This window comes from Stenotrophomonas sp. FR012, assembly GCF_047520565.2.
GTDB classification, from domain to species: Bacteria; Pseudomonadota; Gammaproteobacteria; order Xanthomonadales; family Xanthomonadaceae; genus Stenotrophomonas; species Stenotrophomonas sepilia.
In genome coordinates this window covers 600928-716270 of record NZ_JAXBQL020000001.1, presented here as the reverse complement: position 1 = coordinate 716270, position 115343 = coordinate 600928, and the positions used below count along the sequence as shown (strand labels likewise).

The window sequence follows — 115343 nt, the reverse complement described above, 5'->3', positions numbered from 1 at the left end:
CTCTCTCAGCCATGCCTTCATCGAATCCTTCGCCCTTGGCTTGATCTCCTTCGGCGGTCGGCGCGGCCCCAGTGCTGCCTTGATCCGCCCTACCTCCTTCGCTCCTGCCTCGACCAAGCGCCGGGCCTGTTGCCCCTGGTCACGAGTCGGCAGTAGGCCAGGCAGTCGCGGAGTCGGCTTACGCTGCACGACAGCAAATTCGCTGCCCGGACATGATCTAACTCGGCTGCGGTCATACGCTTGGAGTTCTTCGTCTTCTCGCAGCCCCCCCCAACGATACAATCAGTTCTCCAACAAAGGGGGAAGCCATGAAGCAAGGACGTACCGATCAAGATTGGGTTATCGTTTCCATAATGGCGTTTGGGGTTGGTGCCCTGTTGACCTGGGCACTTGTTTCGGAGGGCTTCGCTTGGCCCCGGCTCAGCGTTGAGCAGGGAGCGGCATGGGTTCAGGCGATTGGCAGCATTCTCGCGATTCTTCTCGCGATAGCGGTCCCCGCTATTCAGCACTCGATCTTGGAGCGTCGTCGCAGACTTGAATCGGATGATCGGGCGCGCAGCATGGGATTGCTTCTTCTCCCCCACATTCGTGAATTCGCAGAGAAGAGCCGAGAGCTCTGGAAACATGAAAACCCTGACGCGGATAGCTACGAAAACTATCAAGAGAATGGGGGGTTTGCTGGAAGCCGGACTCTCAACGCCCTCGAGATTCCTCCTGCCATTTCTGCATCCATCGCCGAAATCCATCACCTTGGCTCGGCTGCAAATGGCTTGCAACAGGCAATTTACGGTGTGATTGCCGCCAAGAAGCTCATCGAAAGGAAGAGCTTCACTGAGTTCAAGCCATACCTTAGAACTTCCACGGTAGATAACTTCATCCGAGATAAGAAGGCGTTCTACGATCTGATGTTTGGAGTCCTTGAGGGTCTCAATAGTTCGCAAACCAAGATCGAAGCCAAGTTTCCGGTGGTCGCACGGCCAATGGCTATCGTTAAGAAGTGAACGCACCGACACCTCTCCCGGTGCGCGTCACGTAGTACTCCAAATTTTTCCACTACATTTCGCGTGCCAGCTCCGAATCGCGCTTGCGGTATACATTCATTCGCTACGACCGAGGCTTCTGGCTTGGACAATCTCGGCTTGGACAATCTCGGCTTCGGTCGCCATCGAGGCTTAGCTCGGCCGCAGCTCTGTCCATCGCAGCGCCCGCCTTGACGTACTCGCCCGCAGGCGAGCTGCCGTTTCCGGGTCCAGCAGAGCCAGCCGCTACTCCTCGCTGTTGTCGGCGATATCTGCCTGCTTAACCTTGAGCGATAGCGGGTTCTGTCGAATGCTCCACCTTTGCAAGTGGATGGGTAAACGGGCGGGTAGCGAAGGCTATAGAAACAAAAGAGCCCCTGTTCCCAGGGGCTCTTTGAAACAACTGGCGGAGAGAGTGGGATTCGAACCCACGGAAGGTTTAACCCTTCGCCGGTTTTCAAGACCGGTGCCTTAAACCGCTCGGCCATCTCTCCAATCGGGTCCCGGTCGCCCGGGCAGCGACGTATTCTCGCACGTGAAGGGCATTTGCCCAAGACCACCTTGCCCCTGCCCTTCGCATCCGGCACGGTGGGAGCCTTCACCGCACTCGGAGCCGCCATGGCCCATCTCGATCTGGCCAACCTGCGCACCTGCCTGCTGGACGATACACAGCTGGCCGCTGTGGCCCTGCACCGCACCTTCGCGGGGCACCTGCCGGTCAGCAGCGGGCAGCTGGTGGTCTGCGATCCGCTGGTCCAGGCCGAGGCGCCTGCGCTGGCCGACTACACCGCCCCGCTGGGCCGGCACCCGGTCGAAATCATCGTGCACAGCGGCCGCCCGGCCCTGGCCGTGGTCTGGTTCAAGCCCCGCGAAGCTCTTACCGCGACCGCCCTGCACTGGCAGATGGCGCGCTGGACCACCCAGGACCTGACCGGCCTGGATGAGGACAGCTTCATCGGCTATCCGGTCGACGCTGGCATCGGTTGTTTCATGGACACCGACACCCAGCAGGCGCTGCTGGCCCTGATCGAACAGGCCGATGGCGACGAAGAGAGTGAATGGTCGGATGCACTGATCGACCACGATGGCCTGGACGAAGGCGTCGAGTACCGCCCCTGGGGGGAGAACTCGCCGCACGGCCTAGTGGCCTTCACCAGCGGCTGGGGCGACGGTGTCTATCCCAGCTACTGGGGGCTGGATACGTCCGGCATTCCGGTCGCCCTGGTCACCGATTTCCTGTGCATCCACGGCGGCGATGGGCGCGACGAGCGCGAGATTGCCGACCAGGCCTATCGCGACAACCTGCCCCCTGCGGAAGCCGAGGCGCTGGCGCGGCTGGTGGCTGCGGTAGAAGGAGACGACGCGGAGGAATTGCAGGACCTGCTGAAGGATGCGCCGCAGCGCGCCAACCAGATCGAACCGGGCTGCGGCGGCACCGCCCTGTACGAGGCGATCCGCCTGGACCGCCCGCAGGCATTGCGGGTGCTGTTGCAGGGCGGCGCATTGCCGGCAATGCCCGAACGCCTGCACATGAGCAAGGTGACCGGCTATCTGGACTATGCGCGCTTCCTGAAGAAGCCGCGCAGCGCGGAACTGATGGCGGTGCTGGAAGCGCCCGTCGTTGCAGCCGAACCGCCACCGGCCCCACCGCGACGCCGCAGCTTCTGGGACCGGCTGTTCGGCCGGAACTGATCGGCATCGGAAAACAGCAACGCCGGGCATGGCCCGGCGCTACCGTTCAGCGCTCTCAGCCGGCATCCACCGCCAGCGCACCCAGCGCACTGGCCTTGATCCGCTCCTTGGCCTTTTCACAGGCGCCACCGCAATCCAGGCGCGAGGCCTCCAGCTGCGGCGGCAGGTGCTCGGCCAGGAAGTCGATGAACACGCGCACCGCCGGCAGCAGGCCGCGGCGCGAAGCGAACACGGCGTGGCACACGCCCTGCGGCAGCGACCAGTCCGGCAGCACCACTTCCAACTCGCCGTTGCGCACGGCGTCGGCGCACACGGTCTCCGGCAGCATGGTGATGCCGAAACCGTCCTTCACCATGCTCTGCAGCAGCGGGAAGTCGAAACCGGCCACGCGCGGCTGCAAGTCGACCCGGCGCACTTCGCCTTCCGGGCCATGCAGTTCCCAGCGCTGGCGTGCTTCGTCTTCGCTGATGCTGAGGGTGACGTGCTGGGTGAGCTCTTCCGGGTCCTTGGGGCGTCCGGCGCGGTCCAGGTACTTCGGGCTGGCCACCAGCAGTTCCTGCACCTGGCCGAAGCTGCGCATCACCAGGCTACCGTCGTCGTCCAGGCGTGAACGCACGCGCAGGGCGACGTCGTAGCCTTCATTGATGATATCCACGCGGCGGTTGCTGATGTTCAGCTGCAGCCGCACCTTCGGGTACTGCTCAAGGAACTTGGGCAGCAGCTTGGGAAGCTGCATCTGCGCCAGTGACACCGGCACGCTGGCGCGCACCACGCCGCGCGGCTCCGCGCTGAGGCGGTCCACCACTTCGCGTGCGGCCTGGGCCTCGGCCAGCATCGTCTGCGCATGGCGGTGCACGCTGGTGCCGACATCGGTGACCGCGAAACGGCGCGTGGAGCGCTGCAGCAGGCGTACGCCCAGGTCGGTTTCCAGCTGGCTGATGCGGCGGCTCAGGCGCGACTTGGGAATACCCAGTGCGCGCTCGGCGGCGGCGAATCCGCCGTGGTCGACCACCATCGCGAAGTAGTACAGGTCATTCAGGTCATGCATACCCGAGTTCCATATCTAGAACAATACGTGGCATTCAACCACCTTTATTCCGCCTTTGCAACAACCTATCGTTCTCTCCGTCGGCGGGGCCACCCCGCCCCTTCCTCCCAGAACACAGGTGACTGCCATGAAGCTTCTGCATCTCGACGCCAGCGTGCTTGGCGACAACTCCGTCTCGCGCCAGCTGTCGGCCGCCGTGGTCGCCCGCTTCGCCAGCCAGATCGATGGCCTGCAGGTCGATTATCGCGATCTTGACGCCAATCCGGTACCGCATCTGCGCAGCAGCTCGCTGGCCAGGACCGACGCCGCCGAGGCGACCGACGCTGAACAGGTGATGCAGCAGTTCCTGGACGCCGACATCGTGGTGATCGGCGCGCCGATGTACAACTTCAGCATTCCGTCCACGCTGAAGGCCTGGATCGACCGCGTGGCCGTGGCCGGCCGCACCTTCAAGTACACCGAGAACGGCCCGGTGGGCCTGGCCGGTGGCAAGCGGGTGATCATCGCCAGCAGCCGTGGCGGCATCTACACCGACTCGCCGGCCGACTTCCAGGAGCCGTTCCTGCGCCAGGTGTTCGCCTTCATGGGCATCAACGAGGTCGAATTCGTGCGCGCCGAAGGCATCGCCTATTCGCCGCAGCACCGTGAAGACGCCATTGCCGGTGCGCTGGCGGCACTTCCGTCGCACGAAGCGGCCGAAGCCGTCGCTGCGTAACGCGTTCCAACGTTCGGCGCCCCTCTCTCCTCGTCTGGGCGCTGAACGCGGGCCGGGATCCCCTCCCCCCATCCCGGCCCCCCCCTGGCGGCCCCGCTGTGCGGGGCCGTCTTCTTTTGCGACGCGCTAGGCTGGGGGCATGAACTACATCGTGACCGCTGCGCACCGCAGCGAATTTCCGCACCCGATCACCCTGCGCCGTGGCCAGGCGCTGGTGGTGGGCGAACGTTATGAAGGCCCGGAGGGCTGGGACGACTGGTTCCTGTGCGAGGCCGAGGGGCAGCAGCCCGGCTTCGTGCCGGCGCCGGTGATCGGCCGCGATGCGCAGGGTGGCGCATTTGCCACGCAGGATTACTGCGCGCGGGAGCTGGATGTGGATCCCGGGCAGATCTTGCGCGGGCTGCGCATCCTCAATGGCTGGGCGTGGTGCGTGCCGGAGAACGGCGAACCGGGATGGGTGCCGCTGGAGAAGCTGCGCGCTGTGGAGTGATCACGTTGGTTCATCCACGCATGGCGTGGATCTACTGGGGCATCGGTGAATTCATGCCGGGCGCGTGCAACATCCTCCAGTAGATCCACGCCATGCGTGGATGCGGTGCCATGCAAGCATGGCACCCACCCGAGCCACAGCGGTGCCACGCGAGCATGGCACCCACCCAGCCAGAGAATCAGGCGATGGTTTCCAGGCCGCCCATGTACGGGCGCAGGGCCTCCGGCACGGTGATGCTGCCGTCGGCGTTCTGGTAGTTCTCCATCACCGCGATCATCGCGCGGCCAACCGCCACGCCCGAGCCGTTCAGGGTATGCACCAGCTCAGGCTTGCCGGTGGCCGGGTTGCGCCAGCGCGCCTGCATGCGGCGGGCCTGGAAGTCACCACAGTTCGAGCACGAGGAGATCTCGCGGTAGGTCTCCTGCGACGGAAGCCAGACTTCCAGGTCGTAGGTCTTGATGGCCGAGAAGCCCATGTCGCCGGTGCACAGCAGCACCTTGCGGTACGGCAGGCCCAGCTTTTCCAGCACTACTTCGGCACAGCGGGTCATGCGCTGGTGCTCGGCGTCGCTGTCTTCCGGGCGGCTGATCGAGACCAGCTCGACCTTCTCGAACTGGTGCTGGCGGATCATGCCGCGCACGTCGCGGCCACCGCTGCCGGCCTCGGCACGGAAGCACATCGAGTGGGCGGTCATGCGCAGCGGCAGGCGCTCGGCGTCGACGATCTCGTCGCGCACGATGTTGGTCAGCGGCACTTCCGAGGTCGGGATCAGGTACCGCGTGGAGTCGCCCACGGCGGTCTTGAACAGGTCGTCCTCGAACTTCGGCAGCTGGCTGGTGCCACGCAGCGAATCGGCGTTGACCAGCAGCGGCACGTTGGTTTCCTCATAGCCGTGCTCACCGGTGTGCAGGTCGACCATGAACTGGGCCAGCGCACGGTGCAGGCGCGCGATCGGGCCGCGCAGTACGGTGAAGCGCGAGCCGGACAGCTTGGCCGCGGTCTCGCCGTCCAGCCAGCCGTTGCGCGCACCCAGCTCAACGTGGTCGAGCACCTTGAAGTCGAACTGGCGCGGAGTACCCCAGCGCGCCTGCTCGACATTGTCGTTCTCGTCGGCACCGGCCGGCACGTCATCGGCCGGCAGGTTCGGAATCCCCATAGAGATCGCTTCGATCTTCTCGCGCAGCTCGTCCAGCGCCACTTCCGAGGCCTTCAGCTCGTCGGCGAATGCAGCGACCTCGGCCATGATGGCCGACACGTCCTCGCCCTTGGCCTTGGCCTGGCCGATAGCCTTGGAACGGCTGTTGCGCAGGCTCTGCAGCTCCTGGGTACGCACCTGGATGCGCTTGCGATCGGCCTCCAGGGACTCCAGGGCAGACACGTCGAGCTCGAAGCCGCGGCTGGTGCGCAGGCGTTCGGCGAGGTCGGCGGGCTGGTGGCGGAGCAGGGCTGGATCAAGCATGGCAGGTGTCGTGGTGGGTATCAGGGATGGGATTATCGCTTGTTATACGGATTTCTGCCGCCCGGTTCATTCCCGCCGTGGCAGAATCGGGGCATTCCGTACTGGTCCGGTCCATGTCTGCACCCCGCTCGTCGTCCGCCAAGTCGTTTACCGTGCATATCCCGCGCAACGCCCTGAAGATCGCGGGCATCGCCTTCGGCGTGGGCGTGCTGCTGTTCGTGCTGGTCTGGTACACCGGTCGCGACAAGGAATTCTTCCGCGCCGACCCGGCCGCACAGACCCCGCAGGAGACGGCGCAGGTGGAACCGCTGCCCGAACCGCTGGCTGCGGCCGCCGGTTCCAGCGACATGCCCGATGCCAAGCCGGCCCCGGTCGAGGAGGAAGCCCCGAAGCTGGTCGAAACCCCGCCGCCACCGCCGGCGCCCGTCGCTGAAGCGGCCCCGGTCGCACCGGCCCCGGCGCCGGCTGCCACAGGCAACAGCCAGCCGATGCCGATCGCCGGCCAGTCGCCTCCACCGGCCTACCCGGCCGCCGCGCTGCGCGCCGGCGAGACCGGCAGCGTGGTGGTGCGCGTGGACGTGGATGCCACCGGCTATCCGAACAATGCCACGGTGATCCAGCGCAGCGGCTCACGCGAGCTCGACCGTGCCGCGACCGATGCGGTGCGCCGCTGGCGCTTCACCCCGGCGCAGAGCAACGGCCAGGCCGTACCGGGCAGCATTGAAGTGCCGTTCGACTTCAAGACCCAGTAACTGAACGTTTCCCGGCAGGCAAACTGAACCCTGCCGGTCGCGTTGACGCAACGCTGACACTTCCCGCCACTGGCCCGCGCAACACTCTCCCCGTCGTCCATTGACGGAAGGAGTTTGCGATGACCGCCACCACCCACGAAGACCTTCATTCGCCGCAGCTGCAGCAGGACGCCAGCGAACAGCACAAGCCCACGTCGCCCTGGATGTGGATCGCGCTGATCGTGGCGATGTTTGCCGCCGCGCTGCTCTGGCTGCGTCACTCGAACCAGGAAGACGTGGCGCCGGCACCGGTCGGCGAGCGCATGCTGCCCGCGCCCGAGCAGGCGCCGGTCGCCGATGTACAACAGCCTGCGGCCCGCCAGGCCGCAGCGGCCGGCAACCAGCGCAAGGCCCCCCCTGCCGTACGCAATCGCGAGGCACGCCCGCTGGCAGGCAACAGCAAGCCGACCTACCCCGCTGCCGCGCTGCGCAATGGCGTGCAGGGCAGCGTGGTCGCCAGCCTGAATGTCGATGCCCGCGGCCAGGTCACCAATGCTGCGATTGTTTCGCGCAGCGGCGAGCGCAGCCGTGACCTGGATCGTGCGGTGCTGAGCGCCGTGCAGAACTGGAAGTTCCAGCCGGCGATGCATGAAGGCCGTGCAGTGGCCAGTGTGGTGCGGGTCCCGGTGGATTTCCGTACCGGACAGCGTTGATCGCGGACGAGGGGTTCGTGATGTTTAGACGGAGGCTTCGGCCTCCGTCCTTTTATGCGGAGAAGCGTGCCGACCAAGGTCGGCACCTACCGGGCGATGTGAGCGCGCCGACCGAGGTCGGCACCTACCGGACAGGGGGCGCGTGCCAACCATGGTTGGCACCTACCGGAAAACCTGATCGGCCGATCAGGCCAGGTTGAAGCCGGCGCTGCGTGCCAGGCCGTCGAAGTCCGGGAAGGAGGTGGCGACGTTGGCGATGTCGTTGATGCGCACTTCGCCGTCGCTGATCTGGCCGGCAATGGCAAACGCCATGGCAATACGGTGGTCACCGTGGCTTTCGATGGTGCCACTCCCCAGCCGAACGCCGCCGTGCAGGGTGGCGCCGTCTTCGGTCTCGTCCACCTGCATGCCCAGCGCACGCAGGCCGGTGGCCATCGCCGCAAGGCGGTCGGATTCCTTCACTCGCAGTTCGGCCGCACCGCTCACCACGGTCTGGCCCTCGGCGGCCGCGGCGGCCACGAACAGCGCCGGGAACTCGTCGATCATGTCCGGCACCAGTTCTTCCGGAATGCGTGCGCCCTTCAGCGGGGCGTAGCGCACCACCAGGTCGGCCACCGGTTCACCGCCCTGTTCTGCCGGGTTCTCTTCGCTGATGTCCGCACCCATCAGGCGCAGCGCATGCAGCAGGCCAGTGCGACGCGGATTCAGGCCGACCTGCTTCAGGCGCAGCTCGGAACCGGGAATGATGCTGGCGGCGACCAGGTAGAACGCGGCCGAAGAGAAATCGGCGGGTACCACGATATCCGTGGCGCGCAGGCGCTGGCCACCGCGCAGGCGGGCCTTGCCCGGCGAAAACGCGATGTCCACGCCGAATGCGGACAACATGCGCTCGGTGTAGTCGCGGGTCGGGTGCGGTTCGGTCACGCTGGTTTCGCCCTGCGCATACAGCCCGGCCAGCAGCACCGCCGACTTGACCTGCGCACTGGCCACCGGCGAGGCGAAATCGATGCCGTGCAGCGCTTGGCCACCATGCACGTGCAGCGGCGGCGTGCCGTCGTCCTGGGTGTCGATCCTTGCGCCCATCTGCGACAGCGGGCCGGTCACGCGGCGCATCGGTCGGCCGGACAGCGATTCATCGCCGATCAGCGTGCAGTCGAAGGCCTGGCCTGCCAGCAGGCCCGCCAGCAGGCGCATGCCGGTACCGGCATTGCCGCAGTCCAGCGGTGCCTGCGGTGCTTTCAGGCCGTCGATACCCACCCCATGCACGATGCGCTGCGACGGGCTGGGGGTTTCGATGCGCACCCCCAGCTGGCTGAAGATGCGCGCGGTGGCGCGGGTGTCTTCGCCTTCCAGGAAGCCTTCGATGTGCGAGGTGCCATCGGCCAGCGCGGCAAACATCACCGAGCGGTGCGAGACCGACTTGTCGCCGGGAATGGTCAGGCTGCCCTGCAGCGGCTGGCCCTTGCGGGCAATCCAGTGTTGCGCGTTGCTCATCGTTCGATCATTCCGTAAACACCGGCAGCGCCGGCGATGCATCAGGGAGCGGCGGCTGTTGCCGCCACAGCAGCACTCAGGGCACGGCCACCGGATAGGAGCCCAGCACCTTGATCTGCGCCGAGTGCGCTTCCAGTTCGGCCAGCGCGGCCTGCATCGGCGCGTCGTCGATATGGCCGGCCAGGTCGATGAAGAAGCCGTACTCCCACTTGCCGTGGTGTGACGGCCGCGACTCGATTCGGTTCATGCTGATGCCGTGGCGGGCGAACGGGCTGAGCACGTCGAACAGCGCACCGGGCTTGTCATGGATGAACACCAGCACCGAGGTGCGGTCGTGCCCGGAGGTCGGGAAAATGTTGCGACCCACCACCAGGAAGCGGGTGGTGTTGTCGGCATCGTTCTGGATCGGCTTGGTGACCACCTTCTTCAGGCCGTACACGTGGCCTGCACTCTCGCCGCCGATGGCCGCCGCGTCGTCGGCGTTGCGCGCACGACGCGCGCCTTCGGCGTTGCTCGACACCGGAATCTTCTCGGCCTTCGGCAGGTTGGCGCGCAGCCACGCCGAGGTCTGCATGAACGACTGCGGATGCGCGTAGATGCGCTCGATGTCCTCGATGCGGCCGCTGCGCGACATCAGGAACTGCTGCACGCGCAGTTCCACTTCGCCGCAGATCTTCAGGTTGGAGGTCAGGAACATGTCCAGGGTGATCTGGATGGTGCCCTGCCCCGAATTCTCCACCGGCACCACGCCGAAATCGGCGTTGCCCGCTTCCACTTCCTGGAACACCTCTTCGATGCTGGCCATCGGCAGGCCCAGCGCCGAGCGGCCGAAGTGCTTGAGCACGGCCTGCTGGCTGAAAGTACCTTCCGGGCCGAGGTAACCGATCTTCAGCGGCTCCTGCTGGGCCAGGCAGGCCGACATGATCTCGCGGTAGACGTGCACCAGCAGTTCATCGCTGAGCGGGCCTTCGTTGCGGTCCACCACCATGCGCAGCACCTGCGCTTCGCGCTCGGGGCGGTAGTAGTCGACGGCGGCGGCGAGCTTGCCCTTGGCCTTGCCGACCTGGTGGGCGAAGCGCGCGCGCTCGGCGATCAGGCTCTGGATGTCGCGGTCGATCTGGTCGATCTTCGAGCGCACATCGGCCAGCGCCAGCGGCGCCAGGGTGGGTGCCGGGTTCGAGGTGGCCTTGGCCTTGCCCTTCGCCTTGGTGGGCACGCTGTCCTTGGCCGGTTCGGCCTTCTTCGGCGCCTTCTTGCTGGATTTGCTGCTTGCCATCGGAATTCCTTGTTGCGGGGCACGCACCCGACGGTGCGCGCCGTTCATTGCTCAGCCGTGACGCTGCTGGAAATCGGCCATGAAGGCGACCAGCGCCTCGGCCCCGGCCAGCGGCATGGCGTTGTACAGCGAGGCACGGATGCCACCGACGACCTTGTGCCCCTTCAGCGCCAGCAGGCCAGCGGCCTTGGCCTCGGCCACGAAGCGGGCATCGAGATCGGCATCGGGCAGGAAGAACGGGATGTTCATCCGCGAACGGGCCGCGTGTGCAACCTCATTGCGGTAGAAGCCGCCGGAACCGTCGATGGCGCCGTACACCAGCGCGGCCTTGGCGGCATTGCGCCTGGCGAACTCGGCCACGCCGCCCTCGGCCAGCATCCACTTGAACACCAGGCCGGCCAGGTACCAGTTCCAGGTTGGCGGGGTATTGAGCATCGAATCGCGGGCGACATGCGAGCGGTAATCGAAGATGTCCGCGCGTGGCTGGCCACTGCGCTCGAGCAGGTCGCGGCGGATGATCATCACCGCGATGCCGACCGGGCCCAGGTTCTTCTGCGCGCCGGCATAGATCACGCCGTAGCGGCGCACGTCCAGCGGCTCGCTGGCGATGGACGAGCTGAAGTCGGCGATCAGCGGAACGTTGCCGGTGTCGGGCACATCACGGAACTCGACGCCGTGGATGGTCTCGTTGGCGGTGATGTGCACGTAGGCGGCATCGGGTGACAGCTGCCAGTCGGCGCGCGGCGGCAGCGTGCGATAGCCATCGGCCTCGCTGCTGGCGGCGATGTTGACGTCCACGTAGACACCGGCCTGCCTGACCGCGGTCTTGCCCCAGTGGCCACTGACCACGTAGTCGGCACGCTGGCCGGGGGCGGCGAAGTTCAGCGGGATCAACGCCTGCTGGGTGGTGGCACCACCGGACAGGAACAGCACCGCGTAGTCTTCGGGGATATCGAGCAGGCGACGCAGGTCGGCCTCGGCCTCGGCGGCCACGGACATGAATTCCGCGCCGCGATGGCTCATTTCCACGATCGAAGCGCCGGACCCGTGCCAGTCCAGCATTTCCGCCTGCGCCTGGCGCAGGACCGATTCCGGCAAGGTCGCAGGGCCGGCACTGAAGTTGAACGCGCGCGTCATGTCACACCTGTGGGGCAAGACCCCTAGTATGCCGCAGTGCACCAGCCTTGCGGCCTTGTGCGGCAAGGGAAATTTGGTTTCATCGGAATCCATCGGCAACGCGACCAGGTAGTGCCGGCCGCTGGCCGGCAACCTAACGGATTCGGGGCGGCGGTTGCCGGCCAGCGGCCGGCACTACCGTCAGCGCGCGCCGAACCAGAGCAGCAGGCTGAGCAGCGCGGCCAGCAGCAGCGCACTGACCAGCAGCCACGGCCAGCGCCGCACCCTGCGCGGCGCGGCCGGCAGCACCGGCGCCTGTTCCACGTCCTCGCCCGACTCGTCCTCGACCGGCAACGACCGTCGGCGCGGATCATGCGGCACTTCCAGCACGAAACGGTGCTGGCCATCGAACACCACCTGGTCGCCGGCCTGCAGCCAGCAATGGCGCACGGCCACGCCATTGACGCGGGTGCCGTCGGCACTGCCGAGATCGCGCAGCAGCACGCGTTCGCCGTGCACTTCCACGCGGGCATGCTGCTCGGCAAAAGCCGGGTCATCGATGGCGATGTCGGCCTCGTTGCCACGCCCGATCAGGCGGGCCCGCGACAGGGTGAAGCTGCGGCCATGATGGAGACCGCCGACACCGCGCAGCAGCCGCTGCTGCTCGTCGCTGCCATCTTCGGCTTTCGGCGCAGGCGCCTGCAGCAGGCTTTCGACCTCGCCCTGCAGGACCATCTCCACGCCATCCACATACACCGCATCGCCTGCACGCAGCAGGGCCATCCGGCGTACCGGGCGACCGTTGACGTGGACGCCGCGGATGCCGTTGCCGACCTGCAGCCAGAGGCCGCGATCATCCATGCAGAACTGGGCCAGCAGCAGTGCGCCGTGGCCAGGATCTCCGAGCCGCACGCTGCCGTTGGCCTGGCGCACGATGCGCTGCACCCCGGGCCGCAAGGGCTGGTCGGGCTGTTGTTGTTGACTGAAGTGAACAAGCAGGTTCTGCACGCGGCGCAGCCTAGCAGGTTGGTCGCCAACGAAGAAGAACCCACGATGAGTGCTTGGCGCGGCGGCCCTTGATGCGCACAATGCTTGCCCTCTTCGACCATCCCCGCCCTGCGCCAGGAGCCTGCATGTCCACCATCGATGTCCGCCACGCCCACGCCCTGCCCGATGCACAGGCGCGCGCCGCGATCGAACAGGTCGCTGCCAAGCTGTCCGAGCGCTTTGGCCTGAAGTCGTCCTGGACCGCCGACGTACTGAACTTCTCCGGCAGCGGCGTGGACGGTGCGATCGAACTGCAGCCGGGTGCCGTGCGCGTAACCGCCAAGCTGGGCTTCCTGCTGTCGGCGATGAAGGGCATGGTCGAAGGCGAGATCCAGCGCGTGCTGAAGGAAAAGCTGGGCTGAACTCTGGCGGCGGCCGTCACGGCCGTGCAACGCCGGTGCGCGCTACTCTCGGGGGCAGGCCCAACTCCCACGGGAAGTGCGATGAACCACTACGAGAACGACGACCGCCGCAACGACGATGCCTCTTTCAGTGACCAGGCCGAGCGCTTCTCGCGCAAGCTGAGCGATTCGGCCCAGCAGGTCTGGCTGGCCGGGTTGGGTGCGCTGGGTCGCGCCCAGGCCGAGGGCAGCCGCTTCTTCGACGGCCTGGTGAAGGAAGGCGAAGCCTGGGAAGCCCGCCGCCGTGAACGCAACGGCGACCAGGGCCCGGGCTGGCGTGACAATGTCGAGACCTCGCTGGACGAGGCCCGCGAGAAGGCCTCCGGCACCTGGAACAAGGTCGAGAAGGCCTTCGATGACCAGGTGCAGGGCGTACTCAAGCGCCTGCATGTACCCACCGCCGACGAAGTGACCGCGCTGGAGGCGCGCATTGATGCCCTGCACGCGCGCTTGGCCAAGCTGGAAAACCGCGCCGCGTCCGGTACCGATGCCCCTGCTCCGGGCAGCCATCAGTCACCGGACAGGGTGCCCTGACCACGATTGTTGCAATGCAATAAAAATTGATTGAAAATCGCGAGCAACCCGCCAATCGCTTCGGCTGCCGTTTGTTCCCTCCCCTCACGGCTTCAGGATTGGCGGGTTTTTCGTGCCCGCTGTACGCCGATCTGCGCGCTCCATCACGCTTTCTGTCAGGAACATCCTGACCCGGCCAGGCACCGCGACCTTTACACTGTCGTTCTCCGCTTTCGCCCCTTCCGCCCTACTCCTGCATGCTCCCCTGGATCCTGGCCCTGCTGTCGGCCCTGCTTAGCTGTTTCCTGGCCGTTATCTATCTGTGGTGGGTCAAGCGGCGGCAGAAGGAGATGCAACTCGGCCTGCAGGCCCTGGCGGGCATGCATTGGCGCGAATTCTCCGTTCTGGTCAAGCGCATGCTGCGCGAACAGCGCGGCCTGCGTGAACTGATCGATCCGGCGGAAGAAGCCCGCGAGCCAAGCAGCGATTTCATGCTCAGCGATGGCCCCAACCACTGGCTGGTGTCGTGCAAGCATGGCCTGGCCTACCGCATCGGCACCGCCGCAGTGAACGAGCTGGGTGCGGCCGCGCGCCTGGCCGGCGCCAAGGGCGGCGTGCTGCTGACCGAAGGCCGCATCGAGCGCGACGGCCGCAGCGCCGCCGAGAAGCAGGCGGTTGAAGTGCTGGACGGCCCGCGCCTGTGGCCATTGCTGCAGCCTTACCTGCCCGGCGACATCGAAGCGCGCGTGCGCGCCAGCGCCCGGCACGAAGCGCTGCGCCGCATCGCCATCGCCGCACTGGGTTCGGCAACGCTGGGGCTGCTGGTTGGCCTGGGCCTGCAGGGCCTGCGTGTGGAAGAGGCCGCGCCGGTTGCTGCAGCGTCGGTGGTGGCGACGCCTTCAACCGCGCCTGCGGCGGAACCTGCTGGCACCGCGGCAGTGCTCCCGGCCGCCTCTTCACCCGCGGCTGCCGTCGCCCCGGCGGCCGACCCGCGCAGCAACCCCAATCCGGATGCAGCCACGCTGGATCGCTACCAGGCCGATCTGGCCCGCGCCCTGGCCGGCAAGCCCGGCATCGCCAGCGGTGTCTGGCTGACCCGGCAGACGCTGGCGATCAACCGCACCGGTGAACTGGAAAAGGTCTGGCCGCAGGTCTGTGAGGAAGTGCTGCACTACCCTGCCCTGCGCAACGTGCGCATCCAGCTCAATGCCCGCCCTGGCGTGGATGAGCCGGTGCGCTGGCGGCAGTGCGCCACGTATTGATGGGGACCAACAGCCACGCATGGCGTGGACCTACTGAATCCCGACACACGAATCTCTGGTAGATCCACGCCATGCGTGGATGCCTTTGCAGAGTCGAGCCACGCTCGACTCATCACGCAACGCGCGAACAGCAGCCGACCATGGGCTGGGCTCTACAGGGCGCCCGCTCAGCCCAATGCTGCGAGATGGGCGATGTAACTGGAGCGGGATTCGCCGGCCGCCCTGGCCTGCGCATCCAGCCTGGCCAGGATGCGACGCGGCAGGCTGATGTTGACCCGTTCGATGGTGTCGTCCAGCAGAGATGGATCAATGCAGATGTAGGCAAGAATCCAGGCCGTACCACTGGGAGCCTCGGCGACGATCTTCTGTGGCGCAGAAGGACTGGGAATCGAGCGCCCCTCATCCAGGGCCGCATCGATCCAGGCAAGCGCAGACTCCTCGGCCGCGCTGAGTGCATCGTCAAGCGTGTCGGCTGCCGAGAAGCACCCCGGCAGATCGGGAACGATGACCCCCCACGCGGTGCGTTCATCGCCGGCCTCAATCAAGACTGGATAGCGCATGGGACCTCCTACGTCAGTCCTGCGAGCTTCCGCAACGCCTGAACCAACCCCTTGCCCAGATCCTTTCTGGGGTGAGGCACGGTGATGATGCGAGGCCACTGCGGGTGCACGAATACATGATGGGATCCGCGAATCCTGCAACAGGTCCAACCTGCCGCCTCCAGATCCCGGATGAGGTCCCTGCTCTTCATGCAGGGACGATACACATCGTACACACGCACCAACAGAGTTCAAGACGACAGCCGTACCGGACCAGTAGATCCACGCCATGCGTGGATGGAATCCCTAGCGAGCGCCCGGCGCGAAGCGCGCAACCAGGTCCCAGGCATCCCCCAGGAACACCTGCCGCACGCGGGTGATCGGCTGTTCACCGCGCCAGGTCAGGCGCTCGATCACCAGGCAGGCGGTGCCCGGTTTCACGTCCAGCAGCCTGGCCGTGGCGGTGTCCGCACCCCAGGCACTGATGCGATGCTGCGCGCGCGTCCAGGACACGTTCTGCAGCAACCAGCTGCCCGGCGCGGTGGTACTGAAATCGACTTCCAGCACCTCGGGCACCCCCACCGGGCTGATCAGCCGATGCTCCAGCGCCAGCGGACGGCCATCGGCCAGGTGCAGGCAGCGCATCGCCAGCAGCTTCTCGCTGCCGGCCAGCTCCACTTCACCGGCATTGCCGGCGTCGGCCAGGCGCAGCTCGCGCTGCAGCAGGCGGTACGCGTACTGATGGCCGCGCGAACCGACCTCCATCGCGATATCGGGAATCTCCAGCGCTACCTGCTCCAGGTGCGGCGGCTGACGCGCCACGAATGAACCCGCACGACGGCGGCGCTCGATCATGCCGCTCTCGGCCAGCGCGGTCAGCACCTTGTTCACCGTCATTCGCGAGCAGCCGTACTGCTCCATCAGCTCGTGCTCGTAGGGAATACGGAAGCCCGGCGCCCACTCCCCACTGAGGATGCGGCTTTCCAGATCGCTGCGGATACGCTGGTTGAGCGTGGCGGACTTGCTGGCCTTCACGTAATGGGATCCCGGTGGCGGAGACGATCAGCCCAGCACGCCCTTCAGGGCGGCGGCGAAGGCGGTGGTGATCGCCTCGCGCTGCAGGTGGCGGCCGTCGGCCACGCACTGGCGGCCATGCCGCCAGACCGATCGCAGCGCGCCATTACGTGCGGCGAACACCCAGCTGTCAAGCCATGCGTCTTCCTGTCGCGCCTGCAGCGCCGGGTGCGCGGCGTCCAGTTCGACCAGGTCGGCACTGGCACCGACCTGCAGGCCAGCGGCCACGCCCAGGGCCTGTGCGCCACCGAGCAGGGCGCCTTCAAACAGGAAGCGGCCGGTGCTGCGGGTGGCATCCGGCGCCAGCACGTTGCGACCGCGCAGGGTCAGGCGCTGGCCGTATTCGAGCAGGCGCAGCTCTTCGGCCGCGTTGATCAGCACATTGGAATCGGAGCCGATGCCGAAGCGCCCGCCCTCGCGCGCAAAGGCCTGCATCGGGAACAGGCCGTCGCCCAGGTTGGCTTCGGTGATCGGGCACAGGCCGGCCACAGCCTGGCTGGCGACGATGGCCGCGCGCTCGTCATCGGTGATGTGGGTAGCATGCACCAGGCACCAGCGCGCATCGACCGGTGCATGGTCGTACAGCCACTGCACCGGGCGCTGGCCGCTCCAGGCCAGGCAGGCCTCGACTTCACGCACCTGCTCGGCGATATGGATGTGCACCGGGCCGTCGGTCAACGGCAGCAACGCGCCCAGTTCCTCGCCGGTGACCGCACGCAGGCTGTGCGGTGCAATGCCGAGCACCGCATCGGGCAGCGCGGCCAACGCCGGCTTGGCGGCGTCCAGCAGCTGCGCGAAACCGTCCACGTCGTGGATCAGGCGGCGCTGCGCCGGATTCGGCGGCGCGCCACCGAAATCGGCATGCGCGTAGAACACCGGCAGCAGGGTCAGGCCGATGCCGGTCTGATCGGCCGCAGCGGCAATCCGCGCGCTCATCTCGGCGCGGTTGGCATAGGCATGGCCCTCGGCGTCGTGGTGCAGGTAATGGAATTCGCCGACGCGGGTGAAGCCGCTTTCCAGCATTTCCATGTAGGCCTGGGCGGCGATGGCCTGCACCGCATCCGGGCGCAGATGGGCCAGGAAGCGGTACATCAGCTCGCGCCAGCTCCAGAAGCTGTCGCCGTCACCGCCGCCGATCTCGGTCAGGCCGGCCATGCCGCGCTGGAAGGCGTGGCTGTGCAGGTTGGGCAGGCCCGGCACCAGGATGCCGACGCGGGTGTCACCGCCCTGCGCGGCCTGCCCCTTGCTGATTGCCGTGATGCGGCCGTCCCGCACCTGCAGGCGGACATCGCGGGCCCAGCCCTCGGCCAGCAGGGCGTGGGTAGCATGGAAACTGAGCAGGGAACGCGAATCGGACATGGCTGGACAACCCGAAATGGACGCCTATATTGTATAGACATATAAGCACAGCCGCGTTGTGGATGCCATGCACGTCGATACCCTCTGGTCCAACGTCCACCTGATCACCCTCGATGGCGAGGGCCTGGGTGTCATCCGCGATGGCGTACTGGCCTGCGCCGAGGGCCGCATCGTCCACGTCGGCGCTGCCGGCAGCGATGCGCACCTGCAGCCGACCACCCGCATCGACGGTGAAGGCCGCTGGATCTCGCCGGGCCTGATCGACTGCCACACCCACCTGGTCTACGCCGGCAACCGCGCCAACGAATTCGAGCAGCGCCTGCAGGGCGTCAGCTATGCCGAGATCGCCCGTGCCGGCGGCGGCATCGTCTCCACCGTGCGCGCCACCCGCGCTGCCACCCCGGAACAGCTGGCCGCCGAAAGCCGGCCGCGCCTGCTGGCGATGCGCGCCGAAGGCGTGACCACGATCGAAATCAAGTCCGGCTACGGCCTCACCCTGCCCGACGAGCGCAAGCAGCTGCAGGTGGCGAGTGCACTGGGCGAGGAATGCCGGGTCAACGTGGTGACCACCTTCCTCGGCGCACACGCGACTCCGCCGGGCCGCGAGGCACAGGAATACGTCGACGAGGTGTGCGAGGTAATGATTCCGGCCATTGCTGCCGAAGGCCTGGCCGAAGCGGTGGACGTGTTCTGCGAGAACATCGCGTTCTCGCCCGCGCAGGCGCGGCAGGTGTTCGAGGCCGCCCGCGCGAACGGACTGGCGGTGAAGATCCATGCCGAACAGCTGAGCAACCAGCACGGTGCCGAGCTGGCGGCCAGCTTCGGTGCACTGTCGGCCGACCATATCGAACATCTGGACGATGCCGGGATCGCCGCGATGGCCGCTGCCGGTACCGTCGCCGTGCTGCTGCCCGGTGCTTTCTATTTCACCCGCGATACCACCCTGCCGCCGATCGCCGCGCTGCGTGCGGCCGGCGTGCCGCTGGCGCTGGCCACCGACAGCAATCCGGGCACCTCGCCGCTGACCAGCCCGCTGCTGGCGATGAACATGGGCGCGACCCTGTTCCGCCTGACCGTGGACGAGTGCATCGCCGGCTTCACCCGTGAAGCAGCGCGCGCGCTCGGCCATGGTGAGCGCATCGGCCGCCTCGCCGTCGGCATGGACTGTGACCTGGCGATCTGGGACATCGACGCCCCTGCCGACCTGGTCTATCGCATTGGATTCAACCCGCTGCACGCGCGCGTGGTGCGCGGCCAGCCCGACCTGCCTGCCTCCTGGAGCAACACATGAGCAACACCCTGGTTCTTCGCCCCGGCCATGTCACTCTCGCCCAATGGCGGCAGGTCTATCGCGGTGCGCCGCTTGCACTGGACCCGGCCGCGCTGCCGGTGGTGCGCGCCAGTGCCGCAGCCGTCGCCGCCATCGTCGCCAAAGGCGCACCGGTGTATGGCATCAACACCGGCTTCGGCAAGCTGGCCAGCGTGCGCATCGAGCGCGAAGACCTGGCCACCCTGCAGCGGAACATCGTGCTCTCGCATGCCGCCGGGGTGGGCGAGCCGATGCCGGCCAGCGTGGTGCGGTTGATGATGGCGCTGAAGCTGGTCAGCCTGGCGCAGGGCGCATCGGGCATTCGCGAGGAAACCCTGCTGCTGCTCGAAGCGATGCTGGTCAAGGGCGTATTGCCCGTGGTGCCGGCACAAGGCTCGGTGGGTGCCTCGGGCGATCTGGCGCCGCTCTCGCACCTGGCCAGCGTGATGCTGGGCGTGGGCGAAGCCTTCATCGATGGCGAGCGCCTGCCGGCGGTCGATGCCCTGGCACGTGCCGGCCTGCAGCCGATCGAACTGGGAGCGAAGGAAGGCCTTGCGCTGCTCAATGGCACGCAGTTCTCCACCGCCTACGCGCTGGCCGGCCTGTTTGAGATCGAGACCGTGTTCCAGGCCGCACTGGTCACCGGCGCGCTGTCGGTGGAAGCGGCCAAGGGCTCGGACACGCCGTTCGACCCGCGCATCCACGCCATCCGCGGCCAGCGCGGGCAGATCGCCACCGCCGCGACGCTGCGCACGCTGATGCAGGGCTCGGAGATCCGCGAATCGCACCGTGACAACGACGTGCGCGTGCAGGACCCGTACTGCCTGCGCTGCCAGCCGCAGGTGATGGGCGCGGCGCTGGACATCCTGCGCCAGGCCGCGACCACGCTGGAAATCGAAGCCAACGGCGTCTCCGACAATCCGCTGGTGTTCACCGACACCGGCGAAGCACTGTCCGGCGGCAACTTCCACGCCGAGCCGGTCGCCTTCGCCGCCGACATGCTGGCGATGGCGGTGTGCGAGATCGGCTCGATCAGCGAGCGCCGCCTGGCGATGCTGGTGGACCCGGCGCTGTCCGGCCTGCCGGCGTTCCTGACCCCGCGCCCGGGCCTGAATTCCGGCTTCATGATTCCGCAGGTGACCGCGGCTGCACTGGTCTCGGAAAACAAGCAGCGCGCCTACCCGGCCAGCGTTGATTCAATCCCGACCTCGGCCAACCAGGAAGACCATGTGTCGATGGCCGCGCACGGCGCACGCCGCCTGATGCAGATGGCCGAGAACGCCGCCAACGTGATCGGTATCGAACTGCTGGCCGCAGCACAGGGCTGCGACTTCCACGCCCCGCTGCGCTCCAGTGCCGCGCTGGAAAGCGTGCGCGCCAGCCTGCGTGCGCAGGTGCCGACACTGGAAGAAGACCGCTACTTCCATCCGGACATGGTGACCGCCACGAATCTGGTGCGCAGCGGTGCGCTGGCGCAGGGCCTGGGCGATCTGTTGCCGACCGTGGAACCGCAGGCATGACGACCCTTCCCGAATGGCTGACGGTCCATGAGGGCGATGCCCCGTTGATCGTCAGCTTCCCGCATACCGGCAGCGAGCTGCCGCATGAACTGATGGGCGACTACCACTCGCCGTGGCTGGCCCGTCGTGACGCCGATTGGTGGGTGCACGATCTGTACGACTTCGTGCGTGGCATGGGCGCGACCACGGTGCGCTCGGCAATCTCGCGTTCGGTGATCGACCTCAACCGCGATCCCAGCGGCGTGTCGCTGTACCCGGGCCAGAACACCACCGGCCTGTGCCCGCTGACGACCTTCGACAACCAGCCGCTGTACCACGCCGGGCGCGAACCGGACGACGCAGAAATCGCCCGTCGCCGCGACACGTATTTCCTGCCTTACCACGATGCGCTGGCTTCGCAGATCACGCGCCTGCGTGCACGCCACGGCACCGTGGTGGTGTACGACGCGCACTCGATCCGCTCACACATCCCGCATCTGTTCGACGGGGAGCTGCCGCAGTTCAACCTGGGCACCGCTGGCCCGTCCGGCGCACCTGACACGTCCTGCGACAACGCCTTGAGCGACGTGGTGGAGAACCTGCTGAAGATCAGTGGCATGAGCCAGGTGCGCAACGGCCGTTTCAAGGGTGGCTGGATCACCCGCCACTACAGCAACATCGCCGGCGGTGTGCACAGCCTGCAGATGGAGCTGGCCTGCCGCGGCTACATGCACGAACCCCTGCCGGATCAGGTGGACGAACACAGCTGGCCCACGCCGCTCGACCCCGACCACGCCGCACCGCTGCGCCACACCCTGGCGCAGGTGCTCAATGCCTGCCTTGAATTCGCTACGAACCGGAGCGCCGCATGACCCGCAACGACCCGTCCCGCACCATCGCCGCGCCGACCGGCACCACGCTCAACGCCAAGAGCTGGCTGACCGAAGCGCCGCTGCGCATGCTGATGAACAACCTGCACCCCGATGTGGCCGAGCGCCCGCAGGAACTGGTGGTGTACGGCGGCATCGGCCGCGCCGCACGCGACTGGGAGAGCTTCGATGCCATCGTCGAAACGCTCAAGCGCCTGGACGACGACCAGACCCTGCTGGTGCAGTCGGGCAAGCCGGTGGGCGTGTTCCGCACCCACGCCGATGCGCCGCGCGTGCTGATCGCCAATTCCAACCTGGTACCGCGCTGGGCCAACTGGGACCACTTCAACGAGCTGGATAGGAAGGGCCTGGCCATGTACGGCCAGATGACCGCAGGCAGCTGGATCTACATCGGCGCGCAGGGCATCGTGCAGGGCACCTACGAGACCTTCGTGGAGATGGGGCGCCAGCATTTCGGTGGCGACCTGACCGGGAAGTGGCTGTTCACCGGTGGCCTCGGCGGCATGGGCGGCGCACAGCCGCTGGCCGCCGTGATGGCCGGCGCCTCCTGCCTGGCCGTCGAGTGCCGCAAGAGCAGCATCGACATGCGCCTGCGCACCGGCTACCTGGACACCTGGACCGACAACCTGGACGAAGCGCTGCGCCTGATCGATGAAGCCTGCAAGGCCGGCACGCCGAAGTCGGTGGGCCTGCTCGGCAACGTCGCCGACGTGCTGGCCGAACTGCTCAAGCGCGGCGTGAAGCCGGACCTGCTGACCGACCAGACCTCCGCGCACGACCCGGTGAACGGCTACCTGCCGCAGGGCTGGACCGTCGAGCAATGGGACGAAAAGCGCGTGTCCGCGCCGAAGGAAGTGGAGAAAGCAGCGCGCGCGTCGATGGCCAACCATATCCGCGCCATGCTCGGCTTCCACGCACTCGGCGTGCCGACCGTGGACTACGGCAACAACCTGCGGCAGATGGCGCTGGAAGAAGGCGTGGAGAACGCGTTCGACTTCCCCGGCTTCGTGCCGGCCTACATCCGCCCGCTGTTCTGCCGCGGCATCGGCCCGTTCCGCTGGGCGGCACTGAGTGGCGACCCGGAAGACATCGCCAAGACCGATGCCAAGGTGAAGGAACTGATTCCGGACAATCCCCACCTGCACCGCTGGCTGGACATGGCCGCCGAGAAGATCAAGTTCCAGGGCCTGCCGGCGCGCATCTGCTGGGTCGGCCTGGGTGATCGCGATCGACTCGGACTGGCGTTCAACGAGATGGTCGCCAACGGCGAACTGAAGGCGCCGGTGGTGATCGGACGTGACCACCTGGACAGCGGCAGCGTGGCCTCGCCAAACCGCGAAACCGAAGCGATGGCCGATGGCTCCGACGCGGTGTCCGACTGGCCGCTGCTGAACGCCCTGCTCAACACCGCCAGCGGCGCGACCTGGGTCTCGCTGCACCATGGCGGCGGCGTGGGCATGGGCTTCTCCCAGCATGCCGGCATGGTGATCGTCTGCGACGGTACCGAGGCAGCGGCGAAGCGGATTGGCCGCGTGCTGTGGAACGACCCGGCCACCGGCGTCATGCGCCACGCCGATGCGGGGTATGACATCGCGATCGACTGCGCGAAGGAAAAGGGACTGGATCTACCGGGGATCCTAGGCTGATCGCAGGGGGGCGGCCCGGCGGCCCCCACTACCCGGAAACACCTGTAGAGCCGAGCCATGCTCGGCTCATTTTTCCGGGTGCATGATGCCTGGCCCGAAGGCAGCCGAGCATGGGCTCGGCTCTACATGCCAAGATGCGCCATCACCGCTGATGGATCACCGCGATGTACCGCACCTTTGCTGCTGCATTGCTCTGCGTCCTGTTCGCTGCTCCGCCCGCATCAGCGAGTGACCTCTCCGCCGGCCTCTCTACCCAGCTTGACGCCCAACTGCAGGCCAACCTCGAACGCTACGGCATCGCCGGTCAGGCGGTACTGGTCGCCCACAACGGCCAGGTGCTGTACCAGGGCGCCAGCGGCGAACGTGATCGCGCTACGCACACACCTGCCACCGTCGATTCCATCTTCGCCGCGCAGTCGATGGCCAAGCTGCTGACCAGCACGCTGGTGATGCAACTGGTCGATCAGGGCAAGGTGGATCTGGATGCGCCGGCAAGCCGCTATGTGCCGGACCTGCCGACTGCATGGCAGGCAATCCACGTGCGCGACTTCCTCAACCACAGCTCGGGTATCGGCGAGTACTACAACCGGGTGGATAACCGCTGGGTGAGCAAGGGCTACCCCGGTGTAGCGCCTGACCTTGGCACTGCGCTGAAGGTGGCCGGCGCTGTACCGATGCAGTTCGCCACCGGCAGCCGCGTGCAGTACACCCAGGCCAACTACCTGGTGCTGACGGCGTTGCTGGAAGCGCACTACCGCAAGTCCTACCCGGCCATCGCGCGCGAACGCATCCTGCAGCCATTGAAGATGGCCAGCACCTCGTGGGGCGTTGCCAGCGTGCCGGCCCGGCGCGCGGCGGTGCCGTACATCGGCAAGGATGGCCAACTGCAGCCTGCCAATGAAGATCCCTGGCCGGACTACGGCTGGGGCCATGCCGATCTGCAGACCACCGTGGGCGACATGAACCGCTTCCTGCAGGCGCTGGCGACCGGCACGCTGGTGCGTACGGAGACCCTGGAAAAGCTCTGGCAGCCGCAGAAACTGAGCGGTGGCGGCAGCAATTTCTTCTCCACGGGATGGGACACCACCCGCAGCGACGGCTACACCCAGGTCGGCCATGATGGCGGCACCCGTGTACGTGCGCGGCTGGCGTACAAGGACACGCTGGCCAGCGGCTACTGGGTGTTCGTGTACCTGACCAACGGCAGCGCCCGCAATGTCTGGTCCAGCACGCTGGTGGAGAGCACGATGGCGGTCGCGGCGCCGCAGGCGTTTCCGCACGCGGTGCTATCCGAGGGGCTGGTCGCGTATGCGCTGGATGATGATGCAGGCGCTGCCCAGGCGATACGCAGTTGGTTGCGCGATAACAACCGGGTGGCGGGCAGCGAGCTGGAACGAGCGATCAACGCCAGCGGCTATGCCATCCGCGAGAGCCTTGGTGCACGCAGGGCGTTGAAGGTATTCGCCCTGAACACCGAGCTGTATCCGGATTCGGCCAATGTGTGGGACAGCCTGGCCGAGTGTCATGCGGCATTGGGCGAGAAGGAAGCAGCTGATCAGTTCTACGCAAAGTCGAAGACGCTGACGAAACCCTCGCCATAAACCCTGCTGTAGAGCCGAGCCCATGCTCGGCTGCTCTTCGTCGCGATGGCAGACAACCGCGCTGCGCGCGATTAGCCGAGCGTGGGCTCGGCTCTACAGGAACACGGCGGGCGGCCATACGCCGCCGATGGGTGACGTGGCGCCGCCGACCTGTTAACTTGCGCGCCACATTCGTGGTTTACAGCATTTCCGCATGTCGCTCTCGTCGTACCGCCCCATCCCCTCGCTGCTGTCTCTGACCGTTTCCCTCGGCCTTTCTTCCACCGCCGCCGCGGCCCCGCAGGCCACCACGCTGGATGCGGTGCAGGTCACTGCTGCTGATGCCAGCGCGCAGGCGCGCGAGGCGCTGAAGCGCGTACCCGGCGCCAGCAACGTCATCGACGTGGCCAAAGCCGACAGCCGACTGTCCAGCAGTGCCGATGTGCTGGCCTACCAGCCGGGCATCAGCGCGCAGTCGCCGGGCAACGAGGGCACCAAGATCTCGATCCGGGGCTCGGGCATCAACCGCGGGCCGGGCGCGCATGCCTCGGGCATTGCGGTGTCGATCGACGGCCTGCCGCTGACCGGCCCAGGTGGCACGCCTTACGAACTGCTGGAACCCCTGTGGCTGTCGCGCGTGGAAGTCCTGCGCGGCGCCAACGGCTTCGAGCGCGGCGCGCTCGCGCTGGGCGGTGCCATCGACTACGTCAGCCGCAGCGGCCGTGATTCGGCGGGCGTGCAGCTGCACTACGAAGCCGGCAGCCGTGGCTACCAGAAGCGCGGCCTCAGCTGGGGCGGCGTCAACGGCGATGTCGACTACTTCCTGGCCTACACCGATACCGAGTTCGACGGTTACCAGCGCCATGCGCACGGCGACGGCAAGGGCGCGATGGCCAACATCGGCTGGCAGATCACGCCCGATCTGCAGACGCGCTTCTTCGTGCGCTACCGCGAAACCAGGCACGAAACGCCCGGTCGCTTGACCAGCGACCAGATCCGAAACGATCCACATGCCGCGAATGCGGCCAACCTGGCCATCGATGCGCGCCGCCCGCAGCCGGGCAGCACCTGGGTGGGCAATGTCACCACGCTGCAGATCGATGAGGATTCGTCGCTGCAGGCCGGGCTGGTCTACCACACCTACCCGATGGACTTGAACGAGAGCCTGTACCGCCAGCAGCTGGACTACGCCAACCTCAACGCCACACTGGACTACCGCCACCGCCACCGGCTGTTCGGGCTGGACAGCGAAACCACGGTCGGCCTGCGCGTCACCCATGACCTGGACGCCGATGTGCGCGAGTCGCTGCGCTTTGCCAGCAACGGCTATGCCGCCGGCACGCGCACGCGTGACTTCCGCCACCACGGCACCGACAGCACGCTGCACGTCAGCAACACCCTCGCCTTCAATGACCGCCTGCGCATGCAGGCTGGGCTGGCACTGATCAACACCCGTCGCGATGTGCAGGTGACCTGGCCAAGCAGCGGCGGCCGCCTGCGTGACCACGACTGGGACTACGCACCGCGACTAGGCTTTACCTGGCAGCACAGCGCGCAGACCCAGTGGTTCGGCAACCTCAGTCGTTCAGTGGAGGCACCGCATCCGTGGTCGATGATCTGGGGCTCGAACCAGTACTTCGGGCCGGGCAATGGCCCGTCTACCGGCCGCCAGCGCGCGCCGGTGCCGATGCAGAACCAGACCGCCACCACGCTGGAACTGGGCGCGCGCGGTGACGCGGCGCTGGGCCGCTGGGAACTGACCGGCTACTACGCCCACGTGAACCACGAACTGCTGAGCGTCGAACTGCAACCGCTGCCGAACCTGTTCATCGCCGAGAACAATGCCAGCCCCACCGTGCACCGCGGTATCGAGGCCGGATTGGACAGCACGCTGTGGCAGGCTGCACCGGGCCGCCTGTCGCTGCGCCAGGCGTATACCTTCAGCGACTTCCGCTACCGCCACGATGCACGTTTCGGCAGCAACCGCCTGCCCGGCCTGCCGCGCCACGCCTACCAGGCCGAGCTGCGCTTCGATCATGCATCCGGCCTGTACGCGGCACTGAACACCGAATACGCCTCGCGCATCGCGGTGGACTATGCCAACAGCTACTGGGCCGACAGCCATGTGATCTTCGGCAGCCGTATCGGCTACGACGCCCCCGGCGGTCGCTGGCAGGCCTGGGCGGAGATGCGCAACATCGGCAACCGCCACTATGCCGCCACGGTCACACCGGGCTACGACGATGCCGGCAGGGATGTCGCCCGCTCGACACCGGGCGAAGGTCGTGGCGTCTACGCAGGTGTGCGCTGGCGCTTTGATTGATGGCAGAAGGCGGCGCCGGGCGTGATCCGGCGCCGCCGTTCCTGGGTCAGCCGATACGCCACGCTGGCAGGCGCTCGCTGCGCTTCCAGATGGAAGGCGCGAAGCCGATCAGCACCAGTGCCGCCAGCCACTTCGGCGACGTACTCAGCAGCGTGGAACCGAGCGAGCCGTCGCTGGGTGCGAGCTGCTCCTGCCAAGGGTTGTAACCCAGGTAGAGGATGCTGCCGGCCCACCACAGCAACGCTGCGCCGATGCCCACCAGCAACAGGGACAGCGTGCGGCAGGTCCAGCGCTGCGAGGTGGTTCCCCACTCGCGGGACACCGCTACCAGCAGACCCACCACCAGCAGCGACACCAGTGCCACCAGGCCGATATCAACCTTCGGTCCAATGCGCTCATAGGCGCAGGCGCGGCATTGCGCCTCTTCCGCGGCAGTGCCGGCTTCAGCGCCATCGCCCTGCCCGGCTGCCGGCTGCGCCAGTGCTGCAAACGGCAACCACACCTCCAGCAGCGTCACCATGATCCAACGAAACAACGTCCTGTTCCTGCGTACAGCGACATCCATGCGCTCTTCCTCGTCAGTGGTTGTGTGTCTCAGTGGGCGTTCGGCCATCCAGCGCCCCGGTTCCCGATGCAGTACGACAAGCTCCGGATAGGTGAAACCGCCAGGATACGAATCCTCGGCGACCGCGATCATAGCCCACTGTTCAGGGCGGCTGAAAACAGGTCGGGACCGGGCCATATGAAGGAAGCAACCGCATTACAGCCCCTGGATGACCTGCAGCAGGTGGCTCGCACCCGGCACGAGTTCCTGAGCAAGCCAGCCCAGCACCGCGAAGAACAGCAACAGGCCGATCAGCGGCCAGACCGTGTGCGACACGCATACCCGCCACCATCCCTGCTCGTGCATGCCCTGCATGCGCCGGTACAGGCCGCCGGCGATCGCCGCATCCACCAGCAGTTCGGCCATCAGCACCGGCGCCGACCACACCACCCACACGCTGGCCAGCAGGACGGTCGCCACCAGCGCGACGATGCCGAGGACGGCCAGCAACGGCAAGCCCGCTTCGTCTTCAGCGAGCCCGGCCAACGGCAACTCTCCGGCGTCGCCACTGCTCACCGATGCCGGCTCGTTCCACGAGGCCGACGCACCACCACCGCCGGAACGGCCGCCGGCGCCGCTCCACGGTGATTCCACGGCACTGCCGCGAGGGGATGGGCTGCCACCGCCCACATCCGGCGACAGGCCATCCAGTACGTTGTCCCAACGCCAGCGGATCCAGATCCACATCAGCAGCAGGAACACGCCGTAGGCCAGCACGACGGCCATCGGGTAGCGAAACCACATCTCGTCGATACCGGCCAGGCGCAGCAGGTGCGAGGCAAGAAAACCTGCAGCGCCGGTCAGGGCGACGATCAGCGCCATCTGCAGGCGTGGCCAACCACGCTGCTGCAGGTGCCGGCGCGCACGCACGACTTCGCTGCCGCGGTTCATCGGCAATATCAGTGAACTGCGTGAAAAATGGCGCGAGCGCTTCACGCCGCCGCCAGGGGGCAGGAGGCATCGCGGCCAGGGACCTCGGGAACCTGATGCTGCATGCGGACATCCTTGCCGGGCACGCGTAGGCAGTGTTGGGCGGATTCTACCGCGGGCAGCTCCGCTGTCCAGACGGCGGTTCCAAGCGGCCGTTCCTCAGCTGCGATCAACGATCCGTTCGATGCGGTCACCCGCGAACACGAACTCGCTCTGGCCCTGCAGTTCCAGCTCAGTGCCCGCACGCGGTCCATCGGGAACATCCTGTGCGAACACGCCGCGCCAGCCAATCGTCGCCGTCGCCCGATCACCATCGAACACCAGCGCCAGCAAGCGCTGTTCGCGCTCCCGGAACAGGAGCGCAGACTGGCGTGCCAGTTCGCCAAAGGCATCGACGCCTTCGGTGACCATCGTCAGCTGGCCGCCGCTGTGGTTCTCGAAGCGTACGTTGTGCGCCAGCACCGCCAGCATGGCGTCGATATCGAAGCGGTTGTAGGCCTGCAGGTAGTGCTCGATCAACTGACGATGGTGCAATTCGTCCATGGCGGCATCCAGTCGTGGGCTGCTGGCGAGTCTGGCCTGTCGGCACCGGCCGATCAAGGCCGCGTGGCCGCCTTCAGCAGCTGCGCGGCCACCTGATCGAACGGGGCGATGTCCTGCAGCGCACGGCACATCGCCACCGCCCCCTCCACGCTGGCGATCACCAGGCTGGCCAGCTCAGCCGCTGCTGGCGGGGCGTGTCCTTCGGCGACGAATGCCGAGGCGAGGTGGCCGTGCCAGCGTGCGAACACCTCGGCGGCCGCCGCGCGGGGTTGGCTGGGTGTCGCCTCCACCGGCTCCTCCACGGCAGCGGCCAGCACCGGGCAGCCGGCGCGGAAATCGGAGCGCAGCAGACGCTCGCGCCACATCGCAAGGAACTGCTGCAGGCCCTGTACCGCCCCATCCTTCAACAGCTCCACCAGCAGCGCCTCCACCTTGTCGCCGGCCATGTGGGTGGCGCGCGCCAGCAGCTCCTGCTTGCCGCCGGGAAAGTGATGGTAGGTGGAGCCCAATGGCGCCTCGGCCAGCTTGGTCACTTCGCGGATGCTGGTGGCATTGAGGCCCACCCGCGCCAGCATCTGCGCCGCGGCATCGATCACGCGCTGTGGGGCATCGGACGGTCGCGGGCTCACGGCGGTCTCCTTGCTAAGACAGTCGTCATAGATTAGCGTACCGGCGATTCTATAACAGTCGTCATAGCCATGAATCTCTGGTTCCGTCTGCTCTACCTGCTGCTGTGCAGCCTGTTCCGGCCGAAGCTGGAGGCCCCGTTCGGGGTCTCGCGGCTGCAGTTCCGGGTGCTGCCCAACGACCTGGACAGCAACCTGCACATGACCAACGGCCGCTACTGGAACATCTTCGACCTGGGCCGGCTGGACCTGATCCTGCGCATGGGTCTGGGCCGGGTGGCGCTGCGCGAGAAATGGGCGCCGATCGTCGGCGCCGGCACCATCCAGTTCCGCCGCGAATTGAAGCCGTTCCAGCGCTTCACCCTGGAAACACGACTGGTGGGCTGGGTCGGCTCGCGCGGCATCATGGAGCAGCGCGTGCTGATCGGTGCCGAGCAGAAGATCGCCACGCGCGCGTTGCTGGTCACCGGCATCTACGACCGCCGCGCGCGCCAGTTCCTGGGCATGCCGAAGATGATGGAAGCGATCGGTGTGGTTGCCCCGCCCTCGCCGCCGCTCAGTGCGGCCGCCGAAGCGTTGCTGGCGGCCGATGCAGCGTTGAAGCAGGACAATGCCTGAGCTTCAGGGGGCGGCCAGCGGCACCGCGTGCAGATTGCGCGATACGACCTGGGTGCGCCCTCCCACATGCAGCACGTACTCGAAGGACTGCCGCATGCGGCTGTACGCGCCACCCTCCGGCACGCCGTAGTTGGCGCCCACGCTGAGGGTATGCCGGCCTGGCGGCAACGGCTTGAGCATCACCCAGTAGCCGTCGGCGGCGGCCAGCCGTGAGTCTGCGTCATCGTCATCCATGCGGAAGCAGCCTTCACTGCGCACCCGATGCATGCGCATGTCGCCCAGGGGTTGGCCATCCAGCAGCACCACTGCACTGATCAGATAATCGTTGTTGACCGCCGCCCCCGCCTGCAGCTCCTTGCAGGACACAGACTCATCCACCTGGTAGTGCGCCATGTTGATGATCGGCAGCAACAGGTACTTGCCCACCGGCACCACGCATTCGCGATGTGGCCGGAAACGGCCATTGGTGCCGGCCAGGTTCCAGACCGGGCCTTCCTGGCCCACATCGCATACACGGCCATCCGGGTCGAGATAGGGCGCGCCGCCCTGGGCGTCGGCCCAGCGCCACCAGCGGGCGGTCCATTCGGCCAGTGAAACTCCGGCCACCGGCTCACGCGTCAGCGGCGAAGGCGCCGCCGTGTCTGCACTGAACGCCGGCACGGCCGCCAGCAGCAGTGCCATCGTCGCGCCGCTGCGGCGCAGCCATCCCTGGATTCCCTTCCGCATCACCCACCCGATCGTCCCTGGCGGCCACGCTGCGTGGCCGGCTCCGGGGCCATTTTACCTCGACGGGCTGGACGCTGTGCATTGCGGGTGCTGTGCCTAGTCCGGCGCCATTGCGCGCCTGATTGCAGCCTCCGCCAGCGGCGCCATCACCGCATAGCCCTTCGCCGTGGGATGCACGCCATCCTCGGCCAGCTGCGGATCCAGCCCTCCGGCGGCATTGGTCATCGGCGTGTAGTAGTCCAGATAGACCAGCTGCTTCGCATCGGCATGGCGCTTCAATGCCGCGTTCAATGCGCGCACCTTGGGAGCAGGTGCCGTGCCCGGCAACCACGGGTAATCGCTGACCGGCAGCACCGATGCCAGTACCACGGCGATGCCATGTGCGCGTGCCAGGTCCACCATCGCGTGCAGGTTGTCTTCAATCATCGCCTGCGTGGACGGGCCGGTGTTGCCGGCAATGTCGTTGGTGCCGGCCAGGATCACCACCACCTGTGGCTTCAGGGCCAGCACGTCCTGCGGGAACCGCACCAGCATCTGCGCCGTGGTCTGGCCACTGATGCCGCGGTTGAGCCAGCCCTTGCCGGGAAAGAACGATGCGCTGCCTTCCCTGCCCCAGCCTTCGGTGATGGAATCACCGTAGAACACCACGCGTGGTTGCCCCGGTACAGCGGCAGGCAGTCGCGCGTTGGCGTCGCGATAACGCTGCAGTTGCGGCCAATCGGCCAGGCGCTGCTGCATGAAGCGCACTTCGTCCGCGCGCAGGCTTTCGACAGGCTCCAGCAGCAAAGGGTTGATCGCGGGCATCTCGGCCGCCACCCCGTGGGCGCTCAGCGCGATACCGAGGGCAACTGCGGCCAGGCCGCCGGACAAGGAACGCATGGGGTCTCTCCCTTGAATGTGCGGGCCAGTCTAGCGCGCGGCCCCGCGCTTACCGCGCCGCCGACCGCGCGGCCACGCCGGTCACCTTGGCCGGCATCCACATGCCGGGCGTCCAGCCACTGGCAGCCAGGATTGCCTTCGGGTTGTCCTGCTGGATCAGCGCACGCACTGCATCGCGCTTGTCCTTGGCCTGCAGGTAATAGGCCTTGGCGATGCGGTAGCCCACCCAGTACCCGAGGTCATAGGGCTCCTGCGAACCGGGCTTGTAGTTGTACAGCCACGGCGACAGATCGGTACTGTCCACATCCAGCGCAAAGGCGCTTTCAATGTGGACCTCGCGGCCGCGCGTCCATGCCGCATGGCGACTGTTGCCGACGTTGCCGGAAATCAATTCGGCGATGAATTCGGCGATGCCTTCGCCCAGCGAAACACGCAGCACCGTCGCATGCGGGTCGCCGGGCTCGAAATCGGTCAGGCCGGTCTGCTGGATGTGCACGTACTCGTGCGCGATCACGTGCACGAAACGGTCCTGCACGTTGGGATTCATGAAATCGGCTGCACACAGCGCTTCCAGGCCGATGATCACCCCACTCTTCGAGGTCAACCCGACCGGCCGACCACGGCCGACCGCAAGAGTCACCGGAGGAAACGCGGCCTGCGGATAGATCGCCTGCAGGTTGCCGAACACCTGCACCAGGCGCTGCTTCACCGCCGGCAGCTCCGCCAGGCAGCTGCGGCCCTGCACATACACCCCGGGCTGGCTGGCAATGGCTTCGGCCATGCGTTCGGGCGTGACCCGGCGCGCCTTCGCCAGTTCACTCAGGCCCGGACTGCCTTCGGCCAGGTAACCGGCCAGCTGGGCGACGCTGGGCTTGCCGCCGGTGCTGTCGTAGAGCGCGTAGAAGCGGCTGGCATCGGTGGTGAGGATCTGCGGCCCCGGCGGGGTACCCGCCGACGCCACGCCGACCGCCCCGGCACAGGCCAGGGCAAGCAGGCAACGCAGGAAACTGGACATCGCTCCGTCCTTGGTGGAGTGCATGCGAAGCGCGCAATCTATCACTCCGCCCCGGCCACCGCAGCGGGCACATGCAGGCCCTTCGGGGCTGTGCCAGACTCACTCAGGCACCTGCCATGGATGATGGAGCACCGCACGATGATGATCGTTCCCGCGTACTGGGCCGAAGCCCGCCTGCAGGCCCGTTTCCGTGGCCGGCCGGTGGTCGTGCGCCGCTTCGGCTGGTCCGATGAGGGTCCTGCCCAGGCCCAGGCCCACGCCGACCGCCGTGCCAACGAAGCACTCAATGCCATCCTTGCCGGCCAGGTGCTGCCGCGACGCGAAGTGCGCAGCAACTACGGTGTGGAAGGTGTACCTATCCGCGAGCAGATCGTGCAGCGCGACGGCGATGTCATCATCACCCGCAACAGCTATGGCGCGTTGTGCCTCAACAGCCCCGACGTGCTGTTTGCCGACATCGACCATGCGCAGCCACCGGCCGGATGCCTGATACCGGCCATCGTGGCTGCGATCGTGCTGCTTGCCGGCGCCGTCATCGGCACCCTGCTCTGGCACTGGCTGGTGGGCCTGGTATTGGGTGTGGCGGCCGTAGTGCTGGTGAATGCCGCGATGCTGATGCAGCGCAAGCGGCGCCTGGCCGCCGCCGGTGGCGCCGAAGGTGTGGCGCTGCAGCGGGTCGCAGCCTTCAGCGAACAGCATCCGGACTGGCATCTGCGCACCTACCGCACGCCGGCCGGACTGCGCGTGCTGGCGATGCATGCCACCTTCTCGCCCGAGGACGAGCAGCTCCAGGCATTCTTCAAGGCACTGGGCACCGACACCCTGTACGCGCGCATGTGCCGGCTGCAGCATTGTTTCCGTGCGCGACTGACACCGAAGCCGTGGCGCGTCGGCCTGAAGTACCGCATCCGGCCGCCGGTGGCCGCGTGGTCAGCCGAACAGGCCAACAATCCGGATCGACTGGCCTGGATTGCCGAGTACGAAAAGAAGAGTGCCGGCTTTGCCGCGTGCACCTACCTGCGCAGCTTCGGCGACACCTCCCGGGTGCATGCCAAGGCCGAGCATGTGCGCGAGCTGCACGATCGGCTGTCGCACGCGCAGGACCGGTTACCGCTGGCCTGAACGCAATGAGCGCTCAGTCCACGCCCTGCACGAACGGCTGCCCTGCCAGGGTAGTGCCCAGCCGCACCGCGATCTGCTGACCTTCCTTTTCGAAGGTCGTCGCGCACTGCTTGGCGCCCCTTTGGCATCCGACTTCCGGAAAGCCCTCGAGTGACTCAGGCGCGCCCTGAACCGGACTCACCTGCCACCCTGCCGCATCCATGAGGCGCTTGGCCTTGGCATAAGGCATGCCGGCGACAATGCCCAGCTGCGCCAGTTCGGAGGGGAGTGATTGGGCATGCAGGCTCGGCATCATCACCAGCGCCAACACTGCGGCAACACGTTTGGACTTCATAGGTGAAACCCATGGCAGACAGCAACAGGCCTGCAGCGTATCGCAGCGTCCGCACGCCATGGCACCCGCATCACATATGGTTACGCAATCGCAACCGCCAATGACACGAGGTCACCCTCCGGATCCATCAGGTACTGTTGAGAACCGCCACGGGGGCCTCGCGCGCCGCCCGCCGCGCCGGTACCCAGGCAGCCAGCTGCCCCAGGGCGAACACCAGCCCGACGCCCAGCACCAGGTACCCGGGATCGATGCGAGGTACCTCGTAGTAGCGCGAAACCCAGACATTCAACGCCAATGCCAGTACGCTGCCAGCGATCGCGCCGACGAAGGTCAGCATCAGATTCTCGATCATGAAGAAGCTGATCACATCGCGCCTGCGGGCACCCAACGCACGTCGTATGCCGATCTGCGGATAGCGCTTGCGGACCCAGAAGCTGGCCAGCCCATACACGCCCGTGCCGGTCACGATCAACAGCGAGATGCCGGCGCACAGGAAGATGATCGCCATGGTCTGGTCACGCCGGAAGTATTCCGCACGCAGTTCGCTGAAGCGCTGGACCCGGGGCAGCATCCGGTTCGCTTCGCGCGCGGCCAGCGCATTGCGGGCCGAGTCGAGGACCGCGGAAAGCGCGTCCGGCTCGCTGCGCACCGCGTACATCACACGGGTGCCGGCAGCAGCAGGCTGTCGCCTGTTCAGCGACCGCGCTGGCGCTCGATTTCCGCATGCAGTCCCTGCAACTTCACCAGGTACTGCTGGAAAACGCCCAGATCTTGCTCGACCAGGCTTGACCAGTCAGGCTTCGCATTCAGCAACTGCTCGACCTGCTGCTGCGGTGGGCGATCAAAGCCCTCGCCCAGGACGGCCAGGTAGCGCTCCCTGAATCCCTCCGGATCCTGCTGGTCCTGGGCGAAGAGCTGCACCGCAATCAGTCCGGCATACAGGTAATTGGCCAGGTAAAGCGGATCCTCATACATCAGCCGCTTGGATATCCAGGTGCTGCGCAGCTCGGGATACTGCTCCGATGCGCCCCCGTACCTGCCCAGCACCTTCATCGTCAGCGTATCAAGCGCGTCTGCGTTGCCAACCTCATCGGCGGCCACGTCCTGATAGATGGACTGTTCCAGATCGGCCTCTTCAGACGATACGAACAGCTGCAGGATGATGTCATCAAGCAACGACTTCAGGTAATACGCCTTGGCACGTGGATCACTGGCCTGCCGGTAGAGCTGATCGCGGAACTTCAGTTCGTTGTAGATGGCGAAGGCCTCGGTCAACCACTTGTTGCCGTTGCGCTGGAATGATGATGCGCCGCCGCGCTGCATCCACTGGCCATGCATGGCATGGCCGGCTTCGTGAGCGATCTGGACATCCCCCTCCAGATCGCCCTGGCGATGGCCAACGAACAGCAACGAACGTACACCGGGGGCGCTGATCGAAAACGCATCCATCGCGCGCCGCCCTGCCGATCCGCCCAGATCCATGCGTCCGCCCGCAGGATCGAGCAGCCCGCGCAGCCCTGTCACGTAATCCGGCCCCAGCACCTGCATTGATGCCGCCGCCGCATCACGCAACTGCGCCAGGTCAAGCGGCGGAGGAATATAGCCCGCATCAGGCAGGTCCATGTCCCAGATCTGTGGAGACGCCTGGCCCATGCGCTCAAGATGGGTCAACTGCATCTGCTGGTAGTTCCGCCGCAGCAGCGCGTGGCGCGCTACCGCCGCCAGTGTCGCGTCGACGGCGGCCTGATCCAGGCCCATGTGCCGGTAGCTGCGGTCAGGCGCAATTCCATCGCCCTGCAGTTCCGACGCATGCTCGTTAAGGCGGACCAGGCCCAGCAGCACCGTTGCCATTTCGCTGCGCCGCGACGCCATTCCCTGCCAGTAGGCACGCCATGCCGCTTCGCGCAGTGAACGGTCCGGCAGGCGGGAAAGGGCTCTCGCGTCGGTGCGACTGTCGAGCGTGCGGCCTTCATGTTCGAAACGCGCAAAGGGGGCCGACTGCAGCAGCTGCCGGTGCAGACGCCCGAAGCTGTCCAGCGCCGGGTCAGCCAACGTGTCGACCGCATCCACCAGCGCTGCATTGGCCGGCTGCACATCCTCCCGCAACGCCCGTTCACGCAGGTCGGCATGCGGCCCGATCCAGGCAGCGTGCGCGGGCGCATCACGCAATGCCTGCTTGGCAATCGCCGCGATGCGTCCACATGCGCTGGCGACTTCGCCCTGGGTGTTGGCCAGCCGGGCATCGTCGGCATTGCGCGCGGCCTGAAGATGCAGGTAGCCATGGTGCCGGAGGCACTCGCCATACAGCTGTTCGGCCTGCTGGAACCGCACGTACGCCGGCGCCTGAAGGGCTTTCAGGGCATGGGTCCTGCGCTCGAGGTTCTGCCAGGCCTCACGTTCCTGGGAGGCGCTGCCAAAGTAGCTGCGGTCATCTGCCCGCAGAGCCTGCGCTTCCACTCCGTGTGTCATCCCGGCCAACAGCGTCGCGATGACAAAAGTGATGGCGCGCATTCCATTGCGATGCATCGATGTCTCCTGGTCTGTTTCCACTCCCAGCTTAGCAGCCCGGGTGGACCCGGATGCCGCATGGCAGGTGGCTTCCCGATTCCCGATTGCGCATCCGGATCCAGGCCGTCTACCCACTCACATCCCGATACAGCAAGGCCGCCCTGGGGCGGCCTTCCCGTTCCATTACTTGGCGTTCTTCACGTAGGTATCGAACCAGTTCAGCATTTCCGACACCAGCTGCTCGTTCGACTCCAGCGCGGTATACCAGTGCGGTTCATTCGGCAGCATCACCAAGCGGGTGGTACCACCGTTGCCACGGATCGCCTGGTAGAGCTTGCGCGACTGGAACGGCTCGGTGCCCGGGTTGGCGTCGTCCTCGCCGTGGACCAGCAGCAGCGGCAGCTTGATCTTGTCGGCATAGAAGAACGGAGAGGCCTTCAGGTACACGTCCTGCGCCTGCCACACCGAGCGACGCTCGTTCTGGAAGCCGAACGGGGTAAAGGTCTTGTTGTACGAACCACTGGTCGCCACGCCAGCCTTGAACAGGTTGGTATGGGCGATCAGGTTGGCGGTCATCAGGCCGCCATGGCTGTGGCCGGTCACGCCGATGCGGTTGCGATCGACCACGCCCATGTCCACCGCCTTGTCCACCGCTGCCTTGGCGTCGGCTTCCAGCTGCTCCAGGTAGGTGTCGTAGGCGTTCTTCGGGTCACCCACGATCGGGAACGAGGCGTTGTCGATGATCGCGTAGCCGGCCAGCAGCATCAGGCGGTACGGCTGCAGGCGGGTGAAGGTCTGCTGCGAACCGGACACCTGCCCCGCCTGCGCGGCGTTGGCGAAGTCGGCCGGGTAGGCGTACAGGATCGCCGGCACGCGCTGGCCTTCCTTGTAGCCCGGCGGCGTGTACAGGGTGAACGACAGGTCCACGCCATCAGCACGCTTGTAGGTCACCAGCTGCTTCTTGATCTGGCGCACTTCCGGAGTCGGGTCGACCAGCTTGGTCAGCGCGGTCGCGGTGGACGCGAACTGCGCCTCGCCGGTCTTCGCATCGGCCACCGCCTCACCCTGCTGACGGATGAAGGCGTTCGGCGGATCGATCACCGACTGGTGCCAGGTCAGGTAGCGCCCAGGCGTATTGCTGAAACCAAGGAACTGCTCGTAGGCATCAGCGCTGCTGCGGAACAGGCGCTCGCTCTTCAGCGTGCCGAGATCGAGGCGGTCGAGGAACGGACGGTCGCCCTGCGGCGAGGCACCACGGCCGCTGAGGAAAACATGGTTGCCCTCACGGCGTACGACCTGCGCACCATTCGGCAGGCGGGTGAAGACCAGGTTGCCGGGGTTGCCGTACAGCTCATCGCTGGACATGTCCCACAGCAGGCGGCCTTCCTTCTTCGGCTGATCCACATCGACGATGCGGGTCTGCATCCAGTGGCGGTTCTCGTCGTTCTCGAACTGGAACGCCACGGCCGGATCGGCGGTCCATGCGAAGCCTTCGAAGCGTTGTGCGGTGCGGGCGATCTCGACCGGCTTGCCGTTGAACGGTGCCTTCAGCATCAGTACCCGATCGCGATGCGGCACGCTGACCTTCCAGTCGCCCTTGTCCAGCGCTTCGGCATAGACCAGGGTGGCCGGATCGGTAGCACGCCAGTCGAAACCGCGCGGGCCTTCCGGCACACCGTGCACCGGCACGCGGTCGGCCAGCGGCAGGCTGGCGATCGGCGTGGACTTGCCGCTGGCGATATCCAGCACGGCCACGTCGTTGGCGAAGCGCTGGTAGGTCACCGCGTGCGAATACGGTGCCTTGATCGATTCGGTCAGCACGTGCACGCCATCGGGTGCGGCACTGACGTCGTTGAACAGTGCCGGCTGGCCGACCGGACGCACGCTGTTGGCGACGGTATCGACCACGGCCAGCTGCGAGGCACCGTAGTAGGCGAACAGCTTTTCGTCATGCACGCTGGTCAGCGTATCGCGGGCTTCGTAGGTGCTGCTCTCGCCGCTGCTGCCCAGCGACTCCTGCGCATCCGGGCCGGTCGGCACGCCACCGTTGGACGGCGCCGGGCCCTGGTTGGCCGGCACCAGCTTCACCAGCAGGTTCTGGCTGCCGCCCAGCCACTGCACGGTATAGCCGAAAATCGGGTTCAGCTGCACATTCGGCACCTGCTTCACCTGGCCGGTAGCGGCATCGCCCACCCACAGCTGCACGCTGGTATCGACCGCGTTCTGGAACGCAAAGTGGCTGCCATCGGCCGACCACAGCGCGCCGGTGGCACAGCCCTGCGGCAGATTGACCTTGGTCTGCTGGCCACTGCCGATGTCGACCAGGGTGAAGTCGGCCACGCAGGCCGGGATGCCATAGCCACCGGGGGTGTCATGGCGGCTGCGGTTCTTCGGTTCCAGGCGCACGCCAGCCAGCTTCAGGTACGGCTGGGCGACACGGCTGATCGACGGGTAGGTCTGCGCAGTGGTCAGCAGCAGGCGCTGGCCACCCGGGGCCACGTTCGGCGCCGGCGGCGGCGGTGCCTTCAACACCTTGAGCAGGTGCTCCGGCGGCTTCGCGTAGTCCGCAAGCGCCGGGCCAGCGGCCAGCAGGCCGAAGGTGGCAACGGCAACGGCCGCCGCCAGAGAGGTTCGACGGATGAGCATCCTTATCCCCTGGGTGTGAATGGGTACCCGGAATCGGGCAAGGTCCCGAATCTAGCACCGCAGGGGTTGTCGTGAATGGGCCGGAAGGGCTAGTGGCCGGATGGGGCAAAGTGGGACACGCCCGGAGAGGCCGGCAATGGACCGGCATCTGCCAGGTGTGGTCTGTCGTCACTGCTGGGCGTGCAGGTCCCAGGCAGTCAGGTAATCGGGGTCGACCACGATCATGCCACTGTTCCGCATGCGGTACTCGCCGGGCTCGGCGGGCAGGTACTGGTCGAGCATCGGCGGCAGATAGCGCTCATGGCCGTCATTCTCGTCCGCCAGCACCACGCCTTCGTCGGCGCTGATGCGCAGCACCGTACCGGCGTATTGTTCCAGCCCCTGCACCTGGCCGTCACCGCCATAGCGGGTGACGCCCACCAGCACCACCTTGCCGATCATTTCCTCGACCTTGGCATCGTCCAAGGGCGGCAGCATGGGAGTGAATTCATCGCTCATCGGTGCACCTCCGTAGCCTGCTGGACATCGTGGATGAGGTTTCCGCTTCGCAGTGCGCGTCGCTGGCAGCCGAGCAGGTGCCCAGCCCGAAGCCTCGGCATCGAGAGTGCCAGTGCGCCCATGAACCCAAGGGTTCCTGGAGCACGATGCTGCCATCGCGGGCGGAAGGGACAGGTGAAGGCCGAAATCGGTCCTCGCCGATCAGAGGGTTGTACCTGCACCCACGCTAGAATGCGCCCATGCGCACCGTACATGCCCTCCGCTACATCACCCCGTTACGGGAAGGCGGCTCCCTGCCCGCCGTGGTCGAGACCGACGACGACGGCATGGCCGTGCTGAAGTTCCGCGGCGCCGGCCAAGGCCCGAAGGCGTTGATCGCCGAGCTGATTGCCGGTGAGATGGCACGCACGCTGGGCCTGCCGATTCCGGAAATCCTGTTCGTCGAGCTGGACCGCGAGTTCGCCCGCACCGAGCCCGACCCGGAAATCCAGGAGCTGATCCGCGCCAGCGAGGGCCTGAACCTGGGCCTGGACTACCTGCCGGGTGCGATCAATTACGATCCGGCGGCGATGCCGGTGGATGCAGACCTGGCCTCGCGCATCGTCTGGTTCGATGCATTCACCAGCAACGTTGATCGCACCACGCGCAACCCCAACCTGATGGTATGGCACCGCAGGCTGTACCTGATCGACCACGGTGCGGCCATGTATTTCCATCACGACTGGGCCAACGCCGGCGATGCCTGCGAAAAGCCGTTCGTGCTGATCCGCGACCATGTGCTGCTGTCGTTCGCCAGCCGCATCGCCGGGGTGGATGCCGAACTGGCCGCGCGCCTGAGCGATGCCGAGATCGAGCGCATCGTCGGCCTGGTGCCGGACAGCTGGCTGGTCAACGAGCCGGCATTCGACAGTCCGCAGGCCTATCGCCAGGGCTACATCGACTATCTCAAGCATCGCCTGAAAGTGCGTGCGGTGTTCGTGCAGGAGGCCGTCCGTGCCCACGCTGCACACGTATGACTATGCGGTCATCCGCGTGGTACCGCGGGTGGAACGCGAGGAGTTCATCAACGTCGGAGTGATCGTCTCCTGCCCCGGCGCGCGCCATCTGGAAGCGGCCATCGAGATCGATCCGGCACGCCTGCACGCGTTCGCTCCAGCGCTTGATCAGGATGCGTTGCAACCGTGGCTGGATGCGATCGTGGCCATCTGCCGTGGTGACGCCAGCGCCGGACCCATCGCGCAGTTGCCGGCGCGTGCGCGCTTCCATTTCCTTACCGCCAAGCGCAGTTCGGTTGTGCAGATGTCGAGCACGCATGTCGGCCGCACTGCCGACCCGGCGGGTGTGGTGGAACACCTGATGACGAAGATGGTGCGGGTACCGGCACCAACCGAGCAACATTGATTGGGTAGAGTCGACCGCTGGTCGACTGCCGTTCGCGGGAAGCAGGCGCACCGTCTTCGTGGCCGTACCGGTGCTCCCTACCCTCGCCCTGCACCACGAAACCAAGCCATACCAGCCCTTGTGGTTCTGCGCCGTGGTGGCCCGCTGCAGCAATGCAGGTGAGACCAGCGCTCCGCTTTGCAGGCCTGGGCGAGCTTCATCTTGTCCGGCGTTTCAGCGCCCACGATCTGGAACCGCTTCACCTGCCGCAGATTGGCCAGGTCCATGACGGTCGTCACCCCAGCTGCATCCACGCTAGGGACTCTGCCGCAACACCTCGACCGTGACGGCGAACGCCTCGATGCGATGCCATTCGATCCGCTCATACGGCAGCGATTCCACACCCATGCCGATCTGGTACCGCACCGCTTCCTCGGGCGCGGCGAAATCCCGCGATTCGTGCTGCGCTGTGGCCAGCACATAGGCAATCTGCCGATGGTCGGTATTGCCGTTGTCGATGCTGGTACGCACGATCATCTCGACCGACTGGTCCCGGGTCAGGCCGAAGCCCACCCCACCTTTTCCATAGCCTTCGCTCATCCTTCAGCTCGCCAGTTCCGGAACGCATCCGTTCGTCGGGGGAAGACCTACTTCAGCAGGTCCGATTCGGTAGGGGCCTCGCCCCTGCAGGTGTCATAGCGGCGCTGCAGCAGCGTGCGTGGCCCGGTTCCGCGCAGCTGGATGACCTTGTCCTCGCGCTCGCACGGGTTGACCTTCGCGCGCAGCACGAACCGCCCATTGTCGATATGGTCGATGTCGCGCCCGCCGATGGCCGCTTCCAATGCCTTGGCACGCACATAGCGGTTGACCTTGGCGTCGAACAGGTAGAACGCATGCGCCGGAACGTTGTAGACACCGTTGTTGTCCTGCCACACCTGCAGGTCCGGCACGCCATCGCCATTGAAATCCGAAACGGTCAGCAGCACGGCCGCCGCACCCTGGGCATCGGCGCCAGCGCGGGTCAGGCGCGGCTGCACGCCCGTGACCGCCACGTTGCGCCCGCCACGGGTCACGCCCATGCTCCGCACCCTGCAGGTCGTCACGTTGTCGGTGCCGCCGCAGTCGGCCACCTGGAAGACCACCTGCAATGCAGGCGTGATCCTGCCCTCGCCGGGCCGCAGGACGATCCTGCCCTGTTTGTCGGGCGCGGCATCGGCGGTATGCACAGCGGCCTGCGCCGGCGCCGGGGCCGCCCTGGCTTCCGCCACCAGCGCCGCCGCACCGCCGCCCTGCAGCTGGCGGGCACGCAGCAGGGTCATGTGCGTGCGGCATTGCTGTGAATCCAGCTGGGCAACGGCCGTGCTGCCTTCCGGGCAACGACTGTCGCGCTGGCGCAGCCATTGCCGCTGCAGATCGCGCAGCACCTGCTGATCACTGGCGGTCAGCGTGGAGCGCGCCGCACTGTAGGCGGCGTTGAGCGCATCGTCGTGCACCTTGAATTCAGCGTCGACACAACGACGACGGGCGTCCAGTGCGGTGACCGCGGCCGCCATGCAGGGCGCATAGGCAGGGCTCAGAAGGCGTGCATCGCCGGCAATCAGTTCGGCACCACTGGGCACCTTGCGTGCGGCGGGCTGGGGCTGCGCCTGAGCGCTTGCCCACAGGCAGGGGCCAAGCAGAAGCAGTCCTGCCAGCAACCGGGTGCCACGCCCCGATAGGCGTTCAGAGTTCAGCATGCGTTTCCTTCCCTGGGGGGGTTGGCCGGCCCCGTCCTGTTCCGATGATGGATGCTGCCCGGTCGCCAGCGCAACTTCGGCTACAGCGGTCACAGCCCCGCGTGCGTGTTCAGGCCGGCAACCGCTAGTTCGGCAGGGCAAACGCCATCACGTAATCGCCGTTCGGGGTTTCCATGAAATGGTGGCCGCCGGCCATGATCACCACGAACTGGCGTCCGTCCTGTTCATACACCATCGGCGTAGCCTGCCCGCCCGCGGGCAGCGCCGCGTGCCATAGCTCCTTGCCGGTCTTCAGGTCGATGGCGCGCAGCAGATCATCGGTGGCGGCGGCGATGAAGATCAGCCCGCTGGCGGTTACCACCGAACCGCCGTTGTTCGGCGTGCCGATCTCGATCGGCAGGCCGGAACGGATGCCGAACGGCCCATTGCCGCGCGCACTGCCAAACGGACGATCCCACAACAGCTTGCCGGTGCGCAGGTCGATGGCACGGATGCCGCCGTAGGGAGGCTGCTTGCACAGCAGACCCGTGAACGGCAGCCGCCAGCCAGCGTTGACCTGGATGCCATACGGCGTTCCCACCTGCGGATCGCCGGCCCCCTCGCCACCGCCCCTGTCGGCACGGATCTTCTCACGCGGCAGCCAGCCCAAGCGATCGGCTTCGGCACGTGGCACCAGCCGGTTGTAGTTGGGCATATCGTTGTAGTTGGCCACGATCACGCCGCGGCGCGTATCGATGGAAACACTGCCCCAATCCGAACCGCCGTTGTAGCCGGGGTATTCGATGGAATGGCGATCACTGCTCGGCGGCGTGTAGAAGCCTTCGTAATAGGCCTTGCGGAACTGGATGCGGCAGATCAGCTGGTCGATCGGGGTGATGCCCCACATGTCGCGCTCGGTCAGGTCATGCTCGCGGCGCAGCGTGTGGTACAGCGAGAACAGCTGCGTGGGTGAGCGCTGTTCCGGTTCGACACCGCCGACCGGCACCTTGCGCTCTTCGGCAGCGGTCAGCAGCTGGCCGTTGCGGCGGTCGAGGATGTAGAGATCACCTTGCTTGGTCGGCAGCAGGAGTGCCGGCACCTTGCCTGCCGCCGTCGGGTAATCGATCAGGCTGGCCTGCGAACCCAGGTCGTAATCCCACACGTCCTTGCGCACGGCCTGGAAATGCCAGGCCGGCTTGCCGGTGGCCACATCGATCGCCACCAGCGACGTCGCATAGCGGTTCTGGTTTTCCGTACGCGAGCCACTCCAGTAATCGCCCGCAGAATTGCCCAGCGGCAGATAGACCAGCCCCAGCGCCTCATCACCGGTCGCGGTGGTCCACATGTTCGGCGTGCCGCGCGTGTAGGTCTGCCCATGCGGCGGCAGGCCGCTGCGCTCGGGCTGGTCCATGTCCCACGCCCAGCGCAGCTTGCCGGTGATCGCGTCGTAGGCCTGGATCACGCCCGATGGCGCGTCGCGGCGCTGACCATCCAGCACCTGGTGGCCGGTGACGATCACGCCGCGCACGATGGCCGGGGGCGAGGTGATCGACACATAGCCGGGTGGCACCTCACCCATGCCGAGGGTGATGTCGACCTGGCCGTTGTTGCCGAAGTTCGCGCAGGGACGGCCGCTATCTGCATCCACTGCAATGATGCGCCCGTCCAGCGTGCCTTCGATGATGCGCGCCCAGCACGCCGGACGACTGCCCGGTGCAGCGCTGCGGCTCACGCTGGGTGGCGGCTCGGGCAACGCCAGATCGGCCGCGGCATCGGCCAGGGTGGCATCGGCCAGGATCGGCGCTGCCGGTTGCTCGTAGTAGCTCACACCACGGCAGGCCGCGGTGTACGGGATCGAGGCGTCCTTCACCTTCGGATCGAAGCGCCACACTTCCTTGCCACTGGCGGCGTCGAGCGCGATCAGGCGGTTACGGGCAGTGCACAGGTACAGACGGCCGCCGATCTTCAGCGGCGTGGTTTCCGCACCCCAGCGCTTCTTCGGCAGGTCACCGGTGCGGAACTGCCAGGCCAGCTGCAACGTGGCCACGTTGGCCGGGGTGATCTGCTGCAGCGGCGAATAGCGGGTGGCGGCATTGCTGCGGCCCCACGCCGGCCAGTCCCCTTCGGCAGGCAGGTCGGCCGGTTGCAGGCCGGTGGTATCCCGCGTGGGTTCCAGCCCGGCGCTGGCCGCGCCTTCCGGGAACGGCTGGTGGCCGTCCACTTCGCCGTGCGGCGCGAACGCCAACCCGAACGCCGCAACGAACACCAGCATCAGGACGCCCGCCACGCTGCGCGACAGGCGCTTTGAAACCGGTTCGCGAAGGGTCGGCGCGAGCAGCGCCAGCACGATGCCGAGCGCGGTCACCAGGCCCAGCCGCGGCACCCAGCGCCAGTAGTCGCTGCCCGATTCCCACCAGGTCCACAGCAGCGTGCCGACGAACACCAGCGCATACAGCAGCGCGCCGCTGCGGCGATTGCCGAACAACAACAGGCCACTGGCCAGAAGGCCGGCCCCGGCGATGGCGTAGTACGCAGACCCGCCCAGGCTGAGCAGCCACGCGCCGAGCCCGCCGATGACCAGGCCGAGCACGACCAGCAGCAGCGACAGCACGGTAACGAGAGGGTGCCGGGAAGCGCGGACGGGAGCAGGAGCGGACTGCGGCGTGGCGGACATCGTCGATCTCCGGGGGCAGCATGCGTCGTTATCCCACCGCCTGCGTGAAGCGCGCGCGTATGCGTGGCATCCGGATACGACGACGCCGGCACAGGGCCGGCGTCGTCGGGTGCCTCAGGCTCGCGGCAGGATCAGTCCTGTGCGGCGTCCTCGCTGCTGGCCGCAGCCGGGGCGCTGTCGGTCGTGGCCGGGGCGGCGACTGCCACCTCGTCCTCGTCCTCGTCGATCGAGGCATCCATGCGCTCCACCGCCTGCAGCTTCTCGTCCTTGGACAGGCGGATCAGGGTCACGCCCTGGGTGTTGCGGCCGACGCGGCTGATTTCCGAGCCACGCGTACGCACCAGCGTACCGCCGTCGGAGATCAGCAGGACTTCGTCGCGGGAGCCCATCAGCACTGCGGCGACCAGCTTGCCATTGCGCTCGGTGGTCTGGATGCCGATCACGCCCTGCGTGCCACGGCCCTTGCGCGGGTAGTCCGGCAGCGGGGTGCGCTTGCCGTAGCCGTTCTCGGTGGCGGTGAGGATGTACTGCACGCTGGCGTCGTCGGCACTATCGATCACCGCATCACCCGTGGCGGCGGCTTCCTCGACACCGTTGTCGTCCTCGTTCTCGTCCTCGATGCCACCGGCACTTTCGGCCACGATCAGGCTGACCACTTCCTCGCCGGCCGGCATCCTGATGCCACGCACGCCGGTTGCGGTACGGCCCATCGAGCGGACTTTGTCCTCGCCGAAGCGCACGGTCTTGCCGTTGGAGGCGAACAGCAGGATGTCGCGCTGGCCGTCGGTCAGGCCGACGCCGACCAGCGCATCGCCCTCATCGAGGTTGATCGCGATCTTGCCGCGGGCCAGACGGAAGGCGAACTCGCCCAGCGGGGTCTTCTTGACCGTACCGTTCTTCGTGGCGAAGAACACGAACTGGCCATCGGCGTACTCGCGCACCGGCAGCACGGCCTGCACGCGTTCGCCCGGTTCCAGCGGAATCCAGTTGATGATCGGACGGCCGCGGGCGTTGGAACCCGCTTCCGGCAGCTGGTAGACCGGCAGCCAGAACACCTTGCCCGAGCTGGTGAAGGTCAGCAGCGTGTCGTGCGTGTTGACCAGCCACAGCTGTTCGATGAAATCCTCTTCCTTGGTCGCCGCCGCACTGCGGCCACGCCCACCGCGGCGCTGTGCGCGGTACACGCTCACCGGCTGCCGCTTCACGTAACCTGCATGCGACACGGTGACCACCACGTCTTCCGGTGCGATCAGGTCGAGGATGTCCAGGTCTTCTTCGCTGTGGCGGATTTCGGTGCGACGTTCGTCGCCGAACTCGGCCTTGACGTTGACCAGCTCCTCGCGGATCACCTGCAGCAGGCGGTCGGGATCTTCCAGGATGTGGATCAGCCCGGCGATCACTTCCAGCAGCTGCTTGTACTCGTCGGTCAGGCGGTCCTGCTCCAGCCCGGTCAGGCGGTGCAGGCGCATTTCCAGGATCTGGGTGGCCTGGATCTCGGTCAGCTGGTAGCCGCCCTCGATCAGGCCCACGCCCTTGGGCAGGTCTTCCGGGCGCGAGGCTTCGGCACCGGCGGCACCCAGCATCGCACCGACCAGGCCCGGCTCCCACACGCGCGCCAGCATGCGCTCGCGTGCTTCGTTCGGGTTCGGCGAGGTCTTGATCAGTTCGATCATCTCGTCGATGTTGGCCAGCGCGACGGTCAGGCCTTCCAGCACATGGGCGCGGGCGCGCGCCTTGCGCAGCTCGAACACGGTGCGGCGGGTGACCACTTCGCGACGGTGGCGGACGAACGCCTCCAGCATCTGCTTCAGATTCATCAACTGCGGGCGGCCGTCGACCAGCGCCACCATGTTGATGCCGAACACCGATTCCATCTGCGTCTGCTGGTACAGGTTGTTCAGCACAACCTCGGCAGATTCGCCGCGCTTGATCTCGATGTAGATGCGCATGCCATCCTTGTCGGACTCATCGCGCAGCTCGCTGATGCCTTCGATCTTCTTTTCCTTGACCAGCTCGGCGATCTTTTCGATCAGACGCGCCTTGTTCACCTGGTAAGGAATTTCAGTGACGATGATCGATTCGCGGCCATTGTCGGCCACTTCGATATCGGCCTTGGCACGGATACGCACGCGGCCACGGCCGGTGCGGTAGCCAGCGACGATGCCGGCGGTGCCGTTGATGATGCCGGCAGTCGGGAAATCCGGGCCCGGGATGTACTCCATCAGGCCGTCGACGTCGATCTCCGGGTTGTCGATCAGCGCAATGCAGGCGTTGATCGATTCACTCAGGTTGTGCGGCGGGATGTTGGTCGCCATGCCCACCGCGATACCGGCCGAGCCGTTGACCAGCAGGTTCGGGAACCGGGTCGGCATGACCGTCGGCTCCAGTTCCTTTTCGTCGTAGTTGGGCTGGAAGTCGACGGTTTCCTTGTCGATGTCGGCCATCAGCTCGTGCGCGAGGCGCGACATGCGCGCTTCGGTGTATCGCATGGCCGCGGCGGAGTCGCCATCGATGGAGCCGAAGTTACCCTGGCCATCGACCAGCATGTAGCGCAGCGAGAACGGCTGCGCCAGGCGCACCAGCGTGTCGTACACCGACTGGTCGCCATGCGGGTGGTACTTACCGATGACGTCACCGACGATACGCGCCGACTTGAAGTAGGGCTTGTTGCTGTGTGCGTTGAGCTCGTTCATCGCGTACAGCACGCGGCGATGCACCGGCTTGAGGCCGTCGCGCGCATCCGGCAGCGCGCGGCCCACGATCACGCTCATGGCGTAATCGAGGTAGCTCTTGCGCATCTCGTCTTCCAGGTTGACCTGGATGATTTCCTTGGCGGTTTCTGCCATTCGGGTTCCGTTGTCTGGTAGCGGTCCAGTCCGGCGCAGCCCTCTGCGGGAGGGGGTCGCGCCGGAACCTCGATTCAACCTGTGGATACTACCACAACAGGCCGTTTTCCGCCTCCCTTTACGGGGATTTTACCGGCACAAATCAGGAACTTAGGGGGTTGCCGTCTAGCGGCCGGCACTACCGGGGGCGGAGGTCACGCCGCCCCTCCCCTGCGCCTCAACCGCCGAAGGCGGCGCGCATGTTCTCGGCGGTCGGGTTCAGGATCACCCCGCGCTCGGTCACGATGGCGTCGATCAGCTCGCCCGGGGTGACGTCGAACACCGGGTTCCAGGCGGCAATGCCTTCGGCCACGGTGCGGGTGCCGCCCACGCCATACAGCTCACCCGGGTCGCGCTGCTCGATCTCGATCTGGCTGCCGTCCACGGTCTCCATGTCCACGGTCGAGGACGGCGCCACCACCATGAACTTCACGCCGTGGTGGCGTGCGGCAATGGCCAGTTGGTAGGTGCCGATCTTGTTGGCGGTATCACCATTGGCGCAGATGCGGTCTGCGCCCACGATCACCCACTGCACGGCACCGGTCTTCATCAGGTGCGAGGCCGCCGAGTCGGCGATCAGGGTGGCATCGATACCGTCCTGCTGCAGCTCCCACACGGTCAGGCGTGCACCCTGCAGCCACGGCCGGGTCTCGCCGGCGAACACGCGCGCGATGCGGTGCTGGGCCATGCCGGCGCGAATGACGCCCAGCGCGGTACCGAAGCCGGCGGTGGCCAGCGAGCCGGTATTGCAGTGGGTCAGCACACCGCTGCCAGCCTCGATCAGGCCAGCGCCCAGTGCGCCCATGTGGCGGTTGGCCGCCAGGTCTTCCTCTGCGATCGCCTGCGCTTCGGACTCCAGCAACGCCTTCCAGTCGGCGCCGGCAGCGTTCAGGCAACGGCGCATCCGTGCCAGCGCCCAGGCCAGATTGACCGCAGTAGGGCGCGATGCGTTCAGGCGCTGCAGTGCCGGCTCCAGCTGCTGCAACGCGTGCGCACCGTCGGCGGCCTGCACCTCGCGCGCGGCCAGCACCACGCCCCAGGCGGCGGCAATGCCGATCGCCGGCGCGCCACGCACGGTCAGTGCGTGGATGGCGCTGGCAACCTCGTCACTGTCATGGCAGACCACGTGCTCGACCACGAACGGCAGCTTGCGCTGGTCCAGCAGTTGCAAGGCATCGCCGGTCCACAGGATCGGGCGGATGTGGTCGTAACGGGCGTAGTCGATGTCGGAGGCAGTGTTCATGGGCCCATTGTAGGGCCACGCCCCGCGTGGTTGGAGCCTGCCCCGGCTCAATTCACCGAGAATTCGGCGCGGCAGCCGCCATCCACCCAGATCCCGTTGCGGTTCCAGCCCCAGGTGCTGCCTTCCTCGCAGGGCGTGCTGGACAGCTGCTCGGAGACCACAGCACCCACCGAGATGCTCGCGCCGCAGAAGCGGCGCTTCTTCGACTTCGATTCGCAGGTCAGGCGGCGCGGCACATCGACGAAGCGGCCATCCTCGTCGGCCACCTCGAAATCGCCCTGGCAGCCACGGCTGGTCCAGACTTCATTGCGCTTGTAGCCCCATCCCTGGCCTTCCCGGCACGGCAGCACCGACAACTGGCGAAGCAGGCGCACCGGCGCGCCATCCAGGCGTACCGGGCAACTCTGCGGACGGCCATTGGATTCGCAGCGCACCACGCGGCGCACCAGGCGCTTGCCTTCCGTTGCCGCAGGTGCCGCACCCTGCGCACGGCGCGCCCGGAATTCGGCGCGGCAGCCAAGGGTGACCCACACGCCGCTGCGGTCGGTGCCCCACTCGCTGCCGCGGATGCAGCTGTTGCTCGAGAGCTGGCGCACCAGATCGACGCCGTTGGCCACGTCGATATCGCAGTGCACCCAGCCCATGTCGCGGGACTCGCAGGTCACCACTTCATCGTCGTAGCCCACCTGCTGGGCCGACGCCGGCGACGGCAGCCAGGCACCCCATAGCGCAATGGAGTACATCGGTGCAGCGACAACCGCAAACCACTTGACCAAAGCCTTCCCCAGCAGGAATGGATGAACTGCATGCCAGTGTCCGGCATTGGCCGTGATAAGAGCATCATCCTGCTTACCGACGCAAGCGCACAGAGCCCGCGTTTCGTTCAGCCTGCAATGTTCAGCAACACGCGGGCGTCACGCGTGGGCAAAGTCGTAGGCCAGCACATCGGCAATGCGTGGCGTGCGGTTCATCGCCATCAGCAGGCGATCGACACCCACCGCCACGCCGGCACAGGCCGGCAACGCTGGCAACGCCGCCAGCAGCGCCTCATCCAGTGGCGGCTGCACCTGCCCGCGTTCGTGGCGGCGTTGCTGGTCGCGCCGGAAGCGGGCGCGCTGCTCGTCGGCGTCGTTCAGTTCGTGATAGCCGTTGGCCAGCTCCACTGCACCCAGGTAGAGCTCGAAACGCTCGGCCAGCGGCGGCGTGCCGGCGCGGATGCGTGCCAGCGCGGCCTGGCTGGCTGGCCAGTCATGCACTACGGTCATCACCGCGTCATCGAAATGCGGCTGGATACAATGGGTCATCAACAGGTCGAGCCAGTCATCACGGGTCAATCCGACCGGGTCAATGTGCACCTCGCCCAACGCGGCACGCAGCGTGGACTCATCCGCCTCGAACGGATCCACGCCAAGGTGCTGCTGGAACAGCTCGCGGTAACTCAGCACGCGCAGGGTCGCACGGTGTCCAACCAGGGCCAGCGCCTGCCCGATCAGCTCGGCGGTCTCCTGTACCAGCCGATGGTGGTCCCAACCGACCCGATACCATTCCAGCATGGTAAATTCCGGGTTATGGCGACCACCGGCCTCGCCATTGCGGAACACCCGGCCCAGTTCGTAACAGTCGCCCACGCCGGCAGCGAGCAGGCGCTTGAGCGGATACTCCGGCGAGGTGCGCAGCCAGCGGCGGCGTCCGCCGGCATCGACATGCCCGGTGAAGTCGGTATGGAAGCTGTCGATGTTCGGCTCGGTGTTGCCTGCCACCGACAGGATCGGCGTCTCCACCTCGAGCACATCGCGCTCTGCAAAGAAGCGGCGCACCAGCGCGTTGAGCGCGGCGCGCTGCTGCAGCGCGCGCAGCAGGGCCTCGCTCACAGGATGCCCTCCGGGCGCGGATGGTCGAGCGGCAGGGTCAGCAGATCGCGCGTATCGTCGATGTAGCCGCTGGCCAGGTACAGGCGGCGTGCCAGTTCGTTGTGGTGGTTCACTTCCAGGCGAAGGCGACTGACGCCACGACCGCGAGCGCGCTGTTCGCAGATGGCCAGCGCCTGCTTGCCGCGGCCACGACCGCGCGCACGATGGCTCAGGTACAGCTCGTCCAGCAGCATGAAGTGGCCGCCCTGCTCCAGGCTGAAGCCCATCGCGATCACCGCGTAGCCGACTACCTCGCCCGCCTCGTCCATCCACAACAGCACTTCGCCATTGCGCGGATCGGCCAGCAGCGCGTCCACGCCGCGACGCACCCGCGCGTCATCGAAGTCGATCCTGTCTTCGGCGTAGAACTCGCGCATCAGCGCGATCAACAGCTCCTCGTCGGCACGGGTGGCCAGGCGGAAATCCAGCGGGGCGGTCTGCATCGGTGTTCCTTTGTGTTTCATGCAGGGCGCGGGGACACCCGGCGGGATCGTCACTCGTGTTCGGCCAGATAGGCCAGCAGGCGGTCTTCGTCCCACACCGGCACGCCCAGCGACTGCGCCTTGTCCAGCTTGGAACCCGCTTCGCTACCGGCGACCACGAAGCTGGTCTTCTTCGAAACGCTGCCGGAGACCTTTGCACCGAGGGCCTCCAGGCGCTCCTTGGCGGCATCGCGGGTGAGCTGGGCCAGGGTGCCGGTCAGCACCACGGTCTGCCCATCCAGCGGGCCGGCCACGATCTCGGCCAGCGCCGGTGCCTTGGCCAGGATCTGCTGCATCGCCTTCTCGGCTGCCAGCAGCATCGCGCCATGGCCCTCGCTGTCCAGCCACTGGGCCAGGCCACGCGCGGTGTCGTCCGGCAATCCTGCGTTGACGAACTGCCCATGCTCGGCGTCGAGCACCGCCTGGGCACCGGGCAACGCAGCCACCAGTCTCTCCGCGCGCAGGCGGGTGATGCCGGGAATCTCTGATTCGACCAACAGCTGCGCCAGGTCCAGCCCCTCGCGCAGCCTGGCGCTGGGCGCGTGCACATCGCTGATGCGGACCTGGCCGACCTGCAGCAGGTCATCGATGGCCTGCTGGTTGCCCTGCTGCTCGAAGAAGTGGCCGAGCGACCGCGCCACTTCGCCACCGATGTCCGGCACACGCTTGAACAATGGCCACGGCAGGTGGCGGATCAGTTCCAGGTCACCGAACCACTGCGCCAGCGCCTTGGCCGTGCTTTCGCCCACGTGCTCGATGCCCAGCGCGAACAGCAGCCGTTCCAGCGTGGCGGCACGACTGGCGTCGATGGCCGCGATCAGATTGTCGGCCCACTTGGTCGCGATCTTCTTCGTGTTCCATTCGAAGCGGGCCGGCTGCGCCAGCGCCTGCGCGCGCCAGCCCGGATCGTTGCCGTCCAGCCTGAGCACCGCATTGAGCACCGCGCCACTGCCTTCAGCCGGCAGGTGCAGCTTCAGTGCGGCGGCCAGCGCCGAGGGATCTTCAGCGTCCAGCACCAGCTTCAGGTGCAGCAGCTGGTCACGACTGAGCCGGTACAGGTCGGCCACGCTCTTGACGATGCCAGCGTCGACCAGGGTTTCAATGTACTTGTCGCCCAGGCCGTCGATGTCCATCGCGCGGCGCGAAGCGAAATGGGCAATGGCTTCCTTGCGCTGCGCCGGGCAGGACAGCTCGCCCGAGCAGCGCCATGCGGCCGCCCCTTCCTCGCGCACGATCTCCGAGCCGCACACCGGGCAGCGCGTCGGCATCTGCCAGGGCGTGGTGCCCTGCGGGCGGCGATCGAGGATGACGCTGACCACTTCCGGGATCACGTCGCCGGCACGGCGCACGATCACGCTGTCGCCGACGCGCACGTCGAGGCGTGCGATCTGGTCGGCGTTGTGCAGCGTGGCGTTGGACACGATCACGCCGGCCACGGCCACCGGTGCCAGCCGCGCGACCGGTGTGGCCGCACCGGTGCGGCCGATCTGGATCTCGATCGCCTCCACCGTGGTGCTCTGTTCCTGTGCCGGGAACTTGTGCGCGATGGCCCAGCGCGGCGCACGCGAGACAAAGCCCATCGCCTGCTGGCCGGCACGGTCATCGAGCTTGTAGACCACGCCATCGATATCGAACGGCAGGCCGTCGCGGCGCTCGCCGATATCGCGGTAGTAGCCGAGCAGGCCGTCGGTGCCTTCCACCACCTTGCACAGCGCGCTGACCGGAAAGCCCCAGGCGCCGAGCTGCGCCAGCGTGCCCGAATGGGTATCGGGCAGCTCGCCGCCCTGCACTTCACCAGTACCGTAGGCAAAGAAGCTCAACCTGCGCTGCGCACTGATCTTCGGGTCGAGCTGGCGCAGCGACCCGGCCGCCGCATTGCGCGGGTTGGCCAGCACCTTGCCGCCGTGCAGGCGCGCACGTTCGTTGTATGCCTCGAAATCGGCACGCGCCATGTAGACTTCGCCGCGCACCTCCAGCACATCCGGCCAGTCCTTGCCGTACAGCCGCTTGGGAACATCGCCGATCTCGCGCAGGTTGGCGGTCACGTCCTCGCCGGTGCTGCCATCGCCGCGGGTCGCGCCGAGCACGAAATGACCATCCTCATAGCGCAGGCTGATCGCCAGGCCGTCCATCTTCGGCTCGGCCGAAAACTGCAGGCTGCGGCGGCCCAGGCGTTCATCGATGCGGCGCACGAAATCCGCCACTTCCTCATCGCTGAAGGCGTTGGACAGCGACAACATCGGCACCGCATGGCGGACTTCGGGGAAACGGCCGGAGGGACGCGCGCCGACCTGCTGGGTCGGACTGTCGGCCCGGGCCAGTTCCGGATGTTCGCGCTCCAGTGCTTCCAGCTCGCGCACCATCCGGTCGTAGTCGATGTCGGGGATCTCCGGGGCGTCCAGCTCATGGTAGGCGCGGTTGGCCTGGGCGATCTGCCGGCGGAGATCTTCGGCGCGTTCGGCGGGGCTGGAGCTCATCGGAATCCGCTGGTTCTGGGATGGCCGGGGATTCTACCGCGCCCGGCCGTCAGGCCCTGTAATGCCCCCCCTTCGCAGCGCCGAGCCATGCTCGACGGGCGCCCCCCCCTGCCCTGGTGGATGCCAACCATCTCCCCGCCCCGGCAGGTGCCCAACCTTGGTTGGCACACCTGCAGCCGACCATGGCTCGGCACTACAAAAAGCGGGCTTGCCGCCCACCGCAACCAGCGCTAGCGTGCGAAGGCTACTCCTCGGAATCCCACCCGTGACCCTGCCTGCTTCCCGTAGACGCTTCCTGCAACTGGCCGGTGCCGGCCTCGCCGTCGCTGGCAGCGGACTGCCGCGGCTTGGCCAGGCCCAACCTGCGGCCGCCGTCGCCCCGGCCCCTGCCGAAGGCGTCGTACTGCTGAACTTCAACGAGTGCCCCTACGGCCCCTCGCCGGCGGCCCAGCAGGCCGCGCGCGACAGTATCGCCAGTTGCGGCCGCTACCGCTTCGCCCTGGCCGCACAGGTGCGCGATGCCTTCATCGAGCAGGCACGTATTCCGGCCGACCACGTGCGCCTCTATCCCGGCTCAAGCGAGCCGTTGAACCGCGCCGCCACGGTGTGGACCGGGCCGCAGGCGGGATTGGTGGTGGCCGACCCGACCTTCGAGACCCTGGGCGAGGTCGCCGCTGCTCGCGGCGCCCATGTGCAGAAGGTGCCGCTGCGCGACGACGGCGCGCATGATCTGCGTGCGATGGTCGCCGCCGCGCAAGCGCGCCCGACCGGGCTGGTGTATGTGTGCAATCCAAACAACCCGACCGGTTCGATCAGCCCACCGGATGAGCTCGCCTGGCTGCTGGCCCACAAGCCCGCATCAACCCGCGTGCTGGTCGACGAGGCCTACCTGCAGTACAGCGAGCAGCCGAGCCTGATCGCGCAGGTTGCGCAGCGCGATGACCTGATCGTGCTGCGCACGTTCTCCAAGCTGTACGGCATGGCCGGCCTGCGCCTGGGCGTGGCGGCCGCACATCCCGACCGCCTGCGCGAACTGGCCAGCCTGGGCGACAACCCACTGCCCGTGCCAGCACTGGCCGCAGCACTGGCCAGCCTGCAGGATCCCCAGTTGATCGCGCAGCGGCGCCTGCAGAATGCCCAGGTGCGGCAGGCCACCATCGCGTGGCTGGGCAAGCGTGGTTTCAGCTGCGTCCCGTCGGAAGCGAACTGCTTCGTGGTGGATGTGCAGCGCGACGGTGCCGCCTTTGCCAAGGCGATGGCAGACAACGGCGTGATCATTGGCCGCAGCTGGCCGATCTGGCCACAGCGCGTGCGCGTGACCGTCGGCACCGAAGACGAGATGGCCGCATTCCGCCGTGCGTTCGCCAAGGTGGCCGGCGTACCGGCCTGACCCCGTTGGTGGGGGCGAACTTGGTTCGCCCCATCCACGCATGGCGTGGATCTGCTGTTGTGGATGCCGACCATTGGTCGGGGTGGGTGCCGACCGTTGGTCGGCACGCCATGGCGCTCACCAGCGCGGGGTCTTGGTCAGCGGCGGTGCCTGGTGCTGGCGGTCGTAGGCACGCAGCTCGTCGCGGATGTGCGCGATGCGCTGGCGGCCCAGGGCATTGCGGCTGTCATCCAGCACCACGCCATCGAGCAGCTCGGCCATGCGCTGCACGGTCGGCAGCATCTTCTCCCAGGCATCAAGCGCGGTCAGCGGCGCCGGCAGGGTCAGGAAGAAGGCGATGGCCGGGGTTTCCATGGCACGGATGTTGGCCATGTCGAAGCTGCCCGGCTTCATGATGCTGGCCATCGAGAAGATCGGGCCGCGCTCGGGGTGGCCTTCCACCAGGCGGTGGAACACGTTCATGTGGCCGAATACCAGGCCGGTCTTCTCCGCCGCCACCACGATGTCTTCGCCGCGCAGCTGCTCGCCGGCACGGGCGGCCACGAACAGCGAGACGATCTTGTCGAAATCCTGGGTGGTGCGCTTGCCGAGGTCGTTGGCCGCGCCCGGATCGGTGTCGGCCAGGCCAAGTTCGGCCTGCTCGCCTTCGCCGCCCATGCCCGGTTCGACGCGGCCCTCGGCCACCACGACGCCGTCCTCGCCCAGGACCGGTTCGCGGCGCTCGCCACTGGTCGGTTCCGCGTTTTCCACGCGGCGCCCCTGGGGCTTTTTCTTCGGACGGCCAAACAGGAAGATCGCGGCGATCAACAGCAGGCCGGCGGCCAGGATGCCGATGCGCAACAGTGCCGTGTCGGACATTCGATAGGTTCTCCGGCTAGTTCATTCAGGTAACTAGGATGGCACGTCAGGCCGCGCCCGCCAATCGCGCGGCTTCTTCCAGGTCCACGCTGACCAGGCGGCTGACGCCCGGCTCACGCATGGTCACGCCCGACAGCTGGTGCGCGGCCTCCATCGTCGCCTTGTTGTGGCTGACGAACAGGAACTGCACCTTCTCGCTCATTTCCTTGACCATGTTGGCCAGGCGGCCGACGTTGGCTTCGTCCAGCGGCGCGTCCACCTCGTCCAGCAGGCAGAACGGGGCGGGATTCAACTGGAAGATGGCGAACACCAGCGCCACCGCGGTCATCGCTTTCTCGCCGCCGGACAGCAGCGAGATGCTGGACACGCGCTTGCCCGGCGGGCGCGCCATGATGGTCACGCCCGTGTCGAGCAGGTCTTCACCGGTCAGTTCCAGGTAGGCGTGGCCGCCACCGAACAGGCGCGGATACAGGGCCTGGACGCCGGCGTTGACGCGGTCGAAGGTGTCCTTGAAGCGCCCGCGGGTCTCGCGATCGATCTTGCGGATGGCATCCTCAAGTGTTTCCAGCGCCGTGGTCAGGTCGGCGTGCTGCGAATCCAGGTAGTCCGAACGCTGCGAAGCCTCGCCGTACTCGTGGATGGCGGCCAGGTTGACCGGCTCCAGCCGGCGCATGCGTGCGTCGATCTGGTGCACGGCCTGCTCCCAGTCGCCCAGGCGGGCGTCCTCGGGTAGTGCATTGAGCACGTCCTGCAGCACGAAGCCGGCCTTTTCCACCGCCGCCTGCAGGGTGTCGGCGCTGAGCACCAAGGCCTGCTGGTCGAGCTTGCGCTGCGAAATGCGCTCGCGCTGGGCCAACGCCTGCTCGTCGCGCTGGTGGCGGGTCTGCTCGTAGTTGCGCAGCTCGGCGTCGATGCCGTCCAGCAGCGTTCGCGCCTCGGTCAGCACACGGTCGGCCCGCACGCGCTCTTCCAGCGCGTTCTGGTGTTCGGCCTGCAGCGATTCGACCGGCGAATCCCCTTCGTCCAGCTGCGAGTGCAGCTCGCCCAGCCGCGCGTCCAGCTGCCCGCGCTGGGTGCCCATGCGTTCCAGCGCCTGGCTCAACGAGTCCAGCTGCGCGCGCTGCGATTCCAGGGTCAAGGCCAGCGAATGCGCGCGCTCGCGTACCGCGCGGGCGGCATCGCGGGCCAGGTCACGGGCCTCGGTCAACTGCCGACGTTCGCCCTCCAGCCGCTGCCGGGTCGATTCCAGGTCGCCCATGCTGCTGACCGCACTCTCCAGCCGCGAGCGCGCTTCACGCGCCTGCTCGTTGTTGGCTTCCAGCGTTTCCTGCAACTGCTTCAGCTCGCCCTCGATGCGGTCGATGCGGGTGCGTGCCGCTTCCACCTTGCCCTGCTGGCCCTGCAGCTGGCCGGCCAGCTCGGACACCGCGCGGTGGGCCTGGTAGAGCGCGCGCTGCGCGTCCTCGCGCTGCTGCTCGGCCGCCTGCAGCTGCTCACGGAAACCGCTCAGCTGCTCTTCCAGCTCGGCCTCGCGGTCCTGCAGCTGCTCGATCTGCTCACGCAGTTCGTTGATCTCACGCTCGCGCAGCAGCGCGCCCTGCTCGGCGGCACCGGAGCGCGACACGCGCAGCCAGCCCTGGCCCAGCCGCTCGCCGCCCTGGGTGATGATCGAATCGCCTTCCGGCAGGCTGGCCTGCAGGGCCTTCGCCTCGGACAGGTCCTTCGCACCATGCAGGTGCGCCAGCAGCCGACGGATCGCGGCCGGGCCGCGCACGCGTGCCGCCAGCGAGGTCGGCGCCACCTTCAGTTCAGCAGCATCGTCGGCGACCAGCGCAATGTGGCCTTCGCCAAGTTCGCCCAGCGCGCCGACCAGGCTGGCCGGGTCATCGACCAGCACGCCTTCGATCAGCTGGCCCAGCGCACTTTCCACCGCGTTCTCCCAGCCGGCATCCACGTCCAGGCGTTCGCCGACGCGCGCCGCCGAATCCAGCCCGCGCGCCTTCAGCCAGGCCACGGCTGCACCCTGCTCCTGGCCCAGCGCGGCCTGCTGCAGGGTTTCCAGCGAGGCCAGGCGACCGCGCAGGCCGTTGGCCTGCTTGCGCAGTTCAGCCAGTTCGTTCTGGCCATTGCGCTGCTGTTCCTGCACTGCCGTCACGCCCTGCTTGCGCAGCTCGACGTCTTCGCTCAGTTCATCCAGTGCGGCCTTCTGCGTGTCGTGCTGCAGCTGCAGCTGCTCGAAGGCTTCTTCCAGCGCGTCCACGTCCAGGCCTGCGCGTTCGGCGGCCAGGGCCTCGCGACGCCGGTCGGCGTCGAGGATCTGCTTGTCCAGGTAGTCCACGCGCGTGCGCTCGACATCGCCGGCGCGCGAGGCTTCCGAACTCTGCGAGGTGTGCTGTTCCCAGCGCTGCTGCCAGCTGGCCAGCCGCTCTTCAGCCTCACGCAGGCTTTCCTGCTTGATCTCGTTTTCTTCCTGCAGTGCTTCCAGCTGCGGAGTGGCGGCCTCCACCGCCTCGCGCAGCACCCTCAGTCTGGCCTCGTCGCCGCTGATGTGCTGGCCCAGTTCAGCCAGCGCCTGCTGGGTTTCATCGCGCGCCTTGTGCAGGCGCTGCGACAGCTCGCGCTGGTGCTGGATCTGCTGTTCCAGGCGCGCCAGCGTACTGCCGACCTGGTAGACCGCAGCCTGCGCGGTGTTCAGCGCGTCGGCGGCCTCTTCGCGCCGCGCGCGCGAGGTCTCGATGCGCGCCTCGGCATCACGCTGGTCGGCGATCAGCTGCTGCAGCCTGGTCTCTTCCTGCGACAGGCCTTCGCGCAGCTTCGACAGGCGCCCGTCGAGGCCGCGGAATTCCAGCGCCTTCCACTCGGCATCCTTGACCCGGCGCTCTTCCTGCAGGGCCTGGTACTGCTCGGCCTGCTTGGCCTGGCGCTTGAGGTGCTCCAGCTGCTTGCTGATCTCGTCGCGCAGGTCGCCCAGCCGGTCCAGGTTCTCGCGGGTGTGGCGGATGCGGGTCTCGGTCTCCTTGCGGCGCTCCTTGTACTTGGAGATGCCGGCCGCCTCTTCCAGGTAGACGCGCAGGTCTTCCGGGCGCGCCTCGATGATCTGGCTGATCATGCCCTGCTCGATGATCGAGTAGCTGCGCGGGCCCAGGCCGGTGCCGAGGAACAGGTCGGTGATGTCGCGGCGGCGGCACTTGGTGCCGTTGAGGTAGTAGTTGCTGGTACCGTCGCGGCTGACCGTGCGCTTGACCGAGATTTCGTTGAACGCGGCGTACTCGCCGGAGATCGTGTGGTCGGAGTTGTCGAAGATCAGCTCGACCGTGGCCTGCGACACCGGCTTGCGGGCGTTGGAACCGGAGAAGATCACGTCGGTCAGCGAGTCGCCGCGCAGGCGGCTGGCCGAGCTCTCGCCCATGACCCAGCGCACGGCGTCGATGATGTTCGACTTGCCGCAGCCATTGGGGCCCACCACGCCGGTCATGTTGGTCGGCAGGTGCAGGGTGGTCGGATCGACGAACGACTTGAAGCCGGACAGCTTGATCGTGGAAAGACGCATAGGGGTTCCGGACTGGGGCCGGCAAGCGGCCTGCGTTTACCCTCCAAGTCATTGATCCTGTTGGGATCGATGCCCGTGGAACGGGTGTGACGCCCTGAGTATACCGATGTGGCCGTGTTCTACGAATGGGCGTGGAACATTGCCCGGCCCTGCCCCGCCGGCCGCACGTGGCCCGAGCTGGCGAAACGGAACCATAAAACAAAACGGGCACCCTTGCGGGCGCCCGTTCTGCGGTGATGCCAGGCCTTGCGGCGTGGGATCAGGCTTCGGCGACGACGACGACCTTGACGGTGGTCTCGACGTCGGCGTGCAGGTGGACCAGCACGTCGTATTCGCCGATGTTGCGGAAGGCGCCTTCACCCAGGATGACTTCGCTCTTCTCCAGCGGCAGGCCGGCGGCAGTGAAGGCTTCGGCGATGTCGCGCGGGCCGACCGAGCCGTACAGCTTGCCTTCGGTCGAAGCGTTGGCGGCGATGGTCACGCTCGCGCCTTCCAGCTTGGCCTTGCGGCCTTCAGCTTCTGCGTGGATGGCCTGGGCCTTGGCTTCGTACTCGGCGCGCTTGGCTTCGAACTCGGCCTTGTTGCTCTCGGTGGCCGGCACGGCCTTGCCCTGCGGCACGAGGAAGTTACGGCCGTAGCCCGGCTTCACGTCGACCAGGTCGCCCAGGTTGCCGAGGTTGGTGACTTTCTGCAGGAGGATCAGCTGCATGGTATTGCTCCAGATGAGTTATTCGTTAGCGAGGCGATGCCCCGCAACAAAGGCTGTCCGAATAGCTGGCACAGCGGGGGCGGCACCGGGCCGCCCCGCCGGCATCAGACGTCGTGGTTGTCGGTGTACGGGATCAGGGCCAGGAAGCGGGCGCGCTTGACGGCGGTCGCCAGCTGGCGCTGGTACTTCGACTTGGTACCGGTGACGCGGCTCGGCACGATCTTGCCGTTCTCGGTCAGGTACTGGCGCAGGGTGTTGAGATCCTTGTAGTCGATCTCCTTCACACCTTCAGCAGTGAACTTGCAGAACTTGCGGCGACGGAAGAACTTGGACATGGGAAGGCTCCTTAGGCGGCGGAAGCGGCGTCGTCGCCGGCTTCGTTGTCAGCGGTGGTGTTGGACTCGCCTTCTTCGTCGTCACGACGACGGCGCTCACCGCGCTCCGGCTTGTCACCCTTCTCGTCCTTGCTCTTCATGATCAGCGACTGCTCGGTGTCAGCCTCGTCACGCTTGATGACCAGGTTGCGCAGCACGGCGTCGTTGAAGCGGAAGCTCTCGGTCAGTTCGTTCAGAACGGCCTGGTCGGCTTCGATGTTCATCAGCACGTAGTGGGCCTTCACCAGGTTCTGGATCGGGTACGCCAGCTGGCGGCGGCCCCAGTCTTCCAGGCGGTGGATGGTGCCGTTGCCGTTCTCGACCAGCGACTTGTAGCGCTCGATCATGGCCGGGACCTGCTCGCTCTGGTCCGGGTGGACCATGAACACGATTTCGTAATGACGACTCATGTTTTTTCTACCTTTCGGATGTGGCCTTTCGGCCGGACAGCCCCCCGCCGTTGAGACCGCGGTGGGGCAAGGATTCCCGCCAGGAAGGCAGGAAGCCGCGCATTATGGCGCAGATGGGGATGGCGGGCAACCGGGGGCACCCGACCTTCTGAACCGGGATGCCCTGCCCCGGTACCGATCAAGGTCGGCACCCACCAGGCGGGTAGCGCCGGCCATGCCCGGCGGGCGCCAAAGCCGCGCGTCAGGCCTTGTCGGCGTCGGTGGTGAAGCTTTCGCCGCAGCCGCACTCGGCGGTGGCGTTCGGGTTGCTGAACGTGAAGGTCTCGCTCAGGCCATGCTTGCCGAAGTCGATCACGGTGCCGTCCACCAACGCCAGGCTCTTGGCGTCGACATAGATCTTCACACCGTCCTGGTCGAACACGGTATCGCCCTCGCGCTCGTCGCGGGCCAGGTCGGTCACGTGGCCCCAGCCGGAGCAGCCGGTCCTGGTCACGCCGAAACGCAGGCCCAGCGCGCCGGGGGTCTGGGCGACGAAGCGCTGCACGCGCTCGAAGGCAATGGGGGTCAGGCTGACGGCCATGGGGCTACTCCAGAGGTACGGGGACATTATAAGGAGCCGTTGCCACGAAAAATGCCTCGCAAGCAGAACGCTGCAACCGGTAAACTCCCGTGTTCACAGATCGAGTCGATCAGCAGAGGATTCAAGTCATGACGGTGGTCAGCGTTGAACATGCGCTTGCCGGGAAGATCCCGGAAGGCGGCGAAGTCACGGTACGCGGATGGGTGCGCACGGTGCGCGGTTCAGCGAATCTGGCCTTCGTGAATGTGAGCGACGGCTCCTGCTTCGCCCCGATCCAGATCGTGGCCAACGACACCCTGGCCAACTTCGACGAGATCAAGCGCCTGACCAGCGGCTGCTCGGTCATCGGCACCGGCACCCTGGTGAAGTCGCAGGGCAAGGGCCAGTCGTTCGAGATCCAGGCCAGCGCACTGGACGTGGTCGGCTGGGTCGAAGACCCGCTCACCTACCCGATCCAGCCCAAGCCGATGTCGCCGGAGTTCCTGCGCGAAGTGGCGCACCTGCGCCCGCGCACCAACCTGTTCGGCGCAGTCACCCGCATCCGCAACTGCCTGGCCCAGGCCGTGCACCGCTTCTTCCACGAGAACGGCTTCAACTGGATCAGCACCCCGATCATCACCACCTCCGATGCCGAAGGCGCCGGCCAGATGTTCCGCGTGTCCACCCTGGACATGGTGAACCTGCCGCGTGACGAGAAGGGCGCGATCGACTTCAGCCGCGACTTCTTCGGCAAGGAAACGTTCCTGACCGTGTCCGGCCAGCTGAACGTCGAGGCGTACTGCCTGGCGCTGAGCAAGGTCTACACCTTCGGCCCGACCTTCCGCGCCGAGAACAGCCACACCACCCGCCATCTGGCGGAGTTCTGGATGATCGAGCCGGAAATCGCCTTCGCCGACCTGGCCGAAGACGCACGCCTGGCCGAAGAGTTCCTGAAGTACCTGTTCCGCGCCGTGCTGAACGAGCGCAGCGACGATCTGGCCTTCATCGCCGAGCGCGTGGACAAGAACGCGATCACCAAGCTGGAAGATTTCATCAACGCACCGTTCGAGCGCATCGACTACACCGATGCGGTCAGCCTGCTGCAGAAGTCCGGCAGAAAGTTCGACTTCCCGGTGGAATGGGGCCTGGACCTGCAGACCGAGCACGAGCGCTGGCTGACCGAGGAGCATGTCGGCCGTCCGGTGGTGGTGACCAACTATCCGGAGCACATCAAGGCCTTCTACATGCGCCTGAACGACGACGGCAAGACCGTTGCCGCGATGGACGTGCTGGCCCCGGGCATCGGCGAGATCATCGGTGGCAGCCAGCGTGAGGAGCGCCTCGACGTGCTGGACGCGCGCATGGCCCAGTTCGGCCTGGATCGTGAGCACTACAGCTGGTACCGCGACTTCCGCCGCTATGGCTCGGTGCCTCACGCCGGCTTCGGCCTGGGCTTCGAACGCCTGGTGGTGTACGTCTGCGGACTGTCCAACATCCGCGATGCGATCCCCTACCCGCGCGCCCCGGGCAGCGCGGACTTCTAAGCCCCACACGTCCACGGAGGTACGGCTCCCATGACCCTGTTCTTCGCCCTGTGTTTCGTCGGCGTTGCGGTGGCCGGGTTCAGTGCCTTCGTGATCTTCTGGCCGCTGACCCTGGTGCACGTTCGCGACCGCCATCCGGCGCTCGCCGAGCGCTTCGGCAGCGGCGCCTTCCTCAAGCCCGATGCCCTGGCCTGGCTGTTGCGCCGCGACTATCGCCAGCAGCCGGACCGCTCGCTGTCCGGGCTGGCGACGCCGGCCTGGGTATCGCTGCTGACCCTGCTGGCCGGACTGGGCATGGCCGCCCTGCTCTGGCTGGCCTCGCTCTGGTAACCCCCATGAATGACATTTCCGCCTCGCGCGACAGCTGGTGGCTGGCCAGCCTCGGCAACACCCTGATCTGGGCGCGCCTGCGCGTTCGCCCGGCCGGCACCGCTGAGGTGCTCGACAGCGACGGCAATACGCTGAGCTATGACAGCGAAGACACCGCCCGTTCGCAGCTGTTCGACGCCGAATTCGTCGAGTATGACGGTCTGGACGAGGAAGACGCGCTGGTGCGCGGCTTCAGCCTGCACGAAGTGCAGCCGCCGCAGGCCGACAACGACGAAGGCCTGCGCGGCCGCATGATCCAGTCGCTGGGCGCGCGCGCCTGATCCAGGCATGTTCACTCCACGCGCCTTCGCCGAGACCGACCTGCTCTGGCTGGACCGCCTGCTGGCGCGTGATCCATTCGTCACGGTGCTCACCCCCGGCAGCGATGGCCTGCCGGAGCTGACCCGGATGCCGGTGCTGTACCGGCGCGAGGGCGAGCGCATCGAGCTGCGCGGGCACTGGGCCCGCGCCAACCCGCAGTCGCGCCACGGCGGTGCGGCCAAGGTGCTGGTCGACGGACCACACGGCTACGTCTCGGCCAGCTGGTATCCGGACAAGGAGCCTGCCGCACGGGTGCCGACCTGGAACTACGCCGCCGCCGAGCTGCGTGGCCAGTTGCACACCTTCGACGATACCGATGCGCTGGCCGGGCTGGTCGGCGCGATCAGCGACCACTTCGAAGCCAGCGTCGGCCAGGCCTGGCAGTTCGATGCCACGCGTGCCGAACATGGCCCGGAACTGCGTGCCATCGTCGGCTTCCGTTTCCAGGTTGAACACGTGCAGCTGAAGCTGAAGCTGAGCCAGAACCATCCCGACGCCAACCAGCGCGCCGTGATCGCCGAACTGGAACAGCTGGGCACCCCTTCCTCCACCGAGTTGGCGCAGTGGATGCGCTGGCACCGCGAACAGGCCGCCCGCAGCGGCTGAACACCCCCGATTCCCGCGACGTCGCAGCTGGATGGCTGCGGTGCGCCCCCACCCGACGCCAGGGACCCGAACATGAAAGACATCCACAAGCTGCTGCAGAACAACCGCGACTGGGCCGACCGCATCGAGAAGGAGGACCCCGACTTCTTCCACCAGCTGGCCAAGCAGCAGCATCCCGAGTACCTGTGGATCGGCTGCTCCGATTCGCGCGTGCCGGCCAACCAGATCATCGGCATGGCGCCGGGCGAAGTGTTCGTGCACCGCAACGTCGCCAACGTGGTCGCCCACACCGACCTTAACTGCCTGAGCGTGGTGCAGTACGCGGTGGACCAGCTGAAGGTCAAGCACATCCTGATCGTCGGCCACTACGGCTGCGGCGGCGTGCATGCCTGCCTGCACAACACCCGCGTCGGCCTGGCCGACAACTGGCTGCGCCATGTCGGTGACGTGGTGCAGAAGCACCAGGGCATCCTCGACGCCATCGAAGACGACGAACTCAAGCACGCCCGGCTGTGCGAGCTGAACGTGATCGAGCAGGTCGCCAACCTCTGCCGCTCGACCATCGTGCTGGATGCCTGGGCCCGCGGCCAGAAGCTGATGGTGCACGGCTGGGTCTACAGCCTGAAAGACGGACGCGTGCGTGAAATGGGCATCGACGTCGGTTCGCTGGAAGAGCTGCAGCCAGCGTATGAAAAAGCGCTGTCCTTCGTGCCGCGCAAGGGCCGTCGCGACTGATCCCCACACGGATGACCACCATGCTCGCTCCACCGATCAACCTGCACGCCTGGATCGAAGAGAACCGCCACCTGCTGAAGCCGCCGGTGGGCAACAAGATGATCGACAACGGCGATTTCATCGTGATGGTGGTCGGCGGGCCGAACTCGCGTACCGACTACCACTACGACGAAGGCCCCGAGTGGTTCTACCAGCTCGAAGGCGAGATGGTGCTGAAGGTGCAGGAGGACGGCGCGGTACGCGACATTCCGATCCGCGCCGGCGAGATCTTCCTGTTGCCGGCGAAGGTGCCGCACTCGCCGCGGCGCCCGCCCGGGGGCATCGGCCTGGTGGTCGAGCGCAAGCGGCTGCCGCATGAGATGGACGGCGTGATCTGGCACTGCGAGCGCTGCAACCACAAGCTGCACGAAGAGTATTTCCCGCTGCAGAACATCGAAACCGACCTGCCCAAGGTGTTTGCGCGCTACCACGCCAGCCTGGAACTGCGTACCTGCAGCCAGTGCGGGCACGTGGATCCGCTGCCGGTGCCGGCGGCGGGCTGAGCACCTGCCCCTGTAGAGCCGAGCCCATGCTCGGCTTCGTGGCCCGGCAGCCGAGCATGGGCTCGGCTCTACAGGTTCGGCGGCAGGCACGCCCCAGGCGCTACACTGGCGGTCCCGTTGCAGCCTGTTGCCCGACCATGTCCGACCTGCTCAGCCGCACCCACGCCATCGCCCTGGACGCCGCCGATCCGCTGCGCCCGCTGCGTGGCGAATTCCTGATTCCGCGCCATGGAGGCGGCGAGCAGACCTACTTCGTCGGCAACTCGCTGGGCCTGCAGCCGCGCGGTGCGCAGGCAGCGGTGCAGGAAGTGATGAAACAATGGGGCGAACGGGCGGTGGAAGGCCACTTCACCGGCCCGACGCAGTGGCTGTCCTACCACCGCCTGGTGAGCGCGCAGCTGGCGCGCGTGGTCGGCGCACTGCCCAGCGAGGTGGTAGCGATGAACACGCTGAGCGTGAACCTGCACCTGATGATGGTCAGCTTCTACCGGCCGACCACGCAGCGCCCGGTGATCCTGATGGAAGCCGGCGCATTCCCGACCGACCGCCACGCGGTGGAAGCTCAGATCCGCTTCCATGGTTTCGACCCGGCCGAGTGTCTGGTGGAAGTGCAGCCGGACGAAGCCAACGGCACGATTTCGCTGGCCGCGATCGAACGCGCCATCGCCGAGCACGGCCCGCGCCTGGCGCTGGTGCTGTGGCCCGGCGTGCAGTACCGCACCGGCCAGGCCTTCGACCTCGATGCGATCACCCGCGCCGCACGCCTGCAGGGCGCACGCATCGGCTTCGACCTGGCGCACTCGGTTGGCAACCTGCCGCTGCGCCTGCATGAGGTGGCGCCCGATTTCGCCGTGTGGTGCCACTACAAATACCTCAACAGCGGCCCGGGCGCGGTGGCCGGCGCGTTCGTGCACGAGCGCCACCATCGCGACACCACCCTGCCGCGCTTTGCCGGCTGGTGGGGCCATGAGGAATCGACCCGCTTCCAGATGGCGCCCCAGTTCACCCCCGCCATCGGTGCCGAAGGCTGGCAGTTGAGCAATCCGCCGATCCTCGGCCTGGCACCACTGCGTGCCTCGCTGGACCTGTTCGAGCGTGCCGGCATGGAGGCGCTGCGCAGCAAATCGCTGGCGCTGACCGGCCTGCTCGAAGCACTGGTCCGCGCACGCCTGCCGCAGGTGCTGGACATCATTACCCCGGCCGATCCGCAGCGCCGCGGCTGCCAGTTGTCGCTGCGCGTGATCGGTGGCCGCGAGCGTGGCCGTGCACTGTTCGAGCACCTGCGCGGCATCGGCGTGCTCGGCGACTGGCGCGAGCCTGACGTGATCCGCATCTCGCCCACCCCGCTCTACAACCGCTACCTGGACGTGCACCATTTCGTCGAGGAAGTGGAAGCCTGGGCCGGCCTGTAAGCCGACCCCTCCCCTGCTGCTGGACAGTTCGTTGATCGCACACGCCTCCCGCTCGTTGAGCATTATCGGTGCCGGCCTTGCCGGGTCCCTGCTGGCCATCCTGCTGTCACGGCAAGGCTGGCGCATCACCCTGTACGAACGCCGTGGCGATCCCCGCATTGCCGACTACGAGAGCGGTCGTTCGATCAACCTGGCGTTGGCCGAGCGCGGGCGCAATGCACTGCGCCAGGCCGGCGTGGAAGACGAGGTGATGGCGCGCGCGGTGATGATGCGCGGGCGCATGGTGCATCCACGCGACGGCGAACCGCAGCTGCAGCGCTATGGCCGCGACGACAGCGAGGTGATCTGGTCGATCCATCGCAGCGATCTGAACACCACGCTGCTGGAACTGGCCGAACAGGCCGGTGCCACCGTGCGCTTCCATCGCCGCCTGCATACCGTGGATTTCGATGCGGGCTACGCGCGTTTCATCGATGACCGTGACGACAGCCCGCACGACATCCGCTTTGACACCCTGATCGGTGCCGACGGCGCGGGCTCGGCACTGCGCGCGGCGATGAACCGTCGTGCGCCGCTGGGCGAGGACATCGCCTTCCTTGACCATTCGTACAAGGAACTGGAGATCCCGCCGGCCGCCGACGGCGGCTTCCGCATCGAGCGCAATGCGCTGCACATCTGGCCGCGCGGCCACTACATGTGCATCGCGTTGCCCAACCACGAAGGCACTTTCACGGTCACCCTGTTCCTGCCCAACCAGGGCGATCCCAGCTTTGCCACGGTCAACACCGGCGCGCAGGCCGAGGCGCTGTTCGCGCGCGAGTTCGCCGATACCCTGCCGCTGATTCCCAACCTGCGCAAGGACTGGGAACAACACCCGCCGGGCCTGCTCGGCACGCTCACCCTGGAACGCTGGCATCAGCAGGGCCGCGCCGTGCTGATCGGTGACGCCGCGCATGCGATGGTGCCGTTCCACGGCCAGGGCATGAACTGCGCATTCGAGGACTGCGTTGCACTGGCCCGCCAGCTGATGGAGGCCGATGACCTGGAAAGCGCGTTCGCCGCGTTCGAAGCCGAGCGCAAACCGAATGCACGTGCCATCCAGCAGATGGCGCTTGAGAACTACCTGGAGATGCGCGACCGCGTGGCCGACCCTGCATTCCTACTGCAACGCGAGCTGGAGCAGGAACTGCAGCGGCGCTGGCCGACCCGCTTCGTGCCGCATTACACGATGGTCACCTTCCTGCACACGCCCTACGCCGAGGCGCTGCGCCGCACCGAACTGCAGCGCGACCTGCTGGTTGCAGCCACCGCCGGTCACGATTCACTGGACAACATCGACTGGGCCGCACTGGAAACGCAGGTCCACGCGCAGTTGCCGGTCCTGGAGGGCGCGCACTGATGGCAGACAGCTTCCTGTTCTACGACCTGGAAACCTTCGGCCAGGACCCGCGGCGCACGCGCATCTCGCAGTTCGCCGCGATCCGCACCGATGCCGACCTCAACGAGATCGACACGCCGGTCAGCTTCTTCGTGCGCCCGGCAGACGACCTGCTGCCCTCGCCGATGGCCACCCTGGTCACCGGCATCACCCCGCAGCAGGCCCTGGCCGAGGGCATCAGCGAGGCCGAAGCCTTCGACCGCATCAACGAGCAGCTGTCGCGCCCCGGCACCTGCGCACTTGGCTACAACACCCTGCGCTTCGACGATGAGTTCGTCCGCTACGGGTTGTTCCGCAACTTCCACGATCCCTACGAGCGCGAGTGGCGCAATGGCAATTCGCGCTGGGACCTGCTGGACATGCTGCGGCTGATGCGCGCGATGCGCCCGGACGGCATCCGGTGGCCGCTGCGCGAAGACGGCGCCACCTCGTTCAAGCTCGAGCACCTGGCCGAGGCCAACAACGTGCGCGAAGGCGATGCGCACGAAGCGCTGTCAGACGTGCGCGCCACCATCGGCATGGCTCGGCTGTTCAAGCAGTCGCAGCCGCGCCTGTGGGAGTACGCACTGAAGCTGCGCGACAAGCGCTTCGTCGGCGGCCTGCTGGACGTGGCCGCGATGAAGCCGGTCCTGCACATTTCCATGCGCTACCCTGCCAGCCGCCTTTGCGCCGCACCGGTTCTGCCCTTGGCCGTACACCCGACCATCAACAACCGGGTGATCGTGTTCGACCTGGAAGGCGAGATCGACGACCTGCTGGAGCTGCCGGCCGAGGTGATCGCACAGCGCCTGTACATGCGGGCCAGCGAGCTGCCCGAAGGCGTGACACGCGTGCCGCTGAAGGAAGTACACCTGAACAAGGTGCCGGCACTGATCGCATGGAACCACCTGCGCGCCGACGATCATGCGCGCCTCGGCCTGGACGTGGCCGCGATCGAGGCCAAGGTGGAACGGCTGCGCGCGTTCGCTCCACAGCTGGCCGAGAAGGCACGCCAGGTCTACAACCAGCCCCGCGTCGCGACCGTGGCCGATGTCGATGCCTCGCTGTACGACGGATTCCTCGGCAACGGCGACAAGCCGCTGCTCGCGCTGGCACGCACCACCGCGCCGGAGCAGCTGGCCGCGCTGGAAGGCCGCTTCCGCGACCCGCGCCTTCCAGAGCTGCTGTTCCGCTACCGCGCACGCAACCATCCCGGCAGCCTCGCGCCGGCCGAGCACCAGCGTTGGCAGGATTACCGCCGCCAGCGCCTGCTCGGCGACGGCGGCCTGGGCGAACTCAACCTGCCCCAGTACCAGCAACAGCTTGATGCACTGGCCGCCGAAGCGCCCGGCGACGCGCGGCGCCAGGCCCTGCTGCAATCGTTGCGCGACTGGGGCCAGCACCTGCAGGAGACGCTGTGAGCACCTATTTCTCGGACGCCAGTTTCAAGTTCCTGCGCAGCCTGGCGCGGCACAACGACAAGACCTGGTTCAACGACCACCGCCAGCAGTATGAAGACCACGTCCGGCAGCCGTTCCTGCGCCTGCTGGGCGACCTGCAGCCGGCACTGGCCGAGGTCAGCGAGCACTTCCGCGCCGATACCCGCGGCGTCGGTGGCTCGCTGTTCCGCATCCACCGTGACGCGCGCTTTTCCAACGACAAGTCACCGTACAAGACCTGGCAGGGTGCGCGCCTGTTCCATGAGCGCCGCCGAGAGGTGGCCGCGCCGTCCTTCTATGTGCACCTGCAACCCGGCGAGAGCTTCGTCGGCGCCGGCCTGTGGCATCCGGAACCGGAAACCCAGCGCCGCGTGCGCCATTTCATCCTCGACAACCCGGGCAGCTGGAAGGCCGCCGCGCACGCGCCGGCCCTGCGCAAGCGCTTCGATTTCGAGGAGAGCGAGAAGCTGGTGCGCCCCCCTCGTGGCTTCCCGGCCGACTTCGAGTTCATCGACGACCTCAAGCACCGCAACTGGGTGATGTGGCGCTCGCTGGATGACGCCACGATGACCGGCCCACGCCTGCTGTCCACGCTGGGCAAGGACCTGGCCGCGCTCGGCCCGTTCGTCGACTACCTGTGCGCTGCGCTGGACCTGGAATTCTGATGTCGCAGAATCTTCCGCTGGCCCGCCAGCGGCGCGTGCTCGGCCGCACCAGCCTGGCCGTTTCACCGATCGGATTGGGCTGCTCCGGCTTCTGGGGTCATCGCCGCTTCCCCGAGCATGAGGCGGCTGCCGTGGTCGAACATGCGCTTGCCCACGGGGTGAACCTGCTCGATACCGGTCACAACTATTCCGGCTTCCATGCCGAGCCGCGCCTGGGCCGCATCCTGCGCCCGTTGCTGAAGCAGTACCCGCGCGATTCACTGGTGATCTCAAGCAAGGGCGGCACGCTGACCGGCCAGGCCGGCATCAGCGGCGCCGAGCAACGCAACTTCTCGCCCGCGGCCATCACCGCCAGCTGCGAGGCGTCGCTGCGCAACCTCGGCCTGGACCATCTTGATGTCTACCAGCTGCATGGCGCCAGCGAACACGACATCAGTGACGACCTGCTGGCGGCACTGCAGCGCCTGCGCGAACGTGGGTTGATCCGGTACACCGGCATCAACACCCACTCGGCCTCGACCCTGCGCTGGATGATCGCCCATCCGGACGCCTTCGATGTGGTACTGCTGGACTACAACGCCCTGCAGCAGGACCGAGAACCGCTTATCGATCGGCTGCAGGCAGTGGGCATCGGCGTGCTGGCCGGCACCGTGCTGGCGCAAGGACACCTGCTGCCCGCGCGTGCGCGCCTGCCACGGCTGGCCGATGGCTGGTATCTGGCGCGCGCGTGGTTGAAGCCCAGCAGCCGCCAGCTGATGCGCAGTGCCCGCCAGATGCGGCGCGCGGTGGCCACGATCCACAGCCAGCGCCCGGCCCAGACCGCCTTCGCCTATACGCTGGGCCATCCCGGCGTTGCCAGCGGCATCCTCGGCACCACCCGCACCCGCAGCCTGGACGAAGTGCTGGCGACGCGGCTGGAGGCGCTGACTCCGGCGGAACGGCAACGGCTGGTCGATGCCTTCGGTGATGGCCGTGGTTCGCCCAGTCAGTGAGTCTTCACCCGGCACTGCCGCCGTTGCGGCAGTCTGTCCGGCATGAAGAAGCTCACCGCACTGCTTGTGCTGCTGGTCCTGGCCTTGGCGGCCTGGTGGTTCGGCGGCCCGTACCTGACCGTCAATGGCCTGTCCAAGGCCATCGAGCAGCGCGACACTGCGCGCCTGGAGCGCTACGTCGATTTCCCGCGCGTGCGCAGCAGCCTGCGCGCGCAGCTCAATGACTACCTGGTGCGCCAGGCCGGCCCAGACGTGGCGGCCAGCCCGTTCGGTGCCCTCCTCCACGGCCTCGGCGACCAGCTCGGGGGGGCCGCGGTGGAAACCATGGTGACCCCGACCGGGATCGGCGCGATGCTGCAGGGCCACGTGCTGTGGAAGCGTGGCCGCAATGAACTGCAGGGTGGCGACGCCTTCGGCGCAACTGAACCGGCGCGGCCGTTGAAGAATGCCGAACATCATTTCGAAGCGCTGGACCGCTTCGTGATCGATGTGGATCGCGGCCCCGGCCAGCCACCGATGAAGGTGGTGCTGGAGCCGCAGGGCCTGCGCTGGAAAGTGGTGGACCTGCAGCTGGGGATGTCGGGCAGCCCGTAGCCCCATGCCGCTGCGCTCGCCGGGCATGGCCCGGCGCTGCCGCCGCCTTGTACCCCGCTCTGGTAGACGCCCACCTTGGTGGGCGCGGCTGCGCCGCGATGCCAACAGCTACCGGGCTCAGCCCTCGTTTGCGACGCCGTGCGGTACGTGGCCGGCGGCTACATGCTCGCGGGCACTGTCGATGTTGTGCTGCGAATCATCGAAGAAGATGTCGGCACCGAAGGCCTGCAGGAACGGCCCCTTGTGCCGGCCGCCGAGGAACAGTGCTTCGTCCAGGCGCACGCCCCACTCCCGCAGGGTACGGATCACCCGCTCGTGCGCCGGGGCCGACCGCGCGGTCACCAGTGCGGTACGGATCGGCGCGCTGTCGCCAGCCGGGAACACTTCCTGCAGCGTGTGCAGGGCCGACAGGAAGCCGCGGAAGGGGCCGCCACTGAGTGGCTCGCGGGCGCGTTCGCGTTCGTGGCGGCCAAAGGCTTCCACGCCCTGCTCGCGCGAAATGCGCTCACTCTCGTCACCGAAGATCACTGCGTCACCGTCGAAGGCAATGCGCAGCTGGCCGGCCGGGCGACCGGTATCGATCTGGTCGGCCGCTGCCGCAGCGGTCTCGCCCGGTGGTTTGGGCAGGATGGTCGCCGCCGCGATGCCATGGCGCAGCGCACTGCGCACCGATTCCGGGTTGGCCGACAGGAACAGGTCGGTGCCGAACGGCTTCACATACGGCCAAGTCGGCTCGCCAGCGGTGAACGTCGCACGGATGATGCCCAGGCCGTAATGCTGGATCGAGTTGAAGATACGCAGGCCGGTATCGGCCGAATTGCGCGACAGCAGGATCACCTCGACCCGCGGGTTCTCCGGGCTGGCGCCCTGGTTCAGTGCCAGCAGCTTGCGCACTACGGGAAAGGCCACGCCGGGACCGAGGATGTCGTCCTCATGCTGGCGCTGGAACTCGGCATAGGCCGCCACGCCATCGCTCTCGAACAGCGCGTGGCTTTCCTCGAGGTCGAACAGCGCGCGCGAGGTGACCGCGACGGTCAGCAAACGGGGGGAGTTGTCGCCCATCGGTGGGGGTCCTTCAAGCGGTCGGCGGGGCCGGCCGCCCATTGTCCTCAAAAAACGAACTGTTCGCTCAGGATCCGGTCTTCCAGGTTGTGCTCCGGGTCGAACAGCAGGGTCACACGACGGTCCCTCGACTCGCGGATGGTCACCTCGACCACATCGCGGGTCTCGTGCGAATCAGCGGTGACGCTGACCGGACGCTTGTAGGGATCGAGCACGCGGAAGCGCACTTCGGTGTCGGCCTTGAGGATCGCCCCGCGCCAGCGTCGCGGCCGATACGGAGCCAGCGGCGTCAGCGCGATGGTATGCGACCCCAGCGGCAACACCGGGCCGTGCGCGGAATAATTGTAGGCGGTACTGCCGGCCGGGGTGGCCACCAGCACGCCGTCACCGATCAGCTCGGCCACCCGCTCCTGGCCGTTGAGGTCGATGCCGATATGGGCCGCCTGCCGGGTCTGGCGAAGGAGCGAGACATCGTTGTACGCCAGCGAGCCGGTGCTGGTCCCGGACTCGGTCAGCGCCACCATTTCCAGCGGGCGCAGGTTGGCCGGTTCGGCACGCGCAATGCGGGCCTGCACGTCATCGTCGCCACGGTACTGGTTCATCAGGAAGCCAACGGTGCCCAGCTTCATGCCGAACACCGGCTTGCCCAGGTGCCCGTGCCGGTGCAGGGTCTGCAGCATGAAACCGTCGCCACCCAGCGGGCACAGCACGTCGGCCTGCTCGGGCGCGTGATCGCCATAACGCGAGATCATCGCCGCGCGGGCCATCTGTGCAGGTTCGGCGGTGCTGGCCAGGAAAGCGATGCGGGGGGTGTCGCTCATCAGGCGTGGGGCCCTGGAAGTGTGGATAGAGCATACCTCGCCACTGCTCCAACGCAACTGAGGTTGCCGATTCCAATGCTGCCTGTCTGACTTCCGATTCCCAAGCGATGCCCTCCTCTGCACGCCACCAAGTAGAACGCCTGGGCGACGGCGGCCACAGCCCTCCAGAACCGGCCTACGCCCAAGGCTGATTGTTCCTTCGCTCCCTGGATGTGCGGGGAAACAATCGCGTTGGGCCCGATACCAACTACATCGTGGATGACGGAAGCCGCACTTTTGCGGGCAGCCGTGACCGCTTGGCACACGCGAACAAAGTCGCGGAGGTTTCCATCTGCTCGAGGTGACTCTGTAAAAAATCCAACACATCGAAGGCTGCTCGCATCGTTTACCGACAACGTCCGATAGCTCCCGTCCGGTACTGCACCGACCATGCAGCAGCGTACTCGCCGTTCCGCGGCTGATTGCGCTCCACCCTTCAGAGAGAGAGGACACATGAACTTCAAGCACCTCAGCCTTGCGTTGGCGGCACTACTGCCGTCCTGGGCCAGTCTTGCCCAAGACGCAGCCACTTCTCAGCAAACCGCAGCGGCAAAGGCCCATATCGGCTTCCTGAGCCCGGCATCAAACGCCTACCGGGAGCTGCTGCCGGGCAACTATACGAATCTGTACTTCACGCTACGCAATGATGACTGGCAGGACCGGGTGCGGCTGCCCACCTCGCTGTCGTTGTCCGAGCGTTCCATCTATCTGGCCAACCTGGCGACATCGCCCCGCCATCTGGAGGTCGACGGTGTATTCACCCATCTGCCCTCAGAGGTCAGAAAGGTGATGTTGCCCGCCGGCCAGAACCTGGCCGTCAGCAACAGGATGAGCATGGCCTGGCGCCTGTCCCCGAAGCACCTGCGCGAGATCAATGGCCCGAACGAAGCGCGCTGGCGCATTCCTTCAAACGGACGCAAGCTCGCAACGGTACTCAATCTCCGTGATGGGCAGCATGTCGGCCAGGTGGGCCTGCCCGACGGCGCACACTCCTATGACACGGTTACCATTCGGCACACGGCAACGTGGCCGAGCTCGGTCATCGCAGCCGATACGCAGTTCCCGCGCTCGAACCTGCGGATCGAGTCGGGTGACGTGCACCACTACGTCTTTGATCCCTTCTTCCGCGTGTGGAAACTGAATCATGCAACCTATCGCCCCGTACTTCCGAATGACGCATCGCGAAAGACGAGTACGGCACGCACACTGGTCACGGCCACCAACGAGAACTTCCGGGGCTACTATCTGAATTTCCCCGATAGCCCCTCGGACCGTGATCGCCGGAGGTTCAAGATCGCTGACTCGAAGGTGATCGACCCAGGCTATGGACTGAAGATCAGCGCTGGCAACATCTTTGATCGCGAGGCCCACATCTGGACCCGCCCTGGCGAAGCGTTCGAGTTCATCTTCGTCAACGACAACGGCCCTGGCTCCGGTTACTGGCACGCACTTCGCTTCCCGGTACAGCGCATCGACGTCGACAAGGAGCGTGGTGGCGAGGTCGACAACGCCGCCGCACAGCTCACCTGGGTGTCCACGGGCGGGGGCACGGTCACATTGCCGAATGCGCACCAGCGCCTGACACGCTTGGTGGTGGAGAATGTCACCGGCGTCCGGCCGCATCCGACACCAAGGACGACCACGATTGTCGGCCCCGGAGTGTCGGACAAAATCCTGCCGGGCGAGCAGGTGTCCTATCGCCTCAGGGACTACAAGTGGATTCGTGAAACGACCACTGTCGACGTGGTGCTTGCCGTTTCCGACCGCCTCGGCGAGATCGGTTCGAAGGACATGGCACTGGAATTAATGCGTGAAAGCCTGAAGAAGACGAACGATGCACTTGACAACTCCGGCGCGACCTTCCGCTTCCGTGAAGCGGCGGTGCGAAATATCACCGTGCCGTACTACCTGCCGACCTATGCCATTCCCGAGTGGATCGCCAACCACGCATCGCAAGTGATCAGCGACAGCGGTGCCGATGGGGTCTTCTTCGGTGGCGTGGCCGATGGCTGCAACGGCGTCCACCACTCCAAGCCGCGCAAGCAGTTTGCGGTGGCAATGAACCTGCTCTGCTCCACCGACATGCTTCGTGAGGAAATGGGCAAGGCACTGGGCTTGAAGGTCAATGGCATGCAGGGCGTTCCGGTCATCGGCGCCGGCAACAAGCTGCCGCTGTACCCGACGCCGTTGCGCTTCGTGGACGATGGCAACCGCGCCATCAACCCCGGCCAGCGCGACGAAGTGCAGCACATGAACGGTGTCGCCGCCGAAGTCGCCCGCTACGGCCACGCGCGTTGATGGACTGATTGCTGGCAGCCATCGGCGGCCAGCGGCCCCGGATACAGAACGGCCCCGCTTTCGCGGGGCCGTTCCTTTTCTCCACGCACGCCGGGCACGGCCCGGCACTACGTCACTTATGCACCATGCGCGGCCAGCTGGCCCAGGCGCTGCACCGCGACCGAGACGGTCGGGTAGTCCAGGGTCTTCTGCTCGGCCAGTTCGGCCAGCATCGCCAGGGTGAAGCGCAGGCTGTTGTCGTCGCGGCCCATCCAGGCAGCGACCTTGGCCTCGGCACTGTTGCCCTTGGTGCCCAGCACCTGCCCGGCCAGGTTGCGGTGGTTGGCTGCCAGCTCGTCACGCAGCACGCCACGCGCCACCGCGTGCCAACGACCGTTGACCTCCAACGCGTCGACCTGCTCGAACAACCACGGCAGCTGCAGGGCATCGCCCAGGCGGAAGTGGACCTTGGACACGTCCACCGGCTTCAGCTTGCGGGTGCGGGCCAGTTCGATGATGTCGAACGCCGGCTCCAGGAAGTGCAGTTCGGCCAGCTGCTGTGCCAGCGCGGACGGCAGGCCCTTTTCCTTCCACTCGGCCACCAGGGCTTCGTAGGTCGGACGCTGCGAATCCGGCAGCACGCCCGAAGCAACGCGAATGTCGTTGAACGGGCCCTGGTAGCGGTTGACCGCCTCGGTGATGCCCGGCATCGCGCCCGGGCGCGACAGCAGCCAGCGCACGAACGAACGCTGCAGCTTCCAGATCACTTCCAGTGCGTCGATCTGCACCGACTCCGGCACCTTGCCGTCGAGCGCGTCGATCTGCGCCCACAGTGCGCGTGCATCCAGCGTTTCACGGCTGATGGTGTAGGCCTTGGCGACCTCGGCGATGGAACGACCGGTGTCTTCCTGCATGCGCATCAGGAAGGTGGCGCCCATGCGGTTGATGGTCTGGTTGGTCACGGCCGTGGCGATGATTTCGCGCTTCAGGCGGTGACGCTCCATCGCGTCGGCGTACTTCTTCTGCAGCGGGGTCGGGAAGTAGCGCTGCAGTTCCTTGGACAGGTACGGGTCTTCCGGGATGTCCGAATCCAGCAGCTGGTTGAACGCCACCAGCTTGGAGTAGGACAGCAGCACCGACAGTTCCGGACGGGTCAGGCCCTGGCCGCGTGCCTTGCGCTGCGACAGCTCGGCGTCGGACGGCAGGAACTCGATCTGGCGGTCGAGCAGGCCCTGCTGTTCCAGGGTGCGGATGAAGTGCTGCTTGGAACCCAGGCGCTTGACCGCCATCCGCTCCATCAGGCTCAGCGCCTGGTTCTGGCGGTAGTTGTCGTTGAGCACCAGCTCGGCGACTTCATCGGTCATCGACGCCAGCAGCTTGTTGCGCTGCTCGACGGTCAGCTTCTTGGCCCGCACCACATCGTTGAGCAGGATCTTGATGTTGACTTCGTGGTCGGAGGTATCGACGCCGGCCGAGTTGTCGATGAAGTCGGTGTTGAGCAGCACGCCGGCCTGGGCAGCCTCGATGCGGCCCAGCTGGGTCATGCCCAGGTTGCCGCCCTCGCCCACCACCTTGCAGCGCAGCTCGCCACCGTTCACGCGCAGCGCGTTGTTGGCGCGATCGCCGACATCGCTGTGCTGCTCGCTGGCGGCCTTGACGTAGGTACCGATGCCGCCATTCCACAGCAGGTCGACCGGTGCCTTCAGGATCGCGCTCATCAGATCGTTCGGCGACAGCGCCTTGACGTTCTCGTCCAGGCCCAGCGCTTCGCGCACCTGCGGGGTGATCTCGATCGACTTCAGGCTGCGCGGGTACACGCCGCCGCCCTTGCTGATCAGCTTGGTGTCGTAGTCCGCCCAGCTCGAACGCGGCAGGGTGAACAGGCGCTCACGCTCGATGAACGACGTGGCCGCATCCGGATTCGGATCCAGGAAGATGTGGCGGTGGTCGAACGCAGCGACCAGGCGGATATGGCGCGACAGCAGCATGCCGTTGCCGAACACGTCGCCGGACATGTCGCCGACGCCGACCGCAGTGAAGTCCTGGCTCTGGCTATCACGACCCAGCGCACGGAAGTGGCGCTTGACCGATTCCCACGCGCCGCGCGCGGTGATGCCCATGCCCTTGTGGTCGTAACCGACCGAACCACCGGAGGCGAACGCATCGCCCATCCAGAAGCCGTGCGCGATGGCCAGGCCGTTGGCGATGTCGGAGAAGGTCGCCGTGCCCTTGTCCGCGGCCACCACCAGGTACGGATCGTCCATGTCGTGGCGCACGACATCCACCGGCGGCACGATCTTGTTGTTGACGATGTTGTCGGTGATGTCCAGCAGGCCCTGGATGAACAGCTTGTAGCAGGCCACGCCGTTGGCGAAGATCGCATCGCGGTCGCCGTTCACCGGCGGGGTCTTGGCGAAGAAGCCGCCCTTCGCGCCGACCGGCACGATGACAGTGTTCTTGACCATCTGTGCCTTGACCAGGCCCAGCACTTCGGTACGGAAGTCTTCGCGACGATCCGACCAGCGCAGGCCGCCACGCGCAACCGCGCCGAAGCGCAGGTGGGTACCTTCCACGCGCGGGCCGTACACGAAGATCTCGCGGTACGGGCGCGGCTTCGGCAGGTCCGGCACCAGCGCCGAATCGAACTTGAAGCTGATGACATGGCCGTGCTGGCCGTTGGCATCGGTCTGGTAGTAGCTGGTACGCAGGGTCGCGTCGATCACGCCCATGAACGAGCGCAGGATGCGGTCCTCGTCCAGGCTGGACACGCGATCCATCAGCTTCAGCAGTGCATCGCGCGTGGCCTGCATCTGCGCGTCGCGGTCCCCCTTGCGGGCATCGACCACGCTCTTGAGCACCTTCAGGGTGGCATCGTCGCCAGCGGCCAGCACATCGAAGTGGGCCTTCAGCTGGGCCTGACCGGCCGCGATGTCGTCCTTGCTCTCATGGCCGGTGGCCGGATCGAAGCGGGCCTCGAACAGTTCGACCAGCAGGCGGGCCAGCAGCGGGTAACGCGCGAAGGTGCCTTCCACGTAGGCCTGCGAGAACGGCACGCCGGTCTGCAGCAGGTACTTGCAGTAGCCACGCAGCATGGCGACCTGGCGCCAGTGCAGGCCAGCAGCCAGCACCAGGCGGTTGAAGCCGTCGTTCTCGGCGTCGCCGTGCCAGACGCGGGCGAAGGTCTCGCCGAAGGCTTCATCGACACTGGCGGCATCGATCACGCCAGCGGTCGACTCGACCTCGAAGTCCTGCACGTACACCGGCGCGTTGTCGACCGACAGGCGGTACGGACGCTCGGCGATCACGCGCAGGCCCATGTTTTCCATCATCGGCAGCGCGTCCGACAGCGGGATGTCATCCAGCTGGCGATACAGCTTCAGGCGCAGGCCATCGCCGCTTTCGCGCGGCACGGCCTGCAGGCTCAGGCGCAGGTCGTCCGGGCCGGTCAGCGCGTCGAGCTGGCTGACATCGTTGGCGGCAACGGCGGTGCTGTTGTCTTCGATGTAGCCGGCCGGCAGCGCCTTGCCGATGCGGGCGGCGATGCGCAGGCCTTCGGTCTCGCCGTGGCGGCTCACCAGCGCTTCGCGCAGGTCGTCCTGCCAGTTGCGCAGCACCTGGGCCAGCTTCTGCTCCAGTTCGGCGGTATCGACGTCGAGCATTTCACCCGGCTTCGGGCGCACGATCAGGTGCACCTGCGCCAGCGGCGATTCGCCCAGCACCACCGAGCTGTCGACGAACTCGCCGTGCAGCGCGTCCTTGAGCATCGCTTCGATGCGCAGGCGCACATCGGTGTTGAAGCGCTCGCGCGGCAGGTAGACCAGCGCGGAGATGAAACGGCTGTACTTGTCACGGCGCAGGAACAGGCGGCTGCGCACGCGTTCCTGCAGGCCCAGCACGCCCATCGCGGTGCGGAACAGTTCGTCCTCGCTGGACTGGAACAGTTCTTCGCGCGGCAGGGTTTCCAGGATATGGCGCAGGGCCTTGCCACTGTGGCTGGCCGGGGCCAGCCCGGACTGCTTCATCACATGCTCGTGGCGCTGGCGCACCAGCGGGATTTCCCACGGGCGACGGTTGTAGGCGCTGGAGGTGAACAGGCCGAGGAAACGCTGCTCGCCGATGATCTTGCCCTTGGCGTCGAACTCCAGCACGCCGATGTAGTCCATGTAGCCGGCGCGGTGCACGCGCGAACGGGCATTGGTCTTGGTCAGGATCAGCGCATCCTTCAAACCTGACGTGGTATTCAGGCCCTGCGCGGCCAGCGTCTTGACCGGACGGGCGGCGGACTTGTCCTTGCCGCGCATCAGGCCCAGGCCGGTGTCGTTCAGCGGCGCCAGCACCTCTTCCTTGCCCTGCTTCTCGACGCGGTACTCGCGGTAGCCGAAGAAGGTGAAGTGGTTGTCAGCGGCCCAGCGCAGGAACTCCTGTGCTTCCTTGCGCGACGCGTCGTCGACGGGCAGCTGGCGGCTGCCCAGGTCGTCGGCCAGTGCCAGCGCCTTGTCCTTCATCGGCTGCCAGTCGCGCACGATCGCACGCACTTCATCCAGCGCCTTGTTGATGGCCTGCTCGATGGCGGCCATCGCATCGGCCGGCTGGCGGTCGATTTCCAGCAGCATCACCGACTCGGCATCACCTTCGCCGACCTTGACCAGCTTGCCGGCCTTGTCGCGGGTGAAACGCAGTACCGGGTGGCCCAGCACGTGGACGCCCACGCCCTGCTCGGCCAGCGACATGGTGACGGTATCGACCAGGAACGGCATGTCGTCGTTGACGATCTGCAGCACGGTATGCGGCGATTCCCAACCGTTGGCCTTCGCGGTCGGATTGAACACGCGGACGTTGGCCTTGCCAGCCTTGCGGGCCCGGGCGAATTCCAGCGTCTCAGCCGCGAGAGCGGCCCACTCTTCAGCGCTGTGGTGCGGGAACTCGTCCGACTCCATGCGCTTGTAGAAGTCAGTGGCGAAGGCCACTGCTTCGGCCTGTGCGGCCGCGGGGTAGCGCTTGCGCAAGGCCGTGTACACCGGCTCCAGGGAGAAACCAGCGGTCACTGCGACCTCCGACTCTGCTGGTTTCGTCTTGTTTTTCACGGTCTTGGCTGCGGTTTTTTGCGGTTTCATGGCAGAGCGATGCGCTTGCTCAGTTGGGAAAATGAAATTGTAGCCCTACCGCACGAAAAGGCCTTGCTGCAGGACGGAATAAGCAGATTCGGGTTTGCTGCGGTTTAGACGCCTATTCAGTTCGCTCCGGTATGGAGCTGGCGCCCGCTTCAGCACTGCCGACAGGATCGGCAAAGCGTGTTACCGGAAGACACACGCGGCGACGCCGATTCGATTCCACAATCCTGAACTGGACGGTATAGTCCACCGCGTGAACCCGGCCTACCTCCCCGTTGCCCTCGACGCACGCGATGAGCGCGTGTTCGATGCCGTGCGCGAACTGCTGGCCCAGCAGGGCATCCAGATGAGCATGGACGCGGTGGCCCAGCATGCCGGCTGTTCCAAGCAGACCCTCTACTCGCGCTATGGCAGCAAGCAGCAACTGCTGCGCCGGGTAATGCAGCGCCACGTCGGCCACGCCACCGGGGCCATGGTTCGTGCACTCCGCAGTGACGACCTGCGTGCCAGCCTGCTCCAGTTCGCCACCGACTTCCTGGAGCATTTCAACCAACCGCACGTAGGGCAGGCCTGCCGGCTGATCGCGGCCGAGGCGGCCCAGTTTCCCGAAGAGGCGCGTACGCTGTACCGGCATGGTGCCGGCGCGTTGTCGCTTCATCTTGCTGAATGGATTGAAACCGTTTGCATGCAGGGCCAGCTCCGGCATGACGACCCGCACTTCATGGCCGAACTGCTGCTGAGCATGATCGCCGGTCAGGATTTCGACAAACAGCGCTTCCATACCCCCCACCGTGATGACGCGCTCTTGCGTCGGCGCTGGGCAGAGTTCTCCGTCGACAGCTTCCTGCGCGCCTTCGCGCCTCAGCCGTCGCCGGCCCCGTCTACAAACCAACCCCGGAGTTCCTCCTGATGACCGCCCCACTCCGCACCCTTGCCTTGACGTGCGCCGTTGCTGTCGCGCTGGCTGCCTGCAAGAAGCCGGAACAGCAGACGCCCCCGCCGCCGGAGGTGGGCGTGATCGACGCCAAGCCGCAGACCCTGCCGCTGCAGCGCGAACTGGTCGGCCGCCTGTCGCCGTTCCGCAGCGCCGACGTCCGCGCACGCGTGCCCGGCGTGCTGCTCAAGCGCGTCTACCAGGAAGGCTCGCAGGTCAAGCAGGGCCAGACCCTGTTCCTGATCGACCCGGCGCCGCTGCGTGCCTCGCTCAACGCCTCCGAGGCCCAGCTGGCCTCGGCCCGCGCGACCTACGCCAACGCCAAGGTCGCCGCCGACCGCGCACGCTCGCTGGCCCCGCAGCAGTTCGTCTCCAAGTCCGACCTGGACAACGCCGAATCGGCCGAGCGCACCGCGCTGGCCGCGGTCAAACAGGCCGAAGCGGCAGTGACCTCCTCGCGGATCAACCTGGGCTATGCCGAAGTGACCGCGCCGATCAGTGGCGTGGCCAACAAGCAGCAGGTCACCGAGGGCGCGCTGGTGGGCCAGGGCGATGTAACCCTGCTGACCACCGTCGACCAGCTCGACCCGCTGTACGTCAACTTCTCGTTGAGCGTGGACGAGCTGACCCAGCTGCGCGCGCAGCAGGCCAAGGGCGCGCTGGCGCTGTCCGGCGACGGCAAGGCCACGGTCAACGTCAAGCTCGCCGACGGCACCACTTATGGTGAGCCGGGCACGCTGGACTTCTCCTCGACCACGGTCGACCCGGCCACCGGCGCCGTGTCGTTGCGCGCGCTGCTGCCGAACCCGCAGCAGATCCTGCTGCCGGGCGCCTTCGTCAGCTTCCAGGCCAACCTGGGCGAGCGCAACAACGCCTTCCTGGTGCCGCAGCAGGCCCTGCTGCGCGATACCACCGGCGGCTACGTGATGGTGGTCGGCGCCGACGGCAAGGTCGTGCGCAAGAACGTGAAGACCGATGGCGCGCAGAACGGCAACTGGCTGGTCAGCGACGGCCTGGCCGCCGGTGACAAGGTGATCGTGGCCGGCGTGCAGAAGGTCAAGGAAGGTGCACCGGCGGTGGCCAAGCCGTGGACCCCTGGCCAGGACGCCAACGGCAAGCCGGCCGCAGGCGGCGCCGCCCCGGCGGGCGCTGCACCGGCTGCAGGCAAGGCACCGGCCGACGCGGCCAAGCCCGAGCAGGCCGATGCGGCCAAGCCGGCCGCCACCGATTCGAACAAGCAGTAACGGGAACCTTCCGTCATGCCTAAATTTTTCATCGAACATCCAGTCTTCGCCTGGGTGGTTGCGATCCTGATCTCGCTCAGCGGCGTGATCGCGATCCTCAACCTGGGCGTGGAGTCCTATCCCAACATCGCCCCTCCGCAGGTCACCGTCTCGGCGACCTATCCGGGCGCCAGCGCCGATACCACGGAAAAGTCGGTCACCCAGGTGATCGAGCAGCAGCTGACCGGCATCGATCACCTGCTGTACTTCAGCTCCTCGTCCGCCTCCAACGGCCGTGCACAGATCACCCTGACCTTCGAGACCGGTACCGATCCGGACATCGCCCAGGTGCAGGTGCAGAACAAGGTCTCGCTGGCCACGCCACGCCTGCCTTCGGAAGTCACCCAGCAGGGCGTGGTGGTGGCCAAGGCCAACGCCGGCTTCCTGATGGTGGTGGCGCTGCAGTCCGATACCCCGACCATCAACCGTGACGCGCTGAACGACATCGTGGGCTCGCGCGTGCTCGACCAGGTCTCGCGCATCCCCGGCGTCGGCAGCACCCAGCAGTTCGGTTCCGAGTACGCCATGAACATCTGGCTGAACCCGGAAAAGATGCAGGGCTACGGCCTGTCGGCCAGCCAGGTACTGGCCGCGGTGCGTGCGCAGAACGTGCAGTTCGCCGCCGGCGCGCTGGGTTCGGATCCGTCGCCGGAAGGCCAGCACTTCACCGCCACGGTCTCGGCCGAAGGCCGCTTCAGCTCGCCGCAGGAATTCGAGAACATCATCCTGCGTGCCAACGCTGATGGCTCGCGCGTGCTGCTGAAGGACATCGCCCGCGTCGCCTTCGGTGCCAACAACTACGGCTTCGACACCCAGTACAACGGCAAGCCGACCGGCGCCTTCGCCATCCAGCTGCTGCCGGGCGCCAACGCCCTGAACGTGGCCGAAGCGGTGCGCGCCAAGATGGACGAGCTGCAGCCCAGCTTCCCGGCCGGCGTCACCTGGTTCTCGCCGTACGACAGCACCACCTTCGTCAAGATCTCGATCCAGGAAGTGGTCAAGACACTGTTTGAAGCAGTGTTCCTGGTGTTCCTGGTGATGCTGATCTTCCTGCAGAACTTCCGCGCCACGCTGATCCCGACCCTGGTCATCCCGGTGGCGCTGCTCGGTACCTTCCTGGGCATGTGGATGATCGGCTTCACGATCAACCAGCTGACGCTGTTCGCGATGGTGCTGGCGATCGGCATCGTGGTCGACGACGCGATCGTGGTGATCGAGAACGTCGAACGCATCATGACCGAGGAGGGCCTGGCGCCGAAGCCGGCCACGCAGAAGGCGATGACCCAGATCACCGGCGCGGTGGTGGCGATCACCGTCGTGCTGGCCGCGGTGTTCATCCCCTCCGCCCTGCAGGGCGGTGCCGCCGGCGAGATCTACAAGCAGTTCGCGCTGACCATCGCCATCTCGATGGCGTTCTCGGCGTTCCTGGCGCTGGGCTTCACCCCGGCGCTGTGCGCGACCTTCCTCAAGCCGACGCACAACGACAACCCGAACATCGTCTACCGCACCTTCAACAAGTACTACGACAAGATCAGCCACACCTATGTGGGCCACATCACCTCTGCGGTGCGCCATGCGCCGCGCTGGATGATCCTGTTCGTGGTGCTGACCGCGCTGTGCGGCTTCCTGTTCACCCGCATGCCGGGCAGCTTCCTGCCGGAAGAAGACCAGGGCTATGCGCTGGCGATCGTGCAGCTGCCGCCGGGCTCGACCAAGGGCCAGACCAACGAAGTGTTCGCGCAGATGCGTGGCATCCTGGAAAAGCAGGATGGCTATGAAGGCATGCTGCAGGTGGCCGGCTTCAGCTTCGTCGGTTCCGGCGAGAACGTGGGCATGGGCTTCATCCGCCTGAAGCCGTGGGAGGAACGCAAGTTCACCGCGCCCGAGTTCATCCAGAACATGAACGGCGCGTTCTACGGCATCAAGGAAGCGCAGATCTTCGTGGTCAACCTGCCCACCGTGCAGGGCCTCGGCCAGTTCGGTGGCTTTGACATGTGGCTGCAGGACCGTAGCGGTGCCGGCTACGAACAGTTGACCCAGGCCCGCAACATCCTGCTCGGCCAGGCCGCGCAGAAGCCGGACCACCTGGTTGGCGTGCGCCCCAACGGCCTGGAAAACGCGCCGCAGCTGCAGCTGCACGTGGACCGCGTGCAGGCGCAGTCGATGGGCATGTCGGTGTCGGACGTGTACAGCACCATCCAGCTGATGCTGGCCCCGGTGTACGTCAACGACTTCTTCTACGAAGGCCGCATCAAGCGCGTGACCATGCAGGCCGATGGCCCGTACCGCACTGGCCAGGAATCGCTGAAGAGCTTCTACAGCCCGTCCAGCCTGACCCAGAACGCCGATGGCACCAACGCGATGATCCCGTTGAACACGGTGGTCAAGTCCGAATGGGTGTCGGCGCCGCCGTCGCTGAGCCGCTACAACGGCTACTCGGCGATCAACATCGTCGGTTCGCAGGCACCGGGCACCAGCTCGGGTGAGGCGATGCAGACCATGGAAGGCATCGTCAACGACGACCTGCCGGCCGGCTTCGGCTACGACTGGTCGGGCATGTCCTACCAGGAAATCCTGGCCGGAAACGCTGCGACCCTGCTGCTGGTGCTGTCCATCGTGGTGGTGTTCCTGTGCCTGGCCGCCCTGTATGAAAGCTGGTCGATCCCGGTGGCGGTGCTGCTGGTGGTGCCGCTGGGCGTGCTGGGTGCCCTCGGCCTGTCGATGCTGCGCGGCCTGCCCAACGATCTGTTCTTCAAGATCGGCCTGATCACCGTGATCGGCCTGGCGGCGAAGAACGCGATCCTGATCGTGGAGTTCGCGGTGGAGCAGCGCGCAGCGGGCAAGAACCTGCGTGATGCCACCATCGAAGCGGCGCGCCTGCGTTTCCGCCCGATCCTGATGACCTCGTTCGCGTTCATCATGGGCGTGATCCCGATGGCGATCTCCACCGGTGCCGGCGCCAACTCCCGCCACGCCATCGGTACCGGCGTGATCGGCGGCATGCTGTTCGCCACCCTGCTCGGCCTGCTGATGATCCCGGTGTTCTTCGTGGTCGTGCGCCGCATGCTGGGCGACAAGCTGGACGAACCGTCCAAGGAGTTCATGGAACGCCAGCGCGATGCGGATGCCGCACATCGTCCGGATCGTTGATCCGGTGCTGCGCTGAGAACGAGAAGGCCCCGGAGCGATCCGGGGCCTTTTTATTGCCACAGTTGAATTCATGCCAACCCAGGTTGGCATCTACCGGAACAACGGCATTGCCGGTAGCCGCCAACCTTGGTTGGCGCTGTTCGGGCAACGCCTCAGCGCATCACCGCGACCACGGCGCACACCGCCACCAGAATCAGCGAGGCCCACTGCATGGGTACGAAGAAGAAATGGTGGGGCGCGGCATCCCCCTTCCGCCGCGGCGCACGGTTGAGCCACAGGCCCAGCACCACGTTCACCGCTGCGCCGAGGCCTGCGCCCAACAGAACCTGTGACAGCGGAGTATTGCCCCTGGGGCCGTCATGCGGAAAGAAGTACGCCAGCAGCAGGATCGCTGCAATCGGCGTCACCAGCGTCATGATTCCCCAACCGCGATAGATCACGTCGTCATCCTCGAAGAAACGGACTGCATTAGAGCAGCATGCGTCTCTGCAGGCCAACGGCAATGACGTCATCTGGATGACCATCATCCACGCGTGGCGTGGACCTACCGCCGCGCCGCCATTGCGGCGGCGCGGCCCTGCGACTCAGCGCAGCCCGGTTTCGTTGCGGGCGATCACCAGGCGCTGGATCTCCGAAGTACCTTCGTAGATCTCGGTGATCTTGGCATCACGGAAGTAGCGCTCCAGCGGCATTTCCTTGGAATACCCCATGCCGCCGTGGATCTGCACCGCCTGGTGGGTAATCCACATCGCCGCCTCAGAGGCGGTCAGCTTGGCAATGGCAGCCTCATTGCTGAAGCGCTTGCCCTGGCCCTTCACCCACGCCGCGCGCAGGGTCAGCAGCAGCGCTGCGTCCAGCTTGCACTTCATGTCGGCAATCTTGGCCTGGGTCATCTGGAAGGTACCGATGGCCGCGCCGAATGCCTTGCGCTCCTTGACGTATTCAATCGTCGCTTCATAGGCGGCACGGGCGATGCCGATGGCCTGCGAAGCGATGCCAATGCGACCGGCATCGAGCACGCTCATGGCGATCTTGAATCCCTCGCCTTCCTGGCCCAGCACGTCTTCGGCCTGCGCCACGTAGTCGTTGAACTCGATCTCGCAGGTGGCCGAGGCGCGGATGCCCAGCTTGGGCTCGGTCTTGCCACGACCGAAACCGGCCTTGTCGGTATCGATGATGAAGGCGGTGATGCCGCGCGCGGCCTTGTCCGGCTCGCTCATCGCGAACAGCACGATGTACTTGGCCACCGGACCGGAGGTGATCCAGCTCTTCTTGCCATTGATGACGAAGGTGCCGTCGGCCTGCTTCACCGCGCGGCAGCGCATGGCGGTGGCATCGGAACCGGACTGCGGCTCGGTCAGCGCGAACGCGCCGATGGCCGTGCCTTCGGCGATGGCACGTACGTAGGTCTGCTTCTGCTGCTCGGTACCGTGGGTCAGGATGCCGTTGCAGAACAGCGAATTGTTGACCGACATGATGGTCGAATGGGCTGCGTCGGCGGCGGCGACCTCCACCATCGCCAGCACGTACGCAACCGGGTCCATGCCCGCACCGCCGTATTCGGTCGGCACTTCAATGCCCATCAGGCCGTTCTCGCCCAGCAGGCGGATGTTGTCCAGCGGGAACTCGCCGGTGCGGTCATGATGCTCCGCACTGGGGGCGATCTTTTCCTGCGCGATACGCCGCGCAACGTCCTGCAGCATCAACTGCTCTTCGGTAAAGCTGAAATCCACAACACCCTCCCGGGTACATGAAGTTATGGGCCGCATACGGCGCGCCCAGGTGCTCCGATTGTACCGGGGCCCGGCAGTTTCCGTACGCTGGCGACTTGACCGCGACAGCCCCTTCAGCGAATATATCTCTATATCGCGATAGGTAGATGTTTATGGATCTGGAAGACTGGTCGACCCGCCTGAAGGTGTTCGCCGATGCCACTCGCGTGCGCCTGCTGGCGCTGCTGGAGCAGGAGGAACTGACCGTGGCCGAACTGTCGGCGATCACCCGGCTGGCGCAGCCGCGCGTGTCCACCCACCTGGCACGCCTGAAGGAAGCCGGCCTGGTCCGCGACCGCCGTGCCGGCGTGTCGGCCTACTACCGCTTCGACGAGGCCCAGCTGGACCCCGCGCAGCGTGCATTGTGGCATGCCTTGAGCAACGGAAGCGATGACCCGCTGCTGCGCCAGGACGCTGAACGCGTGGCCGCCGTGCTGGCCCACCGCGCCTCCGACCAGAACTGGGCCGACAGCGTGGCCGGCGACATGGAACGCCACTACTCGCCCGGGCGCACCTGGGAGGCGCTGGCCCGCACCGCGCTGCCGCTGCTTGAGACCGGCGACGTGCTGGATATCGCCTCTGGTGATGGCGTGCTGGCCGAACTGGTTGCCCCGCATTCCAAGCGCTACATCTGCATCGATACCAGCGCGCGCGTGGTTGCCGCCGCCAGTGAACGCCTGCGCCGCCTGCCCAATGTGGAAGTGCGCGAGGGCGACATGCATGCCCTGCCGTTCAAGGATGCCAGCTTCGACCTGGTCGTGCTGATGCATGCGCTCACCTACGCCAGCAAACCGGCGCAGGCGGTGACCGAAGCTGCACGCGTACTGCGCCCGGGCGGCCGCCTGCTGCTGTGCAGCCTGGCCCGCCACGAGCACAAGGCAGCGGTGGAGGCCTATGGCCACGTCAACCTCGGCTTCAGCGACAAGGAGCTGCGCAGGTTCGTCGACAAGGCCGGCCTGCAGGTGTCCAGCCTGGAGACGGTCACCCGCGAGAAGCGGCCGCCGCACTTCGAAGTGATTTCGCTGATCGCCAACAAGCCCTGAGCCACAGACCGCCATGCCCGCCCTGCCCTGGTTGCATCCCGATCGTGCCAACGCCCTGCTCGACGCCCTGCGCGAGCGGATCCTGATCATCGATGGTGCGATGGGTACGATGATCCAGCGCCACGGCCTGCAGGAAGACGATTACCGTGGCGAACGCTTCGCCGGTGGCTATGACCATCTGCATGGCTCCGGCTGTGATCACGCCACACCGGAAGGCCATGACCTGAAGGGCAACAACGATCTGCTGCTGCTGACCCGGCCGCAGATCGTCGCCGATATCCACACCGCCTACCTCGAGGCCGGTGCGGACCTGGTCGAAACCAACACCTTCAATGCAACCTCGGTCAGCCAGGCCGACTACCACCTCGAGCACCTGGTGTACGAGTTGAACAAGGCCGGCGCTGCGGTCGCGCGCACGTGCTGTGATGCAGTGGCCGCAACCACTCCGGGCAAGCCGCGCTTCGTGATCGGGGTGATCGGCCCGACCAGCCGCACCGCTTCGATCAGCCCCGACGTCAACGATCCCGGCTTCCGCAATACCAGCTTCGACGAGCTGCGCGACACCTACCGCGAAGCCATCGAGGGCCTGATCGACGGCGGCGCCGACACCCTCATGGTCGAGACCATCTTCGACACGCTCAACGCCAAGGCCGCGCTGTATGCGCTGGAGGAAGCGTTCGATGCGCGCGGCGCGCGGCTGCCGGTGATGATCTCCGGCACCATCACCGACGCTTCCGGTCGCACCCTGTCCGGGCAGACCGCCGAGGCCTTCCACGCATCTCTCGCCCACGCCCGGCCGTTGTCGATCGGCTTGAACTGCGCGCTGGGTGCCGATGCGATGCGCCCGCATGTGGAAACCCTCTCGCAGGTCGCCGACTGTTACGTCAGCGCCCACCCCAATGCAGGCCTGCCCAACGCGTTCGGCGAGTACGACGAAACCCCTGAAGAGATGGCCACCACCCTGCGCGGCTTCGCCGAGGATGGCCTGTTGAACCTGGTCGGCGGCTGCTGTGGCTCCACCCCCGAGCATATCCGTGCAATTGCCAATGCCGTGGCCGGACTGCCGCCGCGCGCACTGCCCGGCACCCGGGAGCAGGCCGCATGAACGTTGCCGCCACTGTCCCGCACTTCCCGCCCTACTGCTGTTGAGCCGACGCCTGCCATGACGCCTGTCCGCCCTACCCGCCTGTCCGGCCTGGAACCTCTGGTCATCACCCCGGACCTGCTGTTCATCAATGTCGGCGAACGCACCAACGTCACCGGCAGCGCGCAGTTCCGCAAGCTGATCAAGGAAGGCCGCTACGAGGAGGCGGTGGACGTGGCCCGCCAGCAGGTGGCCAGCGGCGCGCAGATCCTCGACGTCAACATGGACGAGGGCCTGATCGATTCGGAAGCGGCGATGACGCGCTACCTCAACCTGATCATGTCCGAGCCGGACATCGCGCGCATCCCGGTGATGGTCGACTCCTCCAAGTGGAGCGTGATCGAGGCCGGCCTGAAATGCCTGCAGGGCAAGAGCGTGGTCAACTCGATCTCGCTGAAGGAAGGCGAAGCGCTGTTCCGCGAGCACGCGCGCAAGGTGCTACGCTATGGTGCCGCGGCAGTGGTGATGGCGTTTGACGAGGCCGGGCAGGCAGACACCTGTGCGCGCAAGGTCGAGATCTGCACACGCGCCTACCGCATCCTGGTCGACGAGATCGGCTTCCCGCCGCAGGACATCATCTTCGACCCGAACATCTTCGCCGTCGCCACCGGCATCGAAGAGCACGACAACTACGCGGTGGACTTCATCGAAGCCACCCGCATCATCAAGCAGACCCTTCCGCACTGCCATGTCTCCGGCGGCGTCTCCAACGTCTCGTTCTCGTTCCGAGGCAACGAAACCGTGCGCCAGGCCATCCATTCGGTGTTCCTGTACCACGCGATCGCCGCCGGCATGGACATGGGCATCGTCAACGCCGGCGCGATGCCGATCTACGACGAACTGGAGCCGGACCTGCGCGAGCGTGTCGAGGACGTGATCCTCAACCGCCGAAGCGATGCCACCGAGCGCCTGCTGGAGATCGCCGAGCGCTACAAGGGCAAGAAGGGCGCGGCGAAGACCGAAGATCTGGCCTGGCGCGACAAGCCGGTGGCACAGCGCTTGGCACATGCCCTGGTACACGGCCTGGATGCCTTCGTCGAGGAAGACACCGAACTGGCCCGGCAGGCCTCCAGCCGCCCGCTGGACGTGATCGAAGGACCGCTTATGGACGGCATGAACATCGTCGGCGACCTGTTCGGCGCCGGCAAGATGTTCCTGCCACAGGTGGTGAAATCCGCGCGCGTGATGAAGAAGGCCGTGGCCTACCTGCTGCCTTACATCGAAGCGGAAAAGGCGCGCAGCGGTGACACCGCCAAGAGCAACGGCAAGATCATCATGGCCACGGTGAAGGGCGATGTGCATGACATCGGCAAGAACATCGTCGGCGTCGTACTGGCCTGCAACAACTTCGACGTGGTCGACCTCGGCGTGATGGTGCCGGCGCAGAAGATCCTCGATGCTGCCCGCGAGCACAACGCAGACCTGATCGGCCTGTCCGGGCTGATCACCCCGTCCCTGGAGGAGATGAGCCACGTCGCCCGCGAGATGGAGCGCCAGGGCTTCGACCTGCCGCTGCTGATCGGGGGCGCGACCACTTCGCGTGCGCATACCGCGCTGAAGATCGACCCGCACTACAAGGCGCCGACGGTGTGGGTGAAGGATGCGTCGCGCGCGGTTGGCGTGGCGCAGTCGCTGATCTCGCGTGATCTGCGCGAGGCCTTCGTTGCCGCCAACGAAGCCGACTATGCCGAAATCCGCGCACGCCACCGCAACCGGGGCGACGCCAAGCGCCTGGTCACACTGGAACATGCGCGCGCGCAGAAATTCCATGGCGGCTGGGACAACTACACTCCACCGACACCGAATCAGCCCGGCCTGCACGTGTTCGACGACTATCCCCTGGCCGAACTGGTCCACTACATCGACTGGACGCCGTTCTTCCAGGCCTGGGAGCTGGCCGGCAAGTTCCCGGCGATCCTCACCGACGGGATCGTCGGTACCCAGGCCAGCGAGCTGTACAAGGATGCCCGTGCGATGCTCGAGCGCATCGTCGGCGAGAAGTGGCTGACGGCCAAGGCCGTGTTCGGCCTGTGGCCGGCCAACAGCATCGGCGACGATGTCCGCGTGCAGCACGCACAGGGCGAAACCACCCTGCACTTCCTGCGCCAGCAGGTGGACAAGCCAGCCGAACGCCCGGATTTCTGCCTGGCCGATTTCATTGCACCGGCCGACAGCGGAAAGCAGGACTGGATCGGCGCGTTCGCTGTCACCGCCGGCATCGGCATCGACGCCCACGTCGCGCGCTTCGAGGCCGAGCATGACGATTACAACGCGATCCTGCTGAAAGCATTGGCCGACCGCTTCGCCGAGGCGCTGGCCGAGCGCCTGCACCAGCGCGTGCGTACCGAATTCTGGGGCTACGACCGCGCCGAGACGCTGGACAACGAGGCCCTGATCGACGAGCAGTACCGCGGCATCCGTCCGGCACCGGGCTACCCGGCCTGCCCCGAGCACAGCGAGAAGCGCCGCCTGTTCGACCTGCTGCAGGCTGAGAAGAACGCGGGCATGGAATTGACCGAGAGCTTCGCGATGCTGCCCACGGCCGCTGTCTCGGGCTACTACTTCAGCCATCCGCAGAGCCAGTACTTCGTGGTCGGGCGTCTCAGCCGCGAACAGGTCACCGACTATGCCCGGCGCAAGGGCGTGGACCGCGCCCAAGCCGAACGCTGGCTGGCCTCCAACCTCGACTACGACCCCGAATGACACAAAAAGGGGACGGAGGGGATTAAGTCGCTGATGCACAAACGACTTGATCCCCTCCGTCCCCTTTTTTGCTTCATCATTCGGCGATGACCGTTCCCGTTGCCCGCCTCTCAAGTTTCTACCTGTTCTACTACGCGGCGCTCGGCGCGTTCACGCCGTACTGGAGCCTGTTCCTGACCGCGCGCGGCATGAGCGTGACCGCGATCAGCGTGATGATGGGCCTGTGGTACGCCACCCGCGTGATCGCACCCAGTACCTGGACCTCGCTGGCGGCCGCATCACCGCGGCCGATCCGCCTGCTGCGCGTCGGCTGCGTGCTGACCCTGCTCAGCTTCGCTGCCTTCCTGCTGCCACTGCCGCAGCCGTGGATGTACCCGGCGATGATCGTGTTCTGCTTCTTCTACAACGCGGTGATGCCGCAGTTCGAGTCGATCACCCTCACCCACCTGGGCAACGACAGCCATCGCTACGGGTTGATCCGGGTCTGGGGCTCGCTCGGTTTCATCGCCGTGGTCACCCTGTTCGGCTGGCTGATCGAGGGCGATGGCGCCGGCAACCACGCCGGATTGTTGCCGTGGATGATGCTGCCCCTGTTCGTGCTGCTGGTTGCCTCGGCCTTCAGCAACCACTACGCGCGCGGCATCGGCAAGACTGCGGGTGACACCAGCGGCTTCTGGCAGATCGTGCGCCGACCGCCGGTGCTGGCGTTCTTCCTGGCCGCCTTCATGGAACAGCTGTCGTTCGGCCCGTACTACACGTTCTTTTCGGTCTACATGGACCATCACGGCTACCGTACCTCCACCCTTGGCCTGCTGTGGACCATCGGCGTGGTCTTCGAAGTGGGCGTGTTCTTCACCATCGGCCGCTTCTTCCGCCGCTACGACGCCAGCTGGATGCTGCTGATCGCGCTGGTCAGTTCCTGCCTGCGCTGGGCCGTGACCGCACTGTTCCCGGAGAACCTGCCGGTGATGCTTCTGGCGCAGACCGCGCACGCGCTGGGCTTTGCCGCGTTCTTCGCTGCAGCGATGCAGATGCTGGCGACCTACTTCCCCGGTCGTCTCAACGGCCACGGCCAAGGACTGCTGTACGGCTTTTCGTCCGGTGTCGGCGGTGTGCTGGGCGCGCTCATTGCCGGCCAACTGTGGAAGATCGACGACGGCCGCACCGCGTTCCTGGCCGGCAGCGGCTTCGCCCTGATTGGCGCCCTGCTCTGCTTCTTCGCGCTGAGCCTGCCGCTGATACGCGCGCGCCGGACCCACGGCGCACACTGACAACGCTCCGATTCAGCGCTGCAGCAACACCTGCTGCAGCGATGGCAGCAGCACGCGGTTGCCATGCGCGCTGAGATGATCTCCATCGAAGAACAGCGGGCGGCCATCGCGCTGCGCGGGACATAGCGCGTCGTCGCACAGCACCGGCATCGGGTCCCACAGCACGCCACCCGGCAGTCCATCAACCACCTGCTGCAGGCTGCCCAGCATCGGCGCACGCAGCGCTTCCATCGCCTCGCGCGTGCTGTCCAGGCCATTGCGGCAGACTTCGTTGCGCGCATTGAATTGGTCCGAGCAGCGATAGGGCGGCGCCGGCAGCACCGGCTTGGGCGCCTCCAGCACGATGCGCACACCGCGCTCGGCCAGTGGCTTCCACTGCTTGATCGCCTCGACCGCTTCGGCCTCACGCCCTGCCGTGGCCTCCGCTGTCAGTTCGCCCGCCAGCTGCGCCCGCGCATCGAACAGCACGAACTGATCGGACAGGCGCGGCATCCGCAGCGACACCAGCACCACGGCATCGCCCGGCTGCGCGCGCCGCGCGATATCGGCGAACACCGCGGCATCGAAATCAGCGCAACCGGCACCCGCCCCACGCCACTTCTGCAGGCTCACCTGCGGGCATCCGCCGCGGCCATAGAGGGAGACCTCCGAGCCGGTTTCCAGCGCCAGCCGCTGCAGCAGCTCGATGTAAGCCATCGCATGCGAATCACCGGCAACAAACACCCGCTTCGGCGCGCCGGCCGGCGTCGGGCGGTCGCAGTTTCCACGGGCAAAGGTCCGCGCACTGCCGCCTTCGAAACGATGCTTGGCAGCCAGCAGAGCGCAATTGGGATAATCGCCAGCCACGCTCTTGCCATTGGGGTACCAATCGGCCGGATGCCGGCTGACGGTACTCAGCGACAGTCGTGGCGCCTGCTGATAGAGCAATGCCTGGATACCGGCGGCGCACAGCAGTACGACCGCGCCGGCCAGCACCCAACGCCCGGGGCGCAGGCGCTGCGCCAACGTGCCGCGGAACGGCTGTTCCACCCAGCGCCACGACGCCCATGACAGCACCAGTACCAGCACCATCGCAGCGGTCATCTGCCAGGGTGCCTGCAGGCCCACGGTCCAGCGCATCAGCACGAACACCGGCCAGTGCCACAGATACAGCGAGTACGAAAGCAGACCGATGCGGCGCATCGGAGCGCTGGCCAACAGGCGCGCCACCCATGCCTGCGGATGGTGATGCAGCGCCCAGAGCAGGCCCGCGGTGGCGAAGGCCGGCAGCAGGCCGTCAGGCCACGGCGAGCGCCCGGCACGCGAGGACCATAGCGCCCACCCCAGCAGGGCCAGCGCCATCATGGCCAGCAGGGAAAACACCGGCGCAGCGCGCTTCAGTGCCTGACTGGTTGCCGGGTCCAGCGATTGCCGCACGTGCAGCAGCTGGAACAACAGCACGCCCACCCCCAGTTGCCAGAGACGGGTGCTGGTGGCGTAGAACGCCCACGATGGCGGCGCCTCGCGCAGACCCAGCACCGCAGCGTGCAGCAGCGATGCCATGCTGACCAGTGCGAACAGGCCCAGGCTGATCCAACGCCCGCGCGCGCCAAGTGCCCAGGCCAGGAACAGCAACGGGAACAGCAGGTAGAACTGCTCTTCCACACCCAGCGACCAGGTATGGGTATAGGGATTGAATTCGGCCTTGGGCGCGAAGTAATCGTTGCCGATCGCCGCCAGCACCCAGTTGCTGAAGCCGAACAACGCCATCAGCCCCGTCTTGTCGCTGGCTTCGCTGAGCCACGACTCGGGAATGAACAGCACGCTCGCCACAGCGGTCAGCAACATGCACGCCAGCAGCGCTGGTGCGATGCGACGGATGCGACGCGCATAGAAGCGCAGCATCGACTGCCCCAGCGACAGCGGCGGCAGCCGGTGTACTGATGCGCTGACCACGAAACCGGAGATGACGAAGAACACATCCACGCCAGTGAACCCGCCTGGCAACCAGGCCGGGTCCAGGTGGAACACGATGACGGCCAGCACCGCGATCGCGCGCAGGCCGTCAATGTGCGGCACGTAGCCGCGGCTTGGATCAGCGGTCATCCCTTCCCCCACGGCCGCGACGGCAGCGCGCCCGCGGCGGTCACGCGCTTACCAGACCAGGTCGTCCGGCACCTGGTATTGCGGGTCCGCGTACGGATCCTCCTCGGCCGGCGCATTCGGATCGACCTTCAGCGCCACCGACGCGGCGAACACCGCCTCGGACTGCGCCAGCACCTCGGCGGTCACCAGCAGGTAGCGGCCATTGAGCTGGACCACCCCAAGCTCGCCGGCATTGAGCGCGGTCAGCTGTTCGGCGGTCACATAGATGCGCTTGATCTTGCCGCCATATGGGAAGTGGCGGGCGATATCGGCCGCTTCCGAGTTCAGGCTCTTGTCCTTCAGCAGTTCTTCCAGCTTGGCCTTGGCCTCGCGGCGCACACGCGCCTCTTCCTGCTTCAGGCGCTCGGTCTCGATGCGCTCTTCCTTTTCCTTCTGCGCGCGGATGGCGTAGGCCTTGGCCAGGTCCATCTCTTCGGCGCTGCGCGGCTTGCGCGGGCCCTGCTGGCCTGGGCCACGTGACTGACCGGGCTTGCCCGGGCCGCCGTGGCCATGCCCACGACGCTCGCCGGGCTTGTGCTCGCCCTTGCCAGCGCCCTGCGGCTTTCCATTGCCGTTGCCACCCTTGCCCTGCGGGCGACCATCACGGCGGGGGCCATCATTCTTGCGCTCGGGCTTGGGCGCAGGCTTGAAGCCCAGGCCCATCAGCTGGTCGCGGAGGGTATCGCTCATAGGATTCGGATCAGTAGTGCGGCGGCGGCGGTTCGCTCGCCGGATCGGAAGAATTCAGCGCGTTGCGGACCTTGCCCAGGTCTTCCAGCAGCACGCGCAGCACGTCGGCGTTGCGCATGCCCTGCATGCGGGCATCGGCCAGCGCATCGCTCAGTTCGGCCAGCGCCTGTTCCTGGAAGGACACGCGCATTTCCAGTTCGACTAGGCGCGCTTCCAGCGCCTGCTCGCGTTCGGTTGGCAGCAGATCAGACATGCAGCGAGCGCCCCCGGCCAATGCCGTAGTACGCCAGGCCCGCCGCTTCCACATCCGCCGGCTCGTACAGGTTGCGGCCGTCGAACACCACCGCGTCCTTCAACTGCTCGCGCAGCCTCTGGAAATCGGGGCTGCGGAACTGCTTCCACTCGGTCACCACGACCAGTGCATCGGCCCCCTGCAGCGCCTCGTCGGCACTGCTGCAGAACACCAGATCATCGCGCTCGCCGAAGATGCGCTGCGACTCGTGCATCGCTTCCGGATCGTAGGCACGCACCGTCGCGCCGCCTTCCCACAGCTGCGCCAGCAGGCGACGGCTGGAGGCTTCGCGCATGTCATCGGTGTTCGGCTTGAACGCCAGGCCCCACACGGCAAAGGTCTTGCCACGCACACCTTCGTCTTCACCCTTGTCGTAATGACGCTGGATGAGAGCGAACAGATGGCCCTTCTGCGCGTCGTTGACCGCTTCCACGGCGTTCAGCAGCTTCGGCTCCAGGCCGGCCTGCTGCGCGGTGCGGGCCAGCGCCTGCACATCCTTGGGGAAGCACGAGCCGCCGTAACCGGCGCCCGGGTAGATGAAATGCCAGCCGATGCGCGGATCCGAGCCAATGCCCTGGCGGACCTGCTCGACATCGGCGCCGACACGTTCGGCGATGTTGGCGATTTCGTTCATGAACGAGATCTTGGTCGCCAGCATCGCGTTGGCGGCGTACTTGGTCAGCTCCGCCGAACGCACGTCCATTTCCACCACGCGGTCGTGGTTGCGGTTGAACGGTGCGTACAGGCGCCGCATCACCGCCACCGACTCGGCGCTGGTCGCGCCGATGATGATGCGATCCGGGCGCATGCAGTCGGCGACAGCGTCGCCTTCCTTCAGGAATTCCGGGTTGGACACCACATCGAAGGCGATGTCCGCGCCACGTGCCGCCAACTCTGCGGCAATGGCAGCACGCACCTTGTCGGCGGTGCCCACCGGCACCGTCGACTTGTTGACCACCACGGTCGGCACGCTCATGTGCCGCCCGATGGTGCGGGCCACAGCCAGCACGTACTGCAGATCGGCACTGCCATCCTCGTCCGGCGGCGTGCCGACGGCGATGAACACGACCTGGCCGTGGCCGATCGCGGCCGCGGCATCGGTGGTGAACGCCAGCCGCGACGCGGCGTGGTTGGCCTTCACCATCGGCTCCAGGCCCGGCTCATAGATCGGGATGATGCCCTGGTTGAGGCCATCGACCTTGGCCTGGTCGATATCGACGCAGACCACCTGGTGGCCGACATCGGCCAGGCAGGTACCGGTCACCAGCCCTACATAACCGGTACCGAAAATCGCAACGCGCATGTCCGTGCAGGCTCCGTGGTCGCTTACGGCAGGACGCCCAGCAGCTCGACGTCGAAGGTCAGAGTCGCGTTCGGGCCGATCGGGCCACCCGGGGTGCCGTTCTCACCGTAAGCCAGCTCACCCGGGATCCAGAAGCGGTACTTCGAACCGACCGGCATCAGCGCGACGCCTTCGGTCCAGCCCTTGATCACCTGGTCCAGGCCGAACTCGGCCGGCTGGCGACCATAGGAGCTGTCAAACACGGTGCCGTTGAGCAGCTTGCCTTCGTAGTTCACACGCACCTTGCTGCTCGGCAGCGGGCGCTCGCCGCTACCCGGGCGGATGATCTGGTACTGCAGGCCAGACGGGGTGGTCACCACGCCCGGCTGGGTCTTGTTCTTGGCCAGGAACGCGTTGCCTTCCTCGCGGTTGGTCTGCGCAGCGGCGGCGGCCTTGGCCTGCATCTCGGCCTGCTTGCTGCCCATGAAGGCCTGGATGGTGGCGGTCGCGTCAGCTTCCGTCATCTTCGGCTGGCCCTTGCTCAGGCCTGTGCTGATCGCGTCAAACAGCGAGGCGACATCGATGTCGTCCTTCAGCTGTGCCAGCGACGGGCCGACCGAGTACGAACCGATCATCTGCGACACTTTGACGCGATCGACCTTCGGCGGCTGCGAACCCGGCGCCATGCCCGGCACCTGCTGGCCACTGCGGGCCATCACGACCTGGCGCAACGCGGCATCGGTGGCCTTGGCCTGTTCCTGGGTGATCTGCGGCTGCAGGCCTTCGAACGAACGCTCCACGGCAGTGCGCAGCGCGGCCACATCGATCTCATCGGCGATCGGGGTGAACGACTTGGCGACATCAAGGCCGATGGCGTAGCCGAGCTTCTGCTTGGGGGAATTCAAGGTTGCGGTCTCCTTGGCGGCTGCGGGGGCAGCCGGTTGTTGCGACAGAGCGACACCCGAAGTGCCCATCGCCAGAATCAGAACCGACGCCGCGGCGCCGCGCATTCCCATCTTCATTCGCTGCATTCCTGGAAGTGTCTGGGCGCCGACGTCGGCGCGAAAAGAAACATTGTCGCACGCATGCCGTCGATGTCGAGGCATCCGTGCCGGATATCAATGCGTGGCGGCTGCGGCCAGCGCCTTGTCGATGGCGGCGGTCAGCTGCGGATCGTCCGGCGTTACCTTGCTGGCGAACTGGGCAATGACCTTGCCATCGCGGCCGACCAGGTACTTGTGGAAGTTCCAGCCCGGCGCCACGCCGGTGGCCGCGGTCAGCCTCTGGTACAGCGGCGTGGCCTGTGCACCGACGACATGCACCTTCTCGAACATCGGGAACCTGACGCCGTAGGTGAGCGTGCAGAAATCCTGGATCTGCTTTTCGTCACCGGGCTCCTGGCCCTTGAAATCGTTGGACGGGAAACCGAGCACGGCAAAGCCGCGGCCGGCATAACGCTTCTGCAGCGCCTCCAGGCCTTCGTACTGAGGGGTATAGCCGCACTTGCTTGCGGTATTGACCACCAGCAGTACCTGCCCGTGGTAGCGCTGCTGCAGGTTGACCTGCTGCTTGCTGGCCAGTGGGCGGTACTCCAGGTCCAGCAGATCGGCAGCCAGCACATGGGAGGAACCGGCCAGGCCGGCCACCAGCAGGGTCAGCAGGGTCAGGCCGCGCAGGCGGCGCGGGATAACGGTCGGCAGGGGCATCGAGAGCGGTCCGCGGTAGCCATTCACAGGGCCGGCCGGTAGCGGCCGGGAATCGGCCGAACTATAGCACCGCCCCCCGCCCCCCCTGTTGCGGCAAGCGCCAGCGGCTTTGCGCGGCGTGGCGTCTTCCCGCTGGCCTTGCCAACGACGGCGCAGTGATGACATAGCATGGACAACACTGAATGGCAGGCGGAACTGGACCAGCCCGCACATTAAATTTATTTCCCTTTCCAATCAAATGGATAAGAGGATATTTCAGCAATTTGACCACCCCTGCCATCAGTTGGGGACGGCAGGGGGTTGCACCCAGGCGTGCCGGTGTTATAGTTGCATACAACACCAGTCACCTGAGACAGGGGGAAGCCATGAACGCCCGCATCCGTCGCAACCTCACCGCACCCGCGGCCGCTGCTGTTTCGACCCTGATCGTGCTGGCCTGGCTGGCCACGCCCACCACCCCCGCCTCTCCCGACAGTGCGCAGGACGCAACCGCTGCACCGGCCGGGAACGCCGATTCCTCCCCCCCTCCCCCGCGTCGGCTGCACAGCTCCCTGTCCATGCCGTATTTCTCGTTCGCCCAGCCGCTGACCCCACGGAGCTGAATATGAGCGACATCCAGTGGAGCGACGGCGCTCCCATCTACCGTCAATTGAAGGAGCGCGTGATCGCCATGATGCTCGACGGAATCCTGAAGCCGGGCGATGCCCTGCCTTCGGTGCGCCAGGTGGCCGCCGACTATCAACTCAACCCCATCACCGTTTCGCGCGCCTACCAGGAACTGGCCGATGAAGGCCTGGTCGAGAAGCGCCGCGGCCTGGGCATGTTCATGACCGAGCAGGCGGCCACGCAGCTGCGCAGCAGCGAGCGCGAGCGCTTCCTCAACGAAGAATGGCCCGCGGTGCTGGAGCGCATTCAGCGCCTGGGCCTGAGCCTCGACGAATTGCTGCCCCAGGGGAACGTCTGATGAACAGCACTGCAAGCGAACCCGTCATCACCGCGCGAGGCCTGCGCAAGGCCTACAGGACCACGGTAGCCCTCGACAACGCCAGCTTCAGCATTCCGAGCGGGCGCATCGTCGGCCTGATCGGCCCCAACGGCGCCGGCAAGACCACCGCACTGAAGGCCATCCTCGGCCTCACCTCGGTGGAAGGCGACCTGAGCGTGCTCGGCCGCGATCCGCGACTGCATCGCGACGAGCTGATGAATGACATCTGCTTCATCGCCGACGTCGCCGTGCTGCCGCGCTGGCTGAAGGTGCGCGAGGCGATCGACTTCGTCGCCGGCGTGCACCCGCGCTTCGACCGGGCCCGCTGCGAGCGCTTCCTGGCCAATACCAAGCTGCAACCGAAGCAGCGCGTGCGCGAACTGTCCAAGGGCATGATCGTGCAGCTGCACCTGGCGCTGGTGATGGCCATCGACGCCCGCATCCTGGTGCTGGACGAGCCCACTCTCGGCCTGGACATCCTCTATCGCAAGGAGTTCTACCAGCGCCTGCTGGAGGACTACTTCGACGAACAGAAGACCATCATCGTCACCACCCATCAGGTGGAAGAGATCGAGCACATCCTCAGCGACGTCATGTTCATCCGTGATGGCCGCATCGTGCTCGACGCGGACATGGACGACGTCGGCCAGCGCTACACCGAGCTGCTGGTCAACGCCGACCAGCTGGAGACCGCGCGTGCGCTGAAGCCGATCGACGAGCGCAGCCTGGCGTTCGGAAAGACCGTGATGCTGTTCGATGGCGTGCCGCGCACCCAGCTCTCCACCCTTGGCGAGACCCGCAGCCCGGGCCTGGCCGATCTGTTCGTCGCCATCATGAAGGGGACCTACGCATGAATGCCGTCAACCACCCCGTCAGCCCGATGGGCACCCTGCGCTGGCTGCTCAAGCGCGAGTACTGGGAGAACCGTGGCGGTTTCCTGTATGCACCGTTGATCGCCGGCCTGATCTCGCTGGTGATGAGCACCATCGGCATCGCCTTCGGCCTGTTCGCCCTGCACCGGGCCGCGCGTGATGGTGGCCTGCACATCGACGGCGAAGACGTGAACATCAACGGCCTGGACCTGGCCCTGCTGACCCGCGACATCAGTGCCAAGGACCTGGCTGACCTCGGCAACGGCCTCGACCTGACCCTGGTGCTCAGCTCGGCCTGGCCGTTCCTGGTACTGGCCTTCGTGGTGTTTTTCTACTGCCTGGGTGCCCTGTACGACGACCGCCGCGACCGCAGCATCCTGTTCTGGAAGTCACTGCCGCTGTCGGATACCCAGACCGTGCTGTCCAAGGTGATCAGCGCACTGATCGTGGCCCCGCTGATCGCGGTGATCGCCGGCATCATCACCATGTTCGGCTTCATGCTGGTGATCAGCATCGTCGCGCTGATGCACGGCGGCAGCCCAATGACCCTGATCTGGGGCCCGGCCAGCCCGCTGACCCTGGCAGCCGGCCACCTGGCCTGGATCCCGGTCTACGCCCTGTGGGCCCTGCCCACCGCCGGCTGGCTGCTGCTGTGCTCGGCCTGGGCCCGCAGCAAGCCGTTCCTGTGGGCGGTGATGCTGCCGCTGTTCGCAGGCGTCATCGTCAGCACCACCAAGGTGATGCCGCTGATCGGCCTGACCACGGGCTGGTTCTGGCAGAACATCGTTGGCCGACTGCTGCTGGGCGGCGTACCGGGCACGGACCTGGTGTATCGCCTCAGCGCCGAGGAAGGCACGCGTCGCGACCTCGAATCGGTGGTCAGCCTGATGTCGCCGGCCTCGCAGCTGAAGTCACTGGCGATGCCGGAACTGTGGATCGGTGCTGCCGTCGGCGCCGTGTTCATCGTCCTTGCCATCCGTCTGCGCAAGCGCGCCGGCGAGATCTGATTCCATCCACCCGGAGGCACCACCCATGCGTTCCCTGCTCGCCTGTTCTGCGTTGTTGCTGTTGCCGCTGTCGGCGCTGGCCGCCGATGCTCCGAACTGCAAGTTCACCGCTGCCCGCGCGCTGAAGCTGGACGTGGCCGGTGCCAAAGCGGTGGTGTTCGAGGTCAACCAGCATGACCTGAAGGTGGTCGCCAGCCCCGGCGGCGGCCAGTTGGCTGGCCGTGCCTGTGCGTCCAGCCAGGAATGGCTGGACCAGCTGGTGCTGGACCAGCGCAAGGTGGGCGACAAGCTGGTGGTGAGTCTGCGCCGCGAAGGCCGCGACAGCGGCATCAGCCTGGGCAGCAGCTATGCCTGGCTGGACATCCGTGGCAGCGTGCCGGACAACCTGCCGCTGCAGTTCAAGGTCGGCTCCGGCGATGCCAGCGTGGACAACGCGCAGTCGCTGAGCGTGGATGTCGGCTCCGGTGATGCCATCGTGCGTGGCACCCGCGGCAGCATCCATGCAGCGGTGGGTTCGGGCGACCTAGACATTGACGGCGGCAGTTCGCTGAACCTGCTCTCGCTGGGTTCCGGCGACGTCAAGGTGCGCAACATCGGTGGCGATGCGGTCACCGGCACTGTCGGTTCGGGTGATCTGAAGATCAGCGATGTCCGCGGCAACGCACGACTGGACACGGTCGGTTCCGGCGACATCGGGTTCAAGCGCGTGCAAGGCAACGTCGAGGTCGGTGTGGTCGGCTCGGGCGATGTTGATCTGTCCGACATCGGCGGCAATGTGCATGTGCGCAGCCACGGCTCGGGGGACATCCAGGTCGATGGCGTGCGCGGCAGCCTGACCGTCGACCACAGCGGCAGCGGCGATGTCGGCCACCGCAACGTCAGTGGCACCGTCACCCTGCCCCGTAAAAAGTAACCGCTAACGGATCGATCGAGGAAACTGCCATGAATCTGCTGCGCGTGCTGCCTGCCGCCCTGCTGTGCCTGCCGCTGATCGCCTGCGGCGGCACGTCCTCCACGCCTGATACCACCGTCGGCAAAAGCGTGGCCGACGCGACCAGCGGCGTCGGCCAGACTGTCAAGGAGGCCCTGGGTGATGCCCGCAAGGACATCACCCAGGGCAACATCAAGATCTCGGCCGACAAGCAGCCGCGTGCCGAGATCACCCCGGATGGCCGCCTGCTGATCGCCGGCAAGGAAGTGGCCGCCAACGAAACCCAGCGCCGCCAACTGCAGGAGTACCGCGGCCACGTGGTCGCCATTGCAATGGACGGCATGGATGTCGGCCTGGCCGGTGCCAAGCTCGGCGCCAGTGCTGCCGGAGAGGCCCTGAAGGGCATCTTCAGCGGCGACAGCGAGGGCATCGAGAAGCGGATCAATGCCGAGGCGGAGAAGATCGAAGCCCAGGCCAAGCGCATCTGCAACCGCATGCCGGCGATGCTGGCCAGCCAGCAGGCGCTGGCCGCATCGCTGCCCGCGTTCAAGCCCTACGCCACAATGGACCAGAGTGACGTCGACGACTGCGGCAAGGACACCGTGGTCCAGCGCTAGGCCTGTGACAGATCAGCGCACCCGGCCGGCAGCGGCGCCCCGCTGCCGGCCGTCGTGCGCCGGCCGGCTTACAATGTCGGCCCCGGACTCCCCCCGAACCGAATGCCATGAAGAAGTTGTTCCTGCTGCTGGCCGCCCTGCTCTGCCTGGGCCTGGTCGGCTGTGACAAGGATTACCGCAACCACCGCGCCGAGCGCGGCAAGCCCAAGATTTCCGTCAGCGAAGGCATGGTGACCGTGCGTCGCCCGCCGGCACCGAACATCATCATCCTCGGCGATGGCACGATGAAGGTGGACGAGATCCAGATCCCGCTGGACGAAGGGCAGAAGCAGATGCTGCAGACGATGTTCGGCAGGCTGCAGGTGCTGCGCCAGAACACCCTGGTCGCCGCCCCGGCCGATCCCAACATGCAACCGGTGAAGATCCAGCCGCCAGAGGGCATGGAAGTGATTCCGGCGGACCTGATCCAGCGCATACCCGAGTTCAAGGATTACACCGACACGTTCGGCAACATCGTCGCCGACCGTCGCTGAAGCAGAAACGCCGCCCCAGGGCGGCGTTTCCTTTTGTAGAGCCGAGCCCATGCTCGGCTGCTGCCCGGAACCTGAGCCGAGCATGGGCTCGGCTCTACAACCAGCAGATCAACCGCCGGCGCCACCACCGCCAGCCTGGATGCCACCTGCGGTCAGTGCGGTCGGATCCAGCAGGCGCCGCAATTCGGCCTCCTCCAGCCCGCTGTCTTCCAGTGCCACGTCCAGCACCGGGCGTTGTTCCTTGTAGGCACGCTTGGCGATGGCCGCGGCCTTCTCGTAGCCGATGATCGGATTCAATGCCGTTACCAGGATCGGATTGCGCGCCAGCGCTTCGGCCACACGGTCCTCGCGCACCTTCAGCCCGGCGATCGCGCTGTCGGCCAGCAGCCGCGACACATTGGCCAGCAGGCCGATGCCATCGAGCAGGTTCACCGCAATCAGCGGCAGGGTGACGTTGAGCTGGAAGTTGCCGGTCTGCCCGGCCACGGTGATTGCCGTGTGGTGGCCGATCACCTGCGCGCAGGCCATCACGGTCGCTTCCGGAATCACCGGATTGACCTTGCCCGGCATGATCGAGCTGCCCGGCTGCAGCGCCGGCAGTTCGATCTCGCCCAGCCCGGCCAGCGGACCGGCATTCATCCAGCGAAGATCATTGGCGATCTTGATCAGCGCCACGGCCAGTGCATTGAGCTGGCCCGACAGTTCCACGGCATCATCCTGCGCGGCCAGGCCCTCGAACTTGTTCTCGGCGCTGTCGAACTTGAAACCGGTCTGTTGCTTCAGTGCCTTGGCCACCTGCCCGCCGAAGCGCGGGTCGGCATTGATGCCGGTGCCGATGGCGGTGCCACCCAGCGGCAGGCGGCGCACGCGCCTGAGGCTGTCTTCGATCCGCTCCTGCGCCGAGGCCAGCTGTGCCGACCATGCGCCGAACTCCTGCTCGAAGGTCAGTGGCATCGCGTCCATCAGGTGCGTACGGCCGGTCTTGACCACCTTGCGCAGGCTGCGGCCCTTCTTGTCAAGGGTCTTGCGCAGGTGCACCAGCGCCGGCAGCAGCTGCTCATGCGTCGCCAACACCGCCGACACGCGCAGCGCGGTCGGAATCACGTCGTTGGAGCTCTGCCCCTGGTTGACGTGGTCATTGGGGTGCACGGCGGTCTTGCCCGCCTTGCCGGCACGGTTGGCCAGCGTGGCGATGACCTCATTGGCATTCATGTTCGACGACGTGCCCGAACCGGTCTGGTAGACATCGATCGGGAACTGCGCATCCCAGTTGCCGGCGGCCACTTCGGCGGCAGCGGTCTGGATGGCCTTGGCCACGTTCTTCGGCAAATGGCCCAGCTCCGCGTTGACGCCCGCGGCGGCGCCCTTGACCAGGCCCAGGGCACGGATGAAACCGCGCGGCATGCGCTGGCCCGACACCGGGAAGTTCTGCACGGCACGCTGGGTCTGCGCGCCCCACAGGGCGTCGGCAGGCACCTGCAGCTCGCCCATGCTGTCGTGTTCGATTCTGAAACCCTTGCTTGCAGCTTTGCTCATTGCATCAACTCCGCACTACTTCAGTTGGGGAAAGGGAAGCGGCGGCTGGCAGGGTGTCGCTTCCCGGGCTGGCGGCTGCGCCAACGATACTCCCTTGCCCGCAGCGTGGGATGACGAGCGCGGGCCAGATCGTTTCATCCGCAGGGCCGTTGTGCACGCGCAGGGGTAGTGCCGGCCGCTGGCCGGCAATCCATGGAAGCGTAGGCCGGGCGTGGTTGCCGGCCAGCGGCCGGCACTACCTGACCGGCACGTCGTAGAATATGGCCCCCGCCGCTCGCCCCAGCCCTGCCGACATGTCCGATTCCGCCCTGCTCGCCCTGTCCCCGCTCGATGGCCGCTATGCCGGCAAGGTCGACGCCCTGCGCCCGATCTTCTCCGAGTACGGCCTGATCAAGGCCCGCATCACGGTCGAGGTGGAATGGCTGCTGGCGCTGGCCGCCGAGCCGGGCATCGTCGAACTGGCCCCGTTCTCCGACGCCGCCGTCGCCCGCCTGCGCGCCCTGGCCGCCAGCTTCAGCCCGGCCCAGGCTGCACGCGTGAAGGAGATCGAGCGCACCACCAACCATGACGTCAAGGCGGTGGAGTACTTCATCAAGGAACAGCTGAAGGACGACGCCGAGCTGGCTCCGGCGCTGGAATTCGTGCATTTCGCCTGCACCAGCGAAGACATCAACAATCTCAGCTACGGCCTGATGCTGGAACAGGCCCGCCGTGAAGTGCTGCTGCCGACCCTGGACGGCATCGCCAGCACCCTGCGCAGCCTGGCCCACGCCCAGGCCGGCCAGCCGATGCTGTCGCGCACCCACGGCCAGACCGCCTCGCCGACCACCTTGGGCAAGGAACTGGCCAACGTGGTCGCCCGCCTGGAGCGCCAGCGCAGGCAGATTGCCGCGGTCGAACTGACCGGCAAGATCAACGGTGCGGTCGGCAACTACAACGCCCACATCGCCAGCTACCCGGACGTGGACTGGCCTGCCTTCGCCGAGCGCTTCGTGACCGGCCTGGGCCTGGTATTCAACCCGTACACCACGCAGATCGAGCCGCACGACAACGTGGCCGAGATCGGCGATGCCGCGCGCCGCGCCAACATCATCCTGATCGACCTGGCCCGCGACATCTGGGGCTACATCTCGCTGGGCTACTTCAAGCAGCGCCTGAAGGAAGGCGAAGTCGGCTCGTCGACGATGCCGCACAAGGTCAATCCGATCGACTTCGAGAATGCGGAAGGCAATTTCGGCATCGCCAACGCCCTGTTCGAGCACTTCAGCGCGAAGCTGCCGATCAGCCGCTGGCAGCGTGACCTGACCGATTCCACCGTGCTGCGCGCACTTGGCACCGCGTTCGGCCACAGCCAAGTGGCGCTGGATTCGCTGGCCAAGGGCCTGGGCAAGCTGGAAGTGAACCCGCAGCGCCTGGATGCGGATCTGGACGCGGCCTGGGAAGTGCTGGCCGAGGCCGTGCAGACGGTGATGCGCCGCCATGGCCTGCCGAACCCGTACGAGCAGCTGAAGGCGCTGACCCGCGGCCAGGGCATCACGGCCGAGTCGATGCGCGCGTTCGTGCAGGGGCTGGAGCTGCCGACGGATGCGAAGCAGCGTCTGCTCGAGATGACCCCGGGCAGCTACACCGGTCTGGCCGAGGCGCTGGCAAAGAAGATCTAAGGGGTTTGCTTGCGGCGGCGGCCGCGGGCGCTGCCTGCGGCAGGCTTAACTGCAACTGCAACGTCAAAGGCGGCTCTGGGTTACTGCCTCGCTTGGCGGGGCGGGTTGGGTTCGCGGGGGACGCCGTGAACCCGTCCCTGGGGGCTTGGCCGCGGCATCCATGCCGCGGACACCCCCGCGAACCCAACCCGCCCCACCTCTGACAGTTTCCCGGTGACGGATCGAAGAGCTTTGGGTTGTCGGGACGGAATTTGAAAGAGGGACGCGGCTTCGCCGCGTCCCTCTTTGTTTGAGGGTCTTTTGTAGAGCCGAGCCCGTGCTCGGCTGCTTTTGGGCACGGGCAACAGCAAGCCGAGCGTTGGCTCTGCTCTACATGAGCAAGCGCAGCGCGCGACCCGCTTTTGCCTTTGATTTTCTTCTTTCATTCCGTGGCGGGCCGCGCAGGAAATTGTCAGGGGCCGGGCGGGTGGGCTGCGCGGGGGGCCAGATCAGTCCGCCGCATGGATGCGGCGGCCAAGCTTACAGGGACGTACTTGCAGCGTCCCCCGCGCAGCCCACCCGCCCGGCCAAACCCGGCTTTTGCTTTCAGCGACCAACCCAGACCCCGCCACGAGGGGCTCAGCCGTTGGCCAGACACCCCGCGACAAACCACCACACGTGCGCAATCCCCACGAACGTCGGACAATGGAGACCTTGGCGGCCCGCCACGCCGCCCCTCCCGCTTTCCGCTGCAAGGATTCCCCCATGGCCGCCCGCAAGTCCCCTGCCCCCCTGATCGAAGTCACCGCCCGCCCCGGCCAGCCGCTGGGCATGGCGCCGGCCACCTTCCTGCGCGACTTCTGGCAGAAACGCCCGCTGCTGATCCGCAACGCCTTCCCCAACTTCCAGACCCCGGTGCAGCCGGAAGACCTGGCCGGGCTGGCCTGCGAGGAAGGCGTGCTGGCGCGCCTGATCGAGCACGACAAGACCCGGGACGGCTGGCGCGTGCGCACCGGCCCGTTCCAGGAAGACGTGTTCCCCGCCCTGCCCGACCACGACTGGACCCTGCTGGTGCAGGACGTGGACAAGTGGGACCCGGACGTGCGCGCCCTGATCGAACACTTCAGCTTCCTGCCGCGTTGGCGCATGGATGACGTGATGATCAGCTTCGCCGCCACCGGCGGCTCGGTCGGCGCCCATGTCGACCAGTACGACGTGTTCCTGCTGCAGGCCCACGGCCACCGCCGCTGGCAGATCGACGCCAGCGAATCGATCAAGGGCAAGCAGCCACCGCTGGGCTTCCGCCCGGACGTGGAACTGAAGCTGCTGAAGGTGTTCAAGCCGACCCACGACTGGGTGCTGGCGCCGGGCGACATGTTGTACCTGCCGCCGAACGTGCCGCACCACGGCGTCGCCGAGGATCCCTGCCTGACGTTCTCCTTCGGCATGCGCGCGCCGTCCTCGGCCGAGCTGATCAGCGACTACCTCGACACCCTGATCGCCGATGCCGACGAGAACATCCGTTACCAGGATGCCGACCTCAAGGTGCCGGCCGACCCGAACGAAATCGACACGGTGGCGATGGCGCGGGTGATCACCGCGCTCAACGCCATCCGCATGAACGACCCGGACAAGCTGGGTGACTGGTTCGGTCGCTTCATCACCACCTACCGCGCCGCCGGCGAAGTGATGGCCCACCAGGCCGCACCGGCACCGGAGGAAGTGGTCCAGGCGCTGGCCTCCGGCCTGCTGCTGCAGCGCCACCCGTGGGCACGCCTGGCCTGGCGCCGGGCCAAGCGCGGCGCCAGCCTGTACGTCAGCGGCCAGGACTTCGCGCTGCCGGTGAAGGACGCCCAGCGCCTGGCCGGTGCCGAGCAGCTCGACGCCGCCGCCTATCGCGGCCTGTCCGACAAGGGCCGCGCGGTGGTCCAGCAGCTGTTGGTCGGTGGCGTGTTCCAGCTGATCGATCCGAACGAGGTGTATGACGCTGAAGAGGAGGATGACGGCGAAGACGCCGTGGTGCTCGGCGAAGTGGTCGAAGGCCGTGACCGTGTCGACGCGATCGACGCCGACGCGGTGTCCGACGATGTCCACACCGTGACCGTGCTCGACGACGGCATCGAAGTCATCGTCAACTTCGAGGATCACGACGAAGACGACAGCGACGACGGTCGCGCCTGAGCCCTGCCGCCATGATCCGGGTCCAGCAGGTCAGCCACGCCGACGCCCACGTTGCCATCCACGACGTGCGCCAACGCGTGTTCGTGCAGGAACAGGGCATCGCCGCGGAACTGGAACGCGATGCGCTGGACCCGGTCAGCGTCCATGTGCTGGCACTGGACAGTGACAACCAGCCGGTCGGCACCGGCCGGCTGGCCCCGGACGGCCGCATCGGCCGTATGGCCGTGCTGGCCAGCCATCGCAGCCACGGGGTCGGTGAGGCCCTGCTGGAGGCACTGGTGGAGGCCGGGCGCAGGCTCGGCCTGGCCGAGCTGCACCTGCACGCCCAACTGCCCGCCCGCGATTTCTATGCCCGCCAGGGCTTCCTGCCGGAAGGCGAGGCGTTCGAGGAGGCCGGCATCGGCCACCAGCAGATGCGCCGCCGGCTGGGCACGACCAGCGCGATCGACCGCCGCGCCGAGGCGGTGGCCATCACCACGGCCATCGTCCACCGCGCCCGCCGCCAGCTGTGGCTGCACAGCCGCCAGCTGGACCCGGGACTGCTCGACGCGGCGCCGGTGCAGGCCGCCCTGCGCCGCTTCGTCACCGCCAGCCACGACAAGCAGCTGCGGGTGATCGTGCACGATGCCGCTGCGATCGCCTCTGCCGGGGCACCGCTGCTGGCGCTGGCCCAGCGCTTGCCAAGCGTGATCCAGTTCCGCGAGGTCAGCGACCCGGTCGACCGCGCGCTGGCCTCTTCCTGCCTGCTCAACGATGCGGGCGACTTCTACTTTCGTCTGATCGGCCATCGCCTCGACGGCGAGGCCGGTATCGCGCTGCCGGCACGTTCGCAGCCGTTCGGGCAGCAATTGCAGCGCGTCTGGGACCGTTCGCGCGATTGCAGCGAACTGCGCGCGCTCGGCATCTGAGCCGGCGCCGCTGACCCAACCTGTCTGGAACCGGCACCGGCGGACGTGGGATGCCCGCAGTGGTGCCCCTTCGTGTCCCGTTGGGGGTACAATTTGGCTGTTTGAACGCGCCCGCGCAGGGCTATTCATCTTCCTGCCGGGTCCTTCTGAAGCCATACCCCACAAAGCGAATCAACACCCTCCATCGTGGACAATCAACTGAAGCAGTTTGCGCAATCTTCGCAACTCGCCGGCGGCAACGCCTCCTATGTCGAGGACCTGTACGAGCAGTACCTGGTCTCCCCGGATAGTGTCGATCCCAAATGGAAAACCTACTTCGACGGCTTCAAGGGCCGCGAAGCAGGTGACATTCCGCACTCGGCCGTCATCTCCCACATCGCGGACGCGGCCAAGGATGCGCTGAAAGCTGGCACCGGCACCGGTGCGGGCGACGAGCGCGAGCGCAATGTCGGTCGTCTGATCACCGCCTACCGCTCGCGCGGCCACCTGGACGCCCGCCTCGATCCGCTGGGCCTGGCCGCGCCGGTCAACACCCCGGACCTGGGCCTGCCGTTCCACAGCCTGTCCGATGCCGATCTCAACAGCGAGTTCAGCACCGGCGGCGTCGGCGGCCAGCCGCGCATGAAGCTGCGCGACCTGCTCGCACGCCTGAAGGCGACCTACACCGGCTCGATCGGTGCGGAGTTCATGCACATCTCCGAGGTCGAGCAACGCCAGTGGATCTACAAGAAGCTGGAAGCGGCCGGTGGCAACTACCAACTGGACGCTGACACCCAGCGCCGCACCCTGGAGCGCCTGACCGCGGCCGAAGGCCTGGAGCGCTACCTGCACACCAAGTACGTCGGCCAGAAGCGCTTCTCGCTGGAAGGCGGCGACTCGCTGATCCCGATGATGGACACCATCATCCGCAGCGCCGGCAAGGATGGCGTCAAGGACGTGGTGATCGGCATGGCCCACCGCGGCCGCCTGAACGTGCTGGTCAACACCCTGGGCAAGAACCCGCGCAAGCTGTTCGACGAATTCGAAGGCAAGTTCGAGCACGACGAGCACGCGTCGGCGGGTGACGTGAAGTACCACATGGGCTTCTCCGCCGACGTGGCCACCGACGGTGGCCCGGTGCACCTGGCGCTGGCGTTCAACCCGTCGCACCTGGAAATCGCCGACCCGGTCGTGGCCGGTTCCGTGCGTTCGCGCCAGGAGCGCCGCAAGGACACCGCACGCAAGCAGGTCATGCCGATCCTGATCCACGGCGACGCGGCCTTCTCCGGCCAGGGCGTGGTCATGGAGCTGTTCCAGATGTCGCAGGCCCGCGGCTTCGCCGTCGGCGGCACCGTGCACATCGTGGTCAACAACCAGGTCGGCTTCACCACTTCCAACCCGCTGGATACGCGCTCCACGCGCTATGCCACCGACGTGGCGAAGATGATCGCCGCCCCGGTGCTGCACGTGAACGGCGATGATCCGGAAGCCGTCGTGTTCGCCGCGCAGCTGGCCTTCGAGTTCCGCCAGAAGTTCGCCAAGGACGTGGTCATCGACCTGATGTGCTACCGCCGCTGGGGCCACAACGAGGCCGACGAGCCGGCGATCACCCAGCCGCTGATGTACCAGGTGATCCGCAAGCACCCGACCACCCGCGAGATGTATGCCGAGCAGCTGGAAAAGGCGGGCGTGATCGCCGCCGGTGCCGGCAAGGCCATGGTCGATGCCTACCGCGAGAAGCTGGACGCCGGTGAAGTGACCACCGAGCTGGCCAAGGTCGAGAAGACTCCGCCGAGCAGCCCGCTGTTCGTCGATTGGCCGAAGCTGCTGGAAGGCAAGCTGTCCGACCCGGTCTCGACCAAGGTCGAGAAGAACAAGCTGGTCGAGCTGGCCAAGCTGATCAACACCATCCCGGACGAAGTGCAGCTGCACTCGCGCGTGGCCAAGGTCTACG

General features: G+C 66.6%; 100 protein-coding genes and 1 tRNA gene (1 of these 101 running past the window's edge). 51 read left to right on the top strand and 50 right to left on the bottom strand.

Translation table 11 applies throughout. The annotated features are described in order from the left end of the window. Window positions 1-308 precede the first annotated feature (308 nt). Window positions 309-1001 carry a hypothetical protein gene (locus ACM0O9_RS03425; RefSeq protein WP_414604080.1) on the top strand — a complete coding sequence of 231 codons (693 nt, stop codon included), beginning with the start codon at window positions 309-311 and terminating at the stop codon, window positions 999-1001. Window positions 1002-1423: 422 nt separating this feature from the next. On the opposite strand, the gene ACM0O9_RS03420 is transcribed toward ACM0O9_RS03425, so the two are convergent. Next, window positions 1424-1513 (bottom strand) — tRNA-Ser (locus ACM0O9_RS03420). 124 nt (window positions 1514-1637) lie between these two features. Here ACM0O9_RS03420 and ACM0O9_RS03415 point away from each other — a divergent pair. Further along, the gene (locus tag ACM0O9_RS03415; protein ID WP_414604081.1) at window positions 1638-2711 is read left to right on the top strand and encodes a DUF4241 domain-containing protein; all 1074 of its coding nucleotides are present in this window, start codon (window positions 1638-1640) and stop codon (window positions 2709-2711) included. A gap of 55 nt (window positions 2712-2766) precedes the next feature. Here the strand turns inward: ACM0O9_RS03415 and ACM0O9_RS03410 are convergent, their stop codons facing one another. Continuing rightward, entirely contained in the window at window positions 2767-3759 is a 993-nt protein-coding gene (locus ACM0O9_RS03410; RefSeq protein ID WP_005410175.1) for a LysR family transcriptional regulator, read from the bottom strand. Between the two features lie 127 nt (window positions 3760-3886). Between ACM0O9_RS03410 and ACM0O9_RS03405 the strand changes: the two genes are divergently transcribed. Then, window positions 3887-4474, top strand: coding sequence for an FMN-dependent NADH-azoreductase (locus tag ACM0O9_RS03405; protein ID WP_180883927.1), 588 nt, complete (start codon window positions 3887-3889; stop codon window positions 4472-4474). 139 nt (window positions 4475-4613) lie between these two features. Then, window positions 4614-4964 carry an SH3 domain-containing protein gene (locus ACM0O9_RS03400; protein ID WP_235649349.1) on the top strand — a complete coding sequence of 117 codons (351 nt, stop codon included), beginning with the start codon at window positions 4614-4616 and terminating at the stop codon, window positions 4962-4964. Between the two features lie 178 nt (window positions 4965-5142). On the opposite strand, the gene serS is transcribed toward ACM0O9_RS03400, so the two are convergent. Next, on the bottom strand, window positions 5143-6423 hold the full coding sequence (gene serS / locus ACM0O9_RS03395; protein ID WP_164092730.1) for a serine--tRNA ligase: 1281 nt from the start codon (window positions 6421-6423) through the stop codon (window positions 5143-5145). 113 nt (window positions 6424-6536) lie between these two features. Between serS and ACM0O9_RS03390 the strand changes: the two genes are divergently transcribed. Further along, window positions 6537-7175 (top strand): energy transducer TonB, encoded by a 639-nt coding sequence (locus ACM0O9_RS03390; RefSeq protein ID WP_005417291.1) that lies wholly within the window; start codon window positions 6537-6539, stop codon window positions 7173-7175. 119 nt (window positions 7176-7294) lie between these two features. Continuing rightward, a complete protein-coding gene (locus ACM0O9_RS03385; RefSeq protein ID WP_069139846.1) occupies window positions 7295-7867 on the top strand; it encodes an energy transducer TonB in 573 nt (190 codons plus the stop codon). Window positions 7868-8053: 186 nt separating this feature from the next. Here ACM0O9_RS03385 and aroA read toward each other — a convergent pair whose 3' ends face one another. The 4 genes from aroA to ACM0O9_RS03365 all read right to left on the bottom strand — a co-directional run bounded on the left by aroA (window position 8054) and on the right by ACM0O9_RS03365 (window position 12761). Continuing rightward, on the bottom strand, window positions 8054-9361 hold the full coding sequence (gene aroA / locus ACM0O9_RS03380) for a 3-phosphoshikimate 1-carboxyvinyltransferase (protein WP_005417295.1): 1308 nt from the start codon (window positions 9359-9361) through the stop codon (window positions 8054-8056). A 76-nt stretch (window positions 9362-9437) separates the two neighbouring features. Next, a complete protein-coding gene (pheA, locus tag ACM0O9_RS03375) occupies window positions 9438-10637 on the bottom strand; it encodes a prephenate dehydratase (RefSeq protein WP_049414995.1) in 1200 nt (399 codons plus the stop codon). Window positions 10638-10688: 51 nt separating this feature from the next. Further along, the gene (gene serC, locus ACM0O9_RS03370) at window positions 10689-11774 is read right to left on the bottom strand and encodes a 3-phosphoserine/phosphohydroxythreonine transaminase (protein WP_005417298.1); all 1086 of its coding nucleotides are present in this window, start codon (window positions 11772-11774) and stop codon (window positions 10689-10691) included. A 180-nt stretch (window positions 11775-11954) separates the two neighbouring features. After that, on the bottom strand, window positions 11955-12761 hold the full coding sequence (locus ACM0O9_RS03365) for an FHA domain-containing protein (RefSeq protein ID WP_032954286.1): 807 nt from the start codon (window positions 12759-12761) through the stop codon (window positions 11955-11957). Window positions 12762-12886: 125 nt separating this feature from the next. On the opposite strand from ACM0O9_RS03365, the gene ACM0O9_RS03360 reads away from it, so the two are divergent. The 3 genes from ACM0O9_RS03360 (at window position 12887) to ACM0O9_RS03350 (ending at window position 14976) form a co-directional block, all read left to right on the top strand. Next, window positions 12887-13162 carry a polyhydroxyalkanoic acid system family protein gene (locus ACM0O9_RS03360; RefSeq protein ID WP_005417302.1) on the top strand — a complete coding sequence of 92 codons (276 nt, stop codon included), beginning with the start codon at window positions 12887-12889 and terminating at the stop codon, window positions 13160-13162. Window positions 13163-13243: 81 nt separating this feature from the next. Further along, window positions 13244-13735: a phasin family protein gene (locus ACM0O9_RS03355; protein WP_414603789.1), complete on the top strand. Its 492-nt coding sequence runs from the start codon at window positions 13244-13246 to the stop codon at window positions 13733-13735. A 236-nt stretch (window positions 13736-13971) separates the two neighbouring features. Beyond that, complete coding sequence (locus ACM0O9_RS03350; RefSeq protein WP_065186168.1) at window positions 13972-14976, top strand: restriction endonuclease; 1005 nt, start codon at window positions 13972-13974, stop codon at window positions 14974-14976. A 167-nt stretch (window positions 14977-15143) separates the two neighbouring features. Here the strand turns inward: ACM0O9_RS03350 and ACM0O9_RS03345 are convergent, their stop codons facing one another. The 4 genes from ACM0O9_RS03345 to ACM0O9_RS03330 form a co-directional block, all read right to left on the bottom strand. After that, the gene (locus ACM0O9_RS03345) at window positions 15144-15536 is read right to left on the bottom strand and encodes a type II toxin-antitoxin system HicB family antitoxin (protein WP_005417308.1); all 393 of its coding nucleotides are present in this window, start codon (window positions 15534-15536) and stop codon (window positions 15144-15146) included. Between the two features lie 8 nt (window positions 15537-15544). Next, window positions 15545-15727: a type II toxin-antitoxin system HicA family toxin gene (locus ACM0O9_RS03340; protein ID WP_081280897.1), complete on the bottom strand. Its 183-nt coding sequence runs from the start codon at window positions 15725-15727 to the stop codon at window positions 15545-15547. A gap of 94 nt (window positions 15728-15821) precedes the next feature. Beyond that, window positions 15822-16550 carry a histidine utilization transcriptional repressor HutC gene (gene hutC, locus ACM0O9_RS03335; RefSeq protein WP_005417312.1) on the bottom strand — a complete coding sequence of 243 codons (729 nt, stop codon included), beginning with the start codon at window positions 16548-16550 and terminating at the stop codon, window positions 15822-15824. 27 nt (window positions 16551-16577) lie between these two features. After that, entirely contained in the window at window positions 16578-17948 is a 1371-nt protein-coding gene (locus ACM0O9_RS03330; protein ID WP_414603788.1) for a formimidoylglutamate deiminase, read from the bottom strand. Between the two features lie 67 nt (window positions 17949-18015). Here ACM0O9_RS03330 and hutI point away from each other — a divergent pair, with 67 nt between their 5' ends. The 6 genes from hutI (at window position 18016) to ACM0O9_RS03300 (ending at window position 27195) form a co-directional block, all read left to right on the top strand. Beyond that, window positions 18016-19239: an imidazolonepropionase gene (gene hutI, locus ACM0O9_RS03325; RefSeq protein ID WP_065178663.1), complete on the top strand. Its 1224-nt coding sequence runs from the start codon at window positions 18016-18018 to the stop codon at window positions 19237-19239. Beyond that, window positions 19236-20777, top strand: a complete 1542-nt coding sequence (gene hutH / locus ACM0O9_RS03320; protein ID WP_065186170.1) for a histidine ammonia-lyase — start codon at window positions 19236-19238, stop codon at window positions 20775-20777. The genes hutI and hutH overlap by 4 nt, the downstream gene beginning before the upstream one ends. After that, on the top strand, window positions 20774-21628 hold the full coding sequence (hutG, locus tag ACM0O9_RS03315) for an N-formylglutamate deformylase (RefSeq protein ID WP_065186171.1): 855 nt from the start codon (window positions 20774-20776) through the stop codon (window positions 21626-21628). The genes hutH and hutG overlap by 4 nt, the downstream gene beginning before the upstream one ends. After that, on the top strand, window positions 21625-23292 hold the full coding sequence (gene hutU, locus ACM0O9_RS03310) for a urocanate hydratase (protein WP_065186172.1): 1668 nt from the start codon (window positions 21625-21627) through the stop codon (window positions 23290-23292). Before hutG ends, hutU begins: the two co-directional genes overlap by 4 nt. 164 nt (window positions 23293-23456) lie before the next feature. After that, window positions 23457-24893: a serine hydrolase domain-containing protein gene (locus tag ACM0O9_RS03305; protein ID WP_065178637.1), complete on the top strand. Its 1437-nt coding sequence runs from the start codon at window positions 23457-23459 to the stop codon at window positions 24891-24893. 193 nt (window positions 24894-25086) lie between these two features. Beyond that, window positions 25087-27195, top strand: coding sequence for a TonB-dependent receptor family protein (locus ACM0O9_RS03300; RefSeq protein WP_414603787.1), 2109 nt, complete (start codon window positions 25087-25089; stop codon window positions 27193-27195). Window positions 27196-27241: 46 nt separating this feature from the next. Here the strand turns inward: ACM0O9_RS03300 and ACM0O9_RS03295 are convergent, their stop codons facing one another. The 4 genes from ACM0O9_RS03295 to ACM0O9_RS03280 all read right to left on the bottom strand — a co-directional run bounded on the left by ACM0O9_RS03295 (window position 27242) and on the right by ACM0O9_RS03280 (window position 29901). Next, window positions 27242-27760, bottom strand: a complete 519-nt coding sequence (locus ACM0O9_RS03295) for a hypothetical protein (protein WP_414603786.1) — start codon at window positions 27758-27760, stop codon at window positions 27242-27244. 195 nt (window positions 27761-27955) lie between these two features. Then, window positions 27956-28690 (bottom strand): hypothetical protein, encoded by a 735-nt coding sequence (locus ACM0O9_RS03290; RefSeq protein WP_065196073.1) that lies wholly within the window; start codon window positions 28688-28690, stop codon window positions 27956-27958. A 198-nt stretch (window positions 28691-28888) separates the two neighbouring features. Further along, window positions 28889-29272 carry a nuclear transport factor 2 family protein gene (locus ACM0O9_RS03285; RefSeq protein WP_065196072.1) on the bottom strand — a complete coding sequence of 128 codons (384 nt, stop codon included), beginning with the start codon at window positions 29270-29272 and terminating at the stop codon, window positions 28889-28891. A 53-nt stretch (window positions 29273-29325) separates the two neighbouring features. Further along, the gene (locus ACM0O9_RS03280; RefSeq protein WP_414603785.1) at window positions 29326-29901 is read right to left on the bottom strand and encodes a TetR/AcrR family transcriptional regulator; all 576 of its coding nucleotides are present in this window, start codon (window positions 29899-29901) and stop codon (window positions 29326-29328) included. Between the two features lie 69 nt (window positions 29902-29970). Between ACM0O9_RS03280 and ACM0O9_RS03275 the strand changes: the two genes are divergently transcribed. Continuing rightward, a complete protein-coding gene (locus ACM0O9_RS03275; RefSeq protein ID WP_414603784.1) occupies window positions 29971-30516 on the top strand; it encodes a thioesterase family protein in 546 nt (181 codons plus the stop codon). Window positions 30517-30519: 3 nt separating this feature from the next. Here ACM0O9_RS03275 and ACM0O9_RS03270 read toward each other — a convergent pair whose 3' ends face one another. The 3 genes from ACM0O9_RS03270 to ACM0O9_RS03260 all read right to left on the bottom strand — a co-directional run bounded on the left by ACM0O9_RS03270 (window position 30520) and on the right by ACM0O9_RS03260 (window position 33136). After that, window positions 30520-31242 (bottom strand): hypothetical protein, encoded by a 723-nt coding sequence (locus ACM0O9_RS03270; RefSeq protein ID WP_414603792.1) that lies wholly within the window; start codon window positions 31240-31242, stop codon window positions 30520-30522. Between the two features lie 96 nt (window positions 31243-31338). Further along, window positions 31339-32121 carry an SGNH/GDSL hydrolase family protein gene (locus tag ACM0O9_RS03265; protein WP_414603783.1) on the bottom strand — a complete coding sequence of 261 codons (783 nt, stop codon included), beginning with the start codon at window positions 32119-32121 and terminating at the stop codon, window positions 31339-31341. A 49-nt stretch (window positions 32122-32170) separates the two neighbouring features. Next, window positions 32171-33136, bottom strand: coding sequence for a DUF2268 domain-containing putative Zn-dependent protease (locus ACM0O9_RS03260; protein WP_065196069.1), 966 nt, complete (start codon window positions 33134-33136; stop codon window positions 32171-32173). Window positions 33137-33274: 138 nt separating this feature from the next. Here ACM0O9_RS03260 and ACM0O9_RS03255 point away from each other — a divergent pair, with 138 nt between their 5' ends. Beyond that, entirely contained in the window at window positions 33275-34258 is a 984-nt protein-coding gene (locus ACM0O9_RS03255) for a hypothetical protein (protein WP_414603782.1), read from the top strand. A 13-nt stretch (window positions 34259-34271) separates the two neighbouring features. Here ACM0O9_RS03255 and ACM0O9_RS03250 read toward each other — a convergent pair whose 3' ends face one another. The 5 genes from ACM0O9_RS03250 to ACM0O9_RS03230 form a co-directional block, all read right to left on the bottom strand. Further along, a complete protein-coding gene (locus tag ACM0O9_RS03250; RefSeq protein ID WP_414603781.1) occupies window positions 34272-34592 on the bottom strand; it encodes a hypothetical protein in 321 nt (106 codons plus the stop codon). 127 nt (window positions 34593-34719) lie between these two features. Next, a complete protein-coding gene (locus ACM0O9_RS03245) occupies window positions 34720-35250 on the bottom strand; it encodes an ABC transporter permease (RefSeq protein ID WP_065178630.1) in 531 nt (176 codons plus the stop codon). 35 nt (window positions 35251-35285) lie between these two features. Continuing rightward, window positions 35286-37118 carry a M3 family metallopeptidase gene (locus ACM0O9_RS03240; RefSeq protein ID WP_414603791.1) on the bottom strand — a complete coding sequence of 611 codons (1833 nt, stop codon included), beginning with the start codon at window positions 37116-37118 and terminating at the stop codon, window positions 35286-35288. A gap of 165 nt (window positions 37119-37283) precedes the next feature. Next, entirely contained in the window at window positions 37284-39746 is a 2463-nt protein-coding gene (locus tag ACM0O9_RS03235; protein WP_065178628.1) for a S9 family peptidase, read from the bottom strand. Window positions 39747-39914: 168 nt separating this feature from the next. Continuing rightward, window positions 39915-40244 carry a hypothetical protein gene (locus ACM0O9_RS03230; protein ID WP_061480047.1) on the bottom strand — a complete coding sequence of 110 codons (330 nt, stop codon included), beginning with the start codon at window positions 40242-40244 and terminating at the stop codon, window positions 39915-39917. 239 nt (window positions 40245-40483) lie between these two features. On the opposite strand from ACM0O9_RS03230, the gene ACM0O9_RS03225 reads away from it, so the two are divergent. Together ACM0O9_RS03225 and ACM0O9_RS03220 are read left to right on the top strand one after the other, a co-directional pair. Next, window positions 40484-41260 carry a HipA family kinase gene (locus tag ACM0O9_RS03225; RefSeq protein WP_065186184.1) on the top strand — a complete coding sequence of 259 codons (777 nt, stop codon included), beginning with the start codon at window positions 40484-40486 and terminating at the stop codon, window positions 41258-41260. Continuing rightward, the gene (locus ACM0O9_RS03220; protein ID WP_061480045.1) at window positions 41238-41645 is read left to right on the top strand and encodes a DUF3037 domain-containing protein; all 408 of its coding nucleotides are present in this window, start codon (window positions 41238-41240) and stop codon (window positions 41643-41645) included. The genes ACM0O9_RS03225 and ACM0O9_RS03220 overlap by 23 nt, the downstream gene beginning before the upstream one ends. 294 nt (window positions 41646-41939) lie before the next feature. On the opposite strand, the gene ACM0O9_RS03215 is transcribed toward ACM0O9_RS03220, so the two are convergent. The 9 genes from ACM0O9_RS03215 to ligA all read right to left on the bottom strand — a co-directional run bounded on the left by ACM0O9_RS03215 (window position 41940) and on the right by ligA (window position 55016). Then, window positions 41940-42224, bottom strand: coding sequence for a hypothetical protein (locus ACM0O9_RS03215; protein ID WP_414603780.1), 285 nt, complete (start codon window positions 42222-42224; stop codon window positions 41940-41942). 47 nt (window positions 42225-42271) lie between these two features. Further along, a complete protein-coding gene (locus tag ACM0O9_RS03210; protein WP_414603779.1) occupies window positions 42272-43360 on the bottom strand; it encodes a lysozyme inhibitor LprI family protein in 1089 nt (362 codons plus the stop codon). Window positions 43361-43484: 124 nt separating this feature from the next. Further along, on the bottom strand, window positions 43485-46013 hold the full coding sequence (locus ACM0O9_RS03205; RefSeq protein ID WP_414603778.1) for a membrane-bound PQQ-dependent dehydrogenase, glucose/quinate/shikimate family: 2529 nt from the start codon (window positions 46011-46013) through the stop codon (window positions 43485-43487). 131 nt (window positions 46014-46144) lie between these two features. Beyond that, on the bottom strand, window positions 46145-48859 hold the full coding sequence (gene gyrA / locus ACM0O9_RS03200) for a DNA gyrase subunit A (RefSeq protein WP_065178624.1): 2715 nt from the start codon (window positions 48857-48859) through the stop codon (window positions 46145-46147). 217 nt (window positions 48860-49076) lie between these two features. Further along, window positions 49077-50141, bottom strand: coding sequence for an S-methyl-5-thioribose-1-phosphate isomerase (mtnA, locus tag ACM0O9_RS03195; protein WP_134709517.1), 1065 nt, complete (start codon window positions 50139-50141; stop codon window positions 49077-49079). Window positions 50142-50188: 47 nt separating this feature from the next. Then, window positions 50189-50917 carry a DUF3011 domain-containing protein gene (locus tag ACM0O9_RS03190; RefSeq protein ID WP_005417382.1) on the bottom strand — a complete coding sequence of 243 codons (729 nt, stop codon included), beginning with the start codon at window positions 50915-50917 and terminating at the stop codon, window positions 50189-50191. Between the two features lie 138 nt (window positions 50918-51055). Next, entirely contained in the window at window positions 51056-52012 is a 957-nt protein-coding gene (gene epmA, locus ACM0O9_RS03185; protein ID WP_414603777.1) for an EF-P lysine aminoacylase EpmA, read from the bottom strand. Then, window positions 52009-52494 (bottom strand): GNAT family N-acetyltransferase, encoded by a 486-nt coding sequence (locus tag ACM0O9_RS03180; protein ID WP_053497333.1) that lies wholly within the window; start codon window positions 52492-52494, stop codon window positions 52009-52011. Before ACM0O9_RS03180 ends, epmA begins: the two co-directional genes overlap by 4 nt. A 50-nt stretch (window positions 52495-52544) precedes the next feature. Next, complete coding sequence (gene ligA, locus ACM0O9_RS03175; protein WP_414603790.1) at window positions 52545-55016, bottom strand: NAD-dependent DNA ligase LigA; 2472 nt, start codon at window positions 55014-55016, stop codon at window positions 52545-52547. Between the two features lie 259 nt (window positions 55017-55275). On the opposite strand from ligA, the gene ACM0O9_RS03170 reads away from it, so the two are divergent. Beyond that, window positions 55276-56400: a pyridoxal phosphate-dependent aminotransferase gene (locus tag ACM0O9_RS03170; protein ID WP_065178621.1), complete on the top strand. Its 1125-nt coding sequence runs from the start codon at window positions 55276-55278 to the stop codon at window positions 56398-56400. A gap of 117 nt (window positions 56401-56517) precedes the next feature. Here ACM0O9_RS03170 and zipA read toward each other — a convergent pair whose 3' ends face one another. The 6 genes from zipA to ACM0O9_RS03140 all read right to left on the bottom strand — a co-directional run bounded on the left by zipA (window position 56518) and on the right by ACM0O9_RS03140 (window position 62881). Continuing rightward, window positions 56518-57258, bottom strand: coding sequence for a cell division protein ZipA (gene zipA, locus ACM0O9_RS03165; RefSeq protein WP_111127391.1), 741 nt, complete (start codon window positions 57256-57258; stop codon window positions 56518-56520). Window positions 57259-57304: 46 nt separating this feature from the next. Further along, on the bottom strand, window positions 57305-60808 hold the full coding sequence (smc, locus tag ACM0O9_RS03160) for a chromosome segregation protein SMC (RefSeq protein ID WP_065178619.1): 3504 nt from the start codon (window positions 60806-60808) through the stop codon (window positions 57305-57307). Window positions 60809-61067: 259 nt separating this feature from the next. Beyond that, window positions 61068-61517 (bottom strand): 50S ribosomal protein L9, encoded by a 450-nt coding sequence (rplI, locus tag ACM0O9_RS03155; RefSeq protein WP_005417398.1) that lies wholly within the window; start codon window positions 61515-61517, stop codon window positions 61068-61070. A gap of 104 nt (window positions 61518-61621) precedes the next feature. Further along, window positions 61622-61852, bottom strand: a complete 231-nt coding sequence (rpsR, locus tag ACM0O9_RS03150) for a 30S ribosomal protein S18 (protein WP_002804494.1) — start codon at window positions 61850-61852, stop codon at window positions 61622-61624. A gap of 11 nt (window positions 61853-61863) precedes the next feature. Next, entirely contained in the window at window positions 61864-62301 is a 438-nt protein-coding gene (gene rpsF / locus ACM0O9_RS03145) for a 30S ribosomal protein S6 (protein WP_005417400.1), read from the bottom strand. Between the two features lie 241 nt (window positions 62302-62542). Beyond that, complete coding sequence (locus tag ACM0O9_RS03140; protein WP_005417401.1) at window positions 62543-62881, bottom strand: HesB/IscA family protein; 339 nt, start codon at window positions 62879-62881, stop codon at window positions 62543-62545. A 128-nt stretch (window positions 62882-63009) separates the two neighbouring features. Here ACM0O9_RS03140 and asnS point away from each other — a divergent pair, with 128 nt between their 5' ends. The 12 genes from asnS (at window position 63010) to ACM0O9_RS03080 (ending at window position 73496) form a co-directional block, all read left to right on the top strand. Further along, window positions 63010-64404: an asparagine--tRNA ligase gene (gene asnS / locus ACM0O9_RS03135; protein WP_005417402.1), complete on the top strand. Its 1395-nt coding sequence runs from the start codon at window positions 63010-63012 to the stop codon at window positions 64402-64404. 30 nt (window positions 64405-64434) lie between these two features. Next, window positions 64435-64734, top strand: coding sequence for a hypothetical protein (locus ACM0O9_RS03130; RefSeq protein WP_005417403.1), 300 nt, complete (start codon window positions 64435-64437; stop codon window positions 64732-64734). A gap of 5 nt (window positions 64735-64739) precedes the next feature. Continuing rightward, on the top strand, window positions 64740-65054 hold the full coding sequence (locus ACM0O9_RS03125; protein ID WP_005417404.1) for a hypothetical protein: 315 nt from the start codon (window positions 64740-64742) through the stop codon (window positions 65052-65054). A 7-nt stretch (window positions 65055-65061) separates the two neighbouring features. Then, complete coding sequence (locus tag ACM0O9_RS03120) at window positions 65062-65700, top strand: FMN-binding negative transcriptional regulator (protein WP_065178617.1); 639 nt, start codon at window positions 65062-65064, stop codon at window positions 65698-65700. A 72-nt stretch (window positions 65701-65772) separates the two neighbouring features. Beyond that, window positions 65773-66435 carry a carbonate dehydratase gene (gene can / locus ACM0O9_RS03115; protein ID WP_005417406.1) on the top strand — a complete coding sequence of 221 codons (663 nt, stop codon included), beginning with the start codon at window positions 65773-65775 and terminating at the stop codon, window positions 66433-66435. A 20-nt stretch (window positions 66436-66455) separates the two neighbouring features. Next, window positions 66456-66977: a 3-hydroxyanthranilate 3,4-dioxygenase gene (locus tag ACM0O9_RS03110; RefSeq protein ID WP_049439577.1), complete on the top strand. Its 522-nt coding sequence runs from the start codon at window positions 66456-66458 to the stop codon at window positions 66975-66977. Between the two features lie 137 nt (window positions 66978-67114). Then, window positions 67115-68389 carry a kynureninase gene (gene kynU / locus ACM0O9_RS03105; RefSeq protein ID WP_065178616.1) on the top strand — a complete coding sequence of 425 codons (1275 nt, stop codon included), beginning with the start codon at window positions 67115-67117 and terminating at the stop codon, window positions 68387-68389. A gap of 31 nt (window positions 68390-68420) precedes the next feature. Continuing rightward, window positions 68421-69788 (top strand): FAD-dependent oxidoreductase, encoded by a 1368-nt coding sequence (locus ACM0O9_RS03100; protein WP_279945916.1) that lies wholly within the window; start codon window positions 68421-68423, stop codon window positions 69786-69788. After that, window positions 69788-71227: an exodeoxyribonuclease I gene (gene sbcB / locus ACM0O9_RS03095; RefSeq protein ID WP_005417410.1), complete on the top strand. Its 1440-nt coding sequence runs from the start codon at window positions 69788-69790 to the stop codon at window positions 71225-71227. The genes ACM0O9_RS03100 and sbcB overlap by 1 nt, the downstream gene beginning before the upstream one ends. After that, a complete protein-coding gene (locus tag ACM0O9_RS03090; RefSeq protein WP_053500718.1) occupies window positions 71224-71910 on the top strand; it encodes a DUF2461 domain-containing protein in 687 nt (228 codons plus the stop codon). Before sbcB ends, ACM0O9_RS03090 begins: the two co-directional genes overlap by 4 nt. After that, a complete protein-coding gene (locus ACM0O9_RS03085) occupies window positions 71910-72902 on the top strand; it encodes an aldo/keto reductase (RefSeq protein WP_065178612.1) in 993 nt (330 codons plus the stop codon). The genes ACM0O9_RS03090 and ACM0O9_RS03085 overlap by 1 nt, the downstream gene beginning before the upstream one ends. Window positions 72903-72944: 42 nt before the next feature. Further along, complete coding sequence (locus tag ACM0O9_RS03080) at window positions 72945-73496, top strand: DUF2939 domain-containing protein (RefSeq protein ID WP_065178611.1); 552 nt, start codon at window positions 72945-72947, stop codon at window positions 73494-73496. Window positions 73497-73613: 117 nt separating this feature from the next. On the opposite strand, the gene ACM0O9_RS03075 is transcribed toward ACM0O9_RS03080, so the two are convergent. Next, entirely contained in the window at window positions 73614-74558 is a 945-nt protein-coding gene (locus ACM0O9_RS03075) for a 5'-nucleotidase (RefSeq protein ID WP_005417414.1), read from the bottom strand. A gap of 47 nt (window positions 74559-74605) precedes the next feature. Continuing rightward, window positions 74606-75379, bottom strand: a complete 774-nt coding sequence (locus ACM0O9_RS03070) for an NAD kinase (RefSeq protein ID WP_005417415.1) — start codon at window positions 75377-75379, stop codon at window positions 74606-74608. Window positions 75380-75871: 492 nt separating this feature from the next. Between ACM0O9_RS03070 and ACM0O9_RS03065 the strand changes: the two genes are divergently transcribed. Beyond that, the gene (locus tag ACM0O9_RS03065; protein ID WP_414603776.1) at window positions 75872-77716 is read left to right on the top strand and encodes a hypothetical protein; all 1845 of its coding nucleotides are present in this window, start codon (window positions 75872-75874) and stop codon (window positions 77714-77716) included. Between the two features lie 116 nt (window positions 77717-77832). Here ACM0O9_RS03065 and ACM0O9_RS03060 read toward each other — a convergent pair whose 3' ends face one another. Next, window positions 77833-82809: an NAD-glutamate dehydrogenase gene (locus tag ACM0O9_RS03060; protein ID WP_235649368.1), complete on the bottom strand. Its 4977-nt coding sequence runs from the start codon at window positions 82807-82809 to the stop codon at window positions 77833-77835. 250 nt (window positions 82810-83059) lie between these two features. Between ACM0O9_RS03060 and ACM0O9_RS03055 the strand changes: the two genes are divergently transcribed. From ACM0O9_RS03055 to ACM0O9_RS03045, 3 genes are read left to right on the top strand one after another with little or no spacing between them, the layout of a single operon-like run. Continuing rightward, entirely contained in the window at window positions 83060-83716 is a 657-nt protein-coding gene (locus tag ACM0O9_RS03055) for a TetR/AcrR family transcriptional regulator (protein ID WP_005417420.1), read from the top strand. Then, window positions 83716-84984, top strand: a complete 1269-nt coding sequence (locus ACM0O9_RS03050) for an efflux RND transporter periplasmic adaptor subunit (RefSeq protein WP_069139730.1) — start codon at window positions 83716-83718, stop codon at window positions 84982-84984. The genes ACM0O9_RS03055 and ACM0O9_RS03050 overlap by 1 nt, the downstream gene beginning before the upstream one ends. Before the next feature lie 15 nt (window positions 84985-84999). Beyond that, window positions 85000-88173: a multidrug efflux RND transporter permease subunit gene (locus ACM0O9_RS03045; protein ID WP_053499470.1), complete on the top strand. Its 3174-nt coding sequence runs from the start codon at window positions 85000-85002 to the stop codon at window positions 88171-88173. Window positions 88174-88325: 152 nt separating this feature from the next. Here ACM0O9_RS03045 and ACM0O9_RS03040 read toward each other — a convergent pair whose 3' ends face one another. Continuing rightward, on the bottom strand, window positions 88326-88697 hold the full coding sequence (locus ACM0O9_RS03040) for a hypothetical protein (RefSeq protein ID WP_235649370.1): 372 nt from the start codon (window positions 88695-88697) through the stop codon (window positions 88326-88328). Window positions 88698-88757: 60 nt separating this feature from the next. Further along, window positions 88758-89906: an acyl-CoA dehydrogenase family protein gene (locus ACM0O9_RS03035; RefSeq protein ID WP_005417433.1), complete on the bottom strand. Its 1149-nt coding sequence runs from the start codon at window positions 89904-89906 to the stop codon at window positions 88758-88760. Window positions 89907-90058: 152 nt separating this feature from the next. On the opposite strand from ACM0O9_RS03035, the gene ACM0O9_RS03030 reads away from it, so the two are divergent. The 4 genes from ACM0O9_RS03030 to ACM0O9_RS03015 all read left to right on the top strand — a co-directional run bounded on the left by ACM0O9_RS03030 (window position 90059) and on the right by ACM0O9_RS03015 (window position 96106). Continuing rightward, a complete protein-coding gene (locus ACM0O9_RS03030) occupies window positions 90059-90988 on the top strand; it encodes an ArsR/SmtB family transcription factor (RefSeq protein ID WP_049412993.1) in 930 nt (309 codons plus the stop codon). Window positions 90989-91001: 13 nt separating this feature from the next. Then, the gene (locus ACM0O9_RS03025; protein ID WP_065178607.1) at window positions 91002-92093 is read left to right on the top strand and encodes a homocysteine S-methyltransferase family protein; all 1092 of its coding nucleotides are present in this window, start codon (window positions 91002-91004) and stop codon (window positions 92091-92093) included. A 57-nt stretch (window positions 92094-92150) separates the two neighbouring features. Continuing rightward, window positions 92151-94835 (top strand): methionine synthase, encoded by a 2685-nt coding sequence (gene metH, locus ACM0O9_RS03020; protein WP_065178606.1) that lies wholly within the window; start codon window positions 92151-92153, stop codon window positions 94833-94835. Window positions 94836-94921: 86 nt separating this feature from the next. After that, window positions 94922-96106 (top strand): MFS transporter, encoded by a 1185-nt coding sequence (locus tag ACM0O9_RS03015; protein WP_065178605.1) that lies wholly within the window; start codon window positions 94922-94924, stop codon window positions 96104-96106. A 12-nt stretch (window positions 96107-96118) separates the two neighbouring features. Here the strand turns inward: ACM0O9_RS03015 and ACM0O9_RS03010 are convergent, their stop codons facing one another. From ACM0O9_RS03010 to ACM0O9_RS02985, 6 genes are all read right to left on the bottom strand, one after another. Next, the gene (locus ACM0O9_RS03010) at window positions 96119-98191 is read right to left on the bottom strand and encodes an acyltransferase family protein (protein WP_414603775.1); all 2073 of its coding nucleotides are present in this window, start codon (window positions 98189-98191) and stop codon (window positions 96119-96121) included. Between the two features lie 48 nt (window positions 98192-98239). Further along, the gene (locus ACM0O9_RS03005; protein WP_005417446.1) at window positions 98240-98920 is read right to left on the bottom strand and encodes a DUF2058 domain-containing protein; all 681 of its coding nucleotides are present in this window, start codon (window positions 98918-98920) and stop codon (window positions 98240-98242) included. A gap of 10 nt (window positions 98921-98930) precedes the next feature. After that, window positions 98931-99173, bottom strand: a complete 243-nt coding sequence (locus ACM0O9_RS03000) for a SlyX family protein (protein WP_005410256.1) — start codon at window positions 99171-99173, stop codon at window positions 98931-98933. Beyond that, window positions 99166-100515 carry a UDP-glucose dehydrogenase family protein gene (locus ACM0O9_RS02995; protein WP_065178603.1) on the bottom strand — a complete coding sequence of 450 codons (1350 nt, stop codon included), beginning with the start codon at window positions 100513-100515 and terminating at the stop codon, window positions 99166-99168. Before ACM0O9_RS02995 ends, ACM0O9_RS03000 begins: the two co-directional genes overlap by 8 nt. A gap of 23 nt (window positions 100516-100538) precedes the next feature. Continuing rightward, window positions 100539-101516: an FKBP-type peptidyl-prolyl cis-trans isomerase gene (locus ACM0O9_RS02990; protein ID WP_014037761.1), complete on the bottom strand. Its 978-nt coding sequence runs from the start codon at window positions 101514-101516 to the stop codon at window positions 100539-100541. Between the two features lie 96 nt (window positions 101517-101612). Further along, a complete protein-coding gene (locus tag ACM0O9_RS02985; protein ID WP_164229487.1) occupies window positions 101613-102200 on the bottom strand; it encodes a glutathione peroxidase in 588 nt (195 codons plus the stop codon). Between the two features lie 365 nt (window positions 102201-102565). Between ACM0O9_RS02985 and ACM0O9_RS02980 the strand changes: the two genes are divergently transcribed. The 7 genes from ACM0O9_RS02980 (at window position 102566) to ACM0O9_RS02950 (ending at window position 107145) form a co-directional block, all read left to right on the top strand. After that, a complete protein-coding gene (locus ACM0O9_RS02980) occupies window positions 102566-102802 on the top strand; it encodes a hypothetical protein (protein WP_032954303.1) in 237 nt (78 codons plus the stop codon). 2 nt (window positions 102803-102804) lie between these two features. Continuing rightward, window positions 102805-103164: a GntR family transcriptional regulator gene (locus ACM0O9_RS02975; RefSeq protein ID WP_005417481.1), complete on the top strand. Its 360-nt coding sequence runs from the start codon at window positions 102805-102807 to the stop codon at window positions 103162-103164. Next, window positions 103164-104039: an ABC transporter ATP-binding protein gene (locus tag ACM0O9_RS02970; protein WP_005417484.1), complete on the top strand. Its 876-nt coding sequence runs from the start codon at window positions 103164-103166 to the stop codon at window positions 104037-104039. Before ACM0O9_RS02975 ends, ACM0O9_RS02970 begins: the two co-directional genes overlap by 1 nt. Continuing rightward, window positions 104036-105064, top strand: coding sequence for an ABC-2 transporter permease (locus ACM0O9_RS02965; protein WP_065178601.1), 1029 nt, complete (start codon window positions 104036-104038; stop codon window positions 105062-105064). The genes ACM0O9_RS02970 and ACM0O9_RS02965 overlap by 4 nt, the downstream gene beginning before the upstream one ends. 25 nt (window positions 105065-105089) lie before the next feature. Next, window positions 105090-105977 carry a GIN domain-containing protein gene (locus ACM0O9_RS02960; RefSeq protein ID WP_005417488.1) on the top strand — a complete coding sequence of 296 codons (888 nt, stop codon included), beginning with the start codon at window positions 105090-105092 and terminating at the stop codon, window positions 105975-105977. A 29-nt stretch (window positions 105978-106006) separates the two neighbouring features. Further along, on the top strand, window positions 106007-106612 hold the full coding sequence (locus ACM0O9_RS02955) for a YggN family protein (RefSeq protein WP_329915764.1): 606 nt from the start codon (window positions 106007-106009) through the stop codon (window positions 106610-106612). Between the two features lie 107 nt (window positions 106613-106719). Then, window positions 106720-107145, top strand: a complete 426-nt coding sequence (locus ACM0O9_RS02950; protein ID WP_005417496.1) for a hypothetical protein — start codon at window positions 106720-106722, stop codon at window positions 107143-107145. 108 nt (window positions 107146-107253) lie between these two features. Here ACM0O9_RS02950 and ACM0O9_RS02945 read toward each other — a convergent pair whose 3' ends face one another. Then, complete coding sequence (locus tag ACM0O9_RS02945) at window positions 107254-108681, bottom strand: class II fumarate hydratase (RefSeq protein WP_065197229.1); 1428 nt, start codon at window positions 108679-108681, stop codon at window positions 107254-107256. Window positions 108682-108974: 293 nt separating this feature from the next. Between ACM0O9_RS02945 and purB the strand changes: the two genes are divergently transcribed. The 4 genes from purB to ACM0O9_RS02925 form a co-directional block, all read left to right on the top strand. Then, window positions 108975-110342 (top strand): adenylosuccinate lyase, encoded by a 1368-nt coding sequence (gene purB / locus ACM0O9_RS02940; RefSeq protein ID WP_065178598.1) that lies wholly within the window; start codon window positions 108975-108977, stop codon window positions 110340-110342. A gap of 744 nt (window positions 110343-111086) precedes the next feature. Continuing rightward, entirely contained in the window at window positions 111087-112502 is a 1416-nt protein-coding gene (locus ACM0O9_RS02935) for a ribosomal protein uL16 3-hydroxylase (protein ID WP_414603774.1), read from the top strand. 11 nt (window positions 112503-112513) lie between these two features. Further along, window positions 112514-113410 (top strand): GNAT family N-acetyltransferase, encoded by an 897-nt coding sequence (locus ACM0O9_RS02930; protein ID WP_414603773.1) that lies wholly within the window; start codon window positions 112514-112516, stop codon window positions 113408-113410. A 186-nt stretch (window positions 113411-113596) separates the two neighbouring features. Beyond that, a protein-coding gene (locus ACM0O9_RS02925) for a 2-oxoglutarate dehydrogenase E1 component (protein WP_414603772.1) crosses the window boundary here: on the top strand, window positions 113597-115343 show its 5' portion. Its footprint extends 1085 nt past the window's final position; the window shows 1747 of its 2832 coding nt (coding positions 1-1747); its start codon is at window positions 113597-113599; its stop codon lies beyond the right edge, outside the window.

Bases quoted from the DNA above. Each gene is read 5' to 3' on its own strand.
- ACM0O9_RS03425 (WP_414604080.1), top strand. From the start codon at position 309: ATGAAGCAAGGACGTACCGATCAAGATTGGGTTATCGTTTCCATAATG.
- ACM0O9_RS03415 (WP_414604081.1), top strand. From the start codon at position 1,638: ATGGCCCATCTCGATCTGGCCAACCTGCGCACCTGCCTGCTGGACGAT.
- ACM0O9_RS03410 (WP_005410175.1), bottom strand. From the start codon at position 3,759: ATGCATGACCTGAATGACCTGTACTACTTCGCGATGGTGGTCGACCAC.
- ACM0O9_RS03405 (WP_180883927.1), top strand. From the start codon at position 3,887: ATGAAGCTTCTGCATCTCGACGCCAGCGTGCTTGGCGACAACTCCGTC.
- ACM0O9_RS03400 (WP_235649349.1), top strand. From the start codon at position 4,614: ATGAACTACATCGTGACCGCTGCGCACCGCAGCGAATTTCCGCACCCG.
- serS (WP_164092730.1), bottom strand. From the start codon at position 6,423: ATGCTTGATCCAGCCCTGCTCCGCCACCAGCCCGCCGACCTCGCCGAA.
- ACM0O9_RS03390 (WP_005417291.1), top strand. From the start codon at position 6,537: ATGTCTGCACCCCGCTCGTCGTCCGCCAAGTCGTTTACCGTGCATATC.
- ACM0O9_RS03385 (WP_069139846.1), top strand. From the start codon at position 7,295: ATGACCGCCACCACCCACGAAGACCTTCATTCGCCGCAGCTGCAGCAG.
- aroA (WP_005417295.1), bottom strand. From the start codon at position 9,361: ATGAGCAACGCGCAACACTGGATTGCCCGCAAGGGCCAGCCGCTGCAG.
- pheA (WP_049414995.1), bottom strand. From the start codon at position 10,637: ATGGCAAGCAGCAAATCCAGCAAGAAGGCGCCGAAGAAGGCCGAACCG.
- serC (WP_005417298.1), bottom strand. From the start codon at position 11,774: ATGACGCGCGCGTTCAACTTCAGTGCCGGCCCTGCGACCTTGCCGGAA.
- ACM0O9_RS03360 (WP_005417302.1), top strand. From the start codon at position 12,887: ATGTCCACCATCGATGTCCGCCACGCCCACGCCCTGCCCGATGCACAG.
- ACM0O9_RS03355 (WP_414603789.1), top strand. From the start codon at position 13,244: ATGAACCACTACGAGAACGACGACCGCCGCAACGACGATGCCTCTTTC.
- ACM0O9_RS03350 (WP_065186168.1), top strand. From the start codon at position 13,972: ATGCTCCCCTGGATCCTGGCCCTGCTGTCGGCCCTGCTTAGCTGTTTC.
- ACM0O9_RS03345 (WP_005417308.1), bottom strand. From the start codon at position 15,536: ATGCGCTATCCAGTCTTGATTGAGGCCGGCGATGAACGCACCGCGTGG.
- ACM0O9_RS03340 (WP_081280897.1), bottom strand. From the start codon at position 15,727: ATGAAGAGCAGGGACCTCATCCGGGATCTGGAGGCGGCAGGTTGGACC.
- ACM0O9_RS03330 (WP_414603788.1), bottom strand. From the start codon at position 17,948: ATGTCCGATTCGCGTTCCCTGCTCAGTTTCCATGCTACCCACGCCCTG.
- hutI (WP_065178663.1), top strand. From the start codon at position 18,016: ATGCACGTCGATACCCTCTGGTCCAACGTCCACCTGATCACCCTCGAT.
- hutH (WP_065186170.1), top strand. From the start codon at position 19,236: ATGAGCAACACCCTGGTTCTTCGCCCCGGCCATGTCACTCTCGCCCAA.
- hutG (WP_065186171.1), top strand. From the start codon at position 20,774: ATGACGACCCTTCCCGAATGGCTGACGGTCCATGAGGGCGATGCCCCG.
- hutU (WP_065186172.1), top strand. From the start codon at position 21,625: ATGACCCGCAACGACCCGTCCCGCACCATCGCCGCGCCGACCGGCACC.
- ACM0O9_RS03305 (WP_065178637.1), top strand. From the start codon at position 23,457: ATGTACCGCACCTTTGCTGCTGCATTGCTCTGCGTCCTGTTCGCTGCT.
- ACM0O9_RS03300 (WP_414603787.1), top strand. From the start codon at position 25,087: ATGTCGCTCTCGTCGTACCGCCCCATCCCCTCGCTGCTGTCTCTGACC.
- ACM0O9_RS03295 (WP_414603786.1), bottom strand. From the start codon at position 27,760: ATGGATGTCGCTGTACGCAGGAACAGGACGTTGTTTCGTTGGATCATG.
- ACM0O9_RS03290 (WP_065196073.1), bottom strand. From the start codon at position 28,690: ATGAACCGCGGCAGCGAAGTCGTGCGTGCGCGCCGGCACCTGCAGCAG.
- ACM0O9_RS03285 (WP_065196072.1), bottom strand. From the start codon at position 29,272: ATGGACGAATTGCACCATCGTCAGTTGATCGAGCACTACCTGCAGGCC.
- ACM0O9_RS03275 (WP_414603784.1), top strand. From the start codon at position 29,971: ATGAATCTCTGGTTCCGTCTGCTCTACCTGCTGCTGTGCAGCCTGTTC.
- ACM0O9_RS03270 (WP_414603792.1), bottom strand. From the start codon at position 31,242: ATGCGGAAGGGAATCCAGGGATGGCTGCGCCGCAGCGGCGCGACGATG.
- ACM0O9_RS03265 (WP_414603783.1), bottom strand. From the start codon at position 32,121: ATGCGTTCCTTGTCCGGCGGCCTGGCCGCAGTTGCCCTCGGTATCGCG.
- ACM0O9_RS03260 (WP_065196069.1), bottom strand. From the start codon at position 33,136: ATGTCCAGTTTCCTGCGTTGCCTGCTTGCCCTGGCCTGTGCCGGGGCG.
- ACM0O9_RS03255 (WP_414603782.1), top strand. From the start codon at position 33,275: ATGATGATCGTTCCCGCGTACTGGGCCGAAGCCCGCCTGCAGGCCCGT.
- ACM0O9_RS03250 (WP_414603781.1), bottom strand. From the start codon at position 34,592: ATGAAGTCCAAACGTGTTGCCGCAGTGTTGGCGCTGGTGATGATGCCG.
- ACM0O9_RS03245 (WP_065178630.1), bottom strand. From the start codon at position 35,250: ATGTACGCGGTGCGCAGCGAGCCGGACGCGCTTTCCGCGGTCCTCGAC.
- ACM0O9_RS03240 (WP_414603791.1), bottom strand. From the start codon at position 37,118: ATGCATCGCAATGGAATGCGCGCCATCACTTTTGTCATCGCGACGCTG.
- ACM0O9_RS03235 (WP_065178628.1), bottom strand. From the start codon at position 39,746: ATGCTCATCCGTCGAACCTCTCTGGCGGCGGCCGTTGCCGTTGCCACC.
- ACM0O9_RS03230 (WP_061480047.1), bottom strand. From the start codon at position 40,244: ATGAGCGATGAATTCACTCCCATGCTGCCGCCCTTGGACGATGCCAAG.
- ACM0O9_RS03225 (WP_065186184.1), top strand. From the start codon at position 40,484: ATGCGCACCGTACATGCCCTCCGCTACATCACCCCGTTACGGGAAGGC.
- ACM0O9_RS03215 (WP_414603780.1), bottom strand. From the start codon at position 42,224: ATGAGCGAAGGCTATGGAAAAGGTGGGGTGGGCTTCGGCCTGACCCGG.
- ACM0O9_RS03210 (WP_414603779.1), bottom strand. From the start codon at position 43,360: ATGCTGAACTCTGAACGCCTATCGGGGCGTGGCACCCGGTTGCTGGCA.
- ACM0O9_RS03205 (WP_414603778.1), bottom strand. From the start codon at position 46,013: ATGTCCGCCACGCCGCAGTCCGCTCCTGCTCCCGTCCGCGCTTCCCGG.
- gyrA (WP_065178624.1), bottom strand. From the start codon at position 48,859: ATGGCAGAAACCGCCAAGGAAATCATCCAGGTCAACCTGGAAGACGAG.
- mtnA (WP_134709517.1), bottom strand. From the start codon at position 50,141: ATGAACACTGCCTCCGACATCGACTACGCCCGTTACGACCACATCCGC.
- ACM0O9_RS03180 (WP_053497333.1), bottom strand. From the start codon at position 52,494: ATGCAGACCGCCCCGCTGGATTTCCGCCTGGCCACCCGTGCCGACGAG.
- zipA (WP_111127391.1), bottom strand. From the start codon at position 57,258: ATGTCCGACACGGCACTGTTGCGCATCGGCATCCTGGCCGCCGGCCTG.
- smc (WP_065178619.1), bottom strand. From the start codon at position 60,808: ATGCGTCTTTCCACGATCAAGCTGTCCGGCTTCAAGTCGTTCGTCGAT.
- rplI (WP_005417398.1), bottom strand. From the start codon at position 61,517: ATGCAGCTGATCCTCCTGCAGAAAGTCACCAACCTCGGCAACCTGGGC.
- rpsR (WP_002804494.1), bottom strand. From the start codon at position 61,852: ATGTCCAAGTTCTTCCGTCGCCGCAAGTTCTGCAAGTTCACTGCTGAA.
- rpsF (WP_005417400.1), bottom strand. From the start codon at position 62,301: ATGAGTCGTCATTACGAAATCGTGTTCATGGTCCACCCGGACCAGAGC.
- ACM0O9_RS03140 (WP_005417401.1), bottom strand. From the start codon at position 62,881: ATGGCCGTCAGCCTGACCCCCATTGCCTTCGAGCGCGTGCAGCGCTTC.
- asnS (WP_005417402.1), top strand. From the start codon at position 63,010: ATGACGGTGGTCAGCGTTGAACATGCGCTTGCCGGGAAGATCCCGGAA.
- ACM0O9_RS03130 (WP_005417403.1), top strand. From the start codon at position 64,435: ATGACCCTGTTCTTCGCCCTGTGTTTCGTCGGCGTTGCGGTGGCCGGG.
- ACM0O9_RS03125 (WP_005417404.1), top strand. From the start codon at position 64,740: ATGAATGACATTTCCGCCTCGCGCGACAGCTGGTGGCTGGCCAGCCTC.
- ACM0O9_RS03120 (WP_065178617.1), top strand. From the start codon at position 65,062: ATGTTCACTCCACGCGCCTTCGCCGAGACCGACCTGCTCTGGCTGGAC.
- can (WP_005417406.1), top strand. From the start codon at position 65,773: ATGAAAGACATCCACAAGCTGCTGCAGAACAACCGCGACTGGGCCGAC.
- ACM0O9_RS03110 (WP_049439577.1), top strand. From the start codon at position 66,456: ATGCTCGCTCCACCGATCAACCTGCACGCCTGGATCGAAGAGAACCGC.
- kynU (WP_065178616.1), top strand. From the start codon at position 67,115: ATGTCCGACCTGCTCAGCCGCACCCACGCCATCGCCCTGGACGCCGCC.
- sbcB (WP_005417410.1), top strand. From the start codon at position 69,788: ATGGCAGACAGCTTCCTGTTCTACGACCTGGAAACCTTCGGCCAGGAC.
- ACM0O9_RS03085 (WP_065178612.1), top strand. From the start codon at position 71,910: ATGTCGCAGAATCTTCCGCTGGCCCGCCAGCGGCGCGTGCTCGGCCGC.
- ACM0O9_RS03080 (WP_065178611.1), top strand. From the start codon at position 72,945: ATGAAGAAGCTCACCGCACTGCTTGTGCTGCTGGTCCTGGCCTTGGCG.
- ACM0O9_RS03075 (WP_005417414.1), bottom strand. From the start codon at position 74,558: ATGGGCGACAACTCCCCCCGTTTGCTGACCGTCGCGGTCACCTCGCGC.
- ACM0O9_RS03070 (WP_005417415.1), bottom strand. From the start codon at position 75,379: ATGAGCGACACCCCCCGCATCGCTTTCCTGGCCAGCACCGCCGAACCT.
- ACM0O9_RS03065 (WP_414603776.1), top strand. From the start codon at position 75,872: ATGAACTTCAAGCACCTCAGCCTTGCGTTGGCGGCACTACTGCCGTCC.
- ACM0O9_RS03060 (WP_235649368.1), bottom strand. From the start codon at position 82,809: ATGAAACCGCAAAAAACCGCAGCCAAGACCGTGAAAAACAAGACGAAA.
- ACM0O9_RS03050 (WP_069139730.1), top strand. From the start codon at position 83,716: ATGACCGCCCCACTCCGCACCCTTGCCTTGACGTGCGCCGTTGCTGTC.
- ACM0O9_RS03045 (WP_053499470.1), top strand. From the start codon at position 85,000: ATGCCTAAATTTTTCATCGAACATCCAGTCTTCGCCTGGGTGGTTGCG.
- ACM0O9_RS03040 (WP_235649370.1), bottom strand. From the start codon at position 88,697: ATGGTCATCCAGATGACGTCATTGCCGTTGGCCTGCAGAGACGCATGC.
- ACM0O9_RS03030 (WP_049412993.1), top strand. From the start codon at position 90,059: ATGGATCTGGAAGACTGGTCGACCCGCCTGAAGGTGTTCGCCGATGCC.
- ACM0O9_RS03025 (WP_065178607.1), top strand. From the start codon at position 91,002: ATGCCCGCCCTGCCCTGGTTGCATCCCGATCGTGCCAACGCCCTGCTC.
- metH (WP_065178606.1), top strand. From the start codon at position 92,151: ATGACGCCTGTCCGCCCTACCCGCCTGTCCGGCCTGGAACCTCTGGTC.
- ACM0O9_RS03015 (WP_065178605.1), top strand. From the start codon at position 94,922: ATGACCGTTCCCGTTGCCCGCCTCTCAAGTTTCTACCTGTTCTACTAC.
- ACM0O9_RS03010 (WP_414603775.1), bottom strand. From the start codon at position 98,191: ATGACCGCTGATCCAAGCCGCGGCTACGTGCCGCACATTGACGGCCTG.
- ACM0O9_RS03005 (WP_005417446.1), bottom strand. From the start codon at position 98,920: ATGAGCGATACCCTCCGCGACCAGCTGATGGGCCTGGGCTTCAAGCCT.
- ACM0O9_RS03000 (WP_005410256.1), bottom strand. From the start codon at position 99,173: ATGTCTGATCTGCTGCCAACCGAACGCGAGCAGGCGCTGGAAGCGCGC.
- ACM0O9_RS02995 (WP_065178603.1), bottom strand. From the start codon at position 100,515: ATGCGCGTTGCGATTTTCGGTACCGGTTATGTAGGGCTGGTGACCGGT.
- ACM0O9_RS02990 (WP_014037761.1), bottom strand. From the start codon at position 101,516: ATGAAGATGGGAATGCGCGGCGCCGCGGCGTCGGTTCTGATTCTGGCG.
- ACM0O9_RS02985 (WP_164229487.1), bottom strand. From the start codon at position 102,200: ATGCCCCTGCCGACCGTTATCCCGCGCCGCCTGCGCGGCCTGACCCTG.
- ACM0O9_RS02980 (WP_032954303.1), top strand. From the start codon at position 102,566: ATGAACGCCCGCATCCGTCGCAACCTCACCGCACCCGCGGCCGCTGCT.
- ACM0O9_RS02975 (WP_005417481.1), top strand. From the start codon at position 102,805: ATGAGCGACATCCAGTGGAGCGACGGCGCTCCCATCTACCGTCAATTG.
- ACM0O9_RS02970 (WP_005417484.1), top strand. From the start codon at position 103,164: ATGAACAGCACTGCAAGCGAACCCGTCATCACCGCGCGAGGCCTGCGC.
- ACM0O9_RS02965 (WP_065178601.1), top strand. From the start codon at position 104,036: ATGAATGCCGTCAACCACCCCGTCAGCCCGATGGGCACCCTGCGCTGG.
- ACM0O9_RS02960 (WP_005417488.1), top strand. From the start codon at position 105,090: ATGCGTTCCCTGCTCGCCTGTTCTGCGTTGTTGCTGTTGCCGCTGTCG.
- ACM0O9_RS02955 (WP_329915764.1), top strand. From the start codon at position 106,007: ATGAATCTGCTGCGCGTGCTGCCTGCCGCCCTGCTGTGCCTGCCGCTG.
- ACM0O9_RS02950 (WP_005417496.1), top strand. From the start codon at position 106,720: ATGAAGAAGTTGTTCCTGCTGCTGGCCGCCCTGCTCTGCCTGGGCCTG.
- ACM0O9_RS02945 (WP_065197229.1), bottom strand. From the start codon at position 108,681: ATGAGCAAAGCTGCAAGCAAGGGTTTCAGAATCGAACACGACAGCATG.
- purB (WP_065178598.1), top strand. From the start codon at position 108,975: ATGTCCGATTCCGCCCTGCTCGCCCTGTCCCCGCTCGATGGCCGCTAT.
- ACM0O9_RS02935 (WP_414603774.1), top strand. From the start codon at position 111,087: ATGGCCGCCCGCAAGTCCCCTGCCCCCCTGATCGAAGTCACCGCCCGC.
- ACM0O9_RS02930 (WP_414603773.1), top strand. From the start codon at position 112,514: ATGATCCGGGTCCAGCAGGTCAGCCACGCCGACGCCCACGTTGCCATC.